Here is a 113,566-nt window from a genome sequence, read left to right on the forward strand (position 1 = left end):
GCTTGCGCCGGGGGGCGACCTGCTGATGCTGGTGAAGCCGCAATTCGAAGTGGGACGGGAGCACATCGCACGCGGTGGCCTCGTGAAAGACACCGCGCAGTACGCGCAAGTGGAGACAAAAATCCGCACCGCCTGTGAAGCGCTCGGACTGACGGTGGCCGCATGGCTCGACAGTCCCATCGCCGGCGGTGACGGCAACCGGGAGTTCTTCGTGCACGCCAGACGTGCTGCATGAACGGCACCCACGATAACAAGACGATCATGACGCAACCTTCCTTCAGTTTCGAATTCTTCCCGCCCAAGACTGCCGACGGCGCGCAGAAGCTGCGCGCGACGCGTGAGCAACTGTTCCCGCTTGGCCCGAAGTTCGTCTCCGTGACGTTTGGCGCGGGCGGCTCGACGCAACAGGGCACGCTCGACACCGTCATCGAAATCCAGCGCGAAGGCGTGGACGCCGCACCGCACTTGTCGTGCGTCGGCTCGACTCGCGACAACATCCGCGACATTCTCACGACGTATCGCGATCACGGCATCCGTCACATCGTGGCGCTGCGTGGTGATCTGCCGTCGGGCATGGGCGAGATCGGCGAGTTTCGCTATGCGTCCGAACTGGTCGAGTTCATTCGCGCCGAGACGGGCGACTGGTTCCACATCGAAGTCGCGGCTTACCCCGAATACCATCCGCAGGCGAAATCGCCGCGTCACGATCTCGAACACTTCGCCAACAAGGTGAAGGCGGGCGCGAACGCGGCCATCACCCAGTACTTCTTCAATGCGGACGCCTACTTCCGCTTTGTCGACGACGTCGCCCGCCTCGGCGTGGACGTGCCGATCGTGCCGGGCATCATGCCGATCACGAACTACTCGCAGATGATGCGTTTCTCGGAAATGTGCGGTGCGGAAGTGCCGCGCTGGATCGCCAAGCGGCTGGAAGGCTTTGGCGACGACCGCGAAGCCATCCGCGCCTTCGGTCTCGACGTGGTGTCGGCGCTGTGTGAACGGTTGCTTAAGGAAGGCGCGCCGGGCCTGCACTTCTACACGCTCAATGCGGCGGCAGCGACCAAAGCCATGTGGCAGCGGCTCGGTCTGTAAGGACGCACAGCAAGCGGTGGAAGGGCAGGAAGGGGGTAGGGTGCGCGCAATCTTTGCTGCCTGATGACCGCTCGGGAAGTCAATCCCAATCAAAATTGAGTGATTTCCTAATCAGAAACACCACAAATGGGCGGTTTAGTAGGGATTTGGCGTGTTGTTACGTAGGTGAAGGTTAAGTAATATCCCTCGTGGGCTCGGCGGCTGATCGTTGCCGGGCGTCAACTCAAAGATACGAGGAGCCTATGAAACAGACTCACACCCTGCGTTTGCTGTTGGCTGCAACCGTGCTTGCCGGAGCGGCAGTGATCCCGCCCGCGTCAGCCGTCGAGCTCCCGAACAAGACCCTCGTCTACTGCTCCGAGGGCAGCCCCGCCGGTTTTGATCCGGGGCAACTGACCACCGGCACCGACTTCGATCCCGCCGACGCCATCTACAACCGCCTCGTCGCCTTCGTGCCGGGCGAGACGGGCACGATGCCGTCGCTGGCCGAGAAGTGGGACATCTCGCCGGACAACAAGGTCTACACCTTCCACCTGCGCAAGGGTGTGAAGTTCCACACTACCGAATACTTCAAGCCCACACGTGACTTCAACGCCGAAGACGTGAAGTTCACGTTCGACCGCATGGGCGACCGCGAGATGCCGTTCCGCAAGGCTTACCCGGCGGAATTCCCGTATTACGTGGACATGGGCTTGCAGGCCGACATCGAGCGCATCGAGATCGTCGATCCGTACACCGTGCGCTTCGTGCTCAAGAAGGTCGACGCCCCGTTCATCCAGAACCTGGCCATGTCGTTCGCGTCGATCCTCTCGAAGGAATACGCAGACAAGCTTATGGCGGCGAACAACCCGCGCGACATCGCACTCAAGCCGGTCGGCACTGGCCCGTTCATCTTCCGCAGCTACACGAAGGACGCCACGCTGCGTATGGACGGCAACAAGGAGTACTGGAATACGAACCTGCCGCCGAAGGTGGGCAAGCTGGTGTTCGCCATCACGACGGACGCCAACGTGCGTATCCAGAAGCTCAAGCGCAATGAATGTCAGGTCGTGACGTACCCGCGTCCGGCGGACGTCGATGCGCTCAAGGCCGACATTCAGGCACAGGGCAAGGATTCGAAGATCAAGATGCCGGATCAGGTGGGCTTCAACCTCGGCTACGTGGCGTACAACGTCAAGAAGGCGCCGCTCGATCGCGTGGAAGTGCGTCAGGCGCTCGACATGGCGATCAACAAGAAGGCGATCCTCCAGTCCGTGTACGGCTCGGCCGGACAGTTGTCGAACGGCGCGCCGATGCCGCCGACGCAATGGTCCTACGACAAGAACATCAAGTCGGCCAGCTACGATCCCGAAAAGGCCAAGGCGCTGCTCGACAAGGCGGGCGTGAAGGGTATCGAGATCACGCTGTGGGCCATGCCGGTGCAACGTCCGTACAACCCGAACGGCAAGCTGATGGCCGAGATGATTCAGGCCGACTGGGCCAAGATCGGGGTGAAGGCGAACATCGTCACGTACGAATGGGGCGAGTACATCAAGCGTGCCAAAGCGGGTGAACACGATGCCATGCTGATTGGCTGGACCGGCGACAACGGCGATCCGGACAACTGGCTCGGCGTGCTGCTCGGCTGCGATTCGATGAATGGCAACAACTTCTCGAAGTGGTGCTACAAGCCGTTCGACGATCTCATCAAGCAGGCGCGTCAGACGACCGACGTCAAGGAGCGCACCAAGCTCTACACGCAGGCGCAGGACATCTTCGCGCAGCAACTGCCGTTCTCGCCTATCGCGCACTCGACGCAGTACAAGCCGATGGCCACGAACGTGAAGGGCTTCAAGCTCAGCCCGTTCAGCCGTAACAGCTTCGCTGGCGTGTCGCTCGATTAAGTTCGACTAAGAAGCCGGATTACGTCTCACCGACAAGAAGAAAGCTGACTGGCCCGGCCGCCGCGCCCGGGCCAGTTCGCAGCACCCGGACGGAAGATCGTCCACGACTGACAAGATTCACTAACGCGGCATTGCGCCACTTGTCCCTGCGCCGGGGACGGGCGGCGCGCGACGCCCCCACGGAACATTCCTATGCTGAGATTCGTCCTGAGACGACTAGGCATGGTGATCCCGACGTTCATCGGCATCACCGTCCTCGCGTTCGCGCTCATTCACCTTATTCCCGGCGATCCGATCGAAGTGCTGGTGGGCGAGCGCAATCTCGACCCCGTCATGCACGCCGAAGCGATGAAGCGGCTCGGACTCGACCAGCCGCTCACCACGCAGTATTTCGTCTATCTGAAACACGCCGCACAAGGCGACCTCGGCCGCTCCATCGTGACCAACGAGGGTGTGCTGCACGAGTTCTTCGCCCGCTTCCCGGCCACGCTGGAACTCGCTCTCTGCGCGATGATTTTCGCACTCGCCGTCGGTTTGCCAGCAGGTATCGCTGCTTCGCTGCGGCGGGGGAAGATGCTCGACCACACCACCATGGGGGCTGCGCTCACCGGCTACTCCATGCCGATCTTCTGGTGGGGACTGCTGCTCATCATGCTGTTCTCCGTCGATCTCCAATGGACGCCCGTGTCCGGTCGCATCGGCGTGGAATACGACGTGCCGAGCGTGACCGGCTTCATGCTCATCGACACCTTGCTCTCGGGAGACGAAGGCGCATTCGCCTCGGCGGTTAGCCACCTGATTTTGCCGACCATCGTGCTCGGCACCGTGCCGCTCGCGGTGATTGCCCGCATGACGCGCTCCGCGATGCTCGAAGTGCTGCGTGAGGACTACATCCGCACGGCACGCGCGAAGGGGTTGTCGCCGTGGCGCGTGATCGTCGTGCATGCGCTGCGCAATGCGCTGATTCCGGTCATCACGGTCATCGGTCTGCAAGTCGGCACGCTGCTCGCGGGTGCTGTGCTGACCGAGAACGTCTTCTCATGGCCCGGCATCGGCAAGTGGCTGATCGATGCGATTCTTCGACGCGACTATCCGGTGGTGCAGGGCGGCATTCTGCTCATCGCGACGGGCGTGATTCTGGTCAACCTGCTGGTCGACGTGCTTTACGGCGTCGTCAACCCGCGCATCCGGCACTGAAGGAGGTCAACAATGAGTGACACGCCTGCTACGCTGCCGCCTCCCGCCGCCGTCACGGCCACGCCGCGCGCGCGCCTGATCCGGGAGTTCCTGCGCAGCTTTACCGCCAACCGCGGCGCAACCGTCGCGGCCATCGTCCTGTTGCTGATGTTCGCGGCCGCCCTGCTCGCGCCGCTCATCGCCCCGCACAGCCCCATTGAGCAATACCGCGACTTCGTGAAGATTCCGCCAGCCTGGTTCGAGGGCGGCAACGCACGTTTCCTGCTCGGCACCGACGAAGCCGGACGCGACATTCTTTCGCGCCTGATCTACGGTGCGCGGCTGTCGTTCTGGATTGGTCTGTCGTCGGTGGTGCTGTCGCTGATCCCGGGCATTCTGCTCGGGTTGCTGGCGGCGTTTTTCCCGCGTTGGCTGGACACGCCGATCATGCGTCTGATGGACATGATGATGGCGCTGCCCTCGCTGCTGCTGGCGGTCGCCGTGGTGGCTGTGATCGGCCCGGGCCTTGCCAATACGACCATCGCGATTGCGATCGTGACGTTGCCCGCGTACGTGCGTCTGACGCGCGCGGCGGCCATCGGCGAATTGCAGCGCGACTACGTCGTCGCCTCGCGAATGGCGGGTGCGGGCACGCTGCGCCTGATGTTCTCGACGGTGCTGCCGAACTGCGCGGCGCCGCTCATCGTGCAGGCAACGCTGAGCTTCTCGGTGGCCATTCTCGACGCGGCGGCGCTCGGCTTTCTCGGCCTTGGCGTGCAACCTCCGCTCGCGGAGTGGGGCTCGATGCTCGCGTCCGCACGCGACTATATGGAAAGTGCCTGGTGGATTGTGACGCTGCCGGGACTTGCGATCGTCATCTCGGTCCTTGCCATCAACCTGGTCGGCGACGGCCTGCGCGATGCCCTCGACCCCAAACTGAAACGCATCGCATGAGCCTGCTCTCCATTCGAAATCTATCGGTCGACTTCGACGGCGCACGCGCTGTCGACGCCATCGACCTCGACGTCGGCCAGGGCGAAATTCTTGGCGTGGTCGGCGAATCCGGGTCCGGCAAGAGCGTGACGATGCTCGCGCTCATGGGCCTTATCGACGCCCCCGGTCACGTCACCGCCGACGAAGTGCGTTTCGACGGCCGCGACTTGCTTCACGCGTCCAAACGCGAGCGCCGCAATATCGTCGGCCGTGACGTCTCAATGATTTTTCAGGACGCGCTCACTAGTCTGAATCCGAGCTTCACCATCGGGTATCAGATCGGCGAGGTGCTGCGCCGTCACATGGGATTGCGCGGTCGGGCGCTGCGTGAGCGAATCGTCGAACTGCTGGAACAGGTCGAGATTCCCGACGCAGCCAACCGGCTCGGTGCTTATCCGCATCAGCTTTCGGGCGGGATGAACCAGCGCGTCATGATCGCGATGGCGATTGCGTGCCGTCCCAAATTGCTGATTGCCGACGAGCCGACGACTGCGCTGGACGTCACCATTCAGGCGCAGATCATGGCCTTGCTGCTGCAACTGCAGAAGGACTACGGCATGTCGCTCGTGCTGATTTCCCACGATCTCGCGGTCGTGGCGGAAGTCGCGCACAAGGTGGCCGTCATGTATGCGGGGCAGGTCATCGAAGTCCAGCAGGTGCCAGCGCTGTTCGACGCGCCGCATCACCCCTATACGGAGGCGCTGCTCTGCGCGATTCCTGAACACAACCGGGGGGTGCGTCGATTGCGCACGCTGCCGGGCGTAGTGCCGGGGCGCGACGATCGGCCGGCGGGCTGTCTGCTGTCGCCGCGCTGTCCCTACGCCGACGATCATTGCCGCGAAGTTCAGCCTGCGCTGACACCCTATGTCGGGCCGAGCGCAGTGGGTTCGCCGATGGTGCGGTGTTTCAAGCCGTTGCCGCATGAGGTGGCGATCGGGCAGCCGAAGGAATCGTCGACGGGAGGGGCGCAATGAGCGAAACGGTATTTGCGACGCCTCCGGCCAGTCCGCAGGCGGGTGCGCCGGACAACCGCGTGGTGCTTGCCGCGCAGGATCTGACGCGTTTTTACACGGTCAACCGCGGGTTGCTGCGCGGGCAGGCGAGCGTCAAGGCGCTTAACGGCGTGTCGTTCGAGCTGAAAGCGGGGCGTACGTTGGCGGTGGTCGGCGAGTCGGGGTGCGGCAAATCGACGCTGGCGCGAGTGCTGACGTTGATCGAGACGCCCACGTCCGGCAGACTCTTCGTCGAAGCGACCGAGACCACGGCGGCGTCGGCGGGCGAACTGGCGCCGCTGCGCACGCGCATCCAGATGGTGTTCCAGAACCCGTACGCGTCGCTCAACCCGCGCAAGACGGTGGGGCAGGCGCTCGACGAGCCGCTGGCGATCAACACGTCGCTCAGCCGGGCCGAGCGGGGCGAGAAAATCGCTGCGATGATGCGCACCGTCGGCCTGCGTCCGGAGCATGTGGCGCGTTATCCGCACATGTTCTCCGGCGGTCAGCGTCAGCGGGTGGCGATTGCCCGGGCGATGATCCTGTCGCCAGCGATTGTGGTCGCCGACGAGCCCGTTTCGGCCCTGGATGTCTCAATTCAGGCACAGATCCTGAATCTTTTCATGGATTTGCAGGACCGATACGCGACGAGTTACGTATTCGTGTCGCATAATCTCGCGGTGGTCGAGCATGTGGCCGACGACGTCATGGTGATGTACCTCGGCCGCGCGGTCGAACACGGTCCCAAGGCCGCCGTGTTCGGCAAGCCGCTGCATCCGTACACGAAGGCATTGATGTCGGCAACGCCGGCGATCAAGGCGTCCGAGCGGCGGGTGAAGATTCCGCTGATCGGCGAGTTGCCGTCGCCACTGCGCCCGCCTCCGGGGTGTGCGTTTGCGCCGCGCTGTCCGTATGCGGTTGACCGATGCCGTCAGGAAGTGCCGCAATTGCGAGAACTCGAAGGACGTCGGGTGGCGTGCCATCGGGTCGAAGAGATAGAGGGATAAAGAGATTGGGTGGACCACCACGCGCGACGCATGTGCGCCGGGGCGTTGCATTGACCGGCTGGCTGCTGGGTTGCTTGCTGATGACGCTGGCCGTCACGCTGGATGCGGCGACGACCGCCGTTCCGCGCGCGGTGGCGCCGCGAACGTTCCCGTTGGTGGTGCCCGAGCCCGGCGAACCGCCGCCGGGCGCCAATCTCCCGTTCTACGAAGCGCGCAAGGGCGACATGACCATCTACGTGATGGGCACGTTGCACGTGGGCAAACCCGACGACTATCCGTTCCGAAAAGTGGTGGTCGATGCGCTGCGCGTGTCGAAGGTGGTGGCGTTCGAGCTGTCGCCCGACGACCTGACGATGTCGCAGGACGACGTCCAGAAATACGGCATGTGCTCGCGCGCCTGCCTGCCGAGGCTGATCCCCGCGCCGCTCTGGCGTCAGTTGCGCGACCGTCTCAAGGGCAATCCGGCGATGCTCGCCGAGATTCGCCACATGCGCCCGTGGCTGGCGGCGCTGCTCGTCGAGACGCTGGATTCGATGGGCGCCGACCTCCAGACCGAGTACGGCACGGAAAACCAGTTGGAGAACATCTATCGTGGTCGCATCGTCGGCCTCGAGTCGCTTGCCGAACAGATGGACGCGTTCACCGGACTGACGGCGGCACAACAGAACGAGTTGCTGGCGCAGGAGCTGGTACTCACGCCGAAGAAGGCGACGGCGCAGGTGGAGGAGTTGCACCGCTTGTGGCGTGCGGGCGATGCCGAACTGGTGTTCGACTGGTCGCAGAGCAAGGCGCTGCAAGTACGACGCAATGCGACGTTGGCCGACGCGATAGACGAGCGCATTCTCTACTCGCGCAACCGTCGCTTTTTGGCGCGGATGCTGTTCCTGGCGGACCCGGGCAAGCCGGTGTTCGTCGCGGTCGGCACGTTGCATCTGGGCGGCCCGCACGGGATTCTCCAACTGCTTCGCGAACACGGGTTTTCGGTCGCGCAGCGGTAACTCGGTCGGGACATCGGAAGCATGGGCGATCCGCATAGGAATCGCCCGAGAAATCTCCCGACCCGATTGACTCGCCCCTTTCCTGACGATTAATTTGGCAACACTCGCGTGAGTGGCCCCCCGCCCATCACGTCACGCCAGCATCCCTCGCGCCTCGATGAAGCTGATGATCTCCTGGAGGCCTTTGCCTTCTTTCATGTTGCCCATCACGAATGGACGCATGCCACGCATCTTCTGCGTGTCGGAGCGCATGATATCGAGCGACGCGCCGACGTAGGGCGCAAGGTCGGTCTTGTTGATCACCAGCAAGTCGGATTTCGTGATGCCCGGGCCGCCTTTGCGGGGGATTTTCTCGCCGCCAGCCACGTCGATCACGTAAATCGTCAGGTCCGACAACTCGGGGCTGAACGTCGCGGCAAGGTTGTCTCCGCCGGACTCGATGAACACGACGTCCGCCTCCGGAAAGCGATCCAGCATGCGCTCGACGGCTTCGAGATTGATTGATGCGTCCTCGCGAATCGCCGTGTGCGGGCAGCCGCCCGTCTCCACGCCGAGAATCCGCTCAGGCTCCAGCGCACCGGCGACGGTGAGCAGCCGCTGATCTTCCTTCGTGTAGATGTCGTTGGTAATGACGACGAGATCGTAGCGATCGCGCATTGCTTTACAGAGCATCTCGGTCAACGTGGTCTTGCCGGAGCCAACCGGGCCTCCGATGCCGACACGCAGCGGCGGATTCTTTTTGGTGCGACGGGCGTTGGCGGATGTCGTCATGGCGTATGTCGTGGTGGCGGTGAGTGAAAGATGACGCAGGAAATGACGAATAAGGTGACGCGAAAACTCGCGTCCTACGAACGGAACAGCCGGGAATACTGTGTTTCGTGGCGCGACGCCAGAATGGCCAGCGCCGGGGAAAACGTGTTGATCTGATCGTCCGGCAGCGACGCGGCTCGATGGGCGGCGTCGACCACGCGCGGACGCAATGCGACGATGACGCGCTGTGCCGCCAACTGCCCGAGTGGCACCGCCTTGAGCGCACCGGCAACTTGATTCTCCAGCCAACTGAACGCGTAAGCGACGAGCGTGTCGGGCAACGGTGCGCCATGCGTCAGCGCGGCGAACGCAAAGGCTGTGGGCAAGGCAATCGGTTTGAGCGACGACAGATGCTCGCGTTGCTCGGCATCGCCCCATTCGAGCGACACCGCGAGTTGGGTGAGCGACCAGCCCATCTGCTCGGTCTCGGCGCGCAGTTCCGCGGTCTCTCGCGTGGCGAGCAACCAGTCGTTGATGTGGCGTAACGCTGCGACGTCCCGCGCTTGCCAGTGACGCCACTGACGCGCGAGCAGCGCCATTTCACCCGTTGTGAAGACGCCGTCGAGCTGGCTGGCGATCCAGCGCTCGGCGCTGGGAGCGTCGTGGATGATGCCGTGCTCGACCGCTGCTTCGAGGCCCTGGGAATAGCTGAAGGCACCGATGGGAAGCGCAGGTGAGGCGAGATGAAGCAGCGCCGCGAGCGATTGCAGCGACGCCGCCGCGACCGGCTCAGTGAGCGGGCTGGGCAGGCTTGCCGTCATCGGTCGGACTCACTGAAGCGGGTTCGCTACCGGTGTCGGCGGCGTGATGGTGGCCACAATCCGGGCCATGCACATGGTCGTGGTCTTGCGCATGATCGTGACCGTGCGAGTGATCATGGCCGCAGCTCGGACCGTGCAGATGAACGTGATCGTGTCCGTGATCGTGACTATGCGAATGCGAGTGATCGTGACCGCAGCCCGGACCATGAACATGCCCGTGGTCGTGATCATGGTCATGACCGTGATGCTCGTGAAACACGCGCTGTGCGAGTTCGAAGTCTTCGGCGTAAGTCGCGTCGTGACCGTGCTTGTGACCTCCACCGTAAGCGCCGGCTTCCGGCTCGAAGGGCATCAATGCTTCGGCGACGTCGACATCGAGCCGCAGTAGCATGTCGCGCAAGACCGGGTCGTATTCGAGCTTGAGGTACCCGTCGCCGACTTCCACCGGGGTATGACGATTGCCGAGGTGATACGCCGCGCGGGTGAGCGCGAGGGCGGTTGACGCGCTCACGAGCAGCACGGTTTCGGCCGCCGCTTCCACACGGATGAACTTACCGTCGTCTGCGACGAGCACATCGCCCCCGCGCAGCACGGTGCCGCGCGGCAGAAACAGCGCGACCTCTTCACCGGTCTCCAGCGTCGCACGAAGACGGCTCTTGCTGCGCGCGTCGAACGGCAGCACGAGCGCCGGGGCGCGGCGCGCGAGCGGGGCGGCGATGTGTCCCGCTTCGAAGCGCTTCTCGACACGACGCAAAGTTGTGGTCGACGACGGAGGGATCTCGGATGCGGAGAGTTCGGAATCTTGCGACATGGCTCGGCGAGGTCAGAAAAGAAAGTAGCGTTGGGCCATGGGCAACACGGTGGCGGGCTCGCACGTCAGCAGTTGCCCGTCCGCGATGACCTGATAGGTCTCGGGATCGACGCTGATGTTCGGCAGCCAGTCGTTATTGATCATGTTGGCCTTGGTCACCTGCCGGATATTGCGCACCGGCACGATGCGTTTGGTCAGTCCGAAACGACCGGCCACGTCGCCATCGTACGCTGCTTGCGAGACGAACGTCAGCGACGTCCGCGCCAGCGCCCCCGCCCGCGCGCCGAACATCTCGCGGTAATGCACGGGCTGCGGCGTCGGAATCGACGCGTTCGGGTCGCCCATCAGCGCCGTCGTGATCATGCCGCCCTTGAGAATCAGCGACGGCTTCACGCCGAAGAACGCCGGTTCCCACAGCACCAGATCGGCCCATTTTCCGACTTCGATGGACCCGATTTCATGCGCCATGCCGTGCGTGATCGCCGGGTTGATGGTGTACTTCGCCACGTACCGCTTCACACGGAAGTTGTCCGACGCCGACGAGTCCGTTCCCAGCGCGCCGCGCTGCACCTTCATCTTGTGCGCCGTCTGCCAGGTGCGCATCACTACCTCCCCGACGCGCCCCATGGCCTGCGAATCCGACGAGATCATCGACAGCGCGCCGAGATCGTGGAGGATGTCTTCGGCCGCAATCGTCTCGCGACGAATGCGCGACTCGGCAAACGCAATGTCCTCTGCAATCGCCGGATCGAGGTGATGGCAGACCATTAGCATGTCGAGATGTTCGTCGAGCGTGTTGACGGTGTAAGGCCGTGTCGGATTGGTGGACGACGGCAGCACGTTCGGTTCGCCACAGACCTTCAGAATGTCCGGCGCGTGACCGCCGCCCGCACCCTCGGTGTGATAGGTGTGGATTGTGCGGCCCTTGATGGCCGCGACCGTCGCTTCGACGAAGCCGCCTTCGTTCAGCGTGTCCGTGTGAATCGCGACTTGCGTGTCGGTGGCGTCGGCCACCGAGAGGCATGCATCGATGGCCGCGGGCGTCGACCCCCAGTCCTCATGAAGCTTAAGACCAATCGCCCCGGCTTCGATCTGTTCCATCAACGGCTCGGGTTGACTGACGTTGCCCTTCCCGAGAAAGCCGAGGTTGATGGGCCAACCGTCGGCGGCCTGCAACATGCGTTCCATGTGCCACGGCCCCGGCGTGCAGGTGGTCGCGTTGGTGCCCGTCGCGGGTCCGGTGCCGCCGCCGAGCAGCGTCGTCACGCCCGACGATAGCGCTTCCTCGATCTGCTGCGGGCAGATGAAGTGAATGTGTGAATCGATGCCGCCTGCCGTGACGATCATGCCTTCACCGGCGATGACTTCCGTCGCGCCCCCGAGCGGGATCGTCACGCCGGGCTGGATGTCGGGGTTCCCGGCCTTGCCGATGCCCCAGATACGTCCGTCCTTCAGGCCGATGTCCGCCTTGACGATGCCCCAATGGTCGATGATGACGGCATTGGTAATGACGGTGTCGACGACGTCGGCGCGGGTGCGTTGCGATTGCCCCATGCCGTCGCGAATCACCTTGCCGCCGCCGAACTTCACTTCTTCGCCATAGATCGTGTAGTCACGTTCGATCTCGACGATGAGTTCCGTATCGGCCAGACGCAACCGGTCGCCCGTGGTCGGGCCAAACATTTCCGCGTAGGCGCGGCGAGAGATTTTCATAGCGCCCCCATGACGCGACCCGCGAAACCATAAACGCGGCGATCACCCGCCAGCGCCACGAGTTCTACCGTGCGTTGTTGCCCCGGTTCGAAGCGAACGGCGGTGCCGGCGGCGATGTTCAGCCGAAAGCCGCGCGCTGCTTCGCGGTCGAATTGCAGGGCGTCGTTGACTTCATAGAAGTGGAAGTGCGAGCCGATCTGGATCGGACGGTCGCCGGTGTTGGCCACGGTCACGCTGACGGTCTCACGCCCCTCGTTGAGCGTGATGTCGCCAGCGGCGGGGAGCAGTTCTCCGGGAATCATGGGCGTCTCCTGGTGGCAGCAACCGGCGTCAGGCCGCTGCTGCGAGCAGCGTCACGCCATAGGCCAGCACGCCAGCACCCAGCACGCGCGGCACCCACACCGTTCGATGGCGCAGCGCCACACCGGCAGCGATGCCGAGGCAGTGCAGCATGCCGGTCGCCACGAGGAAACCGGCCATGTAGTGCATCGCACTCGCTTCCGTGGGCAGCTCCGCGCCGTGGGCGAAACCGTGGAAGACGGCAAACGTGCCGACGACTGCTGCGCCCGCCCATCCCGGCAGTTGCGCACGCGTCGCGAGCATCAGGCCGAGGACGAGTAGCGAGACGGCGATCATCGGTTCCACGCCGGGCAGGGAGACCCAATGCATCATGCCGAGCAGGCCGCCGGCCGCGAGCATGGCGACGAAAGCGAGCGGCGCCGCCCAGACGCGTTTGGACGTCAGCGAACTCCATAGCCCCACGACGATCATTGCGCAGAGATGATCCGCGCCGGTCAGCGGGTGCAGGAAACCGGCGGCGAAGCTGCTCACGGCGTCGTGACCCGGATGCCCCGGGTGGGCCAGCGCGACACCCGATGTGGCGAGCAGCGCAAGGCCGGTCGCCATGCGGGCCATCGGGTGGCGAGCTTGTCGAGTGCTTCGGGTGCCGGTGGAGCTGGGGAGCGTAACGTGCGCGTCAGGCGTGTTTTCGAGGCGGGCCATGGGGGGCATCCTTAAAGTGCAGCGAAATGTTGTTGTCTACGGTTATCGGTGTCAGGCGAAGCGATCGATGCGTACCGTCACGTCATGGAATCGGGTGATGCACGGTGACGAGTTTGGTGCCGTCGGGAAACGTGGCTTCGACCTGAATGTCGGGAATCATCTCGGGCACGCCTTCCATGACGTCGTCACGCGTGAGCAGTGTCGTGCCGTAATGCATGAGGTCGGCGACGGTGCGTCCGTCGCGCGCGCCTTCCATCAGTGCGGCGCTGATGAACGCCACGGCTTCCGGATAGTTCAGCTTCAGGCCGCGCGCGCGCCGGCGCTCGGCCAGCAGGGCGGCGGTGAAGATGAGCAGCTTGTCTTTTTCGCGAGGAGTGAGCTTCATCGTGACGAGTGAATTTCAATGCGAAGGATGAGCGAAGGGTGGAATGTCATTGCGCGATGAACCGCTGCAATTCCGGCGTTGCGGGCTGCGTGAAGAGCTGTTCCGGATCGCCGGACTCCCAGATCTTCCCCTGATGCATGAACACCACGCGATCCGATACGTTACGCGCAAAGCGCATCTCGTGCGTGACGAGAATCAGCGTCATGCCTTCGGCGGCGAGGTCTTCCAGCACCTTGAGCACTTCCGCGACCAGTTCGGGATCAAGCGCCGAAGTGATCTCGTCGCACAGTAGCACTGACGGATGCATCGCAAGTGAACGGGCAATCGCCACGCGCTGTTGCTGACCGCCCGAGAGTTGCGACGGGTAGCTGTCGAACTTGTCGGCCAGCCCTACTTTGGCGAGCATCGTGCGAGCGACTTCACGGGCGTCGTGCTTCGTCGTCTTCTTAACGACCTTCTGCGCGAGCATCACGTTTTCGCCCGCTGTCAGATGCGGAAACAGGTTGTACTGCTGAAACACCATGCCGACCTTCAGACGCAGCGCGCGAAGATCGGTGTCGCGCGCGCCGACCAGCACGCCGTCCACGTCCACGCTACCCGCATCGAATCGCTCCAGACCGTTGAGCGTGCGCAGCAGCGTGCTCTTGCCCGAGCCGCTCTTGCCGATGATCGACACGACCTGACCACGCTCGACTTCCATGTCGATGCCTCGCAGCACGGGGTTCTCGCCGAAGCGCTTTTGCATGCCCCGGACCTTAATTAGCGACATGGAGTTTCCTTTCGAGATGGCGCGCCCACAGCGACAGCGGATAGCAGGCAACAAAATAGAGCAGCGCGACGAGGCCGTACACGGTGAACGGCTGGAACGTCGCATTGGTGAGCATGGTGCCGGTCTTGGTGAGTTCGTCGAAGCCGATGATCGACGCTAGCGCCGTGCTCTTGACGACCTGCACGGAGAAGCCGACGGTCGGCGCAATCGCGATGCGCATCGCCTGCGGCAGGATCACGTGACGCAGTTGCTCGCCGTAGCGCATCGCCAGACTGGACGATGCCTCCCACTGACCGTGCGGGATGGCGTCGACGCAGCCACGCCAGATTTCCGTCAGATAAGCGCTCGTATAGAGCGTGAGACACACTGCCGCCGCCACCCACGGCGACACTTCCAGGCCGAGCAACGGCAGCCCGAAGAACACCAGAAAGAGCTGCATGAGCAGTGGCGTGCCCTGAAACACTTCGATGTACAGCGCCACAGCGCGTGCGGCCCATTGCACGCGTCCGACACGAATCACCAGGAGTAGCAGCGCGACCAGTCCCCCGCACACGAACGCGATGGCTGAGAGCGCGAGCGTCCAGCGTCCGGCGAGGATCAATCCGCGCAGCATGTCCGCTATCGAAAACTCGATCATCGCGCGCCTCCCTTCACCATGCCGCGAAACAGTCGGCGTGCGCCGCGCATCAGCACACGACGAAGCGCGATGGCGAGCACCAGATAGAGCGCGGTGACGATCAGATAACTCTCGAAGGCCCGGAATGTGCGCGACTGCACGAAGTTGGCCGCATAGGAGAGATCGGGGACGGAGATTTGCGAGACGACGGCCGAGCCGAGCATCACGATGACGATCTGGCTGGCGAGCGCCGGGAACACTTTGGCGAATGCCTGCGGCAGGATCACGTGACGCAGTATCTGTCCGCGCGTCATGGCAAGCGAAAGACCGGCTTCGGACAGTCCGCGCGGCACGGCGCGCATGCCTGCGCGAATGATCTCGGTCGCATACGCGCCGAGGTTGAGACTCATGGCGATGATGGCGGCGCTCGTCTCGTCGATATGAATGCCGACGCTGGGCAGCCCGAAGAAGATGAAGAACAGCTGAACAATGAACGGCGTATTACGGAACAGTTCGACGTACAGTCCGGCGAAAAACCTGAACCCGTTCGGACCTTCCTCGCGCGCAGCGGCGCACAGCGCACCGAAGACCACGCCGATGACCGTCGAGACGGCCGTGAGCGCAATCGTCAGCGCGGCGCCGCGCACGAACAGCGCGAAGTACTGCCGCAGGTCGGCGAAATCAAGGACGTAGTGCATTAGGCGGCATGAGGAGAGAGGGGGATGCAAAGGATCGGCGCGTCTGGTCAGACCGGTCGATACAGTGACGTAGCAGGATTCGTGCCTGACGCTGTCGGATGGTTCGCAGGTTTGCAGGAAGTCGCGGCGGGGTCCGTCGGTCAACGAAGTGAGGGATAGCCGGAACGCCCGATGCGTTTTCGGCGCGCCCTATATTGGTGCGAAAAAGGCGGATGTCGAAGGTTCGATGCCGACGGGTTCACCGTATTGGTGCGTCGGCAAGGCCCTCACGTCGCCCAGATTCGAAGCGGCTCGGCCGGTGCCCCATGAACGATCGGACGTAGCTTCAGCCAATGCGCGATGAGCAGTTGGCGCACCGTCTCCATCTCTCGGCCGAGCGCGCGCAAGACGAGGACATTGCCGGGCAGGCACGTGATACCTGCACGGATGTCCTCGCTGAACGGCAGCCCCTCGGCCAAGGTCTCGGCCAGCTCGCGGGTACATGCCGGTCCGACCGCCCAGAGCGCCGCGAAGACGGGGAAGCTCGCGAGGCCGGTCGCGCCGGTGCGCTGAGCATCCTCCGCACCGAGCACCGCCTGTTCGGCCCACAGCAGACGATCCTGCGCGTCGCGCAGTGCGAAGTTCGAACACCAGCGGCCTTGCGTCCACTGCTCCCCCGCGGCCTGACGACCAAGCAGCGTCGCGTCCCAGCCGATGACGCTTGCGTTCTCGCCGAGCCGCACCGTCACCCGCTGACGCGCATCCGCATGCTCGAACACGATGTTCTCCAGCGGCAGCCAGTCGAGCTTTGCGCCGTCGTGCACCGTCAACGTAATGTCCTGCGTGCCAAAGCGGCCCTGCGACTTGTACCACTTGGTCGCGCCGGGCGTCGTCAGCACGGCGTGGCTGTCGCGGCCGACGTCGATATCGATGGACAACGCGTCGCCGCCCGCGATGCCACCGGGCGGATGCACGACGACCGCATGGCAGATGCCGGGGCCTTCCGGATGCAACGACTTCTGCACCACGAGCGGCCCCTGATGACGGCGCGTCGCGAGCACCGTGCGGGCGTCATGTCGCTCGAAGCCGAGCGTCAACTCGGCGTGCCAGCCGGTTTCCGTCGACGCCATCACACTGCCACCATGTGCCGCACGCCGTCGGCTTCCATGTCCTTGCCCAGCCCGCTTGCGACGATGGCGCCGCGGCTCATCACGCGATAGTGGTCGGCGAGTTCGAGTGCGAAGTCGTAGTACTGCTCGACCAGCAACACCGTCATGCCACGCTCATCGACCAGACGTCGCAGCGTGCGACCGATGTCCTTGATGATCGACGGCTGAATGCCCTCCGTCGGCTCGTCCAGAATCATCAGTTGCGGCTCGCTCATGAGCGCGCGCCCGATGGCGAGTTGCTGCTGCTGTCCACCGGACAGATCGCCGCCGCGTCGCTGCTTCATGTCGCGCAACACGGGGAACAACTCGTAGATATCGTCGGGCACGCCGCGCTTCGCTTCACGCGACGGGCGGCTCGCGGCACCGATCAGCAGATTTTCTTCGACGGTGAGGCGCGGGAAGATCTCGCGGCCTTGTGGCACGTATGCCATGCCGCTCGATACGCGCGCATAGGACGGGGCCGACGTCAGCGTTTTGCCGCGCCACGCGATGCTGCCCGACTTCACCGGCACCACGCCCATGAGGCATTTGAGGAGCGTCGTCTTGCCCACGCCGTTGCGTCCGAGCAGTACGGTGAGTTGCGCATCGGGCACCGTGAACTCGACGTTGCGCAGGATGTGACTGCCGCTGTAGAACTGATTGAGTGCGTGAATTTCCAGCATGGTCAACGTCCCAGATACGATTCGATCACGCGCTCGTCGCGTTGCACAGCGTCGAGCGTGCCTTCGGCGAGCACCCGGCCTTCGGCCATCACGGTGACGAGACCGGCCTCCCCCGCGAGCGCGGCGACGAACGCCATGTCGTGCTCGACCACCATCATCGAGCAATGTCCACGTAGACGGTTGAGCAACTCGGCCAGTTGCGCCGTCTCTTCGTCGGTCATGCCCGCGGCGGGCTCATCCAGCAACAGTAACTGCGGTTGCTGCATCAGCAACATCCCGATCTCCAGTCGTTGCTTCTGACCGTGCGACAACTGCCCCGCGCGCACATGCGCCTGATGTTCCAGATGCGTGAGCGCCAGCACTTCCTCGACACGACGTTTGATGGTCGGCGTCAGCACGGCCCATAGCGCATGGAACCATCGCTTGTCGCCCGCACACGCGAGTTCGAGATTTTCCCAGACGCTGTGATGCTCGAAGACGGTCGGCTTCTGGAACTTGCGCCCGACACCCGCCTGCGCGATGGCCGGTTCGTCCAGACGCGTGAGGTCGAGCGTCTGGCCGAGGAAGGCGCGTCCCGAGTCGGGGCGCGTCTTGCCCGTGATCACGTCCATCATCGTTGTTTTGCCTGCGCCGTTGGGGCCGATGATACAGCGCAGTTCGTCGGTCTTGATCGACAGCGAAAGATCGTTCAGCGCACGAAAGCCGTCGAACGAAACGCAGATGTTTTCCAGATACAGGATGAGGCCGTGCGACGTGTCGATTTCGCCGGGCACCACGAGGTGCGACATGCCCGTCGCGTCGCCGCTGACCGAAACGGAAGCCTGCGGCGCATCGGCCTGCTGCCAACTGATGTCGTAATCGGGTCTCATGCACGGTCTCCCGAAACGGAATGGGGCACGTCGCCTTCCGCGGCGATGGGGGCGTGGCGGTCGCGCTTGCGCGAGAGTTGCGTGACCAGACCCATCACGCCCTGCGGCAGCAGCAGCGGTACCAGCACGAACATCGCGCCGAGGAAGAACAGCCAGTATTCGGCGAAGTAAGCGGTGAAGAAGCTCTTAGCGCCGTTGACGATGAACGCACCGGCAATCGCACCGACGAGCGAGCCGCGTCCGCCGATGGCGACCCAGATCGCCATTTCGATGGAGTTGACCGGGGCCATCTCGCTCGGGTTGATGATGCCGACCTGAGGTACATAGAGCGCACCGGCAATGCCGCACAGCATGGCCGACAGCGTCCAGACGAACAGCTTGTAGCTGAGCGGACGATAGCCGAGGAACATGGCGCGGGACTCGCCATCGCGAATGGCGGTGACCACGCGTCCGAACTTGGAGACCACCAGTGCACGGCACAGCAGGAACGCGCCGACCAGAACGGCGAACGTCACCAGAAACAGTACCGTGCGTGTGTTCGCCGAGGTGATCGAGTAACCCAGAATGCGCTTGAAGTCGGTGAAGCCATTGTTGCCGCCGAAGCCGGTCTCGTTGCGATAGAACAGCAGCATGGCGGCGAACGTCAGCGCTTGCGTGATGATCGACAGATAAACGCCCTTCACTCGTGAGCGGAATGCCAGATATCCGAAGATCCATGCGACCACGCCCGGCAGCGCCACGACGAGGAACATCGCCCAAGCGAAGTGCTCGGTGCCGGTCCAGTACCACGGCAGTTCCTTCCAGTCGAGGAACACCATGAAGTCGGGCAGGTCGCTGTGATACACGCCGTCGCGCCCGATGCCGCGCATAAGGTACATCCCCATCGCATAGCCGCCGAGCGCGAAGAACAGGCCGTGCCCGAGGCTCAGAATGCCGCAGTACCCCCACACGAGATCGAGCGCCAGCGCGGCAATCGCGTAGCACATGATCTTGCCGACGAGCGTCATGGCGTACGCCGACAGATGCAACGGATGTGTGGCTGGCAACACCAGCGCACACACCGGCACGATTACCATCACGGCCAGCACGAACGCCAGCAGCACCGGAGCGACGTGTTTCGGCAACAGACGGGCGCGCGCGGGCACGTCCAGTGGCGTCGTCGGGGCGACACCTTCGGGAAGAAAGTTCGACGTCTGCATTCAGGCCTCCGCACTGCGCCCTTTGAGCGCAAACATGCCCTGCGGGCGTTTCTGGATGAACAGCACGATCAGGATCAGCACGGCAATCTTCGCGAGCACTGCGCCCCACACGGGTTCGAGCAGCTTGTTGGCGATGCCCAGACCGAATGCGCCGACGATCGTCCCCGCAAGTTGTCCCACGCCGCCCAGCACCACTGCCATGAACGAATCGATGATGTAGCTTTGACCGAGGTCCGGGCCGACGTTGCCGATCTGTGAGAGGGCGCAGCCGCCAAGACCGGCGATGCCCGCGCCGAAAGCGAAAGCGTAACTGTCGACGCGTCCCGTCTTCACGCCTACGCACGCGGCCATTGAGCGGTTCTGCGTCACGGCGCGAATGAACAGGCCGAGGCGCGTGAGATTGAGTACCGACCACGTGAGCGCCACCACAACCAGCGCGAACACCAGAATTACGATGCGGTTGTACGGCAGCATCAAGTTCGGCAGCACCGCGACGCCGCCGCTCATCCAAGACGGATTGATGACCTCGACGTTCTGCGCGCCGAACAGCGTGCGCACCGCCTGAATCAGCAACAGGCTGATGCCGAACGTGGTGAGCAGCGTCTCCAGCGGGCGCCCGTACAAATGCTTGATGACGGTGCGCTCCAGCACGAAGCCGAGCGCGGCCGCGACGACGAACGCGGCGGGCACGGCGGCGACGAGATAGAAGTCGAACGCCCCCGGCAGGAAGCGTTGGAACAGCGTCTGCACGACATAGGTGGCGTACGCTCCGACCATCAGAAACTCGCCGTGCGCCATGTTGATGACGCCGATCAGTCCATACGTAATCGCCAGCCCGAGTGCTGCGAGCAGCAGCACACTGCCGAGCGACAGTCCGGCGAACACCGTGCCGAAGAACTCGCTGCGGCGTTGTGCGGCCGCCAGTTGCGTGAGCGCGATGTCGGCGGCGCTGCGCACGGTGGCGTCGGGCTCGGCGTAGGTGCCGTCCGCCTGCTTCGCGACGATGGGCAGCAGCAGGTCGCGCATTTGTGGATCGCCAGCGGTGGCAATCAGATCGATGGCTTCACGGCGCTTCTTCGGATCGGTATCGTGCAGCGCCGACTGCGCCCAGAGCTGATCGAGACGTTTGCGCAATGCGGGATCGGTTTCCTTCTGACGCGCTTGTTCGATCAGCGTCTTGAACGCGGGCGACGGGTTCTGCAACATCGTGTCGATCGCTTGCGCGCGCGCGTCGCGATCGGGCGACAGCAGCGCACCGGCGGCGGCGGCCGTCGCAACCTTCGCACGCAGTACGTTGTTCAGTGTGAGCGACCCGGCGTCGTCGGCTTTGACCGGCGCACCCGTGATCGGATCGATGTACTTGTCGTCCTTCTGAATGGCGAGACGCTCGCCCACGGTCACGGCCGAGTCGTCGGCCAGTGCCTTGAGGAGTGCGGCCGCCTGCGGCGAACCGTCGGCGGCGAGGTGATCGATGGCTTGTGCCTTGGCGTCGAAGTCGTCGCCCGCGAGGGCAGTGAGGTCGGCGTCGGTGACGGCGGCACGTGCGGGGTGGGAGAGGGTCAGCGCAGCGCCCAGCGAAAGCAGGACAAGGGCGGCAGCGGTCCAGCGTCTTATCGTTATCATGCGAAACCTCTGCATGCGCCGGAGGGCCGTGTGCGGCTCCGGCGCAAGGAATGGAAGGAAGATCAGACCTTGTCGGGCTTGCCTTCGTTACCCGCGATGAACGGGCTCCACGGCTGGGCGCGCACCGGCGCCTTCGTCTTCCACACCACGTTGAACTGACCGTCCGGGCGGATTTCGCCGATCATCACCGGCTTGTGCAGGTGGTGATTGCCGTCCATGACCATGTCGAAGCCGTCCGGCGACTTGAACGATTGGCCGATCATGGCGGTGCGCACCTTGTCGACGTCCACGCTGCCCGCCTTCTCGACGGCCTGCTTCCACATATGCATGCCAACGTAGGTGGCTTCCATCGGGTCGTTCGTCACGCGCTTGTCGCCACCGGGCAGCCCCTTGGCCTTCACGTAGGCGAACCATTCCTTCTTGAACGCTTCGTTGGTCGGGTTCTTGACCGACATGAAGTAGTTCCACGCGGCCAGATGCCCCACGAGCGGCTTGGTGTCGATGCCGCGCAGTTCCTCTTCGCCAACGGAGAACGCGACGACCGGCACGTCCGTCGCCTTGATGCCCTGATTGCCGAGTTCCTTGTAGAACGGCACGTTCGAATCGCCGTTGATCGTCGAGATGACGGTGGTCTTGCCGCCCTGCGCGAACTGTTTGATGTTGGCGACGATGGTCTGGTAATCGCTGTGGCCGAACGGCGTGTAGACCTCCTGAATGTCCTTGTCGGCGACACCCTTCGAGTGCAGGAAGGCACGCAGGATCTTGTTGGTCGTGCGCGGATAGACGTAATCGGTGCCGAGCAGGAAGAAGCGCTTGGCGCTGCCGCCTTCCTTGCCCATCAGATACTCGACGGCCGGGATAGCCTGCTGATTCGGTGCAGCGCCCGTATAGAAGACGTTCTTCGACATCTCTTCGCCTTCGTACTGCACCGGGTAGTAGAGCAGGCCGTTGAGTTCTTCGAAAACAGGCAGCACCGACTTGCGCGACACCGACGTCCAGCAGCCGAATACGGCGGCGACTTTGTCTTTGGTGAGCAACTGACGGGCTTTCTCGGCGAAGAGCGGCCAGTTCGAGGCCGGGTCGACGACCACGGCTTCGAGCGGGCGTCCCATCACGCCGCCTTTGGCGTTGATGTCGGCAATGGTCATGAGCGCGACGTCCTTGAGCGACGTCTCCGAGATGGCCATGGTGCCCGAGAGCGAATGCAGGATACCGATCTTGATGGGCTGCTTGCTCTGCGCGAACAAGTTGGGCGCCATGCCGGTGAGCGATGCGGCGCCCGAGAGGGCCGCCATCTGGAGTAGCGTGCGTCGTTTCATGGTACGTCTTCCCCTTTCCTGGTTAGACCGGTCGATCCGGTATCGGGGAATTAACGCAAGGGTCGTGCCAGCGTCCTGCCGCTACGTGCCAGCACGTGCTGCGGCGTGCGGATGGCGTGGGGACGGGGGCGGAAGTTGGATTTGTAGGAAGCCCGCTGTGAGCGCGAGACACAGTGGTGCGGCGGCGCGCCGTATTGGTGCGCACCGACTTGGCGCGTGTCCGTTCGCTCGCGAGGGCGTTAGGCTTTGCGTGGCGATTCTACGGGGGGTGTGCCGTCGTGAAAAAGGGATGTCAGAAGCGATCGAAGTTCCGCCGAATCAGCGTGCTTGTGGACCGTGACCGCATGCTGCACGGCCGCCTCCAGCAATTCGCCTTCGGAGTCTGCGCAAAGCGCTACCGAACAGTTCATTTCGCTGGGGAATTCCCGGCAATCGATGAATTTGCGAGCCATGATGCTCTCCTCGCACAAAGGGACTGATGACGCATGCACGAACCACAGCGAGCGATGAACGCCACGCGAAGTGGTTCAAAAAGTATAGGCCGCAGGGGATGAGATGACGGTAACGAGAACGGTTTTCCCTGGGCGGTGCCGCGTCGGATGCGCACGACAGCTCGACGTGCGGGAATGCCCCGCCGGAGGGCGTCCGACATGCTGCTATGGCATTTTTTGATGCATGATTGGCATTCGTGCCAAATTGGCTGACGGCAAGATGACGGCGACTGAAGACTTCTCACTCACTCGACATCACACCATGACCGATACCGTTGCCGGGCGCACCGCGCCACCTTCCGAGCCTGCCGAACACCAGCGTCGTCGACTGGGCCGACGCTATGCCGCCGTACTCGCTGCCTGTCAGGCGCTCTATACGGCGGCGTTGTCCGTCGACCTCACGCTGACCGGCCTCGTCGGCTACATGCTGGCGTCCGACAAGGGCTATGCGACGCTGCCGTTCTCGCTCATTACCGTCGCGTCGGCGATTACGACAATCTTCGCGTCGATGCTGATTCAGCGCTTCGGCCAGCGGCTCGGCTTCGCGCTAGGCGCGCTGTTCGGCACCGTGGGTGGTCTGGTGTCGGTGATGGCGATCTACGAGAAGCACTTCGCGATGTTCTGCGCGGGGACGGCTTGCGTGGGCGTGTTTCAGGCGTTTGCGCGGTACTACCGGCTCGCGGCGGCGGACGTCGTGCCTGTCGAAGACAAGCCGCGCGCCATCTCGGTCGTGCTCACGGGCGGCGTGCTGGCGGCCATGATCGGACCGGCGCTCGCGGCGGGCAGCAAGGACTGGCTCGCACCGGTGACGTTCGCCGGATCGTATCTCGTGGTGACGATCCTCTCGGGCATCTCGTTGCTGTTGCTCGTCGGCTTCCTGCGCGACTTACCGGTGCACGCAGCGGGCGGGACGGCGGGCAGTGCGGCGGAACTCCCCGCGCGTCCGCTGGGCGAGATCATGCGCCAGCCGATCTACGTCGCAGCGCTTGCGAACAATCTGATCGGCTTCATGGTGATGATGTTCGTGATGACGGCGACGCCGATTGCCGCAGTCGCGTGCGGCCACAGCATCGACGACGGCGCACACATCATCGAGTGGCATCTGGTCGGCATGTACGCGCCGTCGTTTTTCTCCGGTCATCTGGTGAAGCGCTGGGGGGTGGTGCCGGTGCTGCTGCTCGGCATCGGTATGTCGGCGCTATGTGGTGTCCTCGCGCTGATGTCGACGAGTCTCGCGTACTTCTATGCGGCGCTGGCGTTTCTCGGCGTCGGCTGGAACTTCATGTTCGTGGGCGGCACGACGTTGCTCACGATGTCGTACCGTCCGGCCGAGCGCGCGCGTGCGCAAGCCGCGAACGAATTCATCACCTTTGCGGGCACTGCGCTGGCGAGTCTGTTCGCCGGGCAATTGCTGGCGCGTTTCGGCTGGGCCACGATCAATCAGGCGACGTTCCCGTTGCTGACGATCGCGGCGCTGGCGACCGTGTGGTACGCCGTCGATGCGAAGCGCCGTCCGGCGCACGCGACGGCTTGATATTGATACGTTCACCATGAACCAACCTCGTCTCGTCGCGTTTCTTCTCGTGCCGCCGTTCGTTCTGCTGGATCTGGCGGGGCCGCTCGATGCGTTTCACGCCGTCATCCGCAACTTAACGGAGCAGGGGCAGGACGCGCCCTACAAGACCGTGGTCGTGTCGGAGCATGGCGGTCCGGTGGAGACGGGGTCGGGCATTACGCTGCACACGGAGCCGATGCGGGCGCTGGATACGATGCAAGTCGACACGCTGATCGCAGTGGGCGGCGCGGTCGCGCATCGTCCGGCGGTGCCGGGGCCGGTGGGTGACTGGTTGCGCGATTACGCACCGCGCGTGAGGCGCGTGTGTTCGGTGTGCGTGGGCGCATTCGTGCTCGCTTCGGCAGGGTTGCTCAATGGGCGTCGCGCGACGACGCATTGGCTGGATACGGCGATGTTGCAGGCGTGCTATCCGGAGGTGCTGGTCGAGTCCGATCCGATTTATGTGCGTGAGGATCCGGTGTGGACGTCGGCCGGGATCACAGCGGGCATCGATCTTGGGCTGGCGTTGATCGAAGACGATTGCGGCGTGGATGTCGCGTTACAGGCGGCGCGTCGGCTGGTGGTGTTTCTCAAGCGCGCAGGCGGACAGTCGCAGTTCAGTCCGCCGTTGCAGGAGCAGGTCGCGGCGGGTGCACCGTTCGGCGATCTGCATGCGTGGATGTCCGAGCGGCTGGACGGCGATCTGTCGGTGATGCGGCTGGCGGAGCAGGCGAACATGAGTCCGAGAACGTTCGCGCGCAGCTATCTCGCGCGTACGGGGTCGACACCGGCAAAGGCGGTGGAACGTATGCGTCTGGAGGCGGCGCGCTTCGCATTGCTCGATTCGGACGCGTCGCTCAAACGCATCGCCGCGCGCGTCGGTTTCGGCGACGAGCAGAACTTGCGCCGCGCGTTTCAACGTCAGTACGGCGTGACGCCGGTGGCGTATCGGGAACGGTTTGGGGTGGGGTGTGAGGCCTAGGGACTCGAGGATCATCGGCCGAATGTGACCGTTGGCGCTTCAGTCGCCAATTGCAGGAGCAATTTCGGAATCATCCGATTTCGGAATGCCGAAGGCTCGTTGATACTTCACAGATCGTGAATATCACCTCGCCGGATTCGCCGCTTTCATGCCTGCCAAGCAACTCGCACAATTCGTTTTCTCTTCACTTCTTTCGCTGATATGCTCGCTGCCGCAATTCGCTTACGCTAGTTCAGCGCGGTGCAGTGATATGTGGCCGATCGTTAGGCCCGTGTTTGCGTCAACGATTCAGTACGGCAACGCGGAGCGAAAGAGCGATCCGTTCATTACGGTATCGATCAATAATCAGCCAGCTCGGATGCTACTCGATTCGGGGTCGAATCGTCATGTCATTTGGGATCCACGCTTCGTCTCCAAAGGAGCCGCGCCTAACACTGGTAGCCATGTCCTGAACGCAATCGCGTCCTCTGCGCCTGCACGTCAACGCGTTATCGAGTTGGAGGATGATGAGCGGCGCAGCACGGTCCAGACGATCTACGAAATTGATGAGACGCCTTTGATGGCAGAGGGCTTCTCGGGGATTATCAGTCCACAGTACCTGGCCGGTGGCCACGTGTCGGTAATGAACTTCAAGGACGATTGCTTTTTTGTTGGCAGACGCTTCGAGCCGGAGGTCCTTGGGAAGATTCGAGTTGACGACGGAAGCGCTTTACCCAATATCCATCACGTGATGGCGATTCCTGTGGGATTTAAGGCCGCGCGCATCCCCATGCTTGTCGATTCGGGCGCATACGCGACAACGCTACCGCTATCGATGATCAGCGGCGAAGCGGTCGGCGAGGCTCGACGCAGATCTGTCGATTTGTTGGGGCGCGAGATCGAAAGCGACGGTCGCCTGCGACTCGTTGACCTGACGATTAATGGGCAACTGATCTCGCGGCATCCGGTTGCATCGCAAGATGTTCCGCGACAAGGTGGCGTAGCCAGCCTTGGCGCCATTGGCATGGCTGTCCTAAAGAACCGCATCGTGTTTTACGACAACGAGCGTCATCGATTTGCCTTGCTGGTTCCGTGGGCGAAAGCGGACACAGAGCGTTAGTAAATCAAGCCGCCAACTTCCCCGCTGCAGCCTTATCCAGAAATCGGAACAGACGCGCATCGTCCGAGTACGCGACGTTGAAGCGGAACCAGTGGCAGGGTTCGTTGTGGGCGAGGAAGAACTCACCCGGGGCGAGCATGATGCTCTCCAGGAGTGCCGCTTCTGCCAGTTCGCGGGCGGGTTGCGTCGCATCCGGCAAGCTGCCGCACACGAACATGCCGCCTTCCGGCTGCGCGAGCAGCGTCACGCCGTGCGATTGCAACTGGGTGATGAGACGGGCACGTGAGCGCGTCAGTCGATCCGACAGACGTTCGATGTGCTTGCGGTGGCGTCCCTCGGTGAGAATCGCGTGCACGATACGTTCGTTGATCTCCGACGACGTAAGGCCCGCTACCATCTTGCTGCGCGCGATCTCGTGCGCCAGATCGCGCGAACACGCCAGATACCCCACCCGCACCGACGGCGAGATCGTCTTCGAAAAGCTGGAGACGTAGATCACACGCGACAAGCCGTCCATCGCCGCCAACGACGGTGTGCCCGCCGGGGCAAGCTCGCGATAGATGTCGTCTTCGACGATCCAGAAGCCATGCTGCTCGGCGTACTGCAAGATGCGATGCGCCGATGCCGGTGTGAGCGACGTGCCCAACGGGTTTTGCAACGCCGGATTCACGAACAGCGCGCGCGGACGATGCGTCTGCGCCGCCTGCTCCAGCGCCGCGAGGTCCAGCCCGGCTTCGGTGCGGGGGATGCCCACGACGTTCAGTCCCGCCAGACGCAACACCGCCAGCAGATTGCAATACGCCGGGGCTTCGACCAGCACTGTGTCGCCCGGCTTGAGCAACGTGCGCACCACAAGATCCAGTGCCTGCGTGGCACCGTGCGTGAGCACGATCTGCTCGGGCGGCGCGTCGATGGACAACTCCCCAAGGCGGCGCGCGAGCCACTGACGCAACGGTCCATAACCGTGCGGATGCCCATAGTGCGCAAAATGCGCGCCCGGTCCCTTCGACAGCGAACGCAGCGCGCCATGCAGACCGTCCTCGTCGAGCCAACTGTCGGGGAGCCAACCGCAGCCGCTTTTCACCGCAATGGAATCGTCCGCAAAGATCTCCGAGAGCAACCAGGCGTTGGTGACTTCGCTCGCGGCGGCCCCCATCGACAGACTCCCGCCGGGGTTGGCCGAACCGGCCTCGCGCGCGTCCGCTGCCCCCGCCACGAAGAACCCCGCACCGCGCCGGGCCACGAGCGTGCCGTGCGCGACGAGACGGTCATACGCCTCCACCACCGTGAATGTGCTGATGCCGTGCGCCTTCGCCAGTGACCGGATCGACGGCATGCGCATGCCCGCGTGCAACGTCTGACGCTGCAACGCTCGCTCGACCTCCCGCACGATCTGGTCGACGAGGGCTTCGGGTTGCGCGCGGTTCAGGGTAAAGGCGAGCGGCTGGACCATGGTGGGACGAAAGTGCTGATAAGGATGGCGGGCAAGTGCGCGAAATAGTCACGCGATCGAACACTCAACCTGCGGTGTACGGGTAAATCCCGAGCGGCATGACATCCGGCCCCGGCCCACGTGGCACGGGGCGGGCGGGTGTCTGCTCCATCGGCTGTTGCCAATACAGTTGAGGCAATTGACCGATACAGAATAACCATTTTACGGGTGACTGTACATGTCTGTACCGGTTCACCTCTCGTAGCATCCATCCCATCCACCCGTGGAGCGGCTTCGCGTCGCCAACCCGGGACCTCCTGACCGTGACATGCCCCTGGGGAGACCTCGCGATGAACATGAAAGACCTGAATCTCGATATGACGGCGTTCTGGATGCCGTTCACCAACAACCGTCAGTTCAAAAGCTCGCCGCGCCTGTTGGTCAAGGCCGAAGGCATGCACTACACGTCGTCGGACAATCGTCAGATTCTCGACGGCACCGCCGGTCTCTGGTGCGTGAACGCCGGGCACTGCCGCACCGAGATCGTCGAAGCGATCCGTCAGCAGGCCGGTGAGATGGACTTCGCACCGACGTTCCAGATGGGGCATCCGAAAGCGTTCGAAGCGGCCGCCAAGATCGCCGAGATCACCCCGCAGGGCCTCGACCGCGTGTTCTTCACGAACTCGGGGTCGGAGTCGGTCGACACCGCACTCAAGATCGCGCTCGCCTATCATCGCGCGCGCGGCGAAGGCCAGCGTACGCGCCTCATCGGTCGTGAGCGCGGCTATCACGGCGTGGGCTTCGGCGGCATCTCGGTCGGCGGCATTTCGCCGAACCGCAAGGCGTATTCCGGCCAGTTGCTGCCTGCCGTCGACCATCTCCCGCACACGCTCAACATCAAGGAAGCTGCCTTCACCAAGGGACAGCCCACGTGGGGTGCGCATCTGGCCGACGAACTGGAGCGCATCGTCACGCTGCACGACGCGTCAACCATCGCCGCCGTGATCGTCGAGCCGCTGGCGGGGTCCACCGGCGTGCTGGTGCCGCCGCAAGGCTATCTGCAAAAGCTGCGCGAGATCTGCGACAAACACGGCATCCTGCTGATTTTCGACGAAGTCATCACCGGCCTTGGTCGCCTCGGCAAGCCGTTCGCAGCGCAGTACTTCGGTGTGACGCCGGACATCATCACGATGGCCAAGGGCGTGAACAATGCCGCCGTGCCGATGGGGGCCGTCGCTGTGAAGACGTCCGTGCACGACACCATCGTCGACGCCGGTAACACGGGTGCCATCGAGTTCTTCCACGGCTACACGTACTCGGGGCACCCGCTGGCGGCCGCCGCTGCCTGCGCTGCGCTCGACGTCTACAAAAACGACGGCCTGTTCGAGCGTGCCGCCAAGCTCGCCCCGCACTTCGAAAAGTCGATCCACGGTTTGCGCGACCTGCCGAACGTCGTCGACATTCGCAACCTCGGCATGGTCGGCGGCATCGAGCTGTCGACGCGCGACGGCAAGCCCGGCGCACGTGCGCACGAGATCTTCGTCAAGTGCTTCGAGAAGGGCGCGCTGATCCGTTACACCGGCGACATTCTCGCGTTCTCGCCGCCGCTCATCATCAGCGAAGCGCAGATCGACGAGTTGTTCGGCATCGTCGCGGAAGCGATCCGCGAGACGGCGTAAGGCAACACCCGCGCGACACCCGTCAGCACAAACGAATTCACGCAGGATTTACGGAAATCGACATGAACCAACGAGTCAGCACCGAACGTATCGAGCATTGGATTGGCGGCGCAAGCGTCGCGTCGGGCGAAGCCGAACTGCGCTTTGGCGAAGTGACGAACCCGGCCACCGGCGAAGTGATTCGCCAGGTGGCGCTGGGCGGTGCGAAGGATGTCGCTGCGGCAGTCGCCGCCGCGCGTGCCGCGCTGCCGGGCTGGCGCGCCACGCCGCCGATGAAGCGCGCTCGCGTGATGATGAAGTACCGCGAACTGCTTGAGACGAACCGCGAAGCCCTCGTGCAACTGATCACGCAGGAACACGGCAAGACGCTCGACGACGCCCGTGGCGAGGTCACGCGCGGCATCGAAGTGGTCGAGTTCGCCATCGGTATCCCGCATCTGCTCAAGGGCGAGATCGCGCCGCAGGTCGGCACCGGCGTCGACACGTACTCGATCCATCAGCCGGTGGGTGTCTGCGCGGGCATCACCCCGTTCAACTTCCCGGCCATGGTGCCGCTGTGGATGTTCCCGATGGCCGTAGCGTGCGGCAACACGTTCGTGCTCAAGCCGTCGGAGAAGGTACCGTCGGCGGCGCTGCTGCTGGTGCGTCTGGCTAAGGACGCCGGTCTGCCCGATGGCGTGCTGAACGTAGTGAACGGCGATAAGGCAGCCGTCGATGCGCTGCTCACGCACCCGGACGTGAACGCGGTGTCGTTCGTCGGCTCCACGCCGATTGCGCAGTACATCTACAGCACGGCGTCGGCGCACGGCAAGCGCGTGCAGGCGCTCGGCGGCGCGAAGAACCACGGCGTGGTGATGCCGGATGCCGATCTCGATTTCACCGTCGACGCACTGATCGGCGCCGCTTACGGTTCGGCCGGTGAGCGTTGCATGGCGATCTCGGTGGCCGTCGCAGTGGGCGACGTGGCCGACCAACTGGTGGCCCGTCTCGCGCAAGCCGCGAAGGCGCTGCCGGTCGGCGATGGCACCGACCCCGTCGCGCAAATGGGACCGCTCATCACGCGTGTGCATTGCGATAAGGTGAAGGGCTTCGTCGATGCCGGTGTGGACGAAGGCGCGAAGCTCGTGGTGGACGGTCGTGGCCTGAAGGTCGCTCAGCGCGACGACGGCTTCTTCATCGGTCCGTGCCTGTTCGATAACGTCACGCCGGAAATGTCGATCTATCGCAACGAGATCTTCGGTCCGGTGCTGTCGGTCGTGCGTGTGAACACGCTGGAAGAGGCGATTGCGCTCATCAACCGCAATCCGTATGCGAACGGCACGGCGGTGTTTACGACATCGGGCGGTGCTGCGCGTCGCTTCGAAGACGAAATCGAAGTCGGCATGGTCGGCGTGAACGTGCCGATCCCGGTGCCGGTCTCGTACTTCTCGTTCGGTGGCTGGCGCAATTCGCTGTTCGGCGATCAGCATATCTACGGGCCGGAGTCGGTGCGCTTCTACACGCGCTCGAAGGTGGTCACGCGCCGCTGGTCGGAAGGGCGTCCGGCGAATGCCACGTCGTCGCTCGTCATGCCGACGCTCGGTCAGTAAGCTGTCAACTTTAGCGCCATGCAAAAACGCCGTCCCGGGATGCCCGGCGACGGCGTTTTTTTCGTCGACGATGATCGTGTGAGGTGTCAGCGCACCGGCGCAATTTCGATGCCTTCGTCTAGCAGGAAACTGCGGATGCGCTGTGCGAATTCGAGCGCGTGTTCGCCGTCGCCATGCAGACAGACGGTCTGCGCATGGATCGGGACGAGCGTGCCGTCGATGGCGCGCACGCGCTGCGCCTGCACCATCATCAGCGTTTGTGCGAGAGCGTCCTCTTCGCGCTCGATCAGTGCGCCGGGGGTGCCGCGTTTGACCAGCGAGCCATCCGGGTTGTAGCCACGGTCGGCAAACACTTCCTCGACGGCATGCATGCCGGCCGCGCGCGCCGCCTTCACGAGTTCGCCACCCGCCAGACCGTAGATGGCGAGATCGGTATCGAAAGCGCGAATCGCTTCGACCAGCGTTTCGGCCAGCGCGGGGTCGCGCGCCGCCTGATTGTAGAGCGCCCCGTGCGGCTTGACGTGCGTGAGCCAGCCGCCCTGCGCGCGCACCATCGCCGCGAGCGCGCCGATCTGATAGAGCATGCCCGCGCGGATTTCGTCGAGCGGGAGCTGCATTTCGGTGCGTCCGAAATTCTCGCGGTCGGGGAAGCTGGGGTGTGCGCCGATGGCCACACCGTTCTCCAGCGCCCAGCGCACCACTTGCTGCATCGTGCCGGCGTCGCCCGCATGCCAGCCGCACGCCACATTGGCCGAGCTGACTAACGCGAGCAGCGCTTCGTCGTAATCGCAACCTTCTCCGAGGTCGACGTTCAGGTCGATCTTCATCATGCGTTCTCCTGCGGGGACAGCCTGTCCTGCGTGTTCAAGTCTGCGTATTCAAGTGCGTTTGCGCGTAATGGCGGCCACCTTCGGCGTACTCAGAATGCCTCGGTCGTGCCACGCGAGTGCGCGTTCGATCTGATCAAGATAGCGCAGTTGCTCGCGCAGCGCTTCACGCGCCTCTGCGGCAGTGCATTCCGAAAAGTACAGCGTGCTGCCGAGCCGTGCCTGCCCGAGCCGCCAGAGATCGGCCGTGATCACCGTGCCGATCTTCGGGTAGCCGCCAGTCGTTTGCGCGTCGGCCAGCAGAATGATCGGCTGTCCCGACGGAGGCACCTGAATCACGCCGGGCAACACGCCGTGTGAGAGCAGGTCGTGCATGCGGTTCTTCTTGCGCGCGAGCGCCTCCGGCCCGGACAGGCGATAACCCATGCGGTTGCTGTTCGGCGTGACCTGCCACGGGTTCTCCCAGAAGCTTTTGTGCGTGACGGACGTGAAGTCGTCGTACTCCGGACCGGGCAACACGCGCACGCGATGCGCGAGCGGGTCGGACAGCCACAGCGGCGGGCGCACGCCCAGCGGCTCAGCTTTGCGTGCGGCGGGGCTCGGATGTCCGATGGCGATGCGATCGCCGTCGTGCAGGGCGCGACCCTCGAAGCCGCCGAAGCCACCGTTCAGATCGGTGCTGCGCGAGCCGAGTGTTTCCGGCACGTCGATGCCACCGGCCACGGCCAGATAGGTTCGCATGCCGAAGCGCGAGGGGCGCAACGTCAGCGTCTGGCCTTTGGCAACGGGGAAACGCCACCACGACCACACGGGGGCGCCGTCGAGATCGGCGTGGCAGTCCGCGCCGGTCAGCGCGACGAGGGTGGCCGACGTGAATCGCATCACACACGTCCCCATCGTGATTTCGAGGGTGGCGGTGTTCTGGTCGTTGCCCACGAGCCGGTTGGCGACGGCGCAGGCGAGCGGGTCGAGGGCGCCGCCGCTGGCGACGCCGAACGCACGCTGGCGGGTTCGGCCCAGGTCCTGAACGGTAGTGAGCAGGCCGGCACGCTGGATGTCGATCACAGGTCGAGACTCGCGATAGTGAAGTGCACACGGTCGCCCGGCGCCAGCAGGGCGGGGGGTGTCGCAGCGGGGTCGAACAGGGCGCTGGTGGCGTGGCCGATGATCTGCCAGCCGCCCGGCGAGTTGAGCGGATAGATACCGGTCTGATTGCCGCCGATGCCGACCGAACCAGCGGGCACGGACAACCGCGGCTCTGCGCGGCGCGGTGCGGCAATCGAATCGTCCAATCCGCCCAGATAGGCGAAGCCCGGTTGGAAGCCGAGGAAGTAGACGATGTACTCCGGTGCGGTGTGGCGTTGCACGACCGTCTTCGGTTGCAGGCGCGCGTGTTTGGCGACTTCCGCGAGATCGGGGCCGTGTTGGCCGCCGTAGTGGACGGGAATCTCGATGTCGCGTCCGACTTCCCCTGCACACGGCTGCGTCTGCCAGGCATCGCGCAACCGATCGCTCAGCACGTCGATATCGGTCGCGAGCGGATCGAAGAGCAGCGTGAGGTTGTTCATGCCGGGCACGACTTCACGCACGTCGGGCCAGTCGCGGGCCAGCGTCGCCACATGCCAGACTCGGCGCTGCGTGGCGAGATTGGCCGACGTCGGGCTGGTGCCCGCTTCACACACGAGCGCGCTGTCGCCGAGCGGCAGGATCTTGAGCGTTGTCATGAATTAGCGTGGGTTGCCGAGAGGGCGAGCGTAGGTGGCCGATTCCGTCACGATGGCGTCGAGCGCCAGGTCGTGCGCTTCGGCGCTGAGGTCCTGAACTTCGAGAAGGTCGTAGGCGATGCCGAGCGTTTGCGGAGCGGGCTTCATCGCATGCAGGGTGCGGTCGTAGAAGCCGCCGCCGTAGCCGAGGCGCAGGCCGTCCCGCGTAAAGCCGACACAGGGCACCAGCAGCAGGTCAGGAACCCGCACTTCCGTGTCGCGCGGGACGGGAATGCGGTAGCGGCCTTCCATCATTGGGGTGTCGGGCGTCCAGCGATGGAAGACCAGCGGGGTGGCCGGTGCGGTGACGACCGGCAGGGCGGCGAATCTGGGGGTATCAGGTGACGCAGCGGCCAGCCATGAAGCGACGACGTCGCGAGCGTCGAATTCATCCTGAATGGGCCAGTAGAAGCCGATGCAGCGCGGGGCGCGGCGCGAAAGTTCTTCGGCCAGCCGGGTGGCGAGTGCGGCGTCACGCTCGGCGCGTGCGTCGAGGGTGCTGCGGGCGTTGAGCAGCGTACGGCGCAGTAAGGCCTTCGGGCGTGCGTTCACAGACGTTGCGTCCGCCCCATTTCCAGACGTCTGAGCCGCCGATTGGGCGGGGTCCCGTGCTATGCTTGAATTCACTTTTTACCCGACGCTCCACGAAGATGTCCGAACGTTTGACCCGAGTATATCGCGCCGCCGCGCTCGTCCTGACCGCTGCCGCGCTGGTGGCCTGCAGCACGACCCAGGCGACAGGGCGTCCCAAGGCGCAGTCGGCGGCAAGCCGCTCGGCGCCATCGGCCGACGCGCTGTCGCAGCGCTCGCCGGACGACATCTTCGTCCAACTGCGCGAAGCGGCCCGCAGCAACGACGCACCGCGCGCCGCCGCGCTCGCCGCCATGCTCACCGACTACGACGTGCCGTCGTACGTCCAGTATTTCCAGATCAAGCCGCGCATGTTCGACCGTTCGGGCAAGGCGCTGCTCGACGCACCCGACGACGATATCCGCGCCTTCTTGCGCACGTATGACGGTCAGGCCATTGCCGATCGCATGCGCAACGACTGGCTGCTCGTGCTGGGCAAGCGTCACGACTGGCGCACGTTCGACGCCGAATATCCGAAGTTCGCCCTCGACGACGACACCCAGGTCAAATGCTATGCGCTGATGTCGCGTGCCTCGCGCGGGGAGAACGTTACGCAGGCTGCCACGGATCTGCTGACCACGCCGAAGAACTACGGCGAGGGTTGCATCGACATGATCAATACGCTCGCCGCGAGCGGTCAGTTGCCGCGTCAGGAAGTCTGGCATCAGATTCGTCTGGCGTACGAGGAGAACTACACCTCGCTGGGCAAGCAGATTGCCGATGCGCTGGGTGCGGCGCGTCCGGACGACACGTTGCTCGACATGGCGGCGACGCGTCCGGCGCAGATTCTGGCGCGCGGCGTGGATGGCTCGGAGGCGTCGCGTCAACTGGCGCTGCTCGCCACCGTGCGCATGGCCCGCTCGGACGCCATGCTCGCCGCGAGTAGCTTCAGCGGTATCGCGGGCAGCCTGTCGCAAGACGAACGCGCCATCGGCTGGGGTGCGATCGGCATGCGCGGCGCGCTCTCGCAAAATCCGATGGCGATCAACTGGTACCGTCAGGCGGGCACCGCCAAGCTGTCGAACACGGCGCAGGAATGGAAGATTCGCGCGGCGTTGCGCGCGGGTGACTGGAATCTCGTGCGCACGGGCATCGAAGCGATGCCGGCTGCGTTGCGCGACGACGGTGTCTGGACTTACTGGTACGGTCGCGCGCTGCGCGAGGCCGGGCAGGGCGATGCCGCGCGTGCGCAGTTCCAGAAGATCGCGTCGCAGCCGAACTTCTACGGTCAGTTGGCGAACGAGGAACTGGGCAACAAGACGATGCTGCCGCCGCGCACGGTCGTCACCCGTGCCGAGATCGACGCCAACCGCTCGAACGCCGGTTTCCTGCGAGCCGCCAAGTTCTACGACATGGGGCTGCGCTTCGAAGGCAACCGCGAGTGGAACTGGGAATTGCGCAACATGACCGACCGTCAGTTGATCGCCGCCGCGCAGTACGCCAACGGTATCGAACTGTTCGACCGTGCGGTGAATACGGCGGATCGCACGAAGGTGGAGCACGACTTCTCGCTGCGCTATCTGATGCCGTTCCGCGACAAGGTCGATCGCTTCTCCAAGATCGTCGATCTCGACGAAGCGTGGGCGTACGGGCTGATCCGTCAGGAATCGCGTTTCATCATCAATGCCCGTTCGTCCGCCGGCGCCGGCGGCCTGATGCAGGTGATGCCTGCCACGGCGAAGATGGTCGCCAAGCAGATCGGCATCGACTACAGCCCGGGCATGATGCACGACATCGATACCAATATCCGTCTGGGTACGAGCTACCTGTCGGATATCTACAATAAGTTCGACGGCTCGGCCGTGCTCGCGTCGGCCGGTTACAACGCCGGCCCGGGACGGCCGCGCACGTGGCGCTCCACCCTGGACCGCCCGGTCGAAGGCGCGATCTTTGCTGAGACGATTCCGTTCAACGAGACGCGTCAGTATGTCGAGAACGTGTTGTCGAATACGATGTATTACTCGGCCATCATCACGGGCCGTCCGCAATCGCTCAAGGAGCGGCTCGGCGTTATCTTGCCCCAGTGACGGCCAATGGCTGTCCTCGGGGTGTGGCCGGGGCCGCGAACCCACAGTCATAACGCGGAGGTGACGCATGCGCTATAACGTTTGTGTCGTCGGTGGCACTGGCTTCATCGGCAGCCATCTGGTGGCCCGGCTGGTTACGTTGGGACACGCCGTGCGTTTGCCGACGCGGCGTGTCGAAGCCGCCAAGGCGCTCGGTGTGCTGCCCGGCGTGGAACTCGTCGAGTGCGACGTGCACGACCCGCGCGCCCTTGAGCGCGTGATCGCGGGCAGCGACGCCGTCATCAATCTCGTCGGTATTCTGCATAGCGACCGCGGCACGCCCTACGGCCGTGCGTTTGCACGGGCGCATGTAGAACTGCCGCGCAAGATCGCGCAGGCCTGCAATGACCGTGGCGTTACCAGGCTGATTCATATGAGCGCGCTCGGCGCGGATTCGAACGGCCCGAGCATGTACCAGCGCTCGAAGGGCGACGGCGAGGCGGTCATTCGCGAGTCGGGCACTGCGGCGACGATCTTTCGTCCGTCGGTGGTCTTCGGCCCCGGTGACCATTTCCTGAATACGTTTGCGAAGCTGCAACGGCGTCTGCCGGTCGTGCCGTTGGCCAGTGCGAACGCGCGCTTCCAGCCGATCTATGTGACGGACGTTGCGCAAGCGTTTGCGCGGGCGCTGGAATGCGACGCCACCATCGGTAAGACGTACGAACTCGGTGGGCCTGAGGTGTACACGCTCGAAGCGCTGGTGCGTTTCGCGGGCGCCGCCTGCGGGTGTGAGCGTCCTATCCTGCCGCTGCCCGACAGCACCGCACGGCTTCAGGCCGCGATCTTCGAGAAGCTGCCGGGCGAGCCGATCATCACGCGCGACAATCTCGATTCGATGACGGTCGACAACGTACTGACCGGCCCGCTGGCCCCGGAACTCGATCTGACGCCGAACGGCCTGGAAATCGCCGTCGACTATCTCAACGGTGGCAACTGGGAAAAGCGGATGGCGGACTATCGCCGCTTCGCCGGACGCTAGGGGCTGCGCGGGCAAAGAAGGTCCTCATGCAACTCATCATCGCCAACAAAAAATACTCCTCGTGGTCAATGCGTCCCTGGGTGCTGCTCAAGCACTTTGGCATCGCATTCGAAGAGAAGAACGTGTGGCTCGCGCAGCCCGATTCGCGCGAGCAGATCCTGCGCTATTCGCCCACGGGCAAGGTGCCCTGTCTGATTGACAACGGCATCACCGTCTGGGATTCGCTCGCCATCTGCGAATATCTGGCCGACGCCTATCCGCATCTGCCGCTGTGGCCGAAGTCGCTGGGCACTCGCGCACATGCCCGTAGCATCTGCGCCGAGATGCACAGCGGTTTCACCGCTTTGCGCACGAATATGTGGATGAACGTTGCGGCCCACTGGCCCGGTGCCGGTGCGACACCCGAGGCGCTCGCCGACGTCCGTCGCGTCGAAGCGATCTGGGAAGACTGCCTCGCGCGCTACGAAGGTCCGTTCCTCTTTGGCGACTTCTCGATTGCCGACGCGTTCTATGCGCCCATCGTCATGCGCTTCGCGACGTTCGAGCCCGCATTGTCGCCGCACGCACAGGCGTATGCCGAGCGCATCCGCGAAGTGCCTGCCGTGCAGGCGTGGGTGGCGGCCGGGCGCGCGGAGACGCAGAGCGTCGCTTTCTACGACGTGCGCCCATGAAGATTTACGCCGTCGGCGGCGCGATTCGCGACGCCATGTTGGGACTGCCTGTGAAGGACCGCGACTATGTCGTGGTCGGTGCGACGCCGGAAGAGATGGTGCGACAGGGCTTCCGTCCGGTGGGGCGCGACTTCCCGGTGTTTCTGCATCCCAAGACACAAGCCGAGTACGCGCTGGCGCGCACCGAGCGCAAAACGGCGCGCGGCTATCACGGCTTCTCGTTCTACTTCGCGCCGGAAGTCACGCTGGAAGAGGATCTGATCCGGCGCGACTTCACCATCAACGCCATGGCGCGTGAAGTGCTGCCGGACGACAGTCTGTCCGACGTGCTGGTCGATCCCTACGGTGGCAAGCGCGACCTGGACGCCCGTGTGTTTCGTCATGTCGGCGAAGCGTTTGCAGAAGATCCGGTGCGCATTCTGCGCTGCGCACGTTTCGCCGCGCGCTTCACCGACTTCACCGTTGCCGACGAGACGATGGCGCTGATGCAGACGATGACGGCCAACGGCGAGGTCGATGCGCTGGTAGCCGAGCGGGTCTGGCAGGAAATTTCGCGCGGGTTGATGGAGCATCGCCCGTCGCGAATGTTCGATGTTCTCCGTGAGTCAGGGGCGCTCGCGCGCATTCTGCCGGAAGTCTCCCAGTTGTGGGGCGTGCCGCAACGTGCCGACTTCCATCCCGAGGTGGACACCGGCGTGCATGTGATGATGGTGCTCGACTACGCCGCGCGGCAGGGCTATTCGCTGCCGGTTCGTTTCGCCGCGCTCACGCACGATCTCGGCAAGGGCACCACGCCGGAAGACGTCCTGCCGCGTCACATCGGACACGAGGGACGCAGCGTCGGTTTGCTTGGCCCGTTGTGCGCGCGGTTGCGCGTGCCGGTCGAGTGCCGTGAACTGGCGCAGGTCGTGGCGCGCGAGCATGGCAACATCCATGCAAGTCAGAAGTTTGGCGCGGGTGCGCTGGTGCGCCTGCTGGAGCGGTGCGACGCACTGCGAAAACCGGAGCGGTTCCTCGAAGTGCTGCAAGCGTGCGAGGCCGATGCACGTGGACGTGGCGGTGATTTCGCGACGGCGCCGTATCCGCAACGCGAGCGTTTGCTCGCGGCGCTGGACGCGGCACGAAGCATCGATGCCGGAGCGGTGGCGGGGCAATACGCAGACAACCCGGGGAAGATTCGCGAAGCGGTTCAGGCCGCGCGCATCGATGCCGTCGAGGCGGCAGGGTTCGTCGGCGAAGACAACTAAGCCATTCGTTGGCCCGAACGACAGAGGGGCATGCGAGACTTCCGAATCTCGCATGCCCCTCGTTGTTTGCTTCGCTATCGCGTCGCTTTCCCCACCGCCCTTGTCTTGCTTACTCGAACGCCTTGTCGTTCGGGTTCGCGTAGAGCTGCTTGAGCTGCTCGCTCATCGGGAAATTGAAGTTGATGTTCTTCGGCGGCACCGGCGTCTCGAACCACTTCTTGTACATGGCGTTGATCTCGCCGCTCTTCATCACGCCGGCGAGCGTGTCGTCCACCAGCTTTTTGAACTCGGTGTCGCCGTGCTTCATCATGAAGCCGTACGCTTCGAACGACTGCGGCTTGCCCGTCACGACCCACTCATCGGGATTGCGGCCCATCGTGCGCGCACCGGCGAGCAACACGTCATCCATCATGAACGCCTGAACGCGTCCGCCCTGAAGCATGGTGAACGACTCGCCGTAATCCTTGCCGGAAATGACGTTCATGCCCATCTTCTTCTCGTTGTTCATCTTGTTCAGGATGCGCTCCGAGGTCGTGCCAGCATTGGTCACCACGGGCTTACCCGCCAGATCCGGGAAGTCCTTGATGCCGGAATTCTTGTTCGTCAGGAGGCGCGTGCCCGCGACGAAGAACGTGTTCGAGAAATTGACCTGCGACTGACGCGCCGTGAGGTTCGTCGTCACGCCGCACTCGATGTCGACCGTGCCGTTCTGCACGAGTGCGATGCGGTTCTGCGACGTGACGGGAATGAAGCGGACTTGCAGATCGGGCTTCTTCAGACGCGTTTTGACGGCGTCGACGACCTTGTTGCACAGGTCTTGCGAGTAACCGATGACGTTGTGACCGTTGTCGTAGTACGAGAACGGAATCGACGATTCGCGATGGCCGATGGAAATCACGCCGCTGCTTTCGATCTTTTGCAGCGTCTCCGATGCGCCCTGCGCCAGCGTCGCACCGGCCGCCAACGTCATCGCTACGGCCAGCACCCCGCGCATCACCCCGGTCAATCGCGTCTTGATCATGTCCTGCTCCTGAAATGGTCTTCCCGTGATTCATCATTGAATCATTTGTTTCATGTTAATTTTTTTGCAACAAATGATCAAATCATAGTTAACCCGGAAAAACGACAAGGGCATGCCTCACGGCGTGAGACGCGACGGTGCGGAGAACCGATGGCGGGGACTTACGGGGAAGACGGGCGGTGTGGCGAGAACGAGCGAGGCGCCGCTGACGCGCGGCGTTGCAACGGGTGTTGCGGCGGTTGCGGAGTGCGGCGACTGTTACAGCAAACGAATCAGCAGGTTGAAGACGAGCGAGAGCAGCACGGTCGAGGCGAACGGGAAGACCATTTCCTTCCCGCGCCAGCGCAGACGCACGTCACCGGGCAAGCGGCCGATACCGAGTTTGGTCAGCCAGGGGGCGGCTGCCGAGAGGACGCAGATCGCGAAGAAGATGGTGAACATCCAGCGAAACATCGGGGCGGCCTCTCGGTTGGGTGTGATTTGGACGCGTGTTGGATGTGATGTCCGGCGTAGCGGATCAGAGCGCGTGACTGCGGTCGCCGTTGACGAAGCCGACCAGACCGGCCCATTCGTCCATCGCGCGTCCGAAGGCGATGACCTTGAAGAGTTCGCCCATCTCGGCCTCGGAGAGCAGTTTCTGAGCGGCGGCAGCCGCAGGCAGGAACGTCTTCGGATCAAGCGGATCGAGCGCGCTCATCAGATCGACGATACCCGCATTCATCAGGAAACGCGCCTGCGACGTGAAGCCCAGCAGGTCGAGACCGGCTTCCACACCGGCGTCGGCGATGCCCGAGAATTCCACGTGCGCGGTGATGTCCTGCAAGCCGGGGTAATAGAAGGGGTCGTCGTGCGCGTGGTGACGGTAGTGGCACATGAGCGTGCCGCCTGCGCGTTGCGGATGGTAGTACTCGCGTGCGGGGAAGCCGTAATCGATCAGCAGCAGCAAGCCGCGCGCGAGCAAGGGGGCGACGCTGCGTACGAAGGCCGAGGCGGCTTCGTGCGTCTCCGTCAGATATTCCTGCGTCGGGGGCAGATCGGCCAATGCGTGGAGCGCCCCCGGCAGCGGGCCGGTGTAAAGCCGCTCCTCCCACGCGAAGCCTTCCGGCGTGCGCACGACACCGCGCTCGAACCAGACCGGCTGACCGCTGGCGTCCGGGCGGCGCGCCCACAGGCGCACGGGCATGGCGTCGAGGACTTCGTTGCCGATCATCGTGCCGTGGAAGGCGTCGGGCAACTGGTCGAGCCACGTCACGCGATCGAGCAGATGAGGTGCGGCTTTTTCGATGGTGTCACGCTGGCGGGCGCGAAGCTCACCCGAGAGTTCCATGATCGAGTACTGCTCGCACGGCGTGCCTTCGGCTTCGAGCGCGAGCAGCAGATCGGCGGCGAGGCGTCCCGAGCCTGCACCGAATTCCAGTACCTGCGCGTCGCCCGTCTGTTCGAAGACTTCGCCGATCTGGCGCGCGAGCGTGCGCGCGAAGAACGGTGTGAGTTCCGGCGCGGTGACGAAGTCGCTGCCGTCGGCGGCGAGGCGTCCGAACTTGGCGGCGCCGGCGGCGTAATAGCCGAGGCCGGGTGCGTACAGCGCCAACTCCATGAAGCGGTCGAACGGCAACCAGCCGCCGTCCGCGTCGATGGCGTCGGCAAGATATGCCGTGAGACGGCGCGAGTGTTCGAGCGCGTCCGTCTCCGGAACGGGTAAACTATGGGGTTTCGGTGCGGCCTGATTCATGCGGGCATTGTAACGGAGACGGTGCAGACTGGCTGCTATGGTTGAGATAGTGCGTCTGTGGGCGAATTCGACGTTTTTTACGCCGATTTTTGCCGGTTTTCGATTGTTTTTGCGTGTTTTTCACCAGTTTGCGCAACGCGCGGCTTCCGTCAGGAGCCCTGCCGAAGGCTCGCAGGCTGTCGTGTCCCGCTGCCGCTGAAGCCTCAGGCCGCCCGAAGTTCGTTCATCCGCCCGCTCAGATACAGGAATTCGCCGCATGACCGTTGCATCGACGCCACGCCCTGTCCCCGACGCAAACGACGCCGCTCGCACGTCCGACGTGCTGCGCGTGTCGCGTGTTGCGCTGGTGACCGGCGGCGCACGCCGCATCGGACGCGCCATCGCGCTGAAGCTCGCGAGCCTGGGCTGGGACGTCGCCGTGCACTACGAGCGCTCGCATGACGAGGCGCTTGAAACGGTCGCCGCCATCGAGGCGATGGGCCGCCGCGCGGTCGCATTGCAGGCGTCGCTCGCCGACGAAGCCGCCACCGTCGCGCTGATCGGGCGTTGCCGTGAGGCGCTGGGCGTACCGACGTGTCTGGTGAACAATGCGTCGCGCTTCGAGTACGACTGCGCCGACGATTTCGGCTACCAGGCGCTGGAGCGCCACATGCGCGTCAATGCAGGCGCGCCGCTGGTGCTGGCGCGCGAGATGCACGCGGCGCTCGGTGAGGCCGGGCGTGGCGTCATCGTCAATCTGCTCGATCAGAAGCTGGCGAATCCGAACCCCGATTACCTGTCGTACACGCTGTCGAAGGCGGCGCTCGACGTGGCGACGACCTTGCTGGCACAAGCCTTTGCACCGCGCCTGCGGGTTGTCGGCGTAGCCCCGGGTGTCACGCTCCTGTCCGTCGACCAGACGCCAGCGGGCTTTGCCGCCGCGCATGCGTCGACGCCGCTGGGCGCGTCGTCCACGCCGGACGACATTGCCGAAGCCGTCGCCTATCTGGCGCAGGCGCCCGCCGTCACCGGCACTGTGTTGTATGTGGACGGTGGCCAACATCTCGCGAGTTCGTCGCGCGACGTGAAATTTCTGACCGAGCCGGCCGATGCCGACCGGTCTCGTTGATTGTCATTACGAGTCTTCAAAATGCATAGCGCTCTTTCCCACCCCCGCCTGATGGACTGCCGTCGCATGTTCCTGCGCGACTACGAGGTGTTCATCAACATCGGCGTGCACGATCACGAAAAGCGTGGCGAGCAGCGCGTGCTGATCAACGTGCAACTGTTCGTCCCGCTCGCCGAGAGCACGCCCAGGGAAGACAAGCTCGACGAAGTCGTGGATTACGACTTCATGCGCGAGACCATCGCCAAGCGCGTGGGGCAGGGCCACATCCATTTGCAGGAAACCCTTTGCGACGACGTCGCGCGTGCGCTGCTGGCGCATCCGCGCGTTCGTGCTGTGGGTGTGTCGACCGAGAAGCCCGACGTCTACCCCGATTGCCACTCGGTCGGCATCGAAGTGTTTCAGATGAAGGATGCCTGACATGAGTGCCGTCATGCCCGAGACCGGCGCGCCACTGGCCGCGACCGGCAATGCCGTCGCCGCCGACAGCGTGAAGAAAGCGCAGAAGCTCGCGTTCGAGAACAATAAGCTCGAAAAGCGCCTGTTCCGTCTGACGGGGCAGGCCATCGGCGACTACAACATGATCGAGCAGGGCGATCGCGTAATGGTGTGTATGTCCGGCGGTAAGGACAGCTACGCCATGCTCGACATCTTGCTCAAGCTGCGCGAGCGGGCCCCGATCGACTTCTCCATCGTCGCCGTCAACCTCGATCAGAAGCAGCCCGGTTTTCCCGAACACGTGCTGCCGGATTACTTCCGTTCCATCGGCGTGGACTTCCACATCGAGAATCAGGACACGTATTCCATCGTCAAGCGCGTGGTGCCCGAAGGCAAGACCACATGCTCGCTGTGCTCGCGTCTGCGTCGCGGCATTCTTTATCGCGTGGCCGGCGAACTCGGTGCGACGAAGATCGCGCTGGGCCACCATCGCGACGACATCATCGAGACGCTGTTCCTGAACATCTTCTACGGTGGCAAGCTCAAGGGCATGCCGCCGAAGCTGCAATCGGACGACGGCAAGAACGTGGTGATCCGACCGCTAGCGTATGTGCGCGAGCCGGATCTCGAACGTTATGCCGAGTACAAGCAGTTCCCGATCATTCCGTGCACGTTGTGCGGCAGCCAGCCGAACCTGAAGCGCGCCGAGATGAAGTCGCTCATCCGCCTGTGGGAAAAGCAGCACCCGGGGCGCATCAAGTCGATTTTCAGCGCGTTGTCGAACGTGGTGCCGTCGCATCTGATGGACACGAACCTTCACGACTTCCGGAATTTGCGTGCGACGGGGCAACCCGACCCGCTCGGCGACATTGCGTTCGACGAAGCGCCCTGCGGCGATGAGGACGATGCGGGCATCATCCGCATCAATCAATTGACGCAATTCGACGACTGATCGACATCGACGGCTGACGCACGACCGGCGAGCACTTTGCGAACCGAATCGTACGCCAGACGGCGTTCTCAGTGATCCCCGCGCCGTCATCGGCCGGGGACGCGAGATCCAGACACACAGACACAAGCCTTCCACTTTCGAATCGTCACGACGCCATGAATATTGTGATTCTCGCCGCCGGCATGGGTAAGCGCATGCGCTCGAAGTTGCCCAAGGTGTTGCAGCCGCTGGCCGGCCGCCCGCTGCTCTCGCACGTGATTGCGACGGCGCGTCAACTCGCGCCGGGCAAGCTCATCGTAGTGATCGGCCACGGTGGCGATGCCGTGCGCGAAGCCGTGTCCGGTGACGACATCCTGTTCGCAGAGCAGGCGCAGCAGTTGGGGACTGGGCACGCCGTGCAGCAAGCGGCGTCGCAGCTCGACGAATCGGTGCCCACGCTCGTGCTGTACGGTGACGTGCCGCTCACGCGCGTTGAAACGTTGCAAGGGCTGCTCGATGCGGCGGGCAACGACAAGCTGGGTGTGCTCACCGTCGATCTCGACAACCCGACAGGCTACGGCCGCATTGTGCGTGACGCCGCAGGCAACGTGCAGCGTATCGTCGAACAGAAAGACGCCAATGAGGCCGAGCTGGCGATTCGCGAGATCAATACGGGTATCGTCGTCGCCCCGACGCGCGCGCTCAAGGGATGGCTCGGCGGCCTGAAGAACCAGAATGCGCAGGGTGAGTACTACCTGACCGACGTGATCGCCTGTGCGGTGGCGGACGGCGTGTCCGTCGTCACCACGCAGCCGGCGTTTGCGTGGGAGCCGAACGGCGTGAACGACAAGGCGCAACTGGCCGAACTGGAGCGCGATTATCAGCGCAATGCGGCGGGCGCGCTGCTCGCGGCTGGCGTCACGCTGATCGATCCGGCGCGCTTCGATGTTCGCGGGGAGATCGTCTGCGGCACCGACGTTTCCATCGATGTGAACTGCATCTTCGAAGGCAAGGTCACGATCGGCGACGGTGCGACCATCGGGGCGAACTGCATCATTCGCAACACCACGATCGGTGCGGGCACCTGTATCGAGGCGTTCAGCCATCTGGACGGCGCAGTGGTCGGGTCGGATGCCGTCATCGGACCGTACGCGCGTCTGCGTCCGGGTGCCGAGCTGGCGGACGACGTGCACATCGGCAACTTCGTGGAAGTGAAGAATGCGTCGATGGCCAAGGGTTCGAAGGCGAACCATCTGGCGTACGTCGGCGATTCGACCGTGGGTGCGCGCGTGAATATCGGTGCGGGTACGATTACGTGCAACTACGACGGCGCGAACAAGCACCGCACGATTATCGAGGACGATGTCTTCATCGGTTCGGACACGCAGCTCGTCGCGCCCGTCACGGTCCGACGCGGTACGACGATTGCTGCGGGCACGACCGTCTGGAAGGACACGCCGGAAGATGCACTGGTGCTCAACGGCAAGACGCAGGAAGCGAAGACGGGTTATGTCCGCCCGCGCAAGCAGAAGCAGTAAAATCGGCGGTTATGTGCTGGCGCATGTTCCATTGGCGTGCGCTGGTGAGTGAACACGGATCTCATCCGATAGAACGAGTCAGAGTTTCTGGCACTGAGGAAGGCGAATATGTGCGGCATTGTCGGCGCGGTGGCGCGGCGAAATATTGTACCGGTGTTGGTTGAAGGTTTGCGTCGTCTCGAATATCGTGGCTACGACTCCTGTGGCGTGGCAGTGCTTAAGGACGGCGTGCCGCAACGCGCACGCAGCGTCTCGCGCGTGGCTGACCTCGACGAGCAGCTTGCCCAAACGCAATTGACGGGCGAGACGGGCATTGCCCACACGCGCTGGGCAACGCACGGCGCACCGGTCACGAACAACGCGCACCCGATTTTCTCGCGCGACGAAGTGGCGCTGGTTCATAACGGCATCATCGAGAACCACGAGAGCCTGCGTGACGAATTGCGCGGTCTTGGCTACGAGTTCGTGTCGCAAACCGACACCGAAGTCATCGCCCATCTGATTCACCACATTCTGTCCAACGGCGCGGCTGGCGATCTGTATCAGGCGGTCCGTCTGGCGACGCGTCGTCTGCATGGCGCTTATGCCATTGCCGTGTTCCGTAAGCAGGAGCCGCATCGCGTCATCGGTGCACGTGCGGGCTCGCCGCTCGTGGTCGGAGTGGGCGAGGGCGAAAACTTCCTCGCGTCGGACGCGCTGGCGCTGGCTGGCACAACCGATCAGTTCATCTATCTGGAAGAGGGCGATGTCGTCGAACTCACGCTGGACGGCGTGAAGATCGTGGATCGCAACGATGCGGCTGTCGAGCGCGAAGTGCGCACCGTTCAGGCTTATACGGGCGCCGTGGAGCTGGGACCGTATCGTCACTACATGCAGAAGGAAATCTTCGAGCAACCGCGCGCGATCGGCGACACGATGGAAGGCGTCGAAGGTATTTCGCCGACGCTTTTCGGCGAGAAGGCCGAAGCGGTGCTCAGCAACGTCGATTCGATTCTGATTCTGGCGTGCGGCACGAGCTACTACTCGGGCATGACGGCGAAGTACTGGTTGGAGTCGCTGGCGCAGATTCCGACGCAGGTCGAAGTGGCGAGTGAGTATCGTTACCGCGACAGCGTGCCGAATCCGAAAACGCTGGTCGTGACGATCTCGCAATCGGGCGAGACGGCCGACACGATGGCGGCGCTCCAACACGCGCAATCGCTGGGCATGACGAATACGCTCGCGATCTGCAATGTGGGGACGAGCGCGATGGTGCGTCAGACCGCGTTGCATTACCTCACGCGCGCGGGCACGGAAATCGGCGTGGCGTCGACGAAGGCGTTCACGACGCAGCTCACGGCACTGTTCCTGCTCACGCTGACGATTGCGAAGTTGCGTGGTCGTCTGAGCGCGGCGCAAGAGGCGGACTATCTGACGCAGTTGCGTCACCTGCCGTCGGCACTGCACAGCGTGCTGGCGCTGGAGCCGCAGATCATTGCGTGGGCCGAAGAGTTTGCTCGTCGCGAAAATGCGCTGTTCCTGGGGCGCGGTCTGCACTACCCGATTGCCCTGGAAGGCGCACTCAAGCTCAAAGAAATCTCGTACATCCACGCTGAGGCATATCCGGCGGGCGAACTCAAGCATGGTCCGCTGGCGCTGGTGACGGATCAGATGCCTGTTGTGACGGTGGCCCCGCGCGACGCGCTGGTGGAGAAGCTGAAGTCGAACATGCAGGAAGTGCGCGCCCGTGGCGGCCAGCTGTATGTGTTCGCCGATGCGGACACGGAGATTGCGAATGCCGAAGGTCTCCATGTAATCCGTATGCCGGAGCACTACGGCCAGCTGTCGCCGATTTTGCACGTCGTGCCGCTGCAACTGCTCGCGTATCACACCGCCTGCGCTCGCGGCACCGACGTCGACAAGCCGCGCAATCTCGCGAAGTCGGTCACGGTGGAGTGAGATGACGAAGGGGCTGGCGTTCACCGGCCCTGTCGGCTAGTTCGGAGAGAGGCACCTACGGGGGCCTCTTTTGCTTTGTACGCTCAGCGATGTCGACGTGAGTCGTTCCCGGACATCGGTGGCTTAAGTCGCTGCCGACCAGACCGCGAGTTCGTAACCATCGGGATCGACGAAGTGGAAGCGGCGACCGCCGGGAAACGAGAACACAGGACGGCTGATCGTTGCACCGGCCGCTTCGACACGCTGTTGGGCGTCGGCGAGGTCGTCGGCGTAGAGGATCACCAGCGGGCCACCGGGACGAACGGCCTCTCCCGTCGTGAGGCCACCTGTGAGGCGACCGTCGCTGAATTCCGTGTAGGTCGGACCGTAGTCGGTGAAGGTCCAGCCGAACACGCTGCCGTAGAACGCTTTGCTGCGTGCGATATCGGAGACGTTGAATTCGATGTTGTCGATCTGACGATCGCGGCCTTGGTGACTCATGTCGGTTCTCCTGCGGCAGACGGTTCGTCGGGAAGGGCATAGCGGAAGTCGTAAGCGTGCTTCCCCTCGGCGATCTCGATGACGAGGCTGCCGGTCAGGCCCGTCAGTGCATCGGTCCCGGAATCGGGCACGACGGTAATGGACTGCGTGGGCACACCGCGCGTCATTGTCGAGCTGTGTTGCAACACAAACGTTCCGTTGCGTCCATGAAGCGCACCGCGCACGGTTTCCATGGCGACGTAACCGGCTGAGCCGGGTGTGCTGCTGCGAAACGCCAGCATCTCTCCCTGACCGGTTGCCCTCAGATCCCCGTGATACGTCTTGTCCAGCGAGAGACGGCTAAGCCCTGTGTCCTGCGCAACGGCACTCAACGCTTCCGGCCCGAGCTGAACATCGAAAAGCCCTTTGGCTGTTTGATTCACTTTTGTACTCCTCCGGTGGAATATGGGTACTGTGTTTTTGTACAGTATTGAGTGTACTCAAACTTGCGCAAGATGCAAGCTGGAATCGTGTTCGTCCCCTGACACAAACAAAAAAGGGAGTCCCTTTCGGGACTCCCTCAACTACTGGAGCACTCAAATCAACGACTAAACATCTCGCGAAGCGTTTAGCTTAGAACTTGTGGCGCAGGCCCGAGATCACAGCCGTTTGGGTCTTCGTGCTCGACGCACCGCCAGCACCGCTGATCGATGCGGCCGAGGCGTCGCCAGCTGCCTTTTGATAGATACCGACCAGGTACACGTCAGTACGCTTCGAGAGCAGATAGTCCACTGCGGCGTTGACCTGGTGGTACTTCGGGCTCAGGTTGGCGAGCGTGGCGCTACGCGTGCTTGCGTCCGTGTACGTGTACGACAGGCCCAGCAGCAGCGACGGCGTCAGGTTGTACGTGCCGTTCAGTTCGTAGTTCGACACGCGTGCGCCCGTGCCGCCAACGTACTTCAGTTGCGTGTTGCTGTAGACGAAGCCAACGTTAGCCGGACCGAACTTGTAGCTGCCGCCCGTGGCGAACACGCGCTGCTTGTCCACACCGACCGTTGCCGTGCCGACCTTGGCCGAGTAGAAGTCGCCGCTGTAGTCGCCAGCCACCGCACCGCCGGTGTTCGCGCCGTTCGGCGTGCCGACTTCCAGGTAACCGATACCGAACTTGAACGGACCGTTGGCGTAGCTCGCACCCAGGCTCCATGCGCGGTTGTTCGCGAAGCCGCTGCCAGCCGTGCTGCTGCTCGCCTGGTTCGAGAAGCCATACAAGCCGCCGAACGAGAACCCGGCGTAGTTGGCGCTCGTGTACTTGATCGAGTTGTTGATACGGAACGAGTTGTACAGGTTGTCAACGTCGCCGACGTGAGCGCCGAGCTTCGTTGCAAACTGTTTGGCCGACGTCAGGCCGCTTACGAAGTCCACCACGGAGTCGTACTGACGACCGATGGTCACGCTACCGAACGTCTTGTTCGACAGACCGACGAATGCCTGACGGCCGAATTCACGGCTGCCCTGACCCAGTGCACCGTTCGTGATGTTGAAGCCGTTCTCCAGGGTGAAGATGGCCGACGTGCCGCCGCCCAGATCTTCCGAACCCTTCAGGCCCCAGCGGTTACCCGATTGCAGGCCGTCGGCCGTGGTGAAGTTCTTGCTGCCGCCAACGTTGCTCACGTAGGCCAGACCGCCATCGAGAACGCCATACAGCGAAACGTTGCTTTGCGCATGTGCAGCACCTGCTGCAGCGGCTGCGATCACGCCAGCCAGTGCGGCGGCCAGTTGCGTCTTTTTCATCGGTCGAATCCTCTATCGAAAACTTATTAATCAATTCGAACCCTTCGCCTGTGGACGGGCGCCCCGTGGGTTCGGGCCGAACTATATCGAACGACGCCGCAATTACATAGGTGTATTAACGAAATGACGAACCCGATGTCTGCTCGATGCAACGCATCGCGGCATATCCCTGCGAATGACCTCAAATTCATTTTCATGACACATGAATGCCGTAAAAAGGAATCCGCGAGAGGTCCAACGTGCAGACCGCTTGCGCTGAACGTCACCGCAGCGTCATCCGCCTTTCACGCTCGGCCACCAGCACCGCATAGCGCTTGCGAACCTTGTCGGCGTAGCGCTGGCGCAGCGTGGCACGTGCCTCACCGCCGCCGGCGTTATACGCGCCCACGGCTTCCCATCCATACCCATACTGACGCACGAAGCCTGCGAGAATCCACGCGCCAGTCACGATCGACGCACAGGCGTCTTCACGCAATCGACGCTCGGTCATACCGTAGCGGGAGAGTGTCGGCAGGTGGGTGCTGTTGATCTGCATCAGCCCGATATCGTGCGTGCCGTTACGGTTGACGTTGCTGGCGTTCACGTCGAGATTCGATTCGACTTGTGCGATGGCGTACAACAGCAGCGGATCGAGACGATAGCGATCGGCGGCGAGGTCCCAACAGTCGGCCCGCGCCGGTGTCGACACGAGCGCAACGAGGACAGCGGCTGCGGCGCAGGTACGAAGAAGACGAAGAAGACGAAGGGGGCGAAGGAGAGGGGAGATCCGAGTGGATGACAAATCTAGACTCCTGACAGTGCCACGATCGCGCGGGTGGCCGAGATTATCGATAAGTGCTTGCCGCCTCGGCTTTCAGAACGTGCTCATACGTGTGCGAGTCGTGCGCCGATTTGCAGACTCACGGTGCGGCTGTTGGCTCAACGTGTCAGTTGTGGCGTGGCGCTCTTGCGATGACGATATGAGTTGAAATGCACGACATATCGTCACCAACAATGTATTTATTGACGAATTAACGCTACATTTCATCCGAGGCTCTCCCTAGAATTGAGGCATACCGCGTCGCGCAGAAAACCGTGACGACGCGTCGACCGACGTTCCTGAATTGGGGGAAAACATGAAGAAGATCGCCTTGCTGGGTGCGGGACACATCGGCCAGACCATCGCGCGGTTATTGCATGACAGCGGCGATTACCGGGTGACGGTATTCGACCGGAACGCGCAGTCCTATGAAGCTGTGCGCGAGTACGCACACGCGTTTGTCGAACTCACCGGCAACGACACCGGCTCGTTGCAACGGGCCGTTTCCGGCTTCGATGCCGTGGTCAACGCCTTGCCATACACGATGGCCACGAGCGCGGCAACCGCCGCCGTAGCAGCGGGCTGTCACTACTTCGATCTGACTGAGGACGTGGCGGCCACGCACGCAATTGCGCAACTGGCCGAAGGCGCATCGACAGCGCTGATGCCGCAATGCGGACTCGCACCGGGCTTCATCGCGATTGCGGCCCATCACCTCGCGGCGGCGTTCGACCGCGTCGACTCGGTGAAGATGCGCGTGGGTGCGCTGCCAGCCTTTCCGACCAACTCACTGAAGTACAACCTGACGTGGAGCGTCGACGGGCTGATCAACGAGTACTGCCAGCCGTGCGAGGCGATTCGTGATGGCGCGCGCCTGAGTGTGCAGCCGCTGGAAGACCTCGAACACTTCTCGCTCGATGGTGTGGAATACGAGGCCTTCAATACCTCGGGCGGTCTCGGCACGTTATGCGAAACGCTGGCGGGGCGCGTGCGCGATCTCGACTACAAGTCGGTGCGCTATCCGGGGCACGGTGCGTTGATGAAGGTGCTGCTGAACGAGCTTCGTCTGAAGGACGATCAGGAAACGATCAAGACGATTCTCAAGCGCGCAATTCCGAGCACTTTGCAGGATGTGGTGCTCATCTTTGTCGTAGTGAACGGACTGCGTCGCAGCGTACTCACGCAGGAAGTGTTCGCGCGCAAGATCTTCGCGGAACGCAACAACGGTCACAGCGCGAGCGCCATCCAGATCACGACGGCGTCGGCCATTTGCGCCGCCGTCGACATGTTCTTCGCGAAGCAACTCCCGCAGCACGGTTTCGTGCGTCAGGAACAGATTGCGTTGCCGGATTTTCTGGCGAATCGCTTCGGTCAGGTCTACGCGCATTCCACTCGCATCGAATCGCTTTCCTGACGTCGCTAATGTTGCCGATGTCGCCAAGCGACGAAAAAACACGACGGCCCGGCAAGCGGTGCGCCCCGCTATCGGCGGGCCGTCGTTGAGGAAACGCATTGGCTGACGCGAATGCGAAGAGGTTTAAAGCGGTTTGAAGCGATGTGAAACGTCGTTACGACGTTTTAGAAGCGATGCTGAATGCCCGCCGTCACGCCGACCTGTGTATCGGCTGCGCCCGTCAGGTCGCGCGAAAGACTGACCTTCTGGCCGTGCTTCGCGAAGGCATAGCCGCCGGACAGATACAGCGCCGTGCGCTTGGACATTGCATATTGCGCGCGCAGGGAGATGAGCGTCGGATCGGCGTCGCTCGCGTCCTTGATGTCCTGATGGTAGATCGCGCCGTACAGCGTGAACGCCGGCGTGAAGTCGTACGACGCGCCCAGCCAGTACATGTCGCTGCGCAGCGACGCGGTGCCTGCAGTCACGAACGTCTTCTTGTAGTTGCGATACCCGGCCATCACCTTGGCTCCGCCAAAGCGATAGCTTGCGCCGGCGTGAATCCCCTGAATGTAGTCCGTCGTGTCGGCAGGCGTTACGCTGTTGCCCGCGCCGTTTTGACGGTCGTATGTTGCGACGACGGCGAACGGGCCGTTCTCGTAGCCGATGGCGAAGTCGTACTTCGACGACGTCTTCATGCTGTCGGCCACGTTGCCGAAGCCATACATCGCGCCGAGTTTCAGACCGTTGAACTCGCCGTCGTAGCGCACGGCGTTAGCCGAGCGGGAGAACAGACCGTCTTTGCGTCCGCCGGTGGCCGTCGCGCTGGTCGCCCACGAGTAGTTCGGCGCATAGCCCATCGGGTCGAACTGGAGCATGTAGTCGTACGTCGTGGTGAAGGTGCGGCCTAGCGTGAACTGGCCCCACTTCTTGTGCGACAGTCCGACGGTGGCGCGGCGGTCGAAGATCGCGCCGGGGCCATCGTCGAACTGGCCGTTCACGACGTTGATGCCGCTCTCGAGGTTGAACACGGCCTTGAGATCGCCGCCGAGATCTTCCGTGCCCTTGAAGCCGAAGCGCGACGTGTTCTTGCCGCCTGAGACTGCACGCATTGCACCGCCGTTATCGGCGGCGTGATTCACATACTCGACACCGGCGTCGACGATCCCGTAAATCGTCACGTTCGATTGGGCGTGCGCCTGAGCGGCCAGTGCGCCCACAGCGATCAGCGCAGCGCGCGCCATACTGCTTCGTTTCATTGTTGTCTCCTCTCTTCTCTTTCTCGTGGTGTTGCGCGGGAGAGCGCCCGCGCGTCGCATGAAAAGCGTGTCAGCGTGGCTACCTCTCCCTTAGCCGTTCGATTGCGCAAACGCCCAGCAGTCGTTCGCGGGGAATTCCACCCAGTGATTGCCGGGTTCGCGCGGGACGTGGCCGAATGCGCGGAAGCGCAACGCACCGCAGTGGAACAGGTACTCCCAGCGGTCGCCGAGATACATTGACGTGACGAGCTGGGCGTTCACGCGGTTGTGGCCCGGGCCGTCGGCAACCTGCACGCGCTCCAGACGGATGACGGCCTGTGCGTCCTGTCCCGGGGCGAGCGTGTCGCGTGCGCGCGCTTGCAGTGCGAAGCCGTCGCCCGCGAGCGTGACGAGATCGCCGTCGACGGCGCTGACCGTCGCGTCGATGCGGTTATTGCTCCCCATGAATTCCGCCGTGTAGAGCGAGCGCGGCGAACCGTAGAGTTCCGCCGGTGTGCCTTCCTGCTCGATGCGACCGTTGCGCAGCAGCAAAATGCGATCCGACATCGCCATGGCTTCGGTCTGATCGTGCGTGACGCACAGAGCCGACAATCCCAGCGACACGATCAGCTCGCGCAGCCACGCACGAGCTTCCTCGCGCAGCTTGGCGTCGAGGTTCGAGAGCGGTTCGTCGAGCAGAATGACGGGTGGGTTGTAGACGAGCGCACGCGCAATGGCGACACGTTGCTGCTGACCGCCCGAGAGCTGGAACGGAAAGCGTTCGGCGAGATGACCGAGCCCCAACTGATCGAGGGCGTTCTGCACTCGCTCGCGACGCTGCGCCGCCCCCACTTTGCGCAGCTTCAGCCCGTAGCCGACGTTGTCCGCCACGGTGCGGTGCGGCCACAGTGCGTACGACTGAAACACCAGACCGAGCGAGCGTTGCTCGACCGGACAATCGACGCCTTTGGCGCCGTCGAAGAAGACCTGATCGTCGAGCGCGATGCGGCCTTGCGACGGTTGTTCGAGACCGGCCACGGCGCGCAGCAAGGTGGTCTTGCCGCTGCCCGAAGCGCCCAGCAGACACACGACTTCACCGGCCTTGAGTTCGAACGACACACCTTTGAGGATGGGGTTGGCGCCGTAGCTCAGAAAGAGATTGTCGACGATGAGCTTATCCATGCAATTTGACTCCGAAGCGCAACGCCACGCCCAGACCGGCGCCGACCATCGCGATGTTGATGACAGAGAGCGCGGCGACCTGATCGACCGCGCCGGTCGCCCACAGCGACACGAGCAGCGAGCCGATGACTTCCGTGCCCGGCGAGAGCAGGTAGACGGCCGTCGAGTATTCGCGCTCGAAGATCATGAAAATGAGCAGCCACGCGGCGAGCAGACCGAAGCGCACCAGCGGCAGCGTGACGTCGAGGCTCACGCGGCTGCGCGTGCCGCCGACACTGCGCCCGGCTTCTTCCAGCTCGGGGCCGACTTGCAGTAGCGCGCTCTGGATGAGGCGCATGCCGTAGGCGAGCCACACCACCGTGTAAGCCACCCAGATGCTCCACATCGAGTTCTTCAGTTCGCGCAGTCCCGGTACGAACAGGAAGATCCAGAGGAATGCAAGACCCGCGAGCAGGCCAGGCACGGCACGTGGCAGCAGCACGAGGTAGTCGAGCAGCTTCGCGGCCCAGTCGTTGCGGCGATGACCGGCAAAGGCGACGAGCGAGTAGAAGCCCACGGCCAGCGCGCCGCCGATCACGCCGATACCCAGCGTGTTGACGATGGCGCGCACGAGGTTGTCCTGCTCGAACAGCTCGGTGAAGTTCGCGAGCGTGAGCACCTCGCCGAGCGCGACGCCTTCGCCCCAGTGTGTGACGAACGAGCGCAGCACGATGCCGGAGATCGGCACGAACACCGTCACGATCAGCCACACCGCTACGATCGCCAGCGCGACCCAGCGCCAGATGCCCAGCGGCAACACGGTCTGACGCCCCGCCTTGCCCTTGACCGTCACGAACCTGTTCGCGCGCTTGAGCAGGTGACGTTGCAACAGCACCAGCGGGAAGGTGATCGCCACGATGCACATCGCCACGGCTGCCATCAGGTGATACGACGGCACGCCGAGCTTGTTGGTCAGCTTGTAGAGGTAGGTGGCGAGCACCAGATGGCCCTCGGGATCGCCGAGCACCAGCGGTAGACCGAAGACTTCGAAACCGAGGAAGAACACGAGCACGCCCGCAAACAGCAGCGCAGGCATGGTCATCGGCAGGCTCACGTCGAGCGCCACACGGAACGGGCGGGCACCGGCCACGCGGGCGGCTTCTTCGACGTCGGAGCCGAGATTACGCAGCGCGGCCGACGAGTACAGGTAGACGTGTGGCACATGCGTGAGGCCCACGATCACGGTGATCGCGAAGATCGAGTAGACCGACCAGGGGGCGTCGAGGCCCGTCAGTTCGCGGAACCAGACCGAGTAGAAACCGACGGGACCGGCCGCCACCACGTAACCGAACGCGAGCACCATCGGCGAGACGAACACCGGCGTGAGCAGCAGCGGTTCGAGCCAGCGGCGACCGGGCAGATCGGTGCGCACCATCAGGAAGGCGAGAATGCCGCCGAACGGGATCGAGATGAACAGCATCCCGAACGCAATGATGAAAGAGTTCTTCACGGCCGACCAGAAGTCGGGATCGGTGAAGATGAAGCGGTAGCCGTCGATGCCGAATGTGCGGCTGGCGTCGAAGAACGGTGCGGAGAGCAGGCTCTGCAATACGATAAACGATAGGGGCAGCAACACCGCAATCGTGAGCACGGCAATGACGAGCCAGCGCGAAGTGGCCGCAAGCGCGCGCCAGGGGGGCGCTACGTGAGGGGCGGCACCCGCTGGCGGACGGCCGACAGGGGCCGCTGCGCGGTTGGCAGTAGAGGACGACAGCATGAGGGTCTCCCTGCACCCCGCAGGGCGCATATCGAGAAAGGCTTGGGGAGAGGCGGGCCGCGCGTTACGTCGTCAGGAGACGAAGTGAGGGCGCGGCCGCCGGACTTGAGGCCTGGGGCTTAGAAAAACTGAGGGCGGATGCGGCGGCTTCGGTCGGTGCGCATCAACGCTTGATCGACTGCTGCCAGCGCTTGAGGAATTCAAGACGCTTCGACTGATCCAGATAGACGAGCAGACCCGCGCCGATGGGGATCGGTTTGAGCGCCGCACCGAGCTGCTGCGTGAGGTTCGCCATCGAGGTTTCGCCGTCGACGTCCGCACGGATCGAGAACAGGTTGGCCTGGTTGGCGAGCAGCGTCTGACCACGCTTGGAGAGCAGATAGTCGACCCACAGCTTGGCGGCGTTCGGGTTCTTCGATTGCTTCGAGATCGTCACGAGACGGCTTACGACCTGCGTGTAGTCGCGCGGATAGACGTAGCCGATGGACGGATCCTTCTTCGCCTTGGCGAACGCGTATGAGCCGAGAATGTTGTAGCCGATCAGGTTTTCACCCGACGAGATGCGCTCCATCATCGCGCCCGTGCTCGATTGCAACTTGGGGTTTAGCGCGCCCATTGCGCCAACGAGTTCCCACGTCACTTCCGGGTTCACGCGCGCATCCTGCGTCAGATAGTTGAAGCCCACGCCCGACTTTTCGATGTCGTAGGTCGTGACCTTGCCCTTGAACTTGGCCGCATTCGTCTGCAGCAGCTTGATCAGCTCCATACGCGTTTGCGGCACTTCGCCTGCAGGCAACAGGCGCTTGTTGTAGACGATGGCGAGCGGCTCATACGTCGTGCCGTAGGCCTGCTTTTGGTACTGCGCCCATTGCGGAATGTGGGCGGCTTCGGGCGATTCATAGCTCGCCATCGTGCCATCGTTCACGAGCTTGACCTGGAGGTCCATCGCGGAGCTCCAGAGCACGTCGGCGCTGGTGCTGTGCGCGGCGTATTCGCTGATGTAGCGGTTGTACAACTCCGTGCTGTTCATGTCGTTGTACTCGACCTTGATGCCGTACATCGACTCGAAGTCCTTGATGAGCGGGCGCACCAGCGCGGTGTCCGTCACCGAATAGACGATCAGCTTGCCTTCCTTTTTTGCGGCGTCGATGGTGGCCTGATAGCTCGCCGGATAGCCGGACGGCACCTGAGCGTGGGCGGCCGGGAGCGCTGCCGTGAAGAGCGCTGCACCGAGCGTCGTCGTCGCGAGCAGGGCGCGGGGCATTGTCGTTTGCTTCATGTCATCCTCCGGAAGACCCCTTGCAAGGGGTTTGTCGTTTTCGCGTGGCGCATGTTAAGTTGCCGAAACTTTCAATTCGCTTTCGATTTCGTGTCGAATCCGGCCCGAGCCCCGATTTTCGGGTCATGGATTTCCCTAGTTCTCATGCGCATCCTGCTTGTCGAAGACAATCCGAGTCTGGCCAAATCGCTCTCCGAAGCGCTGACGCAGGCGAACTTCGCCGTCGATTGCATGCACGACGGCGAAGCAGCCGATCACGTGCTGCGCACGCAGGAATATTCGCTCGTGATTCTCGATCTCGGGCTGCCGCGACTGGACGGGCTTGAGATCCTGCGCCGACTGCGCGCGCGCCGTAACCGGGTGCCTGTGCTGATCCTCACCGCACACGGCTCGCTCGAAGACCGCGTGAAGGGCCTCAATCTCGGGGCCGACGATTATCTTTCAAAACCGTTCGAACTCGATGAGCTGGAAGCGCGTGCGCGCGCGCTGATCCGTCGATCTCAACATCACGAAAGTGCGGATGTGACGTGTGGGCCGCTCGTGTTCGACGGTGTGGAGCGCAGTTTCCGTCTGGATGGCGAGCTGCTTGCGCTGACCAAGCGTGAGCGCGCCGTACTGGAAGTGCTGATCTTGCGCGGCGGACGTGCCATCAACAAAGAAGCGCTGTCGGAGAAGCTTTTCGGTATCGACGAGTCCGTGAATCCGGACGCCATCGAGATCTACGTCTACCGCCTGCGCAAGAAACTCGAAGGCAGCCGCGTGGCGATCGTCACGTTGCGCGGGCTGGGGTATCTGCTTGAAGAGAAGGCGGATCTCGCGCCGCCCGCACCTTCCGTCGACTGACATCGGACGTTTCGTCACCTCATGCCGCAACCGAATCTTCGCCGTCAACTGGCGCTCTGGCTGCTGTTCCCGTTGCTGGGACTGCTCGCGCTCGACACCTGGCTGACGTATCAGCGCGCGATGAGTGCGGCCAACTCCGCGTTCGATCGCTCGCTGGAGTTCTCGATCAAGTCGATTCGCGAAGGCACGCAACTGATCGACGGCGAGGTACAGGTCAATCTGCCGTATCTCGCGCTGGAGATGTTCGAATCGGATCGTGGCGGCAAGATCTACTACGTGATTCGTGAGGGCGGCGACGGCGTGCAGGGCGGCGACAACGACGGCCGCGCTGTGACCGGCTATCACGACCTGCCGTTACCGCCCGCACGTCTCGCGCCGGAGCCCTATCACACGGCCTTCTACGACGCGACGTATCGCGGTGAGACGCTGCGCATGGGGGCCCTTCAGTTGCCGGTCCACGACGTGCCGAACGCGAAGACGCGCGTCGTGTGGATCGTCGTCGGCGAGACGACCGAGGCGCGCCACGAGCTTGCCCGCCAGATTCTGACCGGGGCGCTTCAGCAGGAAGTGCTGCTGGTGGTGCTGGCGCTCGCGATCGTGTGGCTCGGTGTGACGCGCGGCCTGCGTCCACTCAACCGGCTCTCGGCCAAGGTCGCCGCGCGTGGGGAGGACGACACGACGCCGCTCGAGAACGTCGATCTGCCGACCGAGGTCAAGCCGCTCGTCGAGTCCATCAACCAGTACGTGGGACGGGTGGGGCGCATGCAGGCGTCGCGTCAGCGCTTCTTTGCGGACGCCGCCCATCAGTTGAAGACGCCGCTGGCGATCATCCAGGCGGAGTCCGAGCTGACGCTGCGCGAATCGTTGAGCGCACAGGCGCGTGAGCGCGTCGAGCGCCTCAATCAGGCAGTGAAGCAGGCGGCGAAGAGTGTGCGGCAGTTGCTCTCGCTGTCGCGTCTGGAGGCGGAGGACGGCCCGCCGGTGGCGATGGTGCCGACCCGGCTCGATGAGGCGGCGCGCAGCGTGACGCTCGACTGGTCGCCGGTGGCTCGCTCGCGCGGGATCGATCTCGGCTTCGAGAACGACGGCGCCGTGACGGTACTGGCGCAACGTGAGTTGCTTGCTGAGATGTGCGGCAACCTGATCGACAACGCCATTCGCTATGCGGGGGACGGCGCGATGATCACCGTGCGCACGCGGCGCGACGGGCCGATGCTTCAAGTCGTCGACAACGGGCCCGGGATCCCTGCGCACGAGCGCGACGCCGTGTTCGAACGCTTCTATCGACGCGAGTCCGCAGCGCTCACCCAATCCACCGCCGACGGCTCCGGTCTCGGGCTGGCCATCGTCAAGGAAATCGCGCGTAAACATCACGCCGTCGTGACGCTTGGAGAAGCCCCGGGGGGCGGTCTGGAAGTCACCGTCCGGTTCCCTGCAAATGAGGTTGCCTAACCGGTGGTGGATGAAATTTCCCCGATATGTCATTTAATGGGAAGGATATTCCATGTAACTGCATAACGAAGGGTAATTCTGCAAGCCTTTTCCTCGTTCCCGCGCGTACGATCGATGCACTCTTTTTTGGCGGGGGCCGATCATGCGCGAGAACGAAACACTTCACTACTTCGATTACGCTGCGACAACGCCGGCGGACGTCGCTGTCATCGCGGCGATGGCCGACTGTCTGAGCATCGACGGCGTTTTCGGTAATCCGGCGTCCAGTTCGCATTCCGCGGGTGTGAGCGCTCGCCGTCTCGTGGAACGCTCGCGTTCGCAGGTCGCGTCGCTGATCGGCGCGGATGCGGCCGAGATCATCTGGACGTCCGGCGCGACCGAATCGAACAATCTCGCGCTCAAGGGCTATGCCGAGTTGGGGCAGGCGCGTCCGCATCTGATCACCAGCGTGCTGGAGCACAAGGCGATTCTCGATACGATGGCGTATCTGGAAAAGCGCGGTGTGCCCGTCACCTATGTGAAGCCCTCGGCGACCGGCGAGATCACGGCCGACATTGTGGCGGCGGCGCTGCGTCCGGATACGGGGCTGGTGTCGGTCATGCTCGTGAACAACGAACTGGGGACGCTGACCGACGTCGCGGCCATCGCGAAGGTCGTGCATGCCGCAGGCGCGCTGCTGCACGTGGACGCCGCGCAGGCGCTCGGCAAGACCCCCATCGACGTGAAGGCCATGGGCATCGACATGCTGTCGATGTCGGCTCACAAGGTTTATGGCCCGAAGGGCATCGGTGCCCTGTATGTGAGCAAAGACGCGATGTCGCGCATCGCGCCGCAGATGCACGGTGGTGGCCACGAGCGCGGCCTGCGCTCGGGCACGCTGGCCACGCATCAGATCGTTGGCATGGGCACGGCGTGCGAGTTGGCGATGCAGAACATGACGGTCGACACCAATCGTATCGAAGCGCTGAGCCGTCGTTTGCTCGACGGAGTGCGGGTGCTCGATGGCGTGGTGCACAACGCTGCGAACGCCCGTCGCATTCCCCATACGCTCAGCCTGACGATCCGTCACTCCGGTTTCTTCACGTTCATGCTCAACGGCAATCTCGCGGTGTCGTCGACCTCGGCGTGCAATTCGGCCTCGGGGCAACCATCGCACGTGCTGAGCGCTATCGGGCTGGACAGCGAAGCGGCGAGCCGAACCGTGCGTCTGAGTCTCGGGCGGTTTACTTCTGAGGCGTCCGTCGATTTTGCGATCGCGTGCTTCGAGCGCGTGGTTTGCCAGTGCCGCGCGCTGGCGGCGTAATACCTCTGGGGGCATTGCGGTCAGCGCCGTCCGTGCCCTGCGCGCGTCTCGAGCGAGTAGAATCCCGCCCATTCGAGCCAGTGGGCCACGTCACGTAGCCGATACTCCGGTCGTCGGGAGTGCATTTCGCAGTCTTGTATTATGCTTTGAACCACTTGCGATATTGCTGACTCCTATTCTCTCCCTCTCCCCACCCACCTTCATGTCGGAGGTATGTATGAGCAAAGAGAAAGACCGTCTGGACACCGGCTCGACGACCGGCGCCGGTGCACCGGCGGCAAGCGACCGAAACACGCTTTCGGTCGGAGCGGATGGACCGCTTCTGTTGCACGACGTTCATTTCCTTGAGCAGATGGCGCACTTCAATCGGGAGAAGGTCCCCGAGCGCCAGCCGCACGCCAAGGGCGCAGGTGCCTTCGGTATTTTCGAAACGACAGAAGACGTGAGTCGTTACACCAAGGCGTCGCTGTTCAAGAAGGGCGCGAAGGTCGACATGCTGGCGCGCTTCTCCACCGTCGCGGGCGAAGCCGGTAGTCCCGATACCTGGCGCGACGTACGCGGTTTCTCCCTCAAGTTCTATACCGACGAAGGCAATTACGACCTCGTTGGTAACAACACCCCGGTCTTCTTTGTCCGCGACCCGATGAAGTTCCCGCACTTCATTCGCAGCCAGAAGCGTCTGCCCGACTCGGGCCTGCGCGACAACCACATGCAGTGGGATTTCTGGACGAACAATCCGGAGTCCGCACATCAGGTGACCTATCTGATGGGCGACCGTGGTCTGCCGCGCACCTGGCGTCACATGAACGGATATGGTTCGCATACCTACATGTGGGTCAACGCCAGCGGCGAGAAATTCTGGGTCAAGTACCACTTCCACACGCAGCAGGGCATGGCGTTCTTCTCCAACGCGGAAGCCGCGACCATGTCCGGTCAGGACGCCGACTTCCACCGGCGCGATCTGTTCGAGGCCATTGCGCGTGGCGACAACCCGAGCTGGATCCTGTCGGTGCAGGTCATGCCGTACGCGGACGCGAAGCAGTACCGCTTCAATCCGTTCGATCTGACGAAGACGTGGTCGCACAAGGACTATCCGCTGATCAAGGTGGGCAAGATGACGCTCAACCGCAATCCGGAGAACTTCTTCGCGCAAATCGAGCAAGCGGCATTCTCGCCGGGCAATACCGTGCCGGGCATCGGTCTTTCGCCGGACAAGATGCTGCTCGGTCGTGCATTCGCCTATAACGATGCGCAGCGCAATCGCATCGGCACCAACTTCCACCAACTGCCGGTGAACCGCCCGAAGGTGCCGGTGCAGACGTATATGTTCGACGGTCACATGGCTTACGAACATAGCGGCAATGCCCCGGTGTATGTGCCCAACAGCGGTGGACGTCCGTATGCCGATCAGACCGGTGCGGCCGAAGACGGCTGGGAATCCGACGGTGCCATGGTCCGCAGTGCCTACACGCTGCACAAAGACGATGACGACTTCTCGCAGCCGGGCGACCTCGTGCGTAACGTGTTCGACGAAGCGGCCCGCACGCGTCTTGTCGAAACCGTCTCCGGCGCCCTGCTCGGCGGTGTTCGTAGCCCGGTACTGGAGCGCGCGTTCGACTACTGGAAGCAGGTCGACGCGGATGTCGGTGCGCGCATCGAGAAGGCGGTGAAGGCTGGGAAGAAGTAAGAGCGAGTAAGCGAGTGGATTAGCGCGCGACGTCGGCGCACTAATCCCAACGACGCATTTGCGGCGGGCGACGATGCTCGGCAAAGTGCCCGCCGTTTTCATTCGTGAAAGGTTTGGCGTCCAGCGTCGTGATGCCCGCCAGAATTCGGCGTGCGGTCGGCGTATCTCGCAGTCGTTCGCGCATCGTGTCGTCGAGGTTGCCGATAATCTCTGCCGCACAGGTGCCGCTTTCTCGCATGGCTCGTTCCGGGTCATAACTTCCCATCAGACTCAGATACTCGGTGGCCCGGTTGCCAAAGACCGCTCCAAATATCTCCTGCGTTTCGAAGAGCATGATGAAGACGGTCGGGGCGGCGATGACGACCTCAAATTGTTCCTCCGCCGCGTTAAGTGTCAGCACGTCTCGAACGCGATCCTCCTGATCGTCAAACACGTTCGGGTGCGTCGAATGAACATTGTGAATCACGAGCGTTTGAAGCTGTCGTCGATAAATGATGTCCCGTGCCGTCGAAGGGACGTCGCTCAACGAACTTGGGCAGTAAAAGCGTGACGATTCGACAAGCGCTTCGGGCATCCACGCCTGAAGAAAGGCAATCGCGTCGTTGGTCGGGCAGATGATGCTACGAGTTTCCATGTGCGTCTCCTTAGTCTGCACAGCTCACGCAATGCGCGCCTTCTTCCATGCATGCGCGGTATTTGCGTTTGAATCCCTGCGCGAAATCCCGCTGGCTTATGCAATATTCGATATCGTCACCGGTCCAGCAGAGAATTGTTGCCGGTTTGATGGAGTTGACGAGTGCCTGGGCCGTGTCCGTATAACTCCCGCTGGCGAACAAGCAACCGATCAGCGGGGACGGGCGACGCATCAGATGTGCCAGGAGGGTCGCGATGGGGCCTTTGCAGACGGGTCTTTTCGCTCGTGATGCCTGCTTTGAGTAATCCTTGCACTCCACAATGGCCGCCACACCTCCGGAATAGATCATTCCGTCAACCTGCTCGATGACGTTCTTATCTTGATGGACCACCCTGTAAGGCCATCTGACCTTCGCCCCACTCAACTCGAATCCCTTGATCACCAGATACTCCAGCGCTTTTCCCGGATCCCATCCGGGCGTTGAACACTGCTGGACGTCCCGCCACAATTCGCCGACTTCCTCCCACCCATAATCCTTGACTCGTTCCACATATTCCCTGTCCGCCACCATGCTGTCCTCCGTGAATCTGAAGCCGATTCTAGAGGTGAGGGCCGGGGAAAAGCGGCAAGCGGTCGATTTATCGGAATCCGCCGATCGCGTTCGGCATTTCGTCCCAAAAAATGTCACTTATTGTGAGTGCGCCCGGTTCCTGATAGCATCACCACTGCTGCACGGAGATGGCATTCCTCCGGCGTTCGTTTCGCAAACCGCCCTGCAACGGGGCTGATGATGCCTGCAAGATCCTGGCGTGCCGGGAGGTTGCGGGCTATGCAAACGGGCGTTTCTTTCGATTCTCTCGTTTTACTCAAGTCACATCCCGCAGACTGTTCCCCTTCGCGTTCAGGCCATGTGTCGACGACGTTGTTCGTCCCTGATTGAACCTGTGAAGATGTTCCGCGACTCCCCTTTGTGGTCCTCCCTGCGCGATCTGTTGGGTGTATTGCCGCGCGCCGCGCATGCGAGTGCGCTTGCAGCACTCGTCGGCGTGATGGCGGGCAGCGCATCGGCGCTGTTCCTTGTCGTGCTGGATCTCGCGACGAATACGCGTCTCGCCCACCCCTGGCTGCTCTGGCTGCTGCCGGTCGCCGGTTGCGCGGTCGGCTGGCTGTATCTGCGGCTCGGCGCGAGCGTCGAAGCAGGCAACAACCTGCTGATCGACGAGATTCACGATCCGCAGCGGGTCGTGCCGTTGCGCATGGCCCCCCTCGTGCTGTTCGGCACGGTTGTGACGCACCTCTTCGGTGGTTCCGCTGGACGCGAAGGCACGGCCGTGCAAATGGGCGGCGCGCTTGCCGATCAGTTGACGCACGTCTTCCGTTTGTCGGGAGAGCAACGCCGTGTACTGCTGATGTCGGGGATTGCCGCAGGGTTCGCGTCGGTGTTCGGTACACCTCTCGCGGGAGCGGTGTTCGGTCTCGAAGTGCTCGCCATCGGCCGATTGCGTTACGACGCCTTGCTCCCGTGCCTCGTGGCTGCCCTCGTGGGCGACGCGGTGACCCGCGCGTGGGGCGTGCACCACACCGTCTACACGATTGCGCCGACGGCGTTCGCGCCGTCGATCACGCTCGCAGGTGCCTTCAGTGCCGCTGCGGCCGGTGTGCTTTGCGGACTGGTCGGTATGGTGTTTGCACAGACGACGCATGCCACGTCTGCTTTCATGAAGCGGCGTATTGCTTACGCGCCGCTGCGTCCCTTCGCGGGCGGTGTGCTGGTGGCCGTGGCGGCCACGATGCTCGGGACGCCGCAGTACCTCGGCCTCGGTATTCCGACCATCGTCGACGCCTTTCATACGTCGCTGCCGTGGTATGACTTTCTCGGCAAGACGATCTTCACGGTGATCACGCTCGGAACTGGATTCAAGGGGGGGGAGGTGACGCCGCTGTTCTACATCGGCGCGACGATGGGCAATGCGTTGTCCCATGTGCTGATGCTGCCAGCGGCAGTGCTCGCAGGCATCGGCTTCGTCGCGGTATTCGCTGGGGCGGCGAATACGCCCATTGCGTCGACGTTGATGGCGATCGAGATTTTCGGTCCGCAGATCGGAGGCTACGCAGCTATCGCTTGCGTGCTTGCATATCTGTGTTCCGGGCACACGGGCATCTATCGTGCACAGCGTGTGGGCCACAGCAAACATGGTGAAGTGCCCGAAGGCACGAGGCTTGCGGATCTCCCGGCGTGGCGCAAGACACTCAGGCCGAACCCACCGTCGTCCGACAACGCCCGTCGTCCTTAAGCGCGCAGACGGGCCAGATCGGCGAGGGCACGTTGAAATGCGGACGCGTTTTTCATCCCTTGATCTTCGTGATTTGTGTTGAAGAGCACATGGGTGTCGTCGGCGAGCGCGGCGATCCGTTCGACGCGCGCCGAAATATCGATCAGTTCACTCGCGCTGTACTCGTAGACGAAGCGGCCCGACGACGCCGTGATGCCGCGACGGTTCCACGCGGCTGCATTGCGCCCGTGCAGACGCACGACGCACAGGTCGTCGCGCGTCGTGGCCCACACGGCGGGCACGGTGTTGTCGAACCCGGACGGACTGTCGACGATGGTGTGCGCCGCGCCCGTCTCGCGCAGCATGGCGAGCGTGGCCGCCTCGCGCGATGGCGTATCGAACCAGCTACGGTGGCGAAATTCGATGGCGTGGCGCTCCCCGTCCAGGCGTCGCGCCGTCTCGAAGACGAGGGCACGTCCGGCGCGGTCGTTCTGCACCCTTGGCGAGAACTGGAAGTGGATCGCCGTCAGTTGCCCGCTTTGGCGCAACGGCTCGACGGCTTCGAGATAACGTCGCCACAACTCGTCGCGCAACTCGGCAGGAATGTCGGTGGCGGCAATATGTGCGCTGTCCGGCGATGCGCGGTGGTGCTGAGCTTCATGTGACGGTAACGCCTGCGCGATATCGGGCGGCAACGCGGCGAGGGGCATGTTATGCCCGGTGAAGGCGCGGAACGCCTTGATGTGAAAGCGAAAGGCGCTGGGAGTGCGTTGCGTCCATCGCCAGGCAACGTCGGCGTCGGGCAACCGGTAATAACTGCTGTCGACCTCGACGAGCTCAAACTTGGACGCGTAGTGGCGCAGGCGCGCGGCCGGTGTATCGACGCTCGGCGGGTAGAACCGGCCGCATGCGATGAGCGTGGGGTCGGTCCAGGACGACGTGCCGGTGCGGATTGTCATAAGGGCCTAGGCGGGTGATGGGCTGTCGACGCGGGTGACAGCGAGGATTCATCCGAATTTCGCAAGGGGCTCGATGGACGCAAAACCCATCGTTATAATGTATAAATATACAGTACTCTTTGAGCGTACTTAAACCCGATCGATGCAAGCGAGGCACTGCGCGGCCTCGCTTGTGTGCTTGCTTTTGCGCTCGCTTTTGCGCCTATTTCTGCCGTTCATCCGTCAATTCGTATGTCAGAACAGCCGTCCGCCGCCGCCCGCGATCCGTGGGGCGAACTCAACGACCGCCAGCGTGAAGCCGTCGACTTCGGTGTGGGCGACGATGGCGCGCCCGGCGGTCCTTTGCTTGTGATTGCGGGAGCGGGGTCCGGCAAGACGAGCACGCTCGCGCACCGGGTCGCGAATCTTATCGTACGTGGGGCAGACCCCAATCGCATTCTGCTGCTCACGTTCTCGCGTCGTGCCGCTGGCGAAATGGAGCGTCGCGTGGGGGCCGTGTTGCAGAAGGTACTGGGGCTGTCGTCGACACAACCGCCGTCGCTGCCCTGGGCGGGGACGTTTCACGCCATCGGCGCACGGTTGCTGCGTGATTTCGCGCCCCGTATCGGGCTGTCGGAAGCGTTCACCATCCATGACCGCAGCGACGCCGAGGACTTGCTCGGGCTGGTGCGGCACGATCTGGGGTTTTCTGCGACGCAGTCGCGTTTCCCGCTAAAAGGCACGTGTCTGTCGATCTACTCGCGCGTGGTGAACAGTCAGGCGCCGCTGGCTGAAGTGCTCGCGAAGCATTTCCCATGGTGTGCACAATGGGAAGCGCAACTCAAGCAGCTTTTCGGCGGCTACGTCGACGCCAAGCAAGCGCAGCACGTGCTCGATTACGATGACCTGCTGCTGTACTGGGCGGAGACGATGGGCGCACCGGAACTGGCTCGCGAGCTTGATGCCCGTTTCGATCATGTACTCGTCGACGAGTATCAGGACACCAATCGCTTGCAGGCGCAGATTCTTCTCTCGATGAAACCGGACGGGCGCGGCCTGACGGTCGTGGGCGACGATGCGCAATCGATCTACGCGTTTCGTGCGGCGACGATCCGCAACATTCTCGATTTCCAGGGCCAGTTCGCCGCGCCGGCGCACGTGGTGACGCTGGAGCGCAACTACCGGTCGACGCAGCCGATTCTCGATGCGTCCAACGCCGTGATCGCCGAGTCGAACGAGCGCTACGCGAAGGCGTTGTGGACGGACCGGCCATCGGACCGGTTGCCGCAACTCGTCAACGTAAGCGACGAATCGGGGCAGGCGCGCTGGGTCGCCGATCAGGTGCTGGCGCAGCGCGAGACCGGCACGCGACTCACGCAGCAGGCGGTGCTGTTTCGCACGGGCAGTCACAGCGCGGCGCTGGAGCTGGAACTCACGCGTCGCAATATTCCCTTCGTGAAGTTCGGCGGATTGAAGTTTCTCGAAGCGGCGCACGTGAAGGACATGCTGTCGATCTTGCGATGGGCGCATAACCCGGCGAGCCGCTTGTCGGGTTTTCGCGTTGCGCAGTTGATCCCCGGCATCGGGCCTGTAAGCGCCACGCGGTTGCTCGACGCCATGGCGCAGTCCGCGACCCCCGCGCAGGTGCTTGCCGAGTTCAAGCCACCGTCGGGTGCCGCGACGGAGTGGCGAGTGTTCGTCGAAGTCTTCATGACGTTGCACGACACACGTCTGGCGTGGCCGGCAGACGTGGACTTGGCGCTGCGCTGGTACGCACCGCTGCTCACCCAGCGTTTCGACGATGCCGCCGTGCGTCAGGCCGATCTCGAACAACTCGCGCGCATCGCCAACACGTACGGCTCGCGCGAGCAGTTCCTGACCGAGCTGACGCTCGATCCACCCGATGCCACGAGCGCACAATCCGGTCCGCCGCTCCTCGACGAGGATTACCTGATCCTGTCGACGATTCACAGTGCCAAGGGGCAGGAGTGGCATTCGGTGTACGTACTAAACGTGGTCGATGGCTGTATCCCCTCCGATATGAGTACCGGTGACGACGAAGACATCGAGGAAGAGCGACGCCTGCTCTATGTGGCGATGACGCGTGCAAAGGAGTCGCTGCAACTCGTTGTGCCGCAGCGGTTTTACGTCCATCAGCAAACCGGGCTGGGCGATCGCCATGTGTATGGCACGCGCAGCCGTTTCGTGTCCGACAAGATGCTGCCGCTGTACGACATTTTCCCCAAGCCGCGCGAGGACGATGTGCCGCGCGGGCCGGTCGGCGACGTCACGGTGCACATCGACGTCGCAAGGAAGCTTCGCAATGCCTGGTCCTGAAATTGTGCTGCGTGAGGCGCGAGCGTCTGACGTCGAGGCGCTCACACAGCTACTCATGCAGACGTATCGCTCGACGTGGGAGCCGATGTTGCGGCCCGAGGTTGCGGCGACGCTCGCTTCCGGTGAACGCACGCGAGCGTATGTGCAGGGACATTGGTGCGAATTTACGGTGGCTGTCCCGCGCGCGTCGGATGACGATGTCGTCGGCATGGTGCACGTTGTCGGCGATTTCATCGATGCGCTGCACGTGACGCCGTCTCAGCAGCGACGCGGTGTCGGTGCGTTGCTGCTCGTGCATGCGGAAGCGAAGATGCGGTCGCTTGGCCATCCGCTCGCACGACTCGAGACCGACACGTTCAACGTGCAGAGCCGCGCTTTTTATCTCCGCAACGGGTATCGGGAAGTGGCCACCTATCCCGACGAAGAGTGGGACAGCGGCTTCACCACGGTACTGCTGACGAAAGCGCTTTAGTTGCGGTCTTCTGCGTCGTGCGGCGTTGTGAAATCTTTCGTCACGTTTCCGCTGTCAGGCGCGGAAATTTTCTAAAGTTGCCGTCTTCCGTGCATCAGGTATAGTCGCCGCATCGGCGGCGGAGCATTGTGCTTACGCTGCCCGGAATACCGAAGAAATGGGTTGTCGCGGGATTGTCGTCGCGGCAATGCTGATGCCGGAGACAGGGAGACAGGGAGACAGTGGATGGTGGATCAGATGACGTTGCTGCCGACGGGGCTATTGCTCGTCGGCCTGGCGCTCGGCACGGCGGTGCTTGCCGTTGCCGTGGCCTGGCTCGCGCGCATCGTCCTGTTCGACCGTCTCGCGGACCCGACGGAGGTGCGCGGAACGGTGGCGGACGTGGTCCACGGGAGCCTGCTGGCGTTCATCGTCTTTGTGCTCGCCCATGTGCTGACCGATGTGCGGGCCAACCTCGGCCATGCCGACGATCAGGCGTTGCACGAAGCGTCGGTGGTGCGACGCCTTGATCGTGAGTTGAAAGCGGTGGGCGACGCCGACGCGCAGTCGGCACGTGTGCTGCTGCGCAGCTACGTGACATCCGCCGTCACGGACGAATGGAGAACGCTGGGGACCGCCGATCCCGATCTTTCACCGGACACCGAATCTGCGCTGACGGCGTTTGTCGGTGCCACGCGGCGCGTCATTGCGCGGCACGAAGACAGCGCGAGTTCGATACGTACGTTGCTGGATCGTCTCGAAGAGGCGAGACAGGGGCGGTTTGAAAACGCGACGAAGACGGTGCCCGGCGTGTTCTGGTGGGTCATCTCGTTGTTCATGCTTGCGGCAATGGCGATGAACGGCCGTTATCCGGGGTCGTGGAAAAGCAATCTCATCATCGCCATTCACATGGGCGCGATCGGTATGGTGGTAGCACTCATCGTGAATCTGGATGAGCCGTTTCGTGGCGCCTCGGGTATTTCGCCCGCGCCATTAGCGAAGTCGGTGGGAATCGTGGTGCCGCGCTGAGGCGCTGAGACCCTGGGGCGTCGGAACTCGACGCTCGCGCAGGGTGTCTCATGCGCGGCTGCGCGCGGCAGTCGTATGCAGGAATGCAGGAGAACAGAACGATGTTTTCGAATGTGCCAGCGGCGTCGGCGGAATCGACGCCCGAAATCGAGGCGTTTCGCCCAGGTGTCTACCGTCACTACAAAGGGAATTGCTATCTCGCGCTCGGCATTGCCCGTGCCGACGAGACGGACGAACCTGTGGTCGTCTACACACGGCTCTACCCCCGTGAAGGCTTGCCGATGAGTACGCGGCTGCTGCGCATCTGGAACGAACCGGTGATGACCGAGAACGGCCCGGTGCCGCGTTTCACGTACATCGGTCATACGACGCCGGCTGCGTGAGGTATTCCCTCGCTGCGCTCAGTCAGAGACCGTATGGCGATTGCCCGACCTTCGAACTGACAGAACTCACCCGAACCGCCGGTATTTCCGGCACCTAGCCCTTCTCAGGACGCCCCCCATGACGATGCTTCATACGATGAGCCGAAAGGCCATCGCGCCCCCCCACGCCCATACAGACCGAACGATTGAGCCGAGCGATGCATCCGCCCCCCGCGAGCCCCGCCGTTCGGTGGGTTCGGACGATTTGGACCTTGGTGGCCGACGGGCATCGACGCCCGCACCGCGCAATTTGCGTCGTTGGTGGGCACTATTCGCGATTCTGCCGTTCGTGACGTCGGTGGCGGGATGTGGATTGTTGGCGGCACCCTGCCGTGTGGCCTCGGCGGGGCTGAAGATCATTCCGGGGGTCGGGGGCGCGCTGGCGACGCCGACGGATGCGTGCGCGGCAGCCATCGACTGATCGCAGAAACGGGTCGGTAGAAAGCGGCCGCAGAAAAAAAGAAAGCCCGCGCGTTGCGGGCTTAATCCATATCAGGAGGAGACATGGAGGAGACGAGTTCAGTATAGGACGACGTGTTGCATCGCACCATATGTATTTTTACGTAAGTGCCTCCATGTTGCGTAGGTGCAACGCAACAGAAAACATTATTAAATCAATGGTTTATGTCGATTTCTTCCAACGATGAGCCGTCGTAGTTCGTCGTAGCCTTCCGAGTCATTCCTCTAGTTATTGTGCGGGCGCACGCCTTTCGTCGACATCAGTTGCAGAACGAACGGCACCGAGTCGCGCAGGGAAGGGTTGACCGTCGCATCGTGATCGAGTCCGTCGTACATGCGTACGGTTGTCTTCGTGCCCGCCTTGGCGACATCTCGCGCGAATGCCTTTTGCATGATGACCGGCACGTCGATGTCCTCCGTTCCCATGCCGATGAACACCGGATGTTTGATGCTGAGCGTCGGATAGCGCAGCGACGGCGTTTGGCTGTCCAGCAGCTTTTGAATACCCGGCTGCATGCTGTTCCCGGCGTTCAGACCGGCGGCCGTCGAGTGATCGGTCAGCGTATCGATGCACAGTGTGCGGGCCTCATCAAGCACCGGTAGCGCCTGCGGAGAGAAGTACTTCGCGGGATTCAACGACGGATCGCGGTCGGCTGCCGACAGGAAGATGTACATCGCGTACGGAATTTTCGGGTCCGGCGCGCCCGGATCGGGTTGCCCCGCAAAGAGGGTGGCCGCGGACGTCTGTGCGTTGAAATACGGCGTACCGGTGAGGACGGTAGCGATCACCTTCACGTCCGGGGCGTACATCGGCTGAAAGCCCGCTGCGGCGAACGCTGCGTGCGCCCCCTGGGATTGCCCGACGAAGATCACACGGTTCTGCAACGGAAAGACGCTGCGGGCGGCAAGCAGGCTGTCCAGCACGCTATACGCTTCGGCGCGGGCGTTCAGATAGTGATGCAGCCCTTGCGAGCCAAGACCCGCGTAGTCGGGCGCGACGACGGCAAAGCCGAGCGACAGCCAGGTGCCGAGATACTGAATGTCGCGCGTGCTGCGCACGTTGAGCGACGGTGCGCACGTGCTGGCAATGCCGACCGTGCCATGTGCCCAGACTACGACCGGCCAGCCGCCCGGCGGTGTCGGTCCTTTGGGCAGGAACACCGCACCGGTGTCCTCGCGGGCCTCGATGCCGCCGACGCCGTCGATGGAGCTGTAACGGATGCTGAATTGCTCACCGGCTTCCGGGAGCCCGTAGTCGGCTTTCAGCGGTTGCCGCTCGACAATTGCGCCGTGCGGAATGGTGACGGGTGCGGCCTCGGCCGTGATCGCGTGTGCGGCGCGGCCGATGACCAGACTGGCGAACAGGGCGGCACTGACATAGCGCCACAGGCGGTTGAACATGTTGAACTGTCCTCGTATTGGGTGATGCGTCTGAAGCTCGGGCGGGCAGCGCTTGCGCGTTGCCCGGGGGCCTGCTGCTGTTGCGTGTGCCAATACGGGTGACGTTACACCGTCCCCCTGGGAAAGTCTCGATCCGGCGTCAGACGTGCGATGCGTGCGTTGCGTTCTGCGCTTGCGATGCGGCGGCCTGCTCGGCCTCGCGCCATGCGCGGCGCGAGCGACGCATGCGGCGCAACGCCAGCGACGTCATCGTAATCCAGCCGAACGGACGCGGATCCACCAGCATGCTTACCGCACGCGCGTAATCGAGCACCAGACCCGGGGTCCAGGCCATCGTCTTCGCGCGCTTGCGCAGTTGTGCGGCCACCCACAATTCGGGCGTGAGCCACAGGCGGACGAACGTCCACCAGCCAGCGTCGCCGCCGTCGTGCAACTGCCCCACACGGCCTTCGATCGCGGCTTCGAGCGCCTTGGCCACACTGCTTGAGCAGTTACGGTGTGTGAGGTTATAGGTGGCGTTCTGCTGATAGGTCTGCCAGAAAGCGCTCAATTGCTGCGGGCTGTAGTTGCGGATACGCACCTTGACCGTCGATGGGCACCACGCCTTCGACTCCGTGGCGTAGTCCGGCTGAAAGGTGCCGGGCACGTCGTTCTCGCGCGTCGCGCGCAGCAACTGTCCGAACTGATCCGGTGAGCGGTCGATTTCCTTGGCGGGGTACAGACTGACGTACACGCCTTCGTGACTCTCCAGCGCGGCGTGTCCCGTCGAAATCACGCCGTTCTTGTCGACGGCCGCAATGTAGCGATCAATCACCGGATGACGGCGCGCCGGTGCCTTGGACGACCCCGAGGGCGTCCACACATGCACCGTGAGCGCTGGCTCGGAGTCGGTGGGCGGACCGTCCCAGCGCGGCGCACGGGGACGCTCGCTCCACAGGCGGCGCTTGTCCTCCGGGCTGCCGAGAATCTGTTCGACGCGGAAATCGCCGCGCATGCGACGCGCCCGCATGGCCAGCACGAGCACGTTCCACCCGGTGAAGACAAGTCCGAGCCCGATGGCGTACGGCAGGGTGCCCTTGTAGTGCGTCGGGTACGGTTGATAGAAGAAAATGGCGACGGCGATTTCCAGCGCACCGCCTGCAATGGCCCAGGCCCAGCGCGGGTAGCGCACCACGTACGCCGCCACGCATTGCAGCAGGCCGTCGGCGAGGAACAGCGTGCCGAAGAGCATCGACAACCAGAAGTTGCCGTTATGTTGATCGAACAGCAGGACCAGCAGTGCCGCGACGGTAAAGGTGCCGCCCTTCAGCCCCCGTACGAGCCGCTGACCGCCCACCCCGATGGTGGCGATGGCAAGCGTCGCCAGCCCTTCGAGCAGCAGCAGCCACGCGAAGACCTTGAGCGGAAAGTGTACGACGCCATCGAGCGCGTCGACAATCAACGCCATGCCGAAGGCGAAGAAGATCGCGCCGATCCAGATCAGCGCCCGGGCCCGGCGACGCAAATAATTCACGCCAAGCAATAACAGAATCAGACGTACCAATGCAGGGTCTCCGACGCATGCGCGTTTCCCGGTGTCCGGGGCCGACGCGCACCCCGATTGCGGGGAGGGTTTCAATTAATTTGGGATGCAGCCTATTTTTGTTCGCATTTTCGCCCGTATATTAGCGCGTCACTCGTGACAGGCCAAAAACAAAGGCGGCGCGCTCCTTTCGGGGCGCGCCGCCTGTTGCAGCAGGTGACACGTGCTGCACCGCTCTCGCGAGCGATACGCCGGATGACCGCTTAGTCCTTCTTGCCTTCGAGCTGCGGCAGTGCGTCGTCGCTGGTCGACGTCAGCAGACCGGCCTTGGCGTACGTCATCAGCTTCTCGCGCGTGTCGACGATGTCGAGCGTACGCATCGTGAGCTGACCGATACGGTCGAGCGGCGTGAAGACCGAGTCGCCCTTTTCCATCGTCAGGCGCTCAGGCTTGTACGTCAGGTTCGGCGACGTCGTGTTCAGCAGCGAGTAGTCGTTACCGCGACGCAGTTCGATGGTCACTTCGCCGGTCACGGCGCGGGCCACCCAGCGTTGGGCCGTCTCGCGCAGCATGATCGCCTGCGGGTCGAACCAGCGGCCCTGATACAGCAGACGGCCCAGACGGCGGCCGTTCTCGCGGTATTGCTCGATGGTGTCTTCGTTATGGATGCCGGTCACGAGGCGCTCGTAAGCGATGAACAGCAGCGCGAGGCCCGGGGCTTCGTAGATGCCGCGGCTCTTGGCTTCGATGATGCGGTTCTCGATCTGGTCGCTCATGCCCAGGCCGTGACGACCGCCGATGCGGTTGGCTTCTTCGAACAGTTCGACGGCGTTGGCAAACGTCTTGCCGTTGAGCGCGACCGGCTGGCCTTCTTCGAAGCGCACGGTGACTTCTTCGGCCTTGATTGCGCAATCGTCACGCCAGAACGGCACACCCATGATCGGCTGAACGATCTTGATGCCCGAGTTCAGGTGTTCCAGATCCTTGGCTTCGTGCGTCGCGCCAAGCATGTTCGAGTCCGTCGAATAGGCCTTCTCGACCGACATCTTGTAATCGAAGCCGTTGGCGATCAGAAATTCCGACATTTCCTTACGGCCGCCGAGTTCGTCGATGAACGTCTGGTCCAGCCACGGCTTGTAGATTTGCAGGCCCGGGTTGGTCAAGAGACCGTAGCGATAGAAGCGCTCGATGTCATTGCCCTTGTACGTGCTGCCATCGCCCCAGATATTGACGCCATCTTCCTTCATGGCAGCCACGAGCATCGTGCCCGTGACGGCGCGGCCGATCGGCGTGGTGTTGAAGTACGTGACGCCGGCCGTCGAGATGTGGAACGCGCCCGATTGCAGGGCGGCGATGCCTTCGGCCACGAGTTGCGCACGGCAGTCGACCAGGCGGGCGTTCTCGGCACCGTAACCCATCGCGCGACGCGGGATTTCTTCGTAGTCGGGTTCGTCCGGCTGACCCAGATTGGCTGTGTAAGCGTAGGGAATCGCGCCCTTTTGGCGCATCCAAAGCAGCGCAGCGCTGGTGTCGAGACCGCCCGAAAAGGCGATGCCGACCCGTTGTCCCGTGGGGATGTGTTGCAGAATCGTGGTCATCGGCGTGAAAAAGCTGGGTTTTTAACCTGTCAAGTATCCCCGTCCGGGCTATGGATGGTCAAGTCTGATGGCCTTTTGGGCGCGATCCGATCATGCTTTGTCCGCCATTCATGCGCCATTCGGGTCGGATTCCCGTAGGTCGGGATGACATTCCCACGCTGTCATCCTTCGCCGTTCACCACTGTGTGCCCGCGACGCCGCACGCCGCCGCCAGAAAGTCCGAAAACGCCCGGATCACGAGCGATGCCTGACGATGCTGCGGGTAGACGACATAAATCGACGACGGCGGCGGCTCGAAGTCGTCGAGTACCGTCACGAGACGACCGCCCAGCAAGGCGGGGGCGACGATAAACACCGGGAGCCACGTCACGCCCAGTCCGGCGACCGCCGCATCGCGCGCCAGCTCGCCGTTGTTCACGCGTAGCCGGCCGGACACGGGAATTTCCAGCGGCTGCCCGTCCCGCGCGTAATGCCAGCTCACGCGCTGACTGTGACCGTAGGGCAGCAACGTGTGATCAATCAGATCTTCGGGCGTCTGCGGCACACCGTGGGCTTCGAGGTAGCGGGGACTGACGCACGTGACCATGCGCATGGGCGCGACTGTGCGGGCGATCAGAGACGAGTCGGCCAGCGCGCCGATGCGCACCGCCACGTCATAGCCTTCGCCGATGATGTCCACCGTGCGGTCGTTCAGTTCGAGCTCGATAGTGACGTCGGGATACGTCGTGAGGAACGACGGAATCGCCGAGCTGAGGAACATCGTGCCGAACGACATCGGGGCGGATACCCGCAAGTTGCCGCGCGGACGCTCCCCCTGACTGCTCACCGCCAGATTCGCGGCTTCCACATCGTCAAGGATGCGCCGGGCGCGCTCGTAATAAATCCGGCCAAGGTCGGTCACGGCCAGTCGCCGGGTCGTACGCAGCAGCAGTCGTACGCCGAGCGATTGCTCCAGCGAGGAGATGCGGCGGCTCACGAACTGCTTCGAGAGTCCGAGTTTCGCCGCCGCGCCCGTAAAGCTCATGGCGTCCACGGCGCTGACGAAGATGCGCATGTCGTCGAGCAGGTCCATCGGCAAGATTCCCGTCTTCAATAAATGACGGGTGACAACGAGCGTACTTCTAAGCGCATTGTCACCCTGAGAAAGACAATCTTAGCCGAGATGCCGACGGCGTTCGCGTCTGAAGCTACCTGAGCGCCAGTCGTAAACCCATCAGAATCGCGGCAGTGCCTGCGACGGCCAGCGCCGTGGGCCGATGCCCGAAGATGCCCCAGTCGAGCAGTGCGGTCACCACGGGCACCAGATAGAACAGGCTCGTCACTGTCACCAGATTGCCGGACGCGATCATTCGGTAGAGCAGCAACGTCGCGCCGACCGAAATTGCGAGGCCCATGTAGAGCAACGGCAGCCAGAAACCCAAGGTGCCGTCGAAATGCCACGGCTGCGTCGGGGCGACGAGCAAGGCCAGCGCCAACCCGACGGCATATTGCAGTGGCAGCACGTCGAGGGGCGTTTGTCGCGACCCTTTTTGCGCGAGCGTGCCGAGCGTCATGCAGGCGAGCGCGGTGAGTGCCCACACGGACCCCGCCGCCGACAGCCGTGCCGACATCAGACTTTGCGCAACGACGAGTGCCAGCCCGACCAGCGCAACCGCCAGCCCCAGCAGACGCCGCGCACTGTGACGCCGCTCCAGCGCCACGAGCGTGAGAATCGGCTGGACGCCGAGCACTGTCGCCAGCGCTCCTGGTGTGATGCCGCTGGCGAGCGCCAGCAAATACGACGCCTGATAGCCGCCGATGAGCAGCACACCGGTGCCCGCCACCTGCCAGCCGGTGCCCACCGCGGGCCACCATTGGCGACGTATCAGTGCGATCAGCGTGAGCGCTGCAAACGCGACCCCCAGGCGGATGACGAGAAAGGCAAACGCCGACGCGTGCGCTAGCCCCCATTTGGCGGCCAGTGCGCCGCCGCTCCACAACAGAACAAACAAGAGCGTCGCGCCATGTCGGCGCAATGCAAGACCATCGAGTTGCATCGATCTTCCCCTGAGCAGCGTGTCCGGTGTGTCGTGCGATGTTTGCGTCGCGACGTCATCAAGAGATCGCGCATGTCACATGCCTGAAGTGGCACACAACCCGGGCAACGTCATCGAGACATCGACACAAGGTCATCGCGGCTGGCGCCTTGCGCGCAGACCACCGAACCTGCTGGTATTCGAATGAAAAAGTGTTGTGCCGGGTGATGCACACCCAGCGAGCCGTGCGTGGCGTCAGGCCACAACGACAACGGCGACCACCACGACGGGCGGTGCCACGCCGGACGGCGGGGGAGGTGCGACGGCTGCAAAGCGTCCGCGCAGTCGAGCACCGACACCGCGTTGCGGCGGCGATACGGCGAGACGGACGGATGCGTGAGCAGTCATGGATCGATGGAGGGATCGAGTGGATGTTAAGTCACGCCCGTCACTCGACGAGCGTGAACACACTTTACACGGAGGTATTGACGCGGGCAAGCGCCCAACGTCACGTACGTCAGGCGGTCGGCCACGCGCCCGTGCGCTCGACGCTGGGCGATACCTCGCCGTCACGCCAGGCGGCCGGGAGCGCGCCTCGCACGCGTCGTACTTCGCGCACATGCAGACGTACTAACCGCAGCGCACCTTCGAAGCCGCTTTGTGTTTCGTCGTGCCAAAGGACTTCGGCGTCGCCCGCCACATGCAAGAAGTCACCCGACGCGAAGTCGACGAACACCAGCCCGGCGCGCGGGTTGGCGTGCAGATTGCCGAGCGTGTTGTAGAACGAATTGCCGCGGAAGTCGGGCCACACCAGCGTGTTGGCGTCTTCCACGCGCACGAACCCCGGCTTGCCGCCGCGATGTGAGACGTCGGTACCCGCGCTGCGCGCCGTGGCCCCATCGCCCGCGTAATGCGTGGCGACGAAGAACGTGTCGGCACTCGCAATTTGCCACTGCGCGTCGTCGTCGAGTGAGGGTTGTGACGGTTCGGCCACGGGCGGTACGTCGTGTGCTTGCGATGTCGCTTCGCGTTTGCGGATGTACTGCGGGCAGTTGCCGAAACTCTGGGCGACCTGCAGCGTGAACCCTTGCGCATCGACTTCACCGATGGGGCCGTTGACGCGATTGCGACGCCGCGTCGAAGGCTCGATGCCAAGCAGGCCGATCGGCGCGCCCGACGTTACTGCGCCGTAGAGCGGATCGGTCGGCGGCGGAAGGGCGTTCACACGCAGCAGTGTCGGATCGGGTGAGTGCGCGAAGCCGGGTGGGCCACTGAGCAGCGTCGCCCACGGCTGATCGTCGGCATCCAGCCCGCCCACGACGAGAAACGGCAGTTGCGCAAAGAACTGGCGATGCTGATCCGGCATTGCGAGACGGATCACGCGCGACCCGACTTCCGCCATCGCCTCGCGGGAGCCAGCGAGCGTCTGCACGTACATTTCGCCCGCGTGAAAGGGCGACTCCAGTTGAAGCGGTGACGGGGCGGGGGCGTTCATCATGCTCTCCTTTTGTTCAGGCGGCGCTCGGGCAATGCATCACGCGATGCACGAATGACGCGACCGGCCTTCATGAAAACTTCATGCGGCAACGGCGTTCAGACCGCACGCCGTCGACGGCATCGGCACGAAGCGCGGCAGCGCTTCGATGCGCGCCAGCCACGCGCGCACGGCCGGATACGGTTGCAGCGACACGTTGCCTTCGGGCGCGTGCGCCAGGTACGAGTACAGCGCGACGTCGGCAATCGTCGGCGTTGCGGCCGTGACGAACGGTGTGGCGTTCGGTGCGGTGAGATGTGCTTCGAGACGCGTGAGCAGCAACACGCCACGCTCGACCATCGCGCTGGTGTCGACGCCACGGTTGAAGACGACAGCCACGCGCGCCGCCGCGGCGCCGAACGCCAGATCGCCAGCGGCCACCGACAGCCAGCGTTGCACATGGGCAGCCGCCACAGCGTCGTGCGGCAGCCAGGCGCGCTGAGCGTCGTAACGGGTCGCGAGGTAGACGAGGATCGCGTTCGAATCGGCGAGGATCACACCGTCGTCATCGATGGCGGGCACCTGACCGAACGGGTTGATGGCGAGGTACGCGGGCTGCTTGTTCTCACCGGTCGCCAGATCGACGTCGATGGCTTCATACGGCAAGTCGAGCAGATTGAGCATCAGCTCGATGCGATGACAGTGGCCCGAGAGCGCGAAACGGTAGAGCTTGATCGGACGTGCAGGGCGGGCGGGAGCGTAGGCGTGAATATCTGTAGGGCGGGTCATCGGGCATCTCCGTGGAGCAGTGGATGCGGCAGCCCCGGACTCGGAACCGTCACGCAATATCCGAATTCTCCACCCAGTCGATTTTCGGATAAATGGCGTGAACCTGATTTGACTACTCCGAAAATCGGAGTAATCATGCGCCGCATGGACAAACTTCGCGCAATGCAGACGTTCGTGGCCATCGTCGATCAGGGCAGCCTGAGTGCGGCGGCACGCGCGCTCGATTCGTCGCTGCCCGCTGTGGTGCGGACGCTGGCGGCGCTTGAAACCTCGCTCGAAGTGCGGTTGCTCAATCGCACGACGCGTCGCATCGCCCTCACCGAAGAAGGGCGTACCTACCTCGACACCTGCCGTCAGATCCTCAGCGAGTTACACGAGGCGGAGGCTCGGCTGGCGGCGCGTCACGAAGCGCCGAGCGGCACGCTGGTCGTCACCGCGCCGGTGTTGTTCGGACAGATGCACGTCGCCCCGGCGATGTTCCGGTTCCTGCGCGCGTACCCGAACGTCAAATGCCGACTCCTGCTCAACGACCGCGTGGTGAATCTATGGGAGGAGGGCGTTGACGTCGGCATCCGGATTTCGCCGCTCGACGACTCCACGCTTGTCGCGCAGGGCATCGGGGCGATTCGCCGCGTGGTGGTCGCGAGTCCGGCGTGCATTGCCGAGCAGGGCGAGGTGACGCATCCGCGCGATTTGCTGGGCAAGAACTGCATCCTCTCGCACGGCGGCGGTTACGGCCAATGGCGTTTCTGGGAAGGGGGGCGGGAGTTCGTCGTGCCCGTCGACGGCAATCTTGAAATCAGTCACGGCATGACGGCCGTCGAGGCGTGTGCCGACGGCATGGGCTACGGTTGCTTTCTGTCGTATCAGGTGGCGCAGGCGATGGACGAGGGGCGGCTCGTGCGCGTATTGAAGGACTACGAAGGACCGGCGAGACCGGTAAATATCGTCTATCCGCATGCGCGTCTGTTGCCGTCGCGCACGCGTGCGTTCGTGGAGTGGATGAAGCGGGAGTTGCCCGAGGTGGCGACGCGGTGGCGCTGAAGTGACATTGCGTCGAACCGGTCGACGAGCGAACGTCAGATAAAAGAACGCGGAAAGCGACAGCGCCGCTTCCCGCTAAAAAAGCCCGCCGACGCCAACCGGCGGGCCGCTTCGTTCTTTTGCCCGGCACGCAAGCGCCGGGCGGTCAAACGTGTCGATTACCAGCCGCGATGCCAGCCGCGATCGTGGCGCTCTTCCCAGCGACGGTGTTCCCAGCGGCGCTCGCGCCAGTCGTCATAACGGTCACGACCGTAGTAGACGACCGGTTGCGGTGCGACGTACACGGGGCGCGGGGCGACATACACCGGACGCGGTGCAACGTAGACCGGCTGCGGCGCCACGACGACCGGTGCAGGCACGCCGAGATAGAGGCCGACATCCACGTGCGCCGATGCGGCGGTGGAAGCGACGGCGGCAGCAGCGCCAAGGGCAGCGATGATCAGAATGCGTTTCATGGTGTCCTCCATGAGTCCTGCTTTGTTGATTCGGTAGTGGCGTTGGCCACGTTGTTGAAACCGTTGATGCCAGTCTAGCGACGGCCTCGCGTAGCAGGTGCAACGAGTGTGTTGGGGATGTGTCGTTTTGTAACGCCGGTGGACGGAGCGGCGAGGCGCGCGGAACGCGACGAGCAGAGCAGTTGACGAGAGGCGGTCGACGAAAAAATCGGACGCAGAAAACACAAAAGGCGTCACACGAAATTCGCGTGACGCCTTTTGCATTTAATCGTTGGTAGGCTCGATTGGATTCGAACCAACGACCCCCACCATGTCAAGGTGGTGCTCTAACCAACTGAGCTACGAGCCTAGAAAGACCGCGAGTATATGGGGTATTTTTGAAGCTGGCAAGCGTTTTTCGAAAAAATCTTAACGAAACGCGCGTGGATGCACCGCCGCGTGCTCATTCTCCTCGCTTGGCGGCGGCACCCGAAGCACCGCGCTTCGGCTTGATGCGCACCCAGATGCCCTTGTTGCCGCCGCTGCCAGAGCGTTGCTCCACGTCGAACAGCCCGATGGTCGCAACGAGATCGCTCAGTTTGCCGAAACCATAGTTACGCGCGTCGAAGTCGGGCGCTTGCTTCGCGATGTAACTGCCCATCGCGCCGAGGCCGGCCCAGCCGTCTTCGTCCGACACACCGGTGACGGCGTTGCGCAACAGCCGAACGAGCCGTGTGTCGCGCTTGAGTTCGGCGGCGCTGCGTCGCTTGCGCGGCGTAGGCGCTTCGTCGTCGTCCGGCTCATCGTCCTGGCGCAGCAGTTCGGTGTAGATGAACTTGTCGCATGCGGTGACGAAGGGCTGCGGTGTCTTGCGCTCGCCGAAGCCGTACACGATCAAGCCCTGTTCGCGAATGCGCGACGCGAGCCGCGTGAAGTCGCTGTCGCTGGAGACGAGGCAGAAGCCGTCGAAGCGCCCGGTGTAGAGCAGATCCATCGCGTCGATGATCATGGCGCTGTCGGTGGCGTTCTTGCCGACGGTGTAACGGAATTGCTGGATGGGCTGGATCGAGTATTCGAGCAGGCACTTCTTCCAGCCGTCGAGATTCGGTTTGGTCCAGTCGCCGTAGATGCGCTTCACGCTGGCGACGCCGTACTTGGCGACTTCGGTGAGCAGGCCTTCGACGATGGCGGGTGCGGCGTTATCGGCGTCGATGAGTACGACGAGCGTGGGGCCCTGAGCGGCCACCGGTGTTGTCACGGGCATGGCGGGGTTCCTTGGACGCAAAGATGTGTCGGATCCTTCGGATCGGTCGGACGCTTTGCATTATGACCCGGAACTGCGACCGCCATGCCTTATCTGCGTGGGAGAAGCTAACGCGTGCCTCGCTGCCCGAGCGGCGCGAACCACAACACGCCGATGCCGACGAGCAGGCTTACGGCCGCGAACATCAGCCCCGAGGTGAACGAGTGCGTCCAGTCCTTGAGCACGCCGACCACGATGGGACTCAATGCGGAACCGAGGTTGCCCACCGCATTGATGACGGCCAGCCCCAGCGCACGGGTGTGCGGCGCGAGGCTGCGATCCGGCACCGTCCAGAAGATCGCCATCGCCGTGTACGCGCCAGTCGATGCCATCGCCACCCCCGCGAGACGCAGCGACGGTTCCGGTGCGAAGCAGGTGACGACCCAGCCCGCTGCGGAGAACAGCATCGGTAGCACGAGGTGCCAGCGTCGCTCTTGCAGACGGTCGGAGCGGCGTCCCCACCAGATCATGCCCGCAATGGTGCAGACGGACGGGATGGCGGCAAGCAGACCGATGGTGACGTTGCTGCTCGTCGTGCCGAAGCTCTTCACGATCTGCGGAATCCACAGCGACGCCAGCGAGAGCGTGTTGACGAGACAGAAGTACCCGAGCGCGAATTTCGCCACGCTCGGCGTGCAGATCGCGCGCCACATGCTGGCGCCAGCGCTCGACTTCGCGCCCGCGTGTCGCGCCATCGCTTCGGCGCGATCACGTTCGATCATCGCACCGAGTGTCTGCTTCTCGGCGGCGCTCAGCCAGCGCGCGTCGGACGGCTTGTCGTCGAGATACCACCAGGTGACGAGGCCGAGCAGCACCGTCGGCAAGCCTTCGAGCACGAACAGCCATTGCCAGCCTGCGAGTCCCGCCACACCGTCGAGACGCAGCAGATAGCCCGATGCCGCAGCACCGAGCGCCGACGTCACCGGCATCGCGATCATGAACCACGCGTTGGCGCGTGCGCGCGCGGCAGACGGGAACCAGTCGCCCATGTACAGCAGCATGCCCGGCAGGAAACCTGCTTCGGTAATGCCGACGATGGCGCGAATCAGGTACAGGCTCGTCGCGTCATGCGCGAACATCGTCGCGCTCGATGCCAGGCCCCACGCGATCAGAATCGCGCCGATCCAGCGACGCGCGCCGAACTTCACCAGCATGAGGTTGCTCGGCACGCCGCACAGCACGTAGGTCAGATAGAAAACCGTCGAGGCCATGCCGAACATCGTGCTCGTGAGGCCGAGGTCCTGACTCATTGTGAGTGCGGCGAAGCCGACGTTGATGCGGTCGAGGAACGAGAACAGGAACAGGACGAACAGAAAGCCGAGCAAACGCCGCGAGACCTTGCGCACGACGGCGCGCTCCATCGCCTCGCTGGCGACACGGTGGACCGGGGCGTCTGGGGGAACGCGGGCGTCGGGTACGGATGCAGCAATACCGCCGGCAAGACCGGCGGCGGGCGTGATGCGACTCATGATGGGTGTCTTCTCCAGCGCTCCCCGCCTTGTTTGATGTGGCGGTGTTTTGAGATGGGGTCCGCCATCGAGGGCGGACGCCGAAAGGAACGATGCGGCGTCGCGTACCGCCGTCAGGCGGCTTGCAACTGCGTGCTGCCTGCTGCCTGCGCGACGAGATCGATCACGCGTTGCGGATCGCGAATCTCGTTGGCGAGCAGCAGCGCGACTTTGGCGAGCAGCAGCTCACGCTTGTCGGCCGGGGTGGCGTCGATGGCCAGCGCAAGCGTGTCGTAGATGTCTTCGAGGCCTGCGATGGCGGTTTGTTGAGCGGTCATGACGAGCTTCCTTGGAGAGCGGGGCGTTCAGGCGAGCGCCGTCGCCTGCGCAAGGGCGCTGGCCAGACGCGAGGCGTCGAGCTGCAACCAACGGGCGCAGATATGGTGATCGGGGCGTACGAGGTACGCCGTGCCATTGGCCGCGCCGTACTTGGCGGCGGCGTGGCCTGTCGGGTCGGGCAACGTGAGGTCGGCGCCCGCCACAGTGTGTTCGGACAGCGCGAAGGCGATGACCTTGACGGGCACGCCACGCTCGCGCCACGTCACGATGGCCTGACGCAGCGCATCGTCGAGCGGCGCATCGCCGAACGTCACGAGATGGAATGCCGCGCCGAGATGGTCGTAGAGATAGTCGTTCTCGGCGAGTTTCACGTTCGGTGTCGGCGCGCCGACGGTCGGTCCTGCCGTCATCGTCGCGTTGTCGTCGTTGGGGCTGTTGAGCGGCGAATGACGATAGTCGTGCGCGCGCGACGTGCGCCAGTGGAACAGCGGGCGCACGAACTCATGATCGAGCGAGAGGTCGAGCACGGCGTCGCGCAGCACGCGGAATCCGTGCGACGGCGGCGTCATGAAGCGCGTGCTTTTGCCCGCTTCCGAAATGATCTCGCGTGCAGCGCCCACTCGGTCGTGCGTGTACGACGCGAGCAAAGGCGTCGGGGCTGCGCCTTTGACGACGGCCGCGAGTTTCCACGACAGATCGATAGCGTCCTGAAAACCGGTGTTGGCCCCGCGCACGCCGAAGATCGGCAGCAGGTGTGCAGCATCACCGGCGAAGAGCACGCGTCCGTGCACGTAGTCGGGCAACGTCAGCGCGCGCGCCGAGTACACCGAGCACCAGTCGAGTTCCCACGGCTTGCCGCCGAGGCCCATCATGTCGAGTTGGGCGTTGATGCGCTCGCGGATCGTTTCCGGTTGCAATGCGTGTTCGGACGTCTCGTCGACCGGCAACTGATAGTCCACCCGCCAGATCTCGCCCGGCTCACGATGCATCAGCACGGTGTTGCCTGGATTCCAGTCGGGGGCGAAGAAGGCGAGACGTTCGGTCGGCAGATCGAGATCGATGCGAATGTCGGCGATGACGAAGCGGCCCTCGTAGCTCGCGCCTTCGAAGCGCAGACCGAGCGTGGTGCGCACCGTCGAGCGCGCGCCGTCGGCGGCTACGAGCCAGCACGTGCGCTGCGTGTATTCGCCCTCGGGCGTGTCGATTTGCAGCGCGACACCGTCGTCGTCCTGCGTCAACCCGATCAACTTGTTGCCCCAGCGCATCTCGACGAGCGGCTCGCGCTCGATGGCGTCGACGAGATAGCTCTCGAGTACGTTTTGCTGGAGGTTGATGAGCGGCGCGAAGCGGTCGTCGTCGTCGACCGGCGATTCCATGCGGAACACGCGCTGACCGCGATAGTAAGAATTGCCGCTCGTCCACGGCAGCCCGTTGGCGACGACGGCGTCGGCCACGCCGACCGCTTGCAGAATCTCCTGCGAGCGGCGCGTGAAGACAATCGCCCGGCTGCCTTCGGAGACTTGCTGTTCCGCTTGCAGTACGACGCAGCGCACACCGTGACGCGCCAGCGCCAACGCCGTGACCATGCCGATCGGACCGCCGCCCACGATGGCGACGGGCACGGCCGGGGCGTCGCCCTGCGGCGCAAAATGGGGATAGACCCGATACGTGTGATACAGCGACGCGCGCGGGGTGGTCTCTGGTTTATGCATGGTGATGCGGCACCCGAAAAGCCGCTCGGCGCGTGTGGAGCGAGGCCTCGTGTCAGCGGGGGAGGCGGCGCAGGCACAGCGCGCAAATGACGAGGAACGTCATCGAGCATTTAGTTGCTAACGCAACAATTCTAGTGTGCTAAGGTTGCGTTCGCAACCAAATATCGACCCATTTCGTCTAGGGGAAAACACTGAAATGCGGCCATCCCACAAATCGCTGGACCAGTTCCTGACGTACAAGATGCACCGCCTGATGAAGCAGCACGACAGGCGCATCGCGCAGTCGTATGCGGATGGTGCGCAGTTGAGTCTGGCGGAATCGCGCGTGCTGGCGGCGGTGGGCACGGCCGGGGCGTTGTCGAACTCTGAGCTGGCGCGCCGGGCGAATCTGGACAAGAGCCAGGCGAGCCGTGGGGCGGACGGGCTGGTCACGCGCGGGCTGGTGCGCCGTGCCCCGGACGAACACGACGGCCGCGCTGTCAAAGTGACGCTCACGCCGGAGGGCGAGCGTGTCTGGCGCGTGGTGATCGATGCCGCACGCACGCATTACGAACGGCTGTTCGAAGCGCTGAGCGACGATGAGATGCGTGTGTATGAACGTCTGCTGGACAAACTGCTGTTGCGCTCGGACGAGCTTGATGAGCAGGAGTGAGTAGGGGGAGTAGGCGTCACCATCGCGCCGCGTGCGTCGACACCATGAAAAAGGGCACCCGAAGGTGCCCTTTTCTTTATCGCTGACGTCTGAGCCGATTACGCGAAGTTCAGCGTCTTCGTCAGATCGCCCGGCGGGTTCGTGCCGCGTGCCGCGAAGGCGGCGTTGCGATAGGCGATGCCTTCGAGTGTCGGCAGATCGTGCAGGCGCGTGACGAATCGCAGGACCGACGTGGTGTCGTAGAACGTGTGATCGACGTTGCCGCGCTTGGCGAACGGCGACACCACGATAGCCGGAATGCGTGAGCCCGGACCCCAGCGGTCGCCCTTCGGGGGGGCTACGTGATCCCACCAGCCGCCGTTCTCGTCATACGTGATCACGACCACCATGTTGTTCCACTGAGGCGACTTCATCAGGTGCGCAAGCACGTTCGCCACGTGCTGGTCGCCGGACTCCACGTCCGAATAACCGGCGTGCTGATTCAGGTTGCCCTGCGGCTTGTAGAACGTGACGGCGGGCAACTTGCCTGCAATCGCGTCGGCGATGAATTTGTTCGAGATCGGGCTGTCGCCCTCGCCGCCATCGCGCAGGTGTTCCTCGCGTGCTGCCGTGCCCGGTGCGAACTGGGCGAAGTAGTTGAACGGCTGATGGTGGTACTGGAAGTTCGGCTTGTCCGCGCCGCCCTTGTGGTCGAGCGCCGATTGCCATGCGCCCGCATACCACGCCCACGACACACCCTTCGTCGAGAGCAGGTCGCCGATGGTGGCGTAGTTTTGCGGCGGCAGCGTCGCCGGGTTCGACGGATCGGCCAGCCGCTTGTCGCCCGAGGCAGACGGGTTGATCGGCGACGGCTGATACGCGGGCATCATGGTGTTCACAGCGAAGTTGTCCGGCGTGATCGCACCATCGCGCACGAACTTCGGCTTGCCATCGGCGGCCGATGCGGGCGAGTCGGCCGCCACGGCGAGACGTACCCCCTGCGGGCCGTCGGCCAGCACGGCAATCTTGTCCTTGGCCGGGCTCTGCGCGGCGTTCGGGTACATCGGCGGGCGCGCCGTCACGAGGAACTGGTGGTTCAGGAACGAGCCGCCGAAGGCCGCCATGAAGAAGTTGTCGCACATCGTGTACTGCTGCGCGATCTTGTACAGGTCGAGCGTCTTGGCCGTGTCGCCGTAGTAGCCCATCACCAGACCGCCCGAGTCCGCCCAGGCGGCGAACTGGTTGTTCGCGCCGTCGTTGATCTGCATCTGGTTCTGCCAGAACAGGTGCCACAGGTCGCGCGTGATGACCGACTCCGGCAGCAGCTTGCCCTCGGTATCCTTGAGCATGAACGGTGCGTTCGGCTGACGCGCAATGTCCTTCTCGGTGATGTGGTACTTCTTGCCGCCGATCATCTGCGAACGCGGCACCAGACCGTCGAACACCGGCGGGAGCAGCGCCATCGGCGTCTTGCCGTCACGATCGAGCTGCGTGTAGCTTGATGCGGCCACCTTCGAGAGCGGCTTCTCGATACCGGGGAAGTCGGCGAACAAGTTGTTGAAGCTGCGGTTCTCGAGATAGATCACGACGACCGTCTTCACATTGGCCTTGAGCTGGGCGTCGAACGTGCCGCCCGCGGCGACGGCGGTCGGCGCACCGGCACCGCCTTCGGTCGCGCAGCCACTCAGCGAAGCGCCAGCGGCACCGGCGGCGCCGATGGCGGCCAGGCCTTGCAGAATGCGGCGACGCTGCGGATTCGTCGGATCGTCGTCGTGCGAGAGGTTGGCGTCGAGCGCCGGATCGTGCGGCTGGGGCGTGGTGTCGTGCGTCATGATGTCCTTGTTTGACGTGTCGGGCAGTGGGGCGCGCGTGAGCGCCCGCGACCGGTCGGCAAAGACTGACGGGCAGGGGCCGCAGGTAACTACGGAACCTTAACGTGTCGGCTTGCCCGGGCGGGCGAGGCAAGCGACGGTTTTACGCGGGGAATGTGACATTTCGGTGACACCGACTAGGCGACCAGACGTCCCGGATAGCCCGTGTCTTGAAAAAGCCCGGTCTGGAATTGCTCGACCAGATCGTCAAGCAGCGCGCGCAGGGCGCTGGGCATCTGCTTGCGCGAGATGTACACGCCATAGACGGTCATTTCGCGCGGCACGTAGTCGGGCAGCAGCGCGACGAGCGAGCCATCGCGCAGATGTGGCAGCGCCGAGTAGACCGGCTGCATCGAAATGCCTGCGCCTGCGAGCGTCGCAGCGAACACCACGTTCACTTCATTGGCCGACAGATTGCCGCCCACGGGTACGCCGAGGGGCACGCCATCGTGCGTGAATTGCCAGAGGCTCTTGCCGAAGTAGGTGTACGTCAGACAGTTATGAAGCGCGAGGTCTTCGGCGCGCGTCGGCGTGCCATGACGTTGCAGATAGGACGGCGCGGCGCAGACGACGGAATGGCACGTCGCCAGCTTGCGGGCAATGAGGCCGGGAGAGGGCTCGGTCGTCACGCGAATGGCGAGGTCGATGCGCTCATCCACCAGATCGACGGTGCGGTCCGCGACCACGAGATCGATCGCCACACCCGGATGCTTCACGATGAAGCGCGTGACCGCCGCGGCCAGAAACGCCTGCCCGAGCGACGTGCTGCACGCGACGCGCAACAAGCCGCGCGGCGTGCTGTCGGCGTTCGATGCGCACGCCAGATCGTCGGCGATACCGAGCATTTCGCGACAACGCGGCAGGGCATCGTTACCCGCGTCGGTGAGGCTCACGGCGCGCGTCGTCCGATGCAGCAGGCGCGTGCCGAGCCACGCTTCGAGTTCTGCGAGATAGCGCGAGACCATCGCACGCGACATATCGAGCCGCTGCGCCGCCGCAGTCAGCGAGCCGCGCTCGGCCACTTCGGTAAAGACCCGCATCGCCGTCAGACGGTCCATGATTTGCTCGATCGATGCAACAAAGTGATCGTCATTATGGGCTTTTTTTGCGCGAGTGACGCGACTACGATGGCAATCATGGAAAGCGTGGAATTGTCATGAACGTCCGCGCTGCAACACACAGGAATCCCGCCATGACCTCAGCCACACCGCAAACCGCCCATCAAGCCACGTTGCATTACATCGCCGACCCGCTGTGCGGCTGGTGCTACGCCGCCGCGCCCCTCGTGCGTGCCGCGCGCGACGTGGCCGGTCTTGACGTCGCCTTTCACGGCGGCGGCATGATGGCCGGTCCGAACGCCCAGCCCGTCACGCCGCAGTTGCGTAACTACGTCATGCCGCACGATCACCGGATCGCGGCGCTCACTGGCCAGCCGTTTGGCGATGCCTACTTCGAGGGCCTTTTGCGCGACGGCACCGCCGTGTTCGATTCCGCACCGCCTACGGCAGCCGTGCTGGCAGCCGAAGCACTCGCAGGACGCGGCCTCGACATGTTCGCCGCCGTGCAGCGCGCGCATTACGTCGACGGCAAACGCATCGCCGATCGCGCCGTGCTGATCGATCTCGCGGCGAACCTTGGGCTGGACCGCGACGCCTTCGGCAAAGCGCTCGACGCACAGGACGCCAACGCGCTCATGCAGCACTTCCGAGATAGTCGCGCGTGGCTCACGCGCATGGGGGGCAGTGGCTTCCCGACGTTCGCGCTGGAGATCGACGGCCAGTTGGAACGGCTCGAACCCGGCCGCTATCTCGGTCAGCCCGACGCGTGGCGCGATGCGCTTCGCGAGCGCTTGCTGGCGGCACAGCCCACCGCCGTTGGCGATGCTGGCGCATTGCCCCAGTGCGGCCCCGACGGCTGCGCGATCTAAGCTTTCCGAATCGCCTGAATTTCACCCGCAAGTCACCCCCCTCATCCGCAGGAGCATCCTGATGAAAGTCGCACTGATTGGTATTACTGGCCGCGTTGGAACGCGCGTTGCCGAAGAACTGCTGCAACGTGGTCACACGGTCACGGGCATCGCCCGGAATCCGGAGCGTGTCGAAGCCGAGAACGGTCTCACCGTGGTCAAGGGCGATGCATCCGATCCGTCGTCGCTCGCGCCGCTGCTCGCCGGTCACGACGCCGTGATCAGTGCCGGTCGCTTCGTCTCGATGGACGCCGCCAAACTCGTCGACGCCGTGAAGCGTGCAGGTGTGCCGCGTCTGCTGGTGGTCGGCGGTGCGGGCAGTCTCGAGATCGCACCGGGCAAGGCGCTCATCGATACGCCGGAATTCCCGGACGCCTACAAACCCGAAGCGAGCGCCGGTCGCGTGTTCCTGGAAGTGCTGCGCTCCGAGCCGAAAGATTCGTCGCTGAACTGGACGTTCCTGTCGCCGTCGGCACTGTTCGAGCCGGGCGAGCGCACGGGCAAGTTCCGCATTGGTGGCGACGGACTGCTCGTCGACGCGAACGGCAAGAGCTGGATCTCGATGGAAGACTACGCGATTGCGCTGGTCGACGAGCTTGAGAAGAACCAGCACCCGCGCGCGCGTTTCACCGTCGGTTATTGAGCGACGGCTGGCGGGCTGCGCTGACGATCAAGGGGATTAACCAGATCAGCGCGCCTGCCGGAACGTGAGGTTGAAACGCACGGCCTGCGCGTCGAAGCTGCCTTCGACGCTTGCAATGCCGTGATAGACGAGTCGCGAGGGCCCTCCCCAGACGACGACGTCGCCCGGCTCCAGCCGCACGCGCCGCGTGCGGTCTCCCCGTTGCAGGCCGCCCCACAGAAAGACCGCGGGCAAGCCTAGTGAGACGGACACGATAGGTGCGCCCAACTCGCGTTCGTCGCGATCCTGATGCAACGTCAGTCGCGCGTCGAGCGTATAGCGGTTGATAAGGCATGCGTCGGGCGAGAAGTTACGATATCCGGCGGCTTGGGCCGCATCGCTTGCGAGCGAGACGAACGAAGCAGGCATCGCAGGCCACGGCTGCTTCGAGAGCGGATCGTGCGTGCCGTACCGATAGCCCATCTTGTCGCTGATCCACCCTACGTCGCCGCAATTGGTCATGGCGACCGACATCCGCTTGCCGCCCGGCGTCAACCAGTGACGCAACGGAGCCTGCGCAATCACCGCATCGATATCCGTTTGCAGCGTCGCCAGACGCGCGCGTGCAAAGCCGCGCAATACAAACGCGCCCGGGCCGAGTTCGTCGGCGTGGCGGGCGTTGGTGGTGCCGTCGTCGGCATCGTTGCCGAAGAGGTCGAGCGTCATGGTGATGTCATGGGTGCCGGAGGATGTCAGGTGGCGTCGTGCAGGATCACGCCGAGCGTGTGGCGATGGCCGCTGCGCACACGGCTCACGCCGTGCCGCATGTTCACGCGATATACGCCGCGTGTGCCGTTCACCGGCCGGTGATGTACGGCGAAGACGACCGCGTCGCCGCGCGTAAGCGGTACCACTTCGGCACGCGACTGCATGCGCGGGCGTTGCTCCGTCAGCACGAACTCGCCACCGGTGAAGTCCTCGCCGGGTTGCGACAGCAGAATCGCCACCTGTAACGGGAAGACATGCTCCCCATAGAGATCCTGATGCAGGCAATTGTAGTCGCCTGCTTGGTAACGCAAAAGCAACGGTGTCGGGCGGCGCTGACCTGCGTCGTGGCATTGCGCGAGATAGGCGCGATGCGTCGGCGGATAGCGTGTGTCAATCCCCATGACCTTGTACCAGCGGTGCGCAATGTCACGCAGCGGCGCGTAGAACGCTTCGCGTAATTCGGCAACAAGCGACGGCAGTGGGTAGGCGAAGTACTGGTATTCGCCTTGTCCGAATCCGTGACGCGCCATCACGATCCTGCTGCGAAAGCGTTCGGATGTGGGTGTGGTTCCGGTGCGTCCGTTCGTCTCTCCGTACATGGCGCACAGGTTCGCGCACTCGTCGACATTCAGCAGATTCGGAATGAGCGCCGCGCCGAAGGCGTTCAGTTCGTCTTCCAGCGCGGCCCAGTCGAGCGACGCCAAGCGAGCGCTCACAGCTTCACCTTGGCAGAACGATTGTCGCTGTCGTGTCGGTCGCCACGTTCCTCATGCTCGTGCACGAGCAACGCGCGTTTGCGCTCCACGCCCCAGCGGTAGCCCGATAGCGCGCCGTCGTTGCGCACGATCCGGTGACACGGAATCGCCACTGCGAGCGTGTTGGACGCACACGCCTGCGCCACGGCACGGACTGCACGCGGTGAGCCGATGCGCTCGGCGATCTGTGCGTAGCTCGCGGTCTCGCCAGCGGGCACATCGCGCAACGCTTGCCACACGCGCTGCTGGAACGCGGTGCCCCGAACATCGAGCGGCAACGACAAGCCGATGTGCGGCGATTCGACGAAGCCGACCACCTGCGCGACCCAGCGCTCGAACTCGGCATCTGCGCCGACGAGTTCCGCCTTCGGGAAACGATCCTGCAATTCACGCACGAGCGCGTCGGGATCGTCCCCCAGCGAGATCGCGCAAAGACCGCGCGAAGTTGCTGCCACCAGCAGTGCACCGAGCGAGCATTGGGCCACGGCAAAGCGGATCGACTCGGCCTTGCCGCCCGCGCGGAAGGCCGCAGGTTTCATGCCGAGCAAGGCGTCGGCACTTGCGTAGAAGCGGCCGTTGGAGTTGAAGCCAGCGTCGTAGAAGGCCGACGTAACGCTGTCCGCCTCGGGTAACGCGTCGCGCACCCGTTCCGCGCGGCGGGCGTTCGCGTAGCCACGTGGCGTGACCCCCGTCACCGAGCGAAAGAGCCGGTGAAAGTAGTGCTGGCTGAGTCCGGCCTCAGTGGCGAGCGTTTCGAGCGACGGGGGCACCTCGGCTGCTTCGATGCGGCGGCAGGCGGCCGTTACCAGCGCGGCATGACGCGCGTCGAGCGCGCCCTGGTCGGGCTTGCAGCGTTTGCAGGGACGAAAGCCTGCACGCTCAGCCGCCGCCATATCGGTGTGAAAAGCGACGTTCTCGCGGCGAGCCAGTCGCGCACCGCACGACGGACGGCAAAACACGCCGGTCGTACGCACGGAGTAGAAGAACTCGCCGTCCGCCTGTTTGTCGCGCGCCACGACGGCGGCCCACTTCGCCTCGTCGGTCGCATAGCGGGACGTCTCCGGACTCGTGCGCATATCCGACGGCCCGCCGTGCGAGGCGTCGTTGTCGTGCGGGTCGCGGTGCTTGGGGGACGGGCGTTTGGCGGTCATAGGGTAGAAGTGCATCACAAGGATCTCCCGAGGGCTGATAACTGGCTTTCAGTCTAGGGAGACGGTCGCGATGCTGCGCTCCGTTTCTTGCTATCGAATTCGAAGTCCTTCGTCAGACGCCCGGCGGCATGGTCGTGCCCAGCTTCGCGGCGAAACTCATCACCATCACCAGCACGAGGGCTTCGATCGCGACCACGCGTGCGAACGCGCTCGTATCGAGCGTCGTGTCGCCGGTGTCGAGCGCCAGACGCGGCAGGAAGTGCCAGCGGTTCCACGCGCCCAGCAACGCCGCACACGCGACGAGGACCAGTTTTGTGATCAACCAGGCCAGATAAGGGGCATTCTGCTCGCTGAACCAGAGCGACGCATTCTCACCGAGCGTGCGCCACGCGTTGAACGTGCCGGTGACGAGAGCGACGAGCATCGCCAGCGTGGCGACCGACGACAACCGTTCGCCATAGGCGGCCCGCGCGCCGACGGGCCAGTGACGCCAGCCCGGGATCACACATCCGGCGACCAGCACCACGCCCGTCCACGATGCTGCTGCCGCCACGTGCAGCGTATGCACGCCGATGGCGAGCCAGGGCATTGACGCGTCTGCTGCGTGCCCCGTGCTCGCGCGCGCCAGCGCAAGAATCGCGGCACCGGCGGCATACACCCACCGGCCATAACGTTCCTGAAGATGTTCGCGACGATGATGCCGATCGCGCGGATCGTCGGCAATCGGCATGACGGCGCGCAGACGCCGCCGGGCTTCGTACCATGCCCACGCGCCCGCGCACAGCAGTGCTGCACCGAACCCGGCGACCCACTGTGCGCGCCCGAAATGCGTCTGCGTAAGCACGACCCACACGTCGCTGAACATCGCCGACGAATCTTCCCAGTCGCCGCCCGTCATCGCTTCGGTGCTTGCCAGCACATAGGCGATCCAGGCGAGCACGGCCAATCCGGCTGCGAACGCCGGTAGCACGCGCCGCGTGAGGCCACTACGCACCGCGTGCGGGCTGCGCAGCAGCAACACACCGAGAGCCAGCGCCAGCGCGAGATTCAGCAAGCCCGCCGTGGCGGGCTGCCAAGTGCCGGCGGCCAGATCTGCCGGCATCACTTCACGGTGAACTTGAAGCTGCCTTGGGTGCGGTGGCCGTCGCTCGCCACGGCCACCCAGTTCGCCTGATATTCCCCGGCGGCGAGTGTCGGGACGGCAAGCGTGAGGGTCTTGCGGGCGGCATCGAGTTCGGGCTTCGCCTGCGTGACAGCGTTGCCCTTGGCGTCGACGACGGTGAGCTTCGAGAGCGCGCCTTCGAGGGCCGAGTCGAACGTCACGCGCACCGACTTCGGCGCCTGGACGGTGGCCTGTGCGGCAGGTTCGCTCGACGCGATGTGCGCGTGCGCCCAGACCCCTTGCGACAGGCTGGCCAGCCCGATGACGGCCGCAACGGTGAGACCCTGCGTCGTGCGACGCAGCGCGCCGGTTGCGCGACGGGCCTGAACAGCGGAGGAAGCGATTTTGGAAGTGCGCATATCGAATTTGGCTAAAGAGACGGAAACAATGCGGTCACCCGGCTGCAGTGGCGCGCGAGAATTACCGAACTGCGCGAGCCGACCGTCAGGGGCAATGGCGCGTGAAGCGCGCCGCTCGCGCAGTATCGCAGACCTTGCAGACAGGCGCAGCGGCCCGTCGGTTCCAGCGCCGGACGCCTTGCACGGCATCGTGTCGCGCCTTTCCCGAGTCGATGCCGAGTCAGTGTCGAGTCCATCTCGTGTGGGGTGTGCGGGCGAATGTCCGGAAAGAAACTGTGAGTTACGTGCAACTGAGTTGCAAAACTGGAAGACTCGCCGTATCATCGCGCCATATTGCAACTTGGTTGCATTTAATCGGCTGCCGAGTTGGCCACGCGATGTCCGGTGAATGGCTGGCATCGCCAAGAATGCGCGCTGACGCGCCTGCGAACAGCGTGACGCTGCGCCGGTCCCCCCGACGGCGTGCGCCAGCGGCGTCACGCTTCGCCGTACCGGTCAACCCAGGCACCGGTGCGGCGGCACCCGCCTCCAGTGGGGCGACGTCGGCGCGCATCCTTCGGGCGAACACCTGCCCCACAAGACCACAGGACTTTGTTGTCATGACTCACCCTCTCTCCCAAACCGGCGCTGTTACCGCTGTCGTCGATGCTGATCGGCGTCTGCCCGTCACCGTCCTTTCCGGATTTCTCGGCGCCGGTAAAACCACGCTGCTCAACCATGTGCTGCGCAATCGCGAGGGCTTGCGCGTGGCGGTCCTCGTCAACGACATGAGCGAAGTCAACATCGACGCGTCGTTCGTCGAGCGTGGCGCGAGCAACGCCGGAGCGGCCCTCTCGCGCACGGAAGAACGCCTCGTCGAGATGAGCAACGGCTGCATCTGCTGCACCTTGCGCGAGGACTTGCTGATCGCCGTACGTGAACTCGCGCAGGACGGTCGCTTCGACTATCTGCTGATCGAATCGACGGGCATTGCCGAGCCGATGCCGGTGGCCGCCACGTTCGAATTCCGCGACGAAGCGGGGCAGTCGCTTGCCGACATCGCGCGTCTGGACACGATGGTGACCGTCGTCGATGCCTTGCACGTGCTGAAGGACTTCAACGGACTGGACACGCTGGCGCAACGCGGTGAAGTTGCAGGCGATGAGGACGAGCGCCGTCTCGCGGAGCTGCTGACCGAGCAGATCGAGTTCGCCGACGTGGTCGTGGTGAGTAAGGTGGATTGCGTCGACGCGTTGCAACTCGATGCTGTCAAGGCACTCATCACCGGCCTCAACCCGTCGGCCAAAATCGTGCTGGGCGAACGCGGTCAGGTGCCGCTGAACGAAGTGCTGGGCACTGGCTTGTTCGACCCCGTGCGCGCGGAACAAATGGCGGGTTGGGCGCAAGCGCTCGTGGGCGAACACGCTTCCGAAGCAGATACGTACGGCGTGACGAGCTTCGTGCTGCGTCAGCGCGAACCGATGCATCCGGCGCGTTTCGCGGCGTTCATGTCGATGCCGTTCGACGGGCTGATTCGCGCAAAGGGCTATGTCTGGGCGGCGAACCGTCCGGCATGGGCGCTCGCGTATTCGCGTGCGGGCAATACGGCGACGCTGGAGTCGGTCGGCCAATGGTGGGCTGCGGCCGATCCGGACTTGTGGCCGCCTGTCGGCGATCCGCAACGCACGGCTATCGAATCGAACTGGGAAGCACCGTGGGGCGACCGCATCAACGAAGTGGTGTTCATTGGGCGCGATCTGGACCGCGACGCCATCGAGAAAGCATTCCGTGATTGCCGCCTGAGCGCCGTTGAACTCGCGCAGGGCGACAAGGCGTGGCGTGACGACGAACACGCCTTGCCGCTGGAAATGGCCGACGAGGCGTGAGCGCATGAGTCGTACCCATGCAGAGAAGCCCGTAGCGGCACGCGAGCGCGCGCTGAAGCGAACGCCTGAATCGTCAGAACGGAGTGCGCGCACGCATACCACCCCCGAGACGCGAGCCCAGTTCACGTTGTCGCGCAGCTTTGTGTTCGAGGCGGCGCACACACTGAACCGCCGCGACATTGATCCGCCGAGCATGGATGCAAGTCGTCGCATCCACGGGCACAGCTATCGCGCGACGGTGGAAGTGACCGGCGCGCCGATGGGCGAGTCGGGCATGGTGCTCGATCTGGCGCAACTCGACGCTGCCCTCACGCGCGTGAGCGAGCGCCTCGACCACCGTCTGCTGGACGATGTCGCCGGGCTCGGGCCCGCGACGTTGGAAAATCTCTGCGCATTTATCTGGCGCGCACTCGCGCCGCATCTCGTGGGGCTGTCGCGCGTCACCGTCAGTCGCGATGCGCGCGGCGACGCCTGCTCGCTCTCCATGCGCGAGGCGTGAAGCACGCGTGCTTGTCGACGCGCGTCCGCATTCGTCGACATTAGAAAAAGATGCGACCGGCACCGTGAGGTACCGGCCGCGTGGGCACCGAGGGAAGGCGGTGCCCAGGGTGTGGCGCACGGCGGGAAGCTGCCCGTACGCTACGACCACTGTTGCCGACCAGGCCGGACTGCACCTTAAAAGTCAGGCGTTTCCACCGGACGCAGGTCGAACACAAGCACTTCGGCGTTGTTGCCGCCGGATAGCGTGAGTGCCGTCTCATCGCGCACTCGCACACCATCCCCTTCACCCAGCGCCACACCGTTTACGCTCACGCTGCCGCGTGCAACGTGCACGTAGGCGTAGCGGTTCGGCGCGAGCGTCAGCGTGGCCGATTCGTCACCGTCGAACAGCCCGGCATACACGCGCGCATCCTGATGGATGTGCAGCGAGTTGTCGCTGCCGTCCGGCGAGATGATCTTGCGCAACTGGCCGCGCTTTTCTTCCGCCGTGAAGCGTTGTTGCTGATACTCCGGCGCGATGCCCGTCTGGTTCGGCACGATCCAGATTTGCAGGAAGTGCACCGAATCGGTCTTCGAGTGGTTGAACTCGCTGTGCGCCACGCCGCGTCCTGCGCTCATCAATTGCACGTCACCCGGCTCGATCACGGAACCCGTGCCCATGGTGTCCTTGTGTTCGAGCGCGCCTTCGAGCACGTACGAAAAGATCTCCATGTCGCGGTGTGGGTGCTTGCCGAAGCCCTGTGCCGGCGCCACGCGGTCGTCGTTGATCACCAGCAGGTCGGAGAAGCCGACTTGCTTCGGATCGTAGTAGTTCGCGAACGAGAACGTGTGGTGCGAGTTCAGCCAGCCATGGTTGGCAACGCCTCGGTCTGCAGCTTTTCTGATGTCCAGCATGATGGGCTCCTGTCACTTCTTCGTTAGGTTAGGAGGCTGTGTTGGCCTCGATGAATGACATTTTAGAGTCCCCGTTGAGAACCACAATCCGTCTGATTTGAGAATTATTGTCTCTTTTTGGTTGTCAATTGAGGGCGGCCGATCCGACGTATTTTCCGCCCGGACATCAGACGATTCCGAACGCAGGGGGTACAAAACACCGAAAGTGGGCGTGAGCGCAGTGCGGGCCGCCCGTGCTGTGGCGCGATGTGCGAGACTACGAGCCTTCTTTCGAAAGGCCAGACGACCGGCCAACCGGCGGCGGCCCGCGCTCACGAAGCATGGGCGGCCGTGCAAATGTTCGATTCCGTCACGATCCACCTCTTACTGGAGCATCGCCATGAGTCGCAGTTACGCATTCCGTATCGTCAATGTCTTCGCCGAATCCACGTTCGGCGGCAATCCGCTGTGCGTGTTCGAAGACGCCCGCGGCATGAGCGACGACGAGATGCGATTGCTGGCGCGTCAGTTCAACCTGTCCGAGACGACGTTCATTCTTCCCTCGGAGACGGCTGACGCTCATGTGCGCATCTTCACCCCCGGCTACGAAATGCGTTTCGCGGGCCATCCGACGCTAGGTACCGCGCACGTGCTGCGTTCCCTGCGCGGCCTGGGCGATAACGTCACGCTGCAGTTCGCCGCCGGTCTGGTGCCCGTGCAGGCGCAAGGTGACCACTGGACGCTGACCGCGCCGTCGTCGGGCGAGCCGAAGATCCAAAAAGCCGCCGAAGCGGATTCGGATATCGCAGCGCTCGTGCGCCTGAGCCGTGACGATCTGGCGCAATCGCCACAGTGGGTCGATACCGGGGCAGATCAGTTGCTGATTCCGGTGCGCGATGCCGACGCGGTTGCACGCGCCCAGCCTGACAGCGCCAAACTGGAGCGCTGGCCGCTCTCGAGCCTTGAGCGCAAGACGGGCTACGTGTTCTCCATCGACGACCGCCAAGGCAACGAGTTGCAGGTTACGGCACGTTACTTCTTCACCACGCAGGGAGGCGGTGTCAGCGAGGATCCGGGCACGGGTTCGGCATGCGCCAATCTGGGTGGCTGGCTGATCGGGCAGGGCTATCCGTTGCCTGTGCGCGCGCGCGTGTCGCAGGGCGACGCCATCGAGCGTGCGTGCCGTCTGACGCTCGAAGTCACGGCGGATCGCGAGATTCGTGTGGGCGGCAACGTCATCGAAATCGCGCGTGGCGAGGTCACGCTGTAAGGGGAAGATCGTCGTATGTACGCTTTGGCAGCACCGGTGGAGACCGAGCTGGAGATCAGAAAGAGCCGGTTTATCGGCATCGTTATGCCTGTGGCGTCGCGCGAAGCGGCCATGCGCGAACTGGACGCACTGCGGGTGCGTTATCCGAACGCCACGCATTACTGCTGGGTGCTGTTGTGCGAGGGGGCGTCGGGTTTCGACGACGACGGCGAGCCGGGAGGCACCGCCGCCAAGCCGATGTACAACGTCCTCATGCACAAGGGACTGGCGAATGTGTTCGCGGTCGTGGTGCGCTACTACGGCGGGATCAAGCTGGGCGCGGGCGGGCTGACGCGTGCGTACGGACAAGCGGTGAGCGAAGCGCTAAAGCTCGCAACGCTCACCGCCGTCGAACCGACGGTCGAACCCCGTTACCGTTGTTCGTTCGCCCACGAGGCGACGCTGCGCCGGTTGGCGGAGCGTCACGCCGCCGAGGTGCTCGACGTCGCTTACGACGACGCCGTCACCCTGCGCCTGCGGCTCAAGGTGCGCGATGTCGAAGCGTTCGAAGCTGACGCCACCGAAGCGCTCAGCGGTGGCCTCGTGCGAAGCGACGACTGATGAGGTGGCTCGCCATCACTGGCTTTCGCTCACCGTCGCTTCCCATCGTGCATTAGCGAACGTTCACAACCCCTCGCATGCCTGCTTCGAAGTGCCCCGGCTCAAGGCAGGCGAAATCCACCGTACCGGCTTGCGTGAAGTGCCACACGAGCGTCTTGCGCTGACCGGGCTCGACCGTCACCGCGTTCGGCTCGGTGTGGGTCATGCCCGGCATCTGCTGCATCATCTTTGCGTGCTCAGTGAGCGACGCCGCCGTGCCCAGCGTCAGTTCGTGACGGATCTTGCCGTTGTTGGTGACGACGAAGCGCACCGTGTCGCCACGCTTCACGGTCAGCGTGGCCGGTGAGAAGCGCATGGTGTCGCGCATGTCGACGTCGACCGTGCGGGTGGCCTGCGCGTCGTTACCGGGCTCACCGATCGCGGCCGCTTCGCTGCTGTGCCCGTGCTGCATGTGCATGGCGTGCGGGTCGTCGGCTATCGCGCTCAGACTGAGCAAGAGCGTAGCGGCACCAAGGACCAGAGGGGCGGCGACCGAGCCGTTGAAGCGCGCGGCGACGCGCGAAGTGAAGTGCGGACGAATCATGATTTGACTCCGGTTTTGCCTGCGCTTGCGGGCGGGCGATGGGTAGAGGGTAACGCTGAAGTGCTGCCTTGCCACGGACTTGCGACGGTGCCGCGTGGCGCGCGATACCAGCCAGGATCGCGATAGCTGTCGCGCGGCAGGTCTTGCCGCACTTTGAGGGTGGTGAACATGCCACCCATTTCGATGGGACCATAGGGACCGGTACCCGTCATCATCGGCAGCGTGTTTTCGGGAATTGGCATTTCCATGCCGCTCATCGATGCGCCGGTTTCGCCCATCGCCATGTAGTCGGGAATGATGCGGGCGATCTTTTTCGCGATCTCGCGCTGATTCACGCCGAGCATGGTCGGCACGTCGTGACCCATCGGATTCATCGTGTGGTGCGACTTGTGACAGTGGAAGGCCCAGTCGCCGGGTTCGGTGGCGTCGAACTCGATAGCGCGCATCTGTCCGACGGCCACGTCGGTGGTGACTTCCGGCCATTGCGCGGTGGGCGGCACCCAGCCGCCGTCGGTGCCTGTGACCTTGAACTCGTGTCCGTGCAAATGAATCGGGTGATTCGTCATCGTGAGGTTGCCGATCCGAATACGCACCCTGTCCCCCTGACGCGCCACCAGCGGATCGATGCCCGGAAACGCACGGCTATTCCACGTCCAGAGATTGAAGTCCGTCATCTCGTTCACGCGCGGCGTGCGCGTGCCCGGGTCGATGGCGTAGGCGTTGATGAGGAACACGTAGTCGCGATCGACTGGCAGGAACGACGGGTCTTTCGGATGCGTGACCCAGAAGCCCATGAGGCCCATGGCCATCTGCATCATCTCGTCGGCGTGCGGGTGGTACATGAACGTGCCGGGGCGCTTTGCTTCGAACTCGTAGACGTAGGTCTGGCCCGGCGCGATGGCACGCTGGTTGAGACCGGCAACACCATCCATGCCGTTGGGCAGGCGCTGGCCGTGCCAGTGCACGCTCGTGGCCTCAGGCAACCGGTTCGTCACGTAGAGACGAACGCGGTCACCCTCGACAACCTCGATGGTCGGCCCCGGACTCTGACCGTTGTAACCCCAGAGATTGGCCTGCATGCCGGGTGCAATTTCGCGCACCACGGGTTCGGCGACCAGGTGGAATTCCTTGACGCCGTTGCGCATGCGCCACGGGAGCGTCCAGCCGTTGAGCGTGACGACCGGGCGATAGGGGCGTCCGTTGGGCGGGGCGAAGGGTTTGGCGGTGCTGGCGTCGCTGCGGGTGGCGGCGTCCGGCAGCGCTGCGAGGCTGGTGCGTTCGACGGCCGCCGCGCCCACGACGGCGAGGCTGGCGTCACGCAGGAATCGTCGGCGCGAAGTCATGCGCTATCTCCGTGTTGATGAGCTTGATGTGATGGAGCCGGCTGCACGGGGGCAGGCGGTGTGGCGGGTGCTGATGGCGCAGCGGACGAGGGCGATGCGCCCGGCGTAGAAGGCTCCGTCTGCGAGTGCGATGGCGACGATTCGGGCATCGCGCCGCCGAGACTCTCGCGAAATGCTGCGTCGGCCAGCCAGTAACCGGACGTCGCGTCGATGTAGCCAAGGACCGTGTCGCGTTGCTCGCGCGCGTCTGTCAGCAAGTCGAAGACACTGGCGAGCATGCCGTTGTAGCGCAGCAGCCACTCGTCTGACACGCGCTGACGCATCGGCAGAATGGTCGTGCGGTAGTGCTCTGCGATGTCCCACGCAGCGAGCGTCTGCGCGCGACGTGTGCGAACGTCCGCGCGTGCGGCAACGGCCGTGTCGGCCAGATGGTCGACGCTCTGGCGATAGCGCGCTTCGGCGCCGGCGACGCGTGTCGAGCCCCAGTCGAACAGCGGCACTTCCAGTGAGATCTCATAGCCGCGCTCGCTGGGAGATCCCGTGGCGCTGTTGTTGCGATACGCCGTGTCCAGCACGTTGACGAAGCGCGTAACGCGGGTCAGGCCGAGGTCGCTCGCGGTCGCATCGAGCGCAGCGCGTGCGGCACGCACGTCGGCACGTTCGCGGATCGCCTGCGCTTCGGCGTCGGACCATGCGGGGCGGGTCGCGGGTAAGGAGGGCAGACGTTGCGGCAACGTGAAGCTCAGTTGCTGACCCCAGAGGCCCATTTGCCGTGCGAGCTGTTCGCGTGCCGCGTTCGCCTGCTCGCGGGCGCGTGCGAGACGCGCGGCCGTATCGGCGTAGACAAGGTTCTCCTGCGTGCGCCGCATGGCGCTGAAGTTGCCTGCACGCGCCATGCCGTCGGCGAGTTCGCTGGCAGCTTGTGTGGCGAGGCTCGTCTGCTCAAGGATCTGCACGCGTTCCTGTGCGGCAACGGCGTCGATCCATGCGCGGCGCGTGAGCGTCGCCTGCTCGACGATCGCTTGCGTCACCTGTGCCTGCACCTGCGCGAACCGACGCGCTTCGACACGCGAAGCGAGCGGCATCGTCAGGACACGGACGAAGTCGATGCCCCACGTGCGCTCGATGCCGACGTCGCCACCGCCTTGCACGCGCTGAAAGGAGAAGCGGGGATTGGGCAGACGTCCCGCCTGAACGAGCGAGGCTTCGGCAATGCCGAGTTCAGCGTACGTCGCATGCAAGCCGCGATGGTTCAGCAGCGTGAGCTGGACGGCGGTGTCGATATCGAGCGAGCGTGCCAGCAGCGCGTCGCGTTGTTTGGCGAGCGCTTGTGCAGCGGCATCGTCGCGTGCCCAGACGGCCGATTTTCCGAGGCGCTGCTGCGTAGCGTCGGCGACCGGGGCAAAGCCGCCGTCGTCGCTGAACGTTGCGCAACCGGACAGCGCCAGTGCGGCAATCGCGGCGATGATCAGCGGCATCCGACGTCTGCGACGAGCCGTATGGGCAACGCGACGATGCGGCGGGGATGCTTTGGCGTCGCGTGTGAGCGGCGTGGAAACCGTCGCTGTCATGGGAGACAAATGAGCGCTCGTCATTGCAGCCCTCCCTGTCCGCCATGACCGGCATGCGGATCGACGGGCACGTCGGGAAGCGACGTTATCGGCATGGTGTGTCCCATCGCTTTGTGGCCTGGCTTGGCGGGTGGACTCATGGCATGTCCACTGTGGCTCGTCATGTCATGACCCGAACCGGACATCCCGGGCATGCCCGAGACGCTGGCGTTCACCATGCGCCAGTCGCTTGTCGCGACGGACAGCGCGGGCCGGATGAAGTCACTCAGAACGGCGACGGGGGGCGGTCCGGCAGAGGCGTCGGCAGACGCGGGATCGTCGGAGACGACTATTGTTGTCGTCGGTTCAGCGGCGACTGCGGGTAGCGAACTCACGCCCCACAGCGATAGCGCGACGGGGAACCGCCAGGCGTGCTGTCGTAAGGAAAAAAAAGGCATCGAAAAACTCGTCGATCTGGCGATGCCGGGCGACGTGACGCGAGCACTGGAAGACTGCGCGCACGGCATGGCACCGCACGTTCATCGGGCAGACCGACTTACGACGCACGTGACGTGGCGGCAATCACAACAGCCGCGACCTCAACACGCAGTTCAGGGGTAGCCGTGTCAGTCACGAGGCGGTTCGTAAATCAGTCTGACGGGGGAACGGAGACGGCGGCATCCGACCGGAGCGCGCGGGCGTCAGGTAACGCTGCCGCGATGCGTGTCGCAATGCGAAGCCGTCAGACGGCGAGGGCTTTGGGAGGACGTTCGAGGACGGCGACGATGGCGCTAGTGGCCGACGTGCGAAGGAACGGAATGGCGGCGGAAGGCTGTGCGTCAGGCACGCGCAGCACGACGCTTTGCGGCAGGGCGGTGCAGACGACGCACGCCGCGCAGGCCGAGCAACTGGCGTGTTGATTGTGCGATGTCTGCGGTGTGTGCGATGACGCGTGCGTGGCGTCGCTCGTATCGCTGGCCGTGACTGTCGCCGCGTTTTTGTCGCTGTGATGATGCATGCCGGACATGGCGTCACCGGACATCGTTGCGTGATCCATCGCCATGGTTGGCGTGTCGTCGACCGTCGCAACGGACGTGCGCTGCATCGAAGCCGCAGGCGATCCCGGCGCGCAATGCGTGCGCAGCGCGGCCATGGCCTGTAACGGCATGGTCACGCACAACAGCAACAGCACGAGGAGTTTGCGCCAGCGATTCATGCTGCGCAGTCTAGCATCGCCCGCGCGTCGCTCGCAAATCGACATGCGGCGCACCATCGTGCGCATCGACGTTCGTCGACCGCCGCCGCAGGCGTCCATTAACGCCACACCAACGGCCACGCCGTTCGTCTCAATGCTCGAAAAGATGGAACGTCTCGAAGTGCGTGCGCCGTCTCGACAGCGCGACGAGGTTGACGACGCACACCAGCGCGACGAGCACGAACAACGGTGCGGAGACCTCGATGGTGTCGCGCGCGAGCAGCGAGATGAGCGTGAGCGCTACCATGAGCGTCAGCAGCACACGGTGCAGCCACGCCGCGAGCTTCAAGTGCCGCTCGGACTGTGCGACGAGCACGACCAGCGAGACGTAAAACGGGGCGGCAATGACGGCGAGCACGCAGAGTGCGAGCAGTACGCCCAGCACGCTGGTCAGCCGTTCGTGCCCGTCGGCGGCGCTCGATTGCACGCCCACAACGGTTGCCGCCGCCAGGTAGAGCAGCATCAGTCCATCCAGAACGATCGCGAGTCGGTTCATGACATCTCTCCGGCGTAAAAGAGTGCGGAGGTGCAGCGGTACAGAGGTGCGCAGGCTTAGCGCCCGGCGCAGTCAAATCGTCTGAGTCATCTGAAAAAGCGCTGAAAAAGCGGGCCGATATCCTGCCGGTGTCATGAATCGGTCACCGGCGGCAGGCCAGACTAGCCGCGAATCACGATATTCCTGTGACAGCGGCCGACAACGCGAGTGCCGTCGTCAGCGTGGCGGTGTCGGCGTGGCGCAGGGGCGAGGTCGACCGTCCGTTTGCAGCGCCTCGGGGAGCATTAGACCCAGCCAGATGGCCGCGGCGTCGACTTCGGCCGGATCCGACGCTACCTGTACGCGGTAGATCGCGACGTTGCCGCAATCGTCCCCGCAAAACAGATCGCGCTCCAGATCGGCGATGACGTCGAGCCGCTGCTGAACACGGTAGAAGCCAAGCGGCGTGAGTTCCTGCACCAGCGCAGCAAGCGTTTCGGGATAGAGAAACAGACGCGACGGCCAATGGCCGTGACGATGGCGAAATTTACCGAGCGCACCCAGCACGTGCGCAAGCGTGCCACCATGACCGCGAACGAAGTCGATCAGGTGCGGCGTGCCGTAACCATTGGTGTACACAAACGCTCCGTTGACTTCCCGAAGGTGAGTGCCCGGTAAATATTGGTCTTGTGATTCGATAGTTGCAGACCGGCACGCGCGGCGAAATCCGCACTTTCGCTTAGTCCGTCGGCATGAGTGTCAGAGCAGAGGTGTCGGTGCAAATGGAAACCGGCGGGCTAAGCCGCCGGTTGAGGCCCCATCGGGGCATCGCCAGCCGCGTGTACCGGCGCGGCATGGTATGGGCCAAGGAGACTTGGCACCGAAGGGCATTGCCGTCATGCATCGGACCACCATCGGTCCCCGGCCGTGCCTATGCAGTTTGACTGCGCTTTGAGTATAGGTCGCGTGCGCCGCACGCCAATCGGCTTTTTGGATGAGCGCGCCGTCAACCCACGATGCGAACTATCAGGCACTTCCGGACTCGAAATGGCGCAAGTTTTCCCTTGTGACCGTGGTTTCGTCGGCGCGCACTTTGCGTTCTAATGTCACCATTCCAGGCGATATCGAAGTGGTCCGCGCCCGCACGACCCGGTCACCGCTAATGCGCCGTACCCCAGTCAAACATTCCAATAATGGCAACGAAATCTTTTCAACGATGGGCTTTGCTGGCATGCATGTGTACTGCACAGTCGGCCTTTGCCGCCGACCAGTGCGAAGGCATTCTGATGCTGGCCAAGAGCGCACAAACCGGTTTTGAGGACATCTCCGGGCCGCTGGTGGCCAAGAATGAGCGCGGCGAGAGCTATCAGGCGACGTATTCGGTGCCCGGCGGCGATTGCAAGGTGTTCCGCGCGACCGGACTCGCCCCGACCTACGAGTGCATCTGGGATTACCAGAAGATCACGCCGATGGATTTGCGCAATCAGGCGCAGAAGTTCGCGACAGACATGGCGCGCTGCACGCGCGGCGTGACGACGATGCGCACGACCACGACGAACCCGGCCGGGCTGCCCGCCGAATGGCAGAGCGCGAGCCGGAAGTACGCGCGTCCGGTCAATTTCACCATCACGGCGCAGGATCTCGTCACGCCGCGCGGCGACCGCATGCGTGAGATTTCGTTGTCGGTGGAAAAGCAGATCGGCGACAAGTGATTCGAGGCGCTGTCGCCCGTTCAGCCCCGCTGGGCTTGGGTTTTCGCCGATTCATCCGGCAAGCCCGAATCGCATTCGTCGCCCGGTTACAAACGGTTGCAGACCGCATCGCGTATTAACATCTTTTCAGTCGACGCTCATTCGACTGTCCCGGTAAAGTCATTCGTGAGGTGTATGGCGCATTGGCAACCCGCCGATGCGGGACGCACCTCGTGAAACCGGCCCCACCGTAGCGGCCGGGAGATGTGGCTGAACCCAAATGAGTGCGCGACTTCGCTGTTGTTTCCTGTTACTGCTGGTATGTGTCTACCCTGCCTGGGCCGATGGCGGGCGTGGGCGCGAAATGCTGGACGTGAACAAGGCGTCGTTGCGTGAAGACATCAGCCGTTTCAACGCCGACCGGGGTCGTGGACAGGCGGCTTATCCGAACTGGGCGTCGCCCGCAGAACCCCGTGAGCGTCAGTACACACCGCAGGGTGAGCCGCGCGGCCAGCGCGGCAATGAAGGCGGCGGACGCCGGGGGCGTGGCTTCTAAGGCGACGCCATGAGGTGCACCCGCGCACCCGCGCACCCGATGAGGCACCCCAACGCCTCGCCAGTTCCACCGCTCAATCCTGCAGCACCCCTCCATAGCCTTCCCCGATCTGCACCGAATGTTGCACATGTGCAACATCGGATGCGTTCCTCCCTCCCCAAAGACATCCGTTAGTCGCACTTGAGCGATGTCCATGATTCGCGCATCACACGGCGAATGTGAGCGGTTGCTAACCCCGAAATATACGCCTTATATCGATCCCGTTATACCGGGATTAATTGTGGCGCGGATGGTCGTCCGAATTTTGTCTCTCCACCATTTCCCAGCCACTTCGTGTGGTGCATTTTTCCTTGCCGTTCCGGTCTTTCTGCGCACGGCGGGGCTGTGCGAGAATCACGGCCGTTTATCAGGGAGGCGCTTCTCGAAAGGGCGCCAGCAGGGTCCCGTGCAGGGCGGGAGCAGGCACACAAAATACATAAACCAAGGAGAAGTCAATGAAGCGCAGTATGGCCAAGGGCATGGGTGGGGCACTCGTTCTGGGCGCGTGCATGGGGGCGGTGAGCGCACCGGCACTCGCACAATCGAACGTCACGCTTTACGGTCAGGTCGACGCCTGGGTGGGCGCGGTCAAGAACCCCGGCGGCGACCGGGCATGGACGCAGGGCGGCGGCGGTATGTCGACGTCGTACTGGGGCATGAAGGGTAACGAAGACCTCGGCGGCGGCCTGAAGGCTGTCTTCGTGCTGGAAGATTTCTTCCGTCCGCAGAACGGTCAATACGGCCGCTTCCAGGGCGACTCGATGTTCTCGCGTAACGCCTACGTCGGTTTGCAGTCGGACACGGCCGGTACCGTTACGATCGGTCGCCTGACCACGTCGTACTTCGTCTCGACGATTCTGTTCAACCCGTTCGTCGATTCGTACACCTTCAGTCCGATGGTGTTCCACACCTTCATCGGTCAGGCCGGTCAGGGCATCGTGGGCGACTCCGGCTGGAGCAACGCCGTGATGTACACCACCCCGAACTTCAAGGGGCTGACAGGCGCTGTCTCGTACGCCTTCGGCAACAAAGCGGGCGAAACCGGGCAGAACAAGTGGAGCGCCTCCGCGCTGTATTTCAACGGCCCGTTCGCCGCGACCGTCGCTTACCAGCAGGTCAAGTTCGACTCCGTGCCGGACGACATGGCCGGCATCACGGGCTTCCGCAGCCAGCAAGCACTTCAACTGGGCGCGACGTACGACCTGCAAGTCGTGAAGTTCTTCGGCCAGTACCAGTACATCCGCAACAACATCACCGGCGGCGGTGTGTCGGAGAACGGCGGCCAGCTCGGCGTGTCGGTGCCGCTGGGCAACGGTAAGGTGCTCGCGTCGTACGCGTACACGAAGAGCTCGGGCGCGAGCAACGTCAACCGCAAGACGTGGGCGCTCGGCTACGACTACAACCTGTCCAAGCGTACCGATATCTACGCCGCGTACATGAACGACAAGGTCAGCACAATGTCGGGCGGCGACACGTTCGGTGGTGGCGTTCGCATGAAGTTCTGATGCCACGGCGCGCGCGCATCCGATGCGCGTGACGGTGGAATCGACGAAGGGGCAGACCGTGGGGTCTGCCCCTTTTTCTTTCGGCGACGGCGACGTGCGGGAAGCGCCCCGTCAATCGCATCGGCCATTCCGCACAGCGGTTTCATGTGTCACCGATCCGACGTGTCCGCGCTATGATTTGTGCACCGCGCAAGACGGTATTCCCGCCACCTTTCAAGCACAAACGGAGCAGAGACGACATGACGATTCAACACGTAGGCATCATTGGCGCTGGCACGATGGGTAACGGTATCGCACAGGCCTGTGCGGTGGCCGGACTGCCGGTGACGATGGTCGACATCAGCGACGCGGCTGTGCAAAAGGGCGTGGCGACGATTGCCGGCAGCCTCGACCGCCTCATCAAGAAAGATAAGCTCACCGCAGCCGACAAGGACGCTGCTCTCGCGCGCATTACGACGTCCACCGATTACGCCGCGCTGGGCACTGCCGATATCGTGATCGAAGCGGCTACCGAGAATTTCGACCTGAAGGTGAAGATTCTCAAGCAGCTCGAAGGGGCGGTGAAGGAGGGGGCGATCCTCGCGTCGAATACGTCGTCGATCTCGATCACGAAGCTGGCTGCCGTGGTCGCCAATCCCGACCGGTTCATCGGTATGCACTTTTTCAATCCGGTGCCGCTCATGGCCCTCGTGGAGCTTATTCGCGGACTGCAAACGAGCGACGAGACGCATGCGCGCGTTGACGCGCTGGCGCGTCAGTTGGGCAAGTCCCCGATCACGGTGAAGAACGCGCCGGGCTTCGTCGTCAACCGGATTCTGGTGCCGATGATCAACGAAGCGTTCTTCGTGCTCGCGGAGAATCTCGCGTCGCCGGAAGAAATCGACGAAGGCATGAAGCTGGGTTGCAATCATCCGATCGGTCCGCTGGCGCTGGCCGACATGATCGGTCTGGACGTCTGCCTCTCGGTGATGAACGTCTACTTCGAGGAGTTCGCGGACTCGAAGTATCGTCCGTGCCCGCTGCTCAAGGAGATGGTCGCGGCTGGCTATCTGGGGCGCAAGACCGGGCGCGGCGTCTATACGTACTGAGTGGTGGGAAGCCGGCGCGTGCAACGCGCGCCGGAGGTTGTGACCGATGTGACCGAAGGGCGGCGCTCAAACGCCGTCCGCGCCGTCGTCATCGTTCGCCAGCGGCGATTGGGGCACATCGAGAGACCTCAGCGAACTTGACGAACCTCGTGCCACCGACGTACCGCCCGAACTCGACGTTCCCGACACCGTACCGGCACTTCCCTGACTCGCCAGACTCCCCCGGCGGCTTGTCCCGGTGCGGCGCGGCCCGAGCGGGCGCGTGAGCGAGACGCGGTACGCGTCGCCCGACCGATGGCCGACGTCGGCGAACGCTGCGTCGAGCACGCGCTGAGTCTCCTGCAGGTCGTTGGAGCGCGCAAAACCGACCGCTTTCACCTGGCTCCAGGGGTCGAGCAAAAGCGTCGTGTCGTGGGCCTTCATGATGAGTTCGGCGAAATTGTTGCCGGAGATGCCGTCGATGCCAGGGCCTTCGTATTCGACTGGCGTTGCAAGTTCGAGAGCATCTATTAACGATTCGGATTCCGTATAAAGAACGAGCGCATGAGGCGAGCGTCCTTTCGGATGAACGGTAATCATGCGGATGCAGTCGCCGTGAACGCCGTTTTCGATCAGAAAGTGAAAGAGAATTTCGGCGTTCTCCTGACAAAATGCTTCCGTGCCCAGATTCATACGGTAATGACTCGCTGTGACGATCGCGGCGAGTCGTTGCTGTTCGTAGAGGGGCGAGGCGGGCGGAATGCGCTCGAGAGCGACGCGGATGGCCTCGCGATTCGGGATGATCGAGTAGTCGCGAAAGCGCTGGAGGTCCGGCCGGTTGGATCGCAGAAGCTTCAGTCGCGATACGTCGTTGTAGGCCGAGAGAATCGCGTTCTGCGCGTCGGCATCTCGCAGATGACTGAGCACCGCGTCGACCTCGTGGCGATTCAGGGCGATGCTGTCGGGCGTCGTGACACGACTGTTTCCGCAACCGCCACCGCACATTCGCAGCGCCTCATGCGCGACCCAAAGATCCAGATGTGGGTCGTACGTGACGGGCACCTGCGCCTTCGTGCGGCGCGGCGAGTCCACGAGCCAGTGATCGGCGTTGGACGCCTGACTCGCGAGGTAGAAGCCGTTCGCGCCGCGCAGGTATTGCTGACCGTCGACGATCACCAATCGCGTTGCGTCATCGGACGGCAAGCGGTGTGCCGGGATCTGTTGCGCATATCCCTGCAAATATGTTTGCTCACCAGCGATGAACAATTCGGGCATTTCATCGGACACGTTGCCAAGCGCAACGTCCGGCTCGGGAACATCGACGTCTGCAGGGGCGATCATGCGCTCCAGATCGGTTGCAGCCACCTTTTTTCCGGCATCCTTCACTGACTTCTCGGGTGATTCGATGTGGACGGCGTCCGACGGCCCGCCGGACTTTTCCACCGTCGCTGGTGCGGCCTTCTTGCCCACCGTACTCAGCCGGGCCGGTCTCAGGGCACTGCCGAGCGGACGTGCCAGCGCCCGAGGGTCGGCACTCTGCACAATGGAAATGATGCGATCTGCCGTGATGGGGTTGCCGTCGATGCCGTCGGCCACGGCATTTGCCACCTCCGAGGGGAGGCGCAATAGCGCAACTTCAGGGATCAGACCCGTACCTACGTCTATGAGATGAGCGCGCTGCTGAATTTCCTCGCGCATCGGCTGACTGACGGTGTTGCCTGTCAGCAAGGTATACAGGTCTGCGACCGAGTCGCCGAAGTACCGGAACGGGGCGCTGCCGGTGCCGATCGATCTGAGCACCTCATGCGGGGAATACTGATCTTTGAGCGTCATCGGTCGATTGATCGGTTCGGCGCGAACGGCGGTGTCGACGTCGCCCGGCATCGGCAGCGCCTGATTGAGTAGCGCTGGCGGCGCGCAGCCGGACGCATCACCCTCCGCGTTGTCATTGCCGTGGCACCGACGCACGGTTTTCGGTACGAAGGCTGCGACGGGGCCTGCCGAGGCGACAGGCGCGATCAGGTTGGCGACGAGCATGAGCGCGAAAGCGGCAGGCCAGACGGTC

General features: G+C 63.6%; 107 protein-coding genes, 1 tRNA gene, 2 pseudogenes and 1 riboswitch (2 of these 111 running past the window's edge). Of the genes and pseudogenes, 45 read left to right on the top strand and 65 right to left on the bottom strand.

What is annotated here, in order from left to right; translation table 11 throughout:
- The 8 genes from PAN31117_RS00275 to PAN31117_RS00310 all read left to right on the top strand — a co-directional run.
- Positions 1–235 carry the 3' portion of a TlyA family RNA methyltransferase gene (locus PAN31117_RS00275; RefSeq protein WP_150736445.1) on the top strand. The gene continues 581 nt to the left of window position 1, outside the view, so the window shows 235 of its 816 coding nt (coding positions 582–816); its start codon lies off the left edge, out of view; the stop codon is at positions 233–235.
- A gap of 26 nt (positions 236–261) precedes the next feature.
- On the top strand, positions 262–1,092 hold the full coding sequence (gene metF / locus PAN31117_RS00280) for a methylenetetrahydrofolate reductase [NAD(P)H] (protein ID WP_150736446.1): 831 nt from the start codon (positions 262–264) through the stop codon (positions 1,090–1,092).
- A gap of 242 nt (positions 1,093–1,334) precedes the next feature.
- Positions 1,335–2,975: an ABC transporter substrate-binding protein gene (locus PAN31117_RS00285; protein WP_150736447.1), complete on the top strand. Its 1,641-nt coding sequence runs from the start codon at positions 1,335–1,337 to the stop codon at positions 2,973–2,975.
- A 192-nt stretch (positions 2,976–3,167) separates the two neighbouring features.
- A complete protein-coding gene (locus PAN31117_RS00290; protein ID WP_150736448.1) occupies positions 3,168–4,172 on the top strand; it encodes an ABC transporter permease subunit in 1,005 nt (334 codons plus the stop codon).
- A gap of 12 nt (positions 4,173–4,184) precedes the next feature.
- On the top strand, positions 4,185–5,105 hold the full coding sequence (locus PAN31117_RS00295; protein WP_150736449.1) for an ABC transporter permease subunit: 921 nt from the start codon (positions 4,185–4,187) through the stop codon (positions 5,103–5,105).
- The gene (locus PAN31117_RS00300; RefSeq protein WP_150736450.1) at positions 5,102–6,118 is read left to right on the top strand and encodes an ABC transporter ATP-binding protein; all 1,017 of its coding nucleotides are present in this window, start codon (positions 5,102–5,104) and stop codon (positions 6,116–6,118) included. The genes PAN31117_RS00295 and PAN31117_RS00300 overlap by 4 nt, the downstream gene beginning before the upstream one ends.
- Positions 6,115–7,143, top strand: coding sequence for a peptide ABC transporter ATP-binding protein (locus PAN31117_RS00305; RefSeq protein ID WP_174990736.1), 1,029 nt, complete (start codon positions 6,115–6,117; stop codon positions 7,141–7,143). Before PAN31117_RS00300 ends, PAN31117_RS00305 begins: the two co-directional genes overlap by 4 nt.
- On the top strand, positions 7,062–8,141 hold the full coding sequence (locus PAN31117_RS00310; protein ID WP_370855706.1) for a TraB/GumN family protein: 1,080 nt from the start codon (positions 7,062–7,064) through the stop codon (positions 8,139–8,141). The genes PAN31117_RS00305 and PAN31117_RS00310 overlap by 82 nt, the downstream gene beginning before the upstream one ends.
- A gap of 132 nt (positions 8,142–8,273) precedes the next feature.
- Here the strand turns inward: PAN31117_RS00310 and ureG are convergent, their stop codons facing one another.
- The 17 genes from ureG to PAN31117_RS00395 form a co-directional block, all read right to left on the bottom strand.
- Positions 8,274–8,912 carry an urease accessory protein UreG gene (ureG, locus tag PAN31117_RS00315; RefSeq protein ID WP_150736451.1) on the bottom strand — a complete coding sequence of 213 codons (639 nt, stop codon included), beginning with the start codon at positions 8,910–8,912 and terminating at the stop codon, positions 8,274–8,276.
- A 74-nt stretch (positions 8,913–8,986) separates the two neighbouring features.
- A complete protein-coding gene (locus PAN31117_RS00320; RefSeq protein WP_150736452.1) occupies positions 8,987–9,712 on the bottom strand; it encodes an urease accessory protein UreF in 726 nt (241 codons plus the stop codon).
- Entirely contained in the window at positions 9,681–10,466 is a 786-nt protein-coding gene (ureE, locus tag PAN31117_RS00325; RefSeq protein ID WP_246188883.1) for an urease accessory protein UreE, read from the bottom strand. Before ureE ends, PAN31117_RS00320 begins: the two co-directional genes overlap by 32 nt.
- A gap of 69 nt (positions 10,467–10,535) precedes the next feature.
- Positions 10,536–12,236 (bottom strand): urease subunit alpha, encoded by a 1,701-nt coding sequence (gene ureC / locus PAN31117_RS00330; protein WP_150736454.1) that lies wholly within the window; start codon positions 12,234–12,236, stop codon positions 10,536–10,538.
- Positions 12,233–12,538, bottom strand: a complete 306-nt coding sequence (locus tag PAN31117_RS00335; RefSeq protein ID WP_039394909.1) for an urease subunit beta — start codon at positions 12,536–12,538, stop codon at positions 12,233–12,235. The genes ureC and PAN31117_RS00335 overlap by 4 nt, the downstream gene beginning before the upstream one ends.
- Before the next feature lie 28 nt (positions 12,539–12,566).
- On the bottom strand, positions 12,567–13,142 hold the full coding sequence (locus PAN31117_RS00340) for a HupE/UreJ family protein (RefSeq protein ID WP_150736895.1): 576 nt from the start codon (positions 13,140–13,142) through the stop codon (positions 12,567–12,569).
- A 178-nt stretch (positions 13,143–13,320) separates the two neighbouring features.
- The gene (locus PAN31117_RS00345) at positions 13,321–13,623 is read right to left on the bottom strand and encodes an urease subunit gamma (RefSeq protein WP_039394912.1); all 303 of its coding nucleotides are present in this window, start codon (positions 13,621–13,623) and stop codon (positions 13,321–13,323) included.
- A gap of 46 nt (positions 13,624–13,669) precedes the next feature.
- Positions 13,670–14,392, bottom strand: coding sequence for an amino acid ABC transporter ATP-binding protein (locus PAN31117_RS00350; RefSeq protein ID WP_150736455.1), 723 nt, complete (start codon positions 14,390–14,392; stop codon positions 13,670–13,672).
- Positions 14,379–15,029: an amino acid ABC transporter permease gene (locus PAN31117_RS00355; RefSeq protein ID WP_150736456.1), complete on the bottom strand. Its 651-nt coding sequence runs from the start codon at positions 15,027–15,029 to the stop codon at positions 14,379–14,381. The genes PAN31117_RS00350 and PAN31117_RS00355 overlap by 14 nt, the downstream gene beginning before the upstream one ends.
- Entirely contained in the window at positions 15,026–15,706 is a 681-nt protein-coding gene (locus tag PAN31117_RS00360) for an amino acid ABC transporter permease (RefSeq protein ID WP_150736457.1), read from the bottom strand. The genes PAN31117_RS00355 and PAN31117_RS00360 overlap by 4 nt, the downstream gene beginning before the upstream one ends.
- 266 nt (positions 15,707–15,972) lie before the next feature.
- A complete protein-coding gene (locus tag PAN31117_RS00365; protein WP_150736458.1) occupies positions 15,973–16,815 on the bottom strand; it encodes an urease accessory protein UreD in 843 nt (280 codons plus the stop codon).
- Entirely contained in the window at positions 16,815–17,516 is a 702-nt protein-coding gene (gene urtE, locus PAN31117_RS00370; protein WP_150736459.1) for an urea ABC transporter ATP-binding subunit UrtE, read from the bottom strand. The genes PAN31117_RS00365 and urtE overlap by 1 nt, the downstream gene beginning before the upstream one ends.
- Positions 17,517–17,518: 2 nt before the next feature.
- Complete coding sequence (gene urtD, locus PAN31117_RS00375; RefSeq protein ID WP_150660928.1) at positions 17,519–18,385, bottom strand: urea ABC transporter ATP-binding protein UrtD; 867 nt, start codon at positions 18,383–18,385, stop codon at positions 17,519–17,521.
- Positions 18,382–19,584, bottom strand: a complete 1,203-nt coding sequence (gene urtC, locus PAN31117_RS00380) for an urea ABC transporter permease subunit UrtC (protein ID WP_150736460.1) — start codon at positions 19,582–19,584, stop codon at positions 18,382–18,384. The genes urtD and urtC overlap by 4 nt, the downstream gene beginning before the upstream one ends.
- Positions 19,585–21,207 carry an urea ABC transporter permease subunit UrtB gene (urtB, locus tag PAN31117_RS00385; protein ID WP_150736461.1) on the bottom strand — a complete coding sequence of 541 codons (1,623 nt, stop codon included), beginning with the start codon at positions 21,205–21,207 and terminating at the stop codon, positions 19,585–19,587.
- 62 nt (positions 21,208–21,269) lie between these two features.
- Positions 21,270–22,466: an urea ABC transporter substrate-binding protein gene (urtA, locus tag PAN31117_RS00390; protein WP_370855713.1), complete on the bottom strand. Its 1,197-nt coding sequence runs from the start codon at positions 22,464–22,466 to the stop codon at positions 21,270–21,272.
- Between the two features lie 299 nt (positions 22,467–22,765).
- A complete protein-coding gene (locus tag PAN31117_RS00395; protein WP_150736463.1) occupies positions 22,766–22,978 on the bottom strand; it encodes a DUF1059 domain-containing protein in 213 nt (70 codons plus the stop codon).
- Between the two features lie 301 nt (positions 22,979–23,279).
- On the opposite strand from PAN31117_RS00395, the gene PAN31117_RS00400 reads away from it, so the two are divergent.
- From PAN31117_RS00400 to PAN31117_RS00410, 3 genes are all read left to right on the top strand, one after another.
- Positions 23,280–24,551: an MFS transporter gene (locus tag PAN31117_RS00400; protein WP_150736464.1), complete on the top strand. Its 1,272-nt coding sequence runs from the start codon at positions 23,280–23,282 to the stop codon at positions 24,549–24,551.
- A 16-nt stretch (positions 24,552–24,567) separates the two neighbouring features.
- The gene (locus PAN31117_RS00405; protein WP_150736465.1) at positions 24,568–25,554 is read left to right on the top strand and encodes a GlxA family transcriptional regulator; all 987 of its coding nucleotides are present in this window, start codon (positions 24,568–24,570) and stop codon (positions 25,552–25,554) included.
- A gap of 148 nt (positions 25,555–25,702) precedes the next feature.
- Positions 25,703–26,653, top strand: coding sequence for a hypothetical protein (locus PAN31117_RS00410; protein WP_150736466.1), 951 nt, complete (start codon positions 25,703–25,705; stop codon positions 26,651–26,653).
- 4 nt (positions 26,654–26,657) lie between these two features.
- Here the strand turns inward: PAN31117_RS00410 and PAN31117_RS00415 are convergent, their stop codons facing one another.
- Positions 26,658–28,106 (bottom strand): aminotransferase-like domain-containing protein, encoded by a 1,449-nt coding sequence (locus PAN31117_RS00415; protein WP_150736467.1) that lies wholly within the window; start codon positions 28,104–28,106, stop codon positions 26,658–26,660.
- A 329-nt stretch (positions 28,107–28,435) separates the two neighbouring features.
- Between PAN31117_RS00415 and aptA the strand changes: the two genes are divergently transcribed.
- Together aptA and PAN31117_RS00425 are read left to right on the top strand one after the other, a co-directional pair.
- Positions 28,436–29,764, top strand: coding sequence for an omega-aminotransferase AptA (gene aptA / locus PAN31117_RS00420; RefSeq protein WP_150663971.1), 1,329 nt, complete (start codon positions 28,436–28,438; stop codon positions 29,762–29,764).
- 62 nt (positions 29,765–29,826) lie between these two features.
- Positions 29,827–31,353: a CoA-acylating methylmalonate-semialdehyde dehydrogenase gene (locus tag PAN31117_RS00425; protein ID WP_150736468.1), complete on the top strand. Its 1,527-nt coding sequence runs from the start codon at positions 29,827–29,829 to the stop codon at positions 31,351–31,353.
- Positions 31,354–31,439: 86 nt separating this feature from the next.
- On the opposite strand, the gene pxpA is transcribed toward PAN31117_RS00425, so the two are convergent.
- From pxpA to PAN31117_RS00445, 4 genes are read right to left on the bottom strand one after another with little or no spacing between them, the layout of a single operon-like run.
- A complete protein-coding gene (gene pxpA / locus PAN31117_RS00430) occupies positions 31,440–32,180 on the bottom strand; it encodes a 5-oxoprolinase subunit PxpA (protein WP_174990787.1) in 741 nt (246 codons plus the stop codon).
- Between the two features lie 51 nt (positions 32,181–32,231).
- The gene (locus PAN31117_RS00435; RefSeq protein WP_150736470.1) at positions 32,232–33,245 is read right to left on the bottom strand and encodes a 5-oxoprolinase subunit C family protein; all 1,014 of its coding nucleotides are present in this window, start codon (positions 33,243–33,245) and stop codon (positions 32,232–32,234) included.
- Positions 33,242–33,904, bottom strand: coding sequence for a 5-oxoprolinase subunit PxpB (gene pxpB, locus PAN31117_RS00440; RefSeq protein ID WP_150736471.1), 663 nt, complete (start codon positions 33,902–33,904; stop codon positions 33,242–33,244). Before pxpB ends, PAN31117_RS00435 begins: the two co-directional genes overlap by 4 nt.
- Positions 33,905–33,907: 3 nt before the next feature.
- The gene (locus PAN31117_RS00445; protein WP_246188855.1) at positions 33,908–34,495 is read right to left on the bottom strand and encodes a 5-formyltetrahydrofolate cyclo-ligase; all 588 of its coding nucleotides are present in this window, start codon (positions 34,493–34,495) and stop codon (positions 33,908–33,910) included.
- 98 nt (positions 34,496–34,593) lie between these two features.
- Between PAN31117_RS00445 and PAN31117_RS00450 the strand changes: the two genes are divergently transcribed.
- From PAN31117_RS00450 to PAN31117_RS00465, 4 genes are all read left to right on the top strand, one after another.
- Positions 34,594–36,600, top strand: a complete 2,007-nt coding sequence (locus PAN31117_RS00450; RefSeq protein WP_150736472.1) for a lytic transglycosylase domain-containing protein — start codon at positions 34,594–34,596, stop codon at positions 36,598–36,600.
- Between the two features lie 67 nt (positions 36,601–36,667).
- Positions 36,668–37,618, top strand: a complete 951-nt coding sequence (locus tag PAN31117_RS00455; RefSeq protein WP_150736473.1) for a complex I NDUFA9 subunit family protein — start codon at positions 36,668–36,670, stop codon at positions 37,616–37,618.
- A 26-nt stretch (positions 37,619–37,644) separates the two neighbouring features.
- Complete coding sequence (locus PAN31117_RS00460) at positions 37,645–38,289, top strand: glutathione S-transferase family protein (RefSeq protein WP_150736474.1); 645 nt, start codon at positions 37,645–37,647, stop codon at positions 38,287–38,289.
- Positions 38,286–39,536 (top strand): multifunctional CCA addition/repair protein, encoded by a 1,251-nt coding sequence (locus PAN31117_RS00465; RefSeq protein ID WP_150736475.1) that lies wholly within the window; start codon positions 38,286–38,288, stop codon positions 39,534–39,536. The genes PAN31117_RS00460 and PAN31117_RS00465 overlap by 4 nt, the downstream gene beginning before the upstream one ends.
- Before the next feature lie 109 nt (positions 39,537–39,645).
- On the opposite strand, the gene PAN31117_RS00470 is transcribed toward PAN31117_RS00465, so the two are convergent.
- The 3 genes from PAN31117_RS00470 to PAN31117_RS00480 form a co-directional block, all read right to left on the bottom strand.
- Positions 39,646–40,557 carry a glutamate/aspartate ABC transporter substrate-binding protein gene (locus PAN31117_RS00470; RefSeq protein WP_150736476.1) on the bottom strand — a complete coding sequence of 304 codons (912 nt, stop codon included), beginning with the start codon at positions 40,555–40,557 and terminating at the stop codon, positions 39,646–39,648.
- Positions 40,558–40,815: 258 nt separating this feature from the next.
- The gene (locus tag PAN31117_RS00475; protein WP_044453465.1) at positions 40,816–41,010 is read right to left on the bottom strand and encodes a DUF2905 domain-containing protein; all 195 of its coding nucleotides are present in this window, start codon (positions 41,008–41,010) and stop codon (positions 40,816–40,818) included.
- 64 nt (positions 41,011–41,074) lie between these two features.
- Complete coding sequence (locus PAN31117_RS00480; protein ID WP_150736477.1) at positions 41,075–42,289, bottom strand: class I SAM-dependent methyltransferase; 1,215 nt, start codon at positions 42,287–42,289, stop codon at positions 41,075–41,077.
- A gap of 256 nt (positions 42,290–42,545) precedes the next feature.
- On the opposite strand from PAN31117_RS00480, the gene PAN31117_RS00485 reads away from it, so the two are divergent.
- From PAN31117_RS00485 to glmS, 5 genes are all read left to right on the top strand, one after another.
- On the top strand, positions 42,546–43,397 hold the full coding sequence (locus PAN31117_RS00485; protein WP_150736478.1) for an SDR family oxidoreductase: 852 nt from the start codon (positions 42,546–42,548) through the stop codon (positions 43,395–43,397).
- 21 nt (positions 43,398–43,418) lie between these two features.
- On the top strand, positions 43,419–43,814 hold the full coding sequence (locus PAN31117_RS00490; protein ID WP_150736479.1) for a dihydroneopterin aldolase: 396 nt from the start codon (positions 43,419–43,421) through the stop codon (positions 43,812–43,814).
- A 13-nt stretch (positions 43,815–43,827) separates the two neighbouring features.
- The gene (gene ttcA / locus PAN31117_RS00495; protein WP_150736897.1) at positions 43,828–44,784 is read left to right on the top strand and encodes a tRNA 2-thiocytidine(32) synthetase TtcA; all 957 of its coding nucleotides are present in this window, start codon (positions 43,828–43,830) and stop codon (positions 44,782–44,784) included.
- Between the two features lie 155 nt (positions 44,785–44,939).
- On the top strand, positions 44,940–46,301 hold the full coding sequence (gene glmU / locus PAN31117_RS00500) for a bifunctional UDP-N-acetylglucosamine diphosphorylase/glucosamine-1-phosphate N-acetyltransferase GlmU (RefSeq protein WP_150736480.1): 1,362 nt from the start codon (positions 44,940–44,942) through the stop codon (positions 46,299–46,301).
- A 108-nt stretch (positions 46,302–46,409) separates the two neighbouring features.
- Complete coding sequence (gene glmS, locus PAN31117_RS00505) at positions 46,410–48,239, top strand: glutamine--fructose-6-phosphate transaminase (isomerizing) (protein ID WP_150736481.1); 1,830 nt, start codon at positions 46,410–46,412, stop codon at positions 48,237–48,239.
- Positions 48,240–48,362: 123 nt separating this feature from the next.
- On the opposite strand, the gene PAN31117_RS00510 is transcribed toward glmS, so the two are convergent.
- The 4 genes from PAN31117_RS00510 to PAN31117_RS00525 all read right to left on the bottom strand — a co-directional run bounded on the left by PAN31117_RS00510 (position 48,363) and on the right by PAN31117_RS00525 (position 51,270).
- Positions 48,363–48,719, bottom strand: coding sequence for a VOC family protein (locus PAN31117_RS00510; protein WP_150736482.1), 357 nt, complete (start codon positions 48,717–48,719; stop codon positions 48,363–48,365).
- Positions 48,716–49,141, bottom strand: coding sequence for a DUF3224 domain-containing protein (locus PAN31117_RS00515; protein WP_150736483.1), 426 nt, complete (start codon positions 49,139–49,141; stop codon positions 48,716–48,718). The genes PAN31117_RS00510 and PAN31117_RS00515 overlap by 4 nt, the downstream gene beginning before the upstream one ends.
- A 190-nt stretch (positions 49,142–49,331) precedes the next feature.
- Positions 49,332–50,489 carry a porin gene (locus PAN31117_RS00520; RefSeq protein ID WP_150736484.1) on the bottom strand — a complete coding sequence of 386 codons (1,158 nt, stop codon included), beginning with the start codon at positions 50,487–50,489 and terminating at the stop codon, positions 49,332–49,334.
- A gap of 262 nt (positions 50,490–50,751) precedes the next feature.
- Complete coding sequence (locus PAN31117_RS00525; protein ID WP_246188856.1) at positions 50,752–51,270, bottom strand: transglycosylase SLT domain-containing protein; 519 nt, start codon at positions 51,268–51,270, stop codon at positions 50,752–50,754.
- A 334-nt stretch (positions 51,271–51,604) separates the two neighbouring features.
- Between PAN31117_RS00525 and PAN31117_RS00530 the strand changes: the two genes are divergently transcribed.
- Complete coding sequence (locus PAN31117_RS00530; RefSeq protein ID WP_150736485.1) at positions 51,605–52,702, top strand: saccharopine dehydrogenase family protein; 1,098 nt, start codon at positions 51,605–51,607, stop codon at positions 52,700–52,702.
- 164 nt (positions 52,703–52,866) lie between these two features.
- Here PAN31117_RS00530 and PAN31117_RS00535 read toward each other — a convergent pair whose 3' ends face one another.
- The 4 genes from PAN31117_RS00535 to PAN31117_RS00550 all read right to left on the bottom strand — a co-directional run bounded on the left by PAN31117_RS00535 (position 52,867) and on the right by PAN31117_RS00550 (position 58,121).
- Positions 52,867–53,940, bottom strand: a complete 1,074-nt coding sequence (locus PAN31117_RS00535) for a porin (protein WP_039395010.1) — start codon at positions 53,938–53,940, stop codon at positions 52,867–52,869.
- Positions 53,941–54,030: 90 nt separating this feature from the next.
- Complete coding sequence (locus PAN31117_RS00540; protein ID WP_150663991.1) at positions 54,031–55,101, bottom strand: ABC transporter ATP-binding protein; 1,071 nt, start codon at positions 55,099–55,101, stop codon at positions 54,031–54,033.
- Positions 55,094–56,857 (bottom strand): ABC transporter permease, encoded by a 1,764-nt coding sequence (locus PAN31117_RS00545; RefSeq protein ID WP_150736486.1) that lies wholly within the window; start codon positions 56,855–56,857, stop codon positions 55,094–55,096. Before PAN31117_RS00545 ends, PAN31117_RS00540 begins: the two co-directional genes overlap by 8 nt.
- Positions 56,858–57,020: 163 nt before the next feature.
- Positions 57,021–58,121 (bottom strand): ABC transporter substrate-binding protein, encoded by a 1,101-nt coding sequence (locus PAN31117_RS00550; RefSeq protein WP_150736899.1) that lies wholly within the window; start codon positions 58,119–58,121, stop codon positions 57,021–57,023.
- A gap of 159 nt (positions 58,122–58,280) precedes the next feature.
- Here PAN31117_RS00550 and PAN31117_RS00555 point away from each other — a divergent pair, with 159 nt between their 5' ends.
- The 4 genes and pseudogenes from PAN31117_RS00555 to PAN31117_RS00570 all read left to right on the top strand — a co-directional run bounded on the left by PAN31117_RS00555 (position 58,281) and on the right by PAN31117_RS00570 (position 63,421).
- Entirely contained in the window at positions 58,281–58,979 is a 699-nt protein-coding gene (locus tag PAN31117_RS00555) for a response regulator (RefSeq protein ID WP_039395022.1), read from the top strand.
- A gap of 21 nt (positions 58,980–59,000) precedes the next feature.
- Positions 59,001–60,431: a sensor histidine kinase gene (locus tag PAN31117_RS00560; RefSeq protein ID WP_150736487.1), complete on the top strand. Its 1,431-nt coding sequence runs from the start codon at positions 59,001–59,003 to the stop codon at positions 60,429–60,431.
- Positions 60,432–60,573: 142 nt separating this feature from the next.
- Positions 60,574–61,731 (top strand): annotated as a pseudogene (locus tag PAN31117_RS00565) (cysteine desulfurase family protein); the annotation flags it as partial.
- Positions 61,732–61,951: 220 nt separating this feature from the next.
- Positions 61,952–63,421 carry a catalase gene (locus PAN31117_RS00570; protein WP_150736489.1) on the top strand — a complete coding sequence of 490 codons (1,470 nt, stop codon included), beginning with the start codon at positions 61,952–61,954 and terminating at the stop codon, positions 63,419–63,421.
- 40 nt (positions 63,422–63,461) lie between these two features.
- Here PAN31117_RS00570 and PAN31117_RS00575 read toward each other — a convergent pair whose 3' ends face one another.
- Complete coding sequence (locus PAN31117_RS00575; protein WP_150736490.1) at positions 63,462–63,854, bottom strand: hypothetical protein; 393 nt, start codon at positions 63,852–63,854, stop codon at positions 63,462–63,464.
- A 211-nt stretch (positions 63,855–64,065) separates the two neighbouring features.
- On the bottom strand, positions 64,066–64,626 hold the full coding sequence (locus tag PAN31117_RS00580) for a hypothetical protein (RefSeq protein ID WP_150736491.1): 561 nt from the start codon (positions 64,624–64,626) through the stop codon (positions 64,066–64,068).
- Positions 64,627–64,780: 154 nt separating this feature from the next.
- A riboswitch (Fluoride riboswitch) is annotated at positions 64,781–64,859 on the top strand.
- Between the two features lie 146 nt (positions 64,860–65,005).
- Here PAN31117_RS00580 and PAN31117_RS00585 point away from each other — a divergent pair.
- The gene (locus tag PAN31117_RS00585; RefSeq protein WP_150736492.1) at positions 65,006–66,349 is read left to right on the top strand and encodes a voltage-gated chloride channel family protein; all 1,344 of its coding nucleotides are present in this window, start codon (positions 65,006–65,008) and stop codon (positions 66,347–66,349) included.
- Here PAN31117_RS00585 and PAN31117_RS00590 read toward each other — a convergent pair.
- Positions 66,346–67,287, bottom strand: coding sequence for a DUF72 domain-containing protein (locus tag PAN31117_RS00590; RefSeq protein ID WP_150736493.1), 942 nt, complete (start codon positions 67,285–67,287; stop codon positions 66,346–66,348). The genes PAN31117_RS00585 and PAN31117_RS00590 overlap by 4 nt on opposite strands.
- A 231-nt stretch (positions 67,288–67,518) precedes the next feature.
- Between PAN31117_RS00590 and PAN31117_RS00595 the strand changes: the two genes are divergently transcribed.
- The 5 genes from PAN31117_RS00595 (at position 67,519) to PAN31117_RS27775 (ending at position 71,926) form a co-directional block, all read left to right on the top strand.
- Positions 67,519–69,603, top strand: a complete 2,085-nt coding sequence (locus tag PAN31117_RS00595) for an ATP-dependent helicase (protein WP_150736494.1) — start codon at positions 67,519–67,521, stop codon at positions 69,601–69,603.
- Entirely contained in the window at positions 69,590–70,075 is a 486-nt protein-coding gene (locus PAN31117_RS00600) for a GNAT family N-acetyltransferase (protein ID WP_150736495.1), read from the top strand. Before PAN31117_RS00595 ends, PAN31117_RS00600 begins: the two co-directional genes overlap by 14 nt.
- Positions 70,076–70,300: 225 nt before the next feature.
- Complete coding sequence (locus PAN31117_RS00605; protein ID WP_150736496.1) at positions 70,301–71,083, top strand: bestrophin-like domain; 783 nt, start codon at positions 70,301–70,303, stop codon at positions 71,081–71,083.
- Positions 71,084–71,184: 101 nt separating this feature from the next.
- A complete protein-coding gene (locus PAN31117_RS00610) occupies positions 71,185–71,466 on the top strand; it encodes a DUF1653 domain-containing protein (protein WP_150736497.1) in 282 nt (93 codons plus the stop codon).
- A 289-nt stretch (positions 71,467–71,755) separates the two neighbouring features.
- On the top strand, positions 71,756–71,926 hold the full coding sequence (locus PAN31117_RS27775) for a DUF6726 family protein (RefSeq protein ID WP_370855714.1): 171 nt from the start codon (positions 71,756–71,758) through the stop codon (positions 71,924–71,926).
- A gap of 263 nt (positions 71,927–72,189) precedes the next feature.
- Here PAN31117_RS27775 and PAN31117_RS00620 read toward each other — a convergent pair whose 3' ends face one another.
- From PAN31117_RS00620 to PAN31117_RS00650, 7 genes are all read right to left on the bottom strand, one after another.
- The gene (locus PAN31117_RS00620) at positions 72,190–73,365 is read right to left on the bottom strand and encodes an alpha/beta fold hydrolase (RefSeq protein WP_150736499.1); all 1,176 of its coding nucleotides are present in this window, start codon (positions 73,363–73,365) and stop codon (positions 72,190–72,192) included.
- A 139-nt stretch (positions 73,366–73,504) separates the two neighbouring features.
- Positions 73,505–74,908 (bottom strand): HdeD family acid-resistance protein, encoded by a 1,404-nt coding sequence (locus PAN31117_RS00625; protein ID WP_150736500.1) that lies wholly within the window; start codon positions 74,906–74,908, stop codon positions 73,505–73,507.
- A 242-nt stretch (positions 74,909–75,150) separates the two neighbouring features.
- Positions 75,151–76,485 (bottom strand): argininosuccinate synthase, encoded by a 1,335-nt coding sequence (gene argG / locus PAN31117_RS00630; protein ID WP_150575224.1) that lies wholly within the window; start codon positions 76,483–76,485, stop codon positions 75,151–75,153.
- Positions 76,486–76,660: 175 nt separating this feature from the next.
- On the bottom strand, positions 76,661–77,557 hold the full coding sequence (locus PAN31117_RS00635) for a LysR family transcriptional regulator (protein ID WP_150736501.1): 897 nt from the start codon (positions 77,555–77,557) through the stop codon (positions 76,661–76,663).
- Between the two features lie 115 nt (positions 77,558–77,672).
- Positions 77,673–78,521, bottom strand: a complete 849-nt coding sequence (locus PAN31117_RS00640; RefSeq protein ID WP_150736502.1) for a DMT family transporter — start codon at positions 78,519–78,521, stop codon at positions 77,673–77,675.
- A 496-nt stretch (positions 78,522–79,017) separates the two neighbouring features.
- A complete protein-coding gene (locus PAN31117_RS00645; RefSeq protein WP_246188857.1) occupies positions 79,018–79,998 on the bottom strand; it encodes a pyridoxamine 5'-phosphate oxidase family protein in 981 nt (326 codons plus the stop codon).
- Positions 79,999–80,076: 78 nt separating this feature from the next.
- On the bottom strand, positions 80,077–80,763 hold the full coding sequence (locus tag PAN31117_RS00650; protein ID WP_150736503.1) for a glutathione S-transferase family protein: 687 nt from the start codon (positions 80,761–80,763) through the stop codon (positions 80,077–80,079).
- A gap of 144 nt (positions 80,764–80,907) precedes the next feature.
- Between PAN31117_RS00650 and PAN31117_RS00655 the strand changes: the two genes are divergently transcribed.
- Complete coding sequence (locus PAN31117_RS00655; protein ID WP_150736901.1) at positions 80,908–81,807, top strand: LysR family transcriptional regulator; 900 nt, start codon at positions 80,908–80,910, stop codon at positions 81,805–81,807.
- Positions 81,808–81,965: 158 nt separating this feature from the next.
- Here PAN31117_RS00655 and PAN31117_RS00660 read toward each other — a convergent pair whose 3' ends face one another.
- From PAN31117_RS00660 to PAN31117_RS00685, 6 genes and pseudogenes are all read right to left on the bottom strand, one after another.
- Entirely contained in the window at positions 81,966–82,262 is a 297-nt protein-coding gene (locus PAN31117_RS00660; protein WP_150575228.1) for a hypothetical protein, read from the bottom strand.
- A 272-nt stretch (positions 82,263–82,534) separates the two neighbouring features.
- Positions 82,535–82,611, bottom strand: a tRNA-Val gene (locus tag PAN31117_RS00665).
- 99 nt (positions 82,612–82,710) lie between these two features.
- Positions 82,711–83,505: pseudogene (locus PAN31117_RS00670) on the bottom strand (NYN domain-containing protein); the annotation flags it as partial.
- 107 nt (positions 83,506–83,612) lie between these two features.
- Positions 83,613–85,013 carry an MFS transporter gene (locus tag PAN31117_RS00675; RefSeq protein ID WP_150736505.1) on the bottom strand — a complete coding sequence of 467 codons (1,401 nt, stop codon included), beginning with the start codon at positions 85,011–85,013 and terminating at the stop codon, positions 83,613–83,615.
- Between the two features lie 113 nt (positions 85,014–85,126).
- A complete protein-coding gene (locus PAN31117_RS00680) occupies positions 85,127–85,330 on the bottom strand; it encodes a DUF2783 domain-containing protein (protein WP_150736506.1) in 204 nt (67 codons plus the stop codon).
- 27 nt (positions 85,331–85,357) lie between these two features.
- Complete coding sequence (locus PAN31117_RS00685; protein WP_150736507.1) at positions 85,358–87,043, bottom strand: FAD-dependent monooxygenase; 1,686 nt, start codon at positions 87,041–87,043, stop codon at positions 85,358–85,360.
- 196 nt (positions 87,044–87,239) lie between these two features.
- Here PAN31117_RS00685 and PAN31117_RS00690 point away from each other — a divergent pair, with 196 nt between their 5' ends.
- A complete protein-coding gene (locus PAN31117_RS00690) occupies positions 87,240–87,695 on the top strand; it encodes a MarR family winged helix-turn-helix transcriptional regulator (protein ID WP_150736508.1) in 456 nt (151 codons plus the stop codon).
- A gap of 98 nt (positions 87,696–87,793) precedes the next feature.
- Here the strand turns inward: PAN31117_RS00690 and acpA are convergent, their stop codons facing one another.
- Positions 87,794–89,506, bottom strand: a complete 1,713-nt coding sequence (acpA, locus tag PAN31117_RS00695; protein ID WP_150736509.1) for an acid phosphatase — start codon at positions 89,504–89,506, stop codon at positions 87,794–87,796.
- Between the two features lie 176 nt (positions 89,507–89,682).
- Positions 89,683–90,603: a LysR family transcriptional regulator gene (locus tag PAN31117_RS00700; RefSeq protein ID WP_150736510.1), complete on the bottom strand. Its 921-nt coding sequence runs from the start codon at positions 90,601–90,603 to the stop codon at positions 89,683–89,685.
- Between the two features lie 134 nt (positions 90,604–90,737).
- On the opposite strand from PAN31117_RS00700, the gene PAN31117_RS00705 reads away from it, so the two are divergent.
- On the top strand, positions 90,738–91,472 hold the full coding sequence (locus PAN31117_RS00705; RefSeq protein WP_150736511.1) for a DsbA family protein: 735 nt from the start codon (positions 90,738–90,740) through the stop codon (positions 91,470–91,472).
- Between the two features lie 61 nt (positions 91,473–91,533).
- Positions 91,534–92,154 (top strand): NAD(P)-dependent oxidoreductase, encoded by a 621-nt coding sequence (locus PAN31117_RS00710; protein ID WP_150736512.1) that lies wholly within the window; start codon positions 91,534–91,536, stop codon positions 92,152–92,154.
- A gap of 45 nt (positions 92,155–92,199) precedes the next feature.
- On the opposite strand, the gene alkB is transcribed toward PAN31117_RS00710, so the two are convergent.
- The 5 genes from alkB to PAN31117_RS00735 all read right to left on the bottom strand — a co-directional run bounded on the left by alkB (position 92,200) and on the right by PAN31117_RS00735 (position 96,328).
- Complete coding sequence (alkB, locus tag PAN31117_RS00715; protein WP_150736513.1) at positions 92,200–92,859, bottom strand: DNA oxidative demethylase AlkB; 660 nt, start codon at positions 92,857–92,859, stop codon at positions 92,200–92,202.
- A gap of 26 nt (positions 92,860–92,885) precedes the next feature.
- Positions 92,886–93,617, bottom strand: a complete 732-nt coding sequence (locus PAN31117_RS00720) for a 2OG-Fe(II) oxygenase (protein WP_150736514.1) — start codon at positions 93,615–93,617, stop codon at positions 92,886–92,888.
- A complete protein-coding gene (gene ada, locus PAN31117_RS00725) occupies positions 93,614–94,732 on the bottom strand; it encodes a bifunctional DNA-binding transcriptional regulator/O6-methylguanine-DNA methyltransferase Ada (RefSeq protein ID WP_150736902.1) in 1,119 nt (372 codons plus the stop codon). The genes PAN31117_RS00720 and ada overlap by 4 nt, the downstream gene beginning before the upstream one ends.
- A gap of 187 nt (positions 94,733–94,919) precedes the next feature.
- On the bottom strand, positions 94,920–95,909 hold the full coding sequence (locus PAN31117_RS00730; RefSeq protein WP_150736515.1) for a CopD family protein: 990 nt from the start codon (positions 95,907–95,909) through the stop codon (positions 94,920–94,922).
- Positions 95,909–96,328, bottom strand: coding sequence for a copper resistance CopC family protein (locus PAN31117_RS00735; RefSeq protein WP_150736516.1), 420 nt, complete (start codon positions 96,326–96,328; stop codon positions 95,909–95,911). Before PAN31117_RS00735 ends, PAN31117_RS00730 begins: the two co-directional genes overlap by 1 nt.
- Positions 96,329–96,927: 599 nt before the next feature.
- Here PAN31117_RS00735 and PAN31117_RS00740 point away from each other — a divergent pair.
- Entirely contained in the window at positions 96,928–98,193 is a 1,266-nt protein-coding gene (locus tag PAN31117_RS00740; RefSeq protein WP_150736517.1) for a GTP-binding protein, read from the top strand.
- Positions 98,194–98,197: 4 nt separating this feature from the next.
- Positions 98,198–98,692: a 6-pyruvoyl trahydropterin synthase family protein gene (locus PAN31117_RS00745; RefSeq protein WP_150736518.1), complete on the top strand. Its 495-nt coding sequence runs from the start codon at positions 98,198–98,200 to the stop codon at positions 98,690–98,692.
- 176 nt (positions 98,693–98,868) lie between these two features.
- Here PAN31117_RS00745 and PAN31117_RS00750 read toward each other — a convergent pair whose 3' ends face one another.
- A complete protein-coding gene (locus tag PAN31117_RS00750) occupies positions 98,869–99,588 on the bottom strand; it encodes a pirin family protein (protein WP_150736519.1) in 720 nt (239 codons plus the stop codon).
- A 379-nt stretch (positions 99,589–99,967) separates the two neighbouring features.
- Between PAN31117_RS00750 and PAN31117_RS00755 the strand changes: the two genes are divergently transcribed.
- A complete protein-coding gene (locus tag PAN31117_RS00755; RefSeq protein WP_150736520.1) occupies positions 99,968–100,837 on the top strand; it encodes a PhzF family phenazine biosynthesis protein in 870 nt (289 codons plus the stop codon).
- 15 nt (positions 100,838–100,852) lie between these two features.
- Positions 100,853–101,437 carry an IMPACT family protein gene (locus PAN31117_RS00760; protein ID WP_150736521.1) on the top strand — a complete coding sequence of 195 codons (585 nt, stop codon included), beginning with the start codon at positions 100,853–100,855 and terminating at the stop codon, positions 101,435–101,437.
- 52 nt (positions 101,438–101,489) lie between these two features.
- Here PAN31117_RS00760 and PAN31117_RS00765 read toward each other — a convergent pair whose 3' ends face one another.
- The 7 genes from PAN31117_RS00765 to PAN31117_RS00795 form a co-directional block, all read right to left on the bottom strand.
- Positions 101,490–102,020, bottom strand: a complete 531-nt coding sequence (locus PAN31117_RS00765) for a cupredoxin domain-containing protein (protein WP_246188858.1) — start codon at positions 102,018–102,020, stop codon at positions 101,490–101,492.
- Positions 102,017–103,363: a multicopper oxidase family protein gene (locus tag PAN31117_RS00770; RefSeq protein WP_150736522.1), complete on the bottom strand. Its 1,347-nt coding sequence runs from the start codon at positions 103,361–103,363 to the stop codon at positions 102,017–102,019. The genes PAN31117_RS00765 and PAN31117_RS00770 overlap by 4 nt, the downstream gene beginning before the upstream one ends.
- Positions 103,360–104,841 (bottom strand): TolC family protein, encoded by a 1,482-nt coding sequence (locus PAN31117_RS00775; RefSeq protein WP_150736523.1) that lies wholly within the window; start codon positions 104,839–104,841, stop codon positions 103,360–103,362. Before PAN31117_RS00775 ends, PAN31117_RS00770 begins: the two co-directional genes overlap by 4 nt.
- A gap of 113 nt (positions 104,842–104,954) precedes the next feature.
- Positions 104,955–105,371 carry a hypothetical protein gene (locus tag PAN31117_RS00780; RefSeq protein ID WP_150736524.1) on the bottom strand — a complete coding sequence of 139 codons (417 nt, stop codon included), beginning with the start codon at positions 105,369–105,371 and terminating at the stop codon, positions 104,955–104,957.
- Between the two features lie 284 nt (positions 105,372–105,655).
- Positions 105,656–106,249: a hypothetical protein gene (locus PAN31117_RS00785; RefSeq protein ID WP_174990738.1), complete on the bottom strand. Its 594-nt coding sequence runs from the start codon at positions 106,247–106,249 to the stop codon at positions 105,656–105,658.
- Positions 106,250–106,259: 10 nt separating this feature from the next.
- Complete coding sequence (locus PAN31117_RS00790; protein ID WP_150736526.1) at positions 106,260–106,664, bottom strand: hypothetical protein; 405 nt, start codon at positions 106,662–106,664, stop codon at positions 106,260–106,262.
- A gap of 216 nt (positions 106,665–106,880) precedes the next feature.
- Positions 106,881–107,282: a hypothetical protein gene (locus PAN31117_RS00795; protein WP_150736527.1), complete on the bottom strand. Its 402-nt coding sequence runs from the start codon at positions 107,280–107,282 to the stop codon at positions 106,881–106,883.
- A 596-nt stretch (positions 107,283–107,878) separates the two neighbouring features.
- On the opposite strand from PAN31117_RS00795, the gene PAN31117_RS00800 reads away from it, so the two are divergent.
- From PAN31117_RS00800 to PAN31117_RS00815, 4 genes are all read left to right on the top strand, one after another.
- Entirely contained in the window at positions 107,879–108,355 is a 477-nt protein-coding gene (locus tag PAN31117_RS00800; protein ID WP_150736528.1) for a hypothetical protein, read from the top strand.
- Between the two features lie 259 nt (positions 108,356–108,614).
- Entirely contained in the window at positions 108,615–108,890 is a 276-nt protein-coding gene (locus tag PAN31117_RS00805) for a hypothetical protein (RefSeq protein WP_150736529.1), read from the top strand.
- A 494-nt stretch (positions 108,891–109,384) separates the two neighbouring features.
- Positions 109,385–110,434 (top strand): porin, encoded by a 1,050-nt coding sequence (locus PAN31117_RS00810; protein ID WP_150736530.1) that lies wholly within the window; start codon positions 109,385–109,387, stop codon positions 110,432–110,434.
- A 239-nt stretch (positions 110,435–110,673) separates the two neighbouring features.
- Complete coding sequence (locus tag PAN31117_RS00815) at positions 110,674–111,522, top strand: 3-hydroxybutyryl-CoA dehydrogenase (RefSeq protein ID WP_150575257.1); 849 nt, start codon at positions 110,674–110,676, stop codon at positions 111,520–111,522.
- Positions 111,523–111,588: 66 nt separating this feature from the next.
- Here the strand turns inward: PAN31117_RS00815 and PAN31117_RS00820 are convergent, their stop codons facing one another.
- On the bottom strand, positions 111,589–113,566 hold the 3' portion of the coding sequence (locus PAN31117_RS00820; protein ID WP_150736531.1) for a hypothetical protein. It continues 248 nt past the right edge of the window; 1,978 of the gene's 2,226 nt are visible here — the last part of the coding sequence; the start codon falls outside the window, past its right edge — the gene reads right to left on this strand; it ends in the stop codon at positions 111,589–111,591.

The organism is Pandoraea anapnoica (assembly GCF_902459765.1).
In the GTDB taxonomy this organism is placed as follows: domain Bacteria; phylum Pseudomonadota; class Gammaproteobacteria; order Burkholderiales; family Burkholderiaceae; genus Pandoraea; species Pandoraea anapnoica.

Bases quoted from the DNA above. Each gene is read 5' to 3' on its own strand.
- PAN31117_RS00700 (WP_150736510.1), bottom strand. From the start codon at position 90,603: ATGGACCGTCTGACGGCGATGCGGGTCTTTACCGAAGTGGCCGAGCGC.
- PAN31117_RS00320 (WP_150736452.1), bottom strand. From the start codon at position 9,712: ATGACGGCAAGCCTGCCCAGCCCGCTCACTGAGCCGGTCGCGGCGGCG.
- PAN31117_RS00535 (WP_039395010.1), bottom strand. From the start codon at position 53,940: ATGAAACGAAGCAGTATGGCGCGCGCTGCGCTGATCGCTGTGGGCGCA.
- PAN31117_RS00620 (WP_150736499.1), bottom strand. From the start codon at position 73,365: ATGTTCAACCGCCTGTGGCGCTATGTCAGTGCCGCCCTGTTCGCCAGT.
- PAN31117_RS00465 (WP_150736475.1), top strand. From the start codon at position 38,286: ATGAAGATTTACGCCGTCGGCGGCGCGATTCGCGACGCCATGTTGGGA.
- PAN31117_RS00710 (WP_150736512.1), top strand. From the start codon at position 91,534: ATGAAAGTCGCACTGATTGGTATTACTGGCCGCGTTGGAACGCGCGTT.
- PAN31117_RS00415 (WP_150736467.1), bottom strand. From the start codon at position 28,106: ATGGTCCAGCCGCTCGCCTTTACCCTGAACCGCGCGCAACCCGAAGCC.
- PAN31117_RS00510 (WP_150736482.1), bottom strand. From the start codon at position 48,719: ATGAGTCACCAAGGCCGCGATCGTCAGATCGACAACATCGAATTCAAC.
- PAN31117_RS00815 (WP_150575257.1), top strand. From the start codon at position 110,674: ATGACGATTCAACACGTAGGCATCATTGGCGCTGGCACGATGGGTAAC.
- PAN31117_RS00310 (WP_370855706.1), top strand. From the start codon at position 7,062: ATGCCGTCAGGAAGTGCCGCAATTGCGAGAACTCGAAGGACGTCGGGT.
- PAN31117_RS00285 (WP_150736447.1), top strand. From the start codon at position 1,335: ATGAAACAGACTCACACCCTGCGTTTGCTGTTGGCTGCAACCGTGCTT.
- PAN31117_RS00425 (WP_150736468.1), top strand. From the start codon at position 29,827: ATGAACCAACGAGTCAGCACCGAACGTATCGAGCATTGGATTGGCGGC.
- PAN31117_RS00780 (WP_150736524.1), bottom strand. From the start codon at position 105,371: ATGCCTTTTTTTTCCTTACGACAGCACGCCTGGCGGTTCCCCGTCGCG.
- PAN31117_RS00365 (WP_150736458.1), bottom strand. From the start codon at position 16,815: ATGGCGTCGACGGAAACCGGCTGGCACGCCGAGTTGACGCTCGGCTTC.
- argG (WP_150575224.1), bottom strand. From the start codon at position 76,485: ATGACCACGATTCTGCAACACATCCCCACGGGACAACGGGTCGGCATC.
- PAN31117_RS00540 (WP_150663991.1), bottom strand. From the start codon at position 55,101: ATGGATAAGCTCATCGTCGACAATCTCTTTCTGAGCTACGGCGCCAAC.
- PAN31117_RS00705 (WP_150736511.1), top strand. From the start codon at position 90,738: ATGACCTCAGCCACACCGCAAACCGCCCATCAAGCCACGTTGCATTAC.
- PAN31117_RS00485 (WP_150736478.1), top strand. From the start codon at position 42,546: ATGACCGTTGCATCGACGCCACGCCCTGTCCCCGACGCAAACGACGCC.
- urtE (WP_150736459.1), bottom strand. From the start codon at position 17,516: ATGCTGGAAATTCACGCACTCAATCAGTTCTACAGCGGCAGTCACATC.
- PAN31117_RS00730 (WP_150736515.1), bottom strand. From the start codon at position 95,909: ATGCCGGCAGATCTGGCCGCCGGCACTTGGCAGCCCGCCACGGCGGGC.
- PAN31117_RS00460 (WP_150736474.1), top strand. From the start codon at position 37,645: ATGCAACTCATCATCGCCAACAAAAAATACTCCTCGTGGTCAATGCGT.
- PAN31117_RS00405 (WP_150736465.1), top strand. From the start codon at position 24,568: ATGAACCAACCTCGTCTCGTCGCGTTTCTTCTCGTGCCGCCGTTCGTT.
- PAN31117_RS00690 (WP_150736508.1), top strand. From the start codon at position 87,240: ATGCGGCCATCCCACAAATCGCTGGACCAGTTCCTGACGTACAAGATG.
- PAN31117_RS00765 (WP_246188858.1), bottom strand. From the start codon at position 102,020: ATGATTCGTCCGCACTTCACTTCGCGCGTCGCCGCGCGCTTCAACGGC.
- ureG (WP_150736451.1), bottom strand. From the start codon at position 8,912: ATGACGACATCCGCCAACGCCCGTCGCACCAAAAAGAATCCGCCGCTG.
- PAN31117_RS00345 (WP_039394912.1), bottom strand. From the start codon at position 13,623: ATGAAGCTCACTCCTCGCGAAAAAGACAAGCTGCTCATCTTCACCGCC.
- urtC (WP_150736460.1), bottom strand. From the start codon at position 19,584: ATGCAGACGTCGAACTTTCTTCCCGAAGGTGTCGCCCCGACGACGCCA.
- PAN31117_RS00560 (WP_150736487.1), top strand. From the start codon at position 59,001: ATGCCGCAACCGAATCTTCGCCGTCAACTGGCGCTCTGGCTGCTGTTC.
- PAN31117_RS00735 (WP_150736516.1), bottom strand. From the start codon at position 96,328: ATGCGCACTTCCAAAATCGCTTCCTCCGCTGTTCAGGCCCGTCGCGCA.
- PAN31117_RS00450 (WP_150736472.1), top strand. From the start codon at position 34,594: ATGTCCGAACGTTTGACCCGAGTATATCGCGCCGCCGCGCTCGTCCTG.
- PAN31117_RS00470 (WP_150736476.1), bottom strand. From the start codon at position 40,557: ATGATCAAGACGCGATTGACCGGGGTGATGCGCGGGGTGCTGGCCGTA.
- urtD (WP_150660928.1), bottom strand. From the start codon at position 18,385: ATGAGACCCGATTACGACATCAGTTGGCAGCAGGCCGATGCGCCGCAG.
- urtA (WP_370855713.1), bottom strand. From the start codon at position 22,466: ATGGCGCCCAACTTGTTCGCGCAGAGCAAGCAGCCCATCAAGATCGGT.
- PAN31117_RS00300 (WP_150736450.1), top strand. From the start codon at position 5,102: ATGAGCCTGCTCTCCATTCGAAATCTATCGGTCGACTTCGACGGCGCA.
- PAN31117_RS00305 (WP_174990736.1), top strand. From the start codon at position 6,115: ATGAGCGAAACGGTATTTGCGACGCCTCCGGCCAGTCCGCAGGCGGGT.
- PAN31117_RS00685 (WP_150736507.1), bottom strand. From the start codon at position 87,043: ATGCATAAACCAGAGACCACCCCGCGCGCGTCGCTGTATCACACGTAT.
- PAN31117_RS00335 (WP_039394909.1), bottom strand. From the start codon at position 12,538: ATGATTCCCGGAGAACTGCTCCCCGCCGCTGGCGACATCACGCTCAAC.
- PAN31117_RS00355 (WP_150736456.1), bottom strand. From the start codon at position 15,029: ATGATCGAGTTTTCGATAGCGGACATGCTGCGCGGATTGATCCTCGCC.
- PAN31117_RS00750 (WP_150736519.1), bottom strand. From the start codon at position 99,588: ATGCTGGACATCAGAAAAGCTGCAGACCGAGGCGTTGCCAACCATGGC.
- PAN31117_RS00555 (WP_039395022.1), top strand. From the start codon at position 58,281: ATGCGCATCCTGCTTGTCGAAGACAATCCGAGTCTGGCCAAATCGCTC.
- PAN31117_RS00605 (WP_150736496.1), top strand. From the start codon at position 70,301: ATGGTGGATCAGATGACGTTGCTGCCGACGGGGCTATTGCTCGTCGGC.
- PAN31117_RS00775 (WP_150736523.1), bottom strand. From the start codon at position 104,841: ATGCCGCTGATCATCGCCGCGATTGCCGCACTGGCGCTGTCCGGTTGC.
- PAN31117_RS00755 (WP_150736520.1), top strand. From the start codon at position 99,968: ATGAGTCGCAGTTACGCATTCCGTATCGTCAATGTCTTCGCCGAATCC.
- PAN31117_RS00740 (WP_150736517.1), top strand. From the start codon at position 96,928: ATGACTCACCCTCTCTCCCAAACCGGCGCTGTTACCGCTGTCGTCGAT.
- PAN31117_RS00745 (WP_150736518.1), top strand. From the start codon at position 98,198: ATGAGTCGTACCCATGCAGAGAAGCCCGTAGCGGCACGCGAGCGCGCG.
- acpA (WP_150736509.1), bottom strand. From the start codon at position 89,506: ATGACGCACGACACCACGCCCCAGCCGCACGATCCGGCGCTCGACGCC.
- PAN31117_RS00455 (WP_150736473.1), top strand. From the start codon at position 36,668: ATGCGCTATAACGTTTGTGTCGTCGGTGGCACTGGCTTCATCGGCAGC.
- PAN31117_RS00395 (WP_150736463.1), bottom strand. From the start codon at position 22,978: ATGGCTCGCAAATTCATCGATTGCCGGGAATTCCCCAGCGAAATGAAC.
- PAN31117_RS00650 (WP_150736503.1), bottom strand. From the start codon at position 80,763: ATGACCCGCCCTACAGATATTCACGCCTACGCTCCCGCCCGCCCTGCA.
- ada (WP_150736902.1), bottom strand. From the start codon at position 94,732: ATGCGCACGAGTCCGGAGACGTCCCGCTATGCGACCGACGAGGCGAAG.
- PAN31117_RS00340 (WP_150736895.1), bottom strand. From the start codon at position 13,142: ATGGCGACCGGCCTTGCGCTGCTCGCCACATCGGGTGTCGCGCTGGCC.
- pxpB (WP_150736471.1), bottom strand. From the start codon at position 33,904: ATGACAACGCTCAAGATCCTGCCGCTCGGCGACAGCGCGCTCGTGTGT.
- PAN31117_RS00660 (WP_150575228.1), bottom strand. From the start codon at position 82,262: ATGAAACGCATTCTGATCATCGCTGCCCTTGGCGCTGCTGCCGCCGTC.
- PAN31117_RS00800 (WP_150736528.1), top strand. From the start codon at position 107,879: ATGTGTACTGCACAGTCGGCCTTTGCCGCCGACCAGTGCGAAGGCATT.
- PAN31117_RS00655 (WP_150736901.1), top strand. From the start codon at position 80,908: ATGGACAAACTTCGCGCAATGCAGACGTTCGTGGCCATCGTCGATCAG.
- PAN31117_RS00635 (WP_150736501.1), bottom strand. From the start codon at position 77,557: ATGGACCTGCTCGACGACATGCGCATCTTCGTCAGCGCCGTGGACGCC.
- aptA (WP_150663971.1), top strand. From the start codon at position 28,436: ATGAACATGAAAGACCTGAATCTCGATATGACGGCGTTCTGGATGCCG.
- metF (WP_150736446.1), top strand. From the start codon at position 262: ATGACGCAACCTTCCTTCAGTTTCGAATTCTTCCCGCCCAAGACTGCC.
- PAN31117_RS00810 (WP_150736530.1), top strand. From the start codon at position 109,385: ATGAAGCGCAGTATGGCCAAGGGCATGGGTGGGGCACTCGTTCTGGGC.
- PAN31117_RS00760 (WP_150736521.1), top strand. From the start codon at position 100,853: ATGTACGCTTTGGCAGCACCGGTGGAGACCGAGCTGGAGATCAGAAAG.
- urtB (WP_150736461.1), bottom strand. From the start codon at position 21,207: ATGATAACGATAAGACGCTGGACCGCTGCCGCCCTTGTCCTGCTTTCG.
- PAN31117_RS00545 (WP_150736486.1), bottom strand. From the start codon at position 56,857: ATGCTGTCGTCCTCTACTGCCAACCGCGCAGCGGCCCCTGTCGGCCGT.
- PAN31117_RS00805 (WP_150736529.1), top strand. From the start codon at position 108,615: ATGAGTGCGCGACTTCGCTGTTGTTTCCTGTTACTGCTGGTATGTGTC.
- PAN31117_RS00595 (WP_150736494.1), top strand. From the start codon at position 67,519: ATGTCAGAACAGCCGTCCGCCGCCGCCCGCGATCCGTGGGGCGAACTC.
- PAN31117_RS00360 (WP_150736457.1), bottom strand. From the start codon at position 15,706: ATGCACTACGTCCTTGATTTCGCCGACCTGCGGCAGTACTTCGCGCTG.
- PAN31117_RS00570 (WP_150736489.1), top strand. From the start codon at position 61,952: ATGAGCAAAGAGAAAGACCGTCTGGACACCGGCTCGACGACCGGCGCC.
- PAN31117_RS00770 (WP_150736522.1), bottom strand. From the start codon at position 103,363: ATGACTTCGCGCCGACGATTCCTGCGTGACGCCAGCCTCGCCGTCGTG.
- ttcA (WP_150736897.1), top strand. From the start codon at position 43,828: ATGCCCGAGACCGGCGCGCCACTGGCCGCGACCGGCAATGCCGTCGCC.
- PAN31117_RS00675 (WP_150736505.1), bottom strand. From the start codon at position 85,013: ATGAGTCGCATCACGCCCGCCGCCGGTCTTGCCGGCGGTATTGCTGCA.
- PAN31117_RS00410 (WP_150736466.1), top strand. From the start codon at position 25,703: ATGCCTGCCAAGCAACTCGCACAATTCGTTTTCTCTTCACTTCTTTCG.
- PAN31117_RS00610 (WP_150736497.1), top strand. From the start codon at position 71,185: ATGTTTTCGAATGTGCCAGCGGCGTCGGCGGAATCGACGCCCGAAATC.
- PAN31117_RS00640 (WP_150736502.1), bottom strand. From the start codon at position 78,521: ATGCAACTCGATGGTCTTGCATTGCGCCGACATGGCGCGACGCTCTTG.
- PAN31117_RS00530 (WP_150736485.1), top strand. From the start codon at position 51,605: ATGAAGAAGATCGCCTTGCTGGGTGCGGGACACATCGGCCAGACCATC.
- PAN31117_RS00585 (WP_150736492.1), top strand. From the start codon at position 65,006: ATGTTCCGCGACTCCCCTTTGTGGTCCTCCCTGCGCGATCTGTTGGGT.
- PAN31117_RS00295 (WP_150736449.1), top strand. From the start codon at position 4,185: ATGAGTGACACGCCTGCTACGCTGCCGCCTCCCGCCGCCGTCACGGCC.
- ureC (WP_150736454.1), bottom strand. From the start codon at position 12,236: ATGAAAATCTCTCGCCGCGCCTACGCGGAAATGTTTGGCCCGACCACG.
- PAN31117_RS00350 (WP_150736455.1), bottom strand. From the start codon at position 14,392: ATGTCGCTAATTAAGGTCCGGGGCATGCAAAAGCGCTTCGGCGAGAAC.
- PAN31117_RS00550 (WP_150736899.1), bottom strand. From the start codon at position 58,121: ATGCCCCGCGCCCTGCTCGCGACGACGACGCTCGGTGCAGCGCTCTTC.
- PAN31117_RS00290 (WP_150736448.1), top strand. From the start codon at position 3,168: ATGCTGAGATTCGTCCTGAGACGACTAGGCATGGTGATCCCGACGTTC.
- glmU (WP_150736480.1), top strand. From the start codon at position 44,940: ATGAATATTGTGATTCTCGCCGCCGGCATGGGTAAGCGCATGCGCTCG.
- PAN31117_RS00580 (WP_150736491.1), bottom strand. From the start codon at position 64,626: ATGGTGGCGGACAGGGAATATGTGGAACGAGTCAAGGATTATGGGTGG.
- PAN31117_RS00490 (WP_150736479.1), top strand. From the start codon at position 43,419: ATGCATAGCGCTCTTTCCCACCCCCGCCTGATGGACTGCCGTCGCATG.
- alkB (WP_150736513.1), bottom strand. From the start codon at position 92,859: ATGACGCTCGACCTCTTCGGCAACGATGCCGACGACGGCACCACCAAC.
- PAN31117_RS00680 (WP_150736506.1), bottom strand. From the start codon at position 85,330: ATGACCGCTCAACAAACCGCCATCGCAGGCCTCGAAGACATCTACGAC.
- PAN31117_RS00520 (WP_150736484.1), bottom strand. From the start codon at position 50,489: ATGAAAAAGACGCAACTGGCCGCCGCACTGGCTGGCGTGATCGCAGCC.
- PAN31117_RS00590 (WP_150736493.1), bottom strand. From the start codon at position 67,287: ATGACAATCCGCACCGGCACGTCGTCCTGGACCGACCCCACGCTCATC.
- PAN31117_RS00645 (WP_246188857.1), bottom strand. From the start codon at position 79,998: ATGATGAACGCCCCCGCCCCGTCACCGCTTCAACTGGAGTCGCCCTTT.
- PAN31117_RS00475 (WP_044453465.1), bottom strand. From the start codon at position 41,010: ATGTTTCGCTGGATGTTCACCATCTTCTTCGCGATCTGCGTCCTCTCG.
- PAN31117_RS00790 (WP_150736526.1), bottom strand. From the start codon at position 106,664: ATGAACCGACTCGCGATCGTTCTGGATGGACTGATGCTGCTCTACCTG.
- pxpA (WP_174990787.1), bottom strand. From the start codon at position 32,180: ATGAAGATCGACCTGAACGTCGACCTCGGAGAAGGTTGCGATTACGAC.
- PAN31117_RS00400 (WP_150736464.1), top strand. From the start codon at position 23,280: ATGACCGATACCGTTGCCGGGCGCACCGCGCCACCTTCCGAGCCTGCC.
- PAN31117_RS00480 (WP_150736477.1), bottom strand. From the start codon at position 42,289: ATGAATCAGGCCGCACCGAAACCCCATAGTTTACCCGTTCCGGAGACG.
- glmS (WP_150736481.1), top strand. From the start codon at position 46,410: ATGTGCGGCATTGTCGGCGCGGTGGCGCGGCGAAATATTGTACCGGTG.
- PAN31117_RS00600 (WP_150736495.1), top strand. From the start codon at position 69,590: ATGCCTGGTCCTGAAATTGTGCTGCGTGAGGCGCGAGCGTCTGACGTC.